Source organism: Aquabacterium sp., from assembly GCF_016195855.1.
GTDB lineage: Bacteria > Pseudomonadota > Gammaproteobacteria > Burkholderiales > Burkholderiaceae_C > Aquabacterium.
This window is the reverse complement of the sequence record NZ_JACPYU010000012.1, coordinates 55,121-170,463: the sequence shown is the minus strand read 5'-3', so window position 1 is coordinate 170,463 and position 115,343 is coordinate 55,121. Positions and strand designations below refer to the sequence as shown.

91 protein-coding genes and 1 other RNA gene (1 of these 92 cut by a window edge) are annotated in these 115,343 nt (G+C 65.3%); 46 read left to right on the top strand and 46 right to left on the bottom strand.

Going from position 1 to position 115,343, the window contains the following annotated elements; genetic code table 11:
* Nucleotides 1–279 precede the first annotated feature (279 nt).
* Complete coding sequence (locus tag HY019_RS10840) at nucleotides 280–1,326, top strand: putative solute-binding protein (RefSeq protein WP_290691891.1); 1,047 nt, start codon at nucleotides 280–282, stop codon at nucleotides 1,324–1,326.
* 93 nt (nucleotides 1,327–1,419) lie between these two features.
* Here HY019_RS10840 and HY019_RS10835 read toward each other — a convergent pair whose 3' ends face one another.
* On the bottom strand, nucleotides 1,420–2,118 hold the full coding sequence (locus tag HY019_RS10835) for a TetR/AcrR family transcriptional regulator (protein WP_290692032.1): 699 nt from the start codon (nucleotides 2,116–2,118) through the stop codon (nucleotides 1,420–1,422).
* Between the two features lie 224 nt (nucleotides 2,119–2,342).
* Between HY019_RS10835 and HY019_RS10830 the strand changes: the two genes are divergently transcribed.
* The 3 genes from HY019_RS10830 to HY019_RS10820 all read left to right on the top strand — a co-directional run bounded on the left by HY019_RS10830 (nucleotide 2,343) and on the right by HY019_RS10820 (nucleotide 5,025).
* Entirely contained in the window at nucleotides 2,343–3,185 is an 843-nt protein-coding gene (locus HY019_RS10830; protein WP_290691889.1) for an SDR family NAD(P)-dependent oxidoreductase, read from the top strand.
* A 75-nt stretch (nucleotides 3,186–3,260) separates the two neighbouring features.
* Nucleotides 3,261–4,250, top strand: coding sequence for an alpha/beta hydrolase (locus HY019_RS10825; protein WP_290691887.1), 990 nt, complete (start codon nucleotides 3,261–3,263; stop codon nucleotides 4,248–4,250).
* Nucleotides 4,251–4,347: 97 nt separating this feature from the next.
* Complete coding sequence (locus HY019_RS10820; RefSeq protein ID WP_290691885.1) at nucleotides 4,348–5,025, top strand: TetR/AcrR family transcriptional regulator; 678 nt, start codon at nucleotides 4,348–4,350, stop codon at nucleotides 5,023–5,025.
* 338 nt (nucleotides 5,026–5,363) lie between these two features.
* Here the strand turns inward: HY019_RS10820 and HY019_RS10815 are convergent, their stop codons facing one another.
* Entirely contained in the window at nucleotides 5,364–6,104 is a 741-nt protein-coding gene (locus HY019_RS10815; RefSeq protein ID WP_290691884.1) for a TetR/AcrR family transcriptional regulator, read from the bottom strand.
* A 330-nt stretch (nucleotides 6,105–6,434) separates the two neighbouring features.
* Here HY019_RS10815 and HY019_RS10810 point away from each other — a divergent pair, with 330 nt between their 5' ends.
* Nucleotides 6,435–8,240 (top strand): lipase family protein, encoded by a 1,806-nt coding sequence (locus HY019_RS10810; protein WP_290691882.1) that lies wholly within the window; start codon nucleotides 6,435–6,437, stop codon nucleotides 8,238–8,240.
* Nucleotides 8,241–8,523: 283 nt separating this feature from the next.
* Here the strand turns inward: HY019_RS10810 and HY019_RS10805 are convergent, their stop codons facing one another.
* Nucleotides 8,524–10,344: an acyl-CoA dehydrogenase C-terminal domain-containing protein gene (locus HY019_RS10805; protein WP_290691880.1), complete on the bottom strand. Its 1,821-nt coding sequence runs from the start codon at nucleotides 10,342–10,344 to the stop codon at nucleotides 8,524–8,526.
* Between the two features lie 515 nt (nucleotides 10,345–10,859).
* On the opposite strand from HY019_RS10805, the gene HY019_RS10800 reads away from it, so the two are divergent.
* The 15 genes from HY019_RS10800 (at nucleotide 10,860) to HY019_RS10730 (ending at nucleotide 26,443) form a co-directional block, all read left to right on the top strand.
* Complete coding sequence (locus HY019_RS10800) at nucleotides 10,860–12,671, top strand: lipase family protein (RefSeq protein ID WP_290691878.1); 1,812 nt, start codon at nucleotides 10,860–10,862, stop codon at nucleotides 12,669–12,671.
* A gap of 245 nt (nucleotides 12,672–12,916) precedes the next feature.
* The gene (locus tag HY019_RS10795) at nucleotides 12,917–13,567 is read left to right on the top strand and encodes a hypothetical protein (protein WP_290691876.1); all 651 of its coding nucleotides are present in this window, start codon (nucleotides 12,917–12,919) and stop codon (nucleotides 13,565–13,567) included.
* A gap of 80 nt (nucleotides 13,568–13,647) precedes the next feature.
* Nucleotides 13,648–14,340, top strand: coding sequence for a glutathione S-transferase family protein (locus tag HY019_RS10790; RefSeq protein ID WP_290691874.1), 693 nt, complete (start codon nucleotides 13,648–13,650; stop codon nucleotides 14,338–14,340).
* Between the two features lie 113 nt (nucleotides 14,341–14,453).
* Entirely contained in the window at nucleotides 14,454–14,741 is a 288-nt protein-coding gene (locus tag HY019_RS10785; protein ID WP_290691873.1) for a hypothetical protein, read from the top strand.
* Between the two features lie 17 nt (nucleotides 14,742–14,758).
* Nucleotides 14,759–15,634, top strand: a complete 876-nt coding sequence (locus HY019_RS10780; RefSeq protein WP_363302716.1) for a DUF692 domain-containing protein — start codon at nucleotides 14,759–14,761, stop codon at nucleotides 15,632–15,634.
* Entirely contained in the window at nucleotides 15,631–16,479 is an 849-nt protein-coding gene (locus HY019_RS10775) for a DNA-binding domain-containing protein (protein ID WP_290691871.1), read from the top strand. Before HY019_RS10780 ends, HY019_RS10775 begins: the two co-directional genes overlap by 4 nt.
* A gap of 132 nt (nucleotides 16,480–16,611) precedes the next feature.
* On the top strand, nucleotides 16,612–17,730 hold the full coding sequence (locus HY019_RS10770; protein ID WP_290691869.1) for a BMP family ABC transporter substrate-binding protein: 1,119 nt from the start codon (nucleotides 16,612–16,614) through the stop codon (nucleotides 17,728–17,730).
* Between the two features lie 15 nt (nucleotides 17,731–17,745).
* Nucleotides 17,746–18,891, top strand: coding sequence for an ABC transporter permease (locus tag HY019_RS10765; RefSeq protein WP_290691867.1), 1,146 nt, complete (start codon nucleotides 17,746–17,748; stop codon nucleotides 18,889–18,891).
* A complete protein-coding gene (locus tag HY019_RS10760) occupies nucleotides 18,888–19,811 on the top strand; it encodes an ABC transporter permease (protein ID WP_290691865.1) in 924 nt (307 codons plus the stop codon). Before HY019_RS10765 ends, HY019_RS10760 begins: the two co-directional genes overlap by 4 nt.
* 33 nt (nucleotides 19,812–19,844) lie before the next feature.
* A complete protein-coding gene (locus tag HY019_RS10755; protein WP_290691863.1) occupies nucleotides 19,845–20,540 on the top strand; it encodes an isochorismatase family cysteine hydrolase in 696 nt (231 codons plus the stop codon).
* 410 nt (nucleotides 20,541–20,950) lie between these two features.
* Nucleotides 20,951–22,552, top strand: a complete 1,602-nt coding sequence (locus HY019_RS10750; RefSeq protein ID WP_290691862.1) for an ABC transporter ATP-binding protein — start codon at nucleotides 20,951–20,953, stop codon at nucleotides 22,550–22,552.
* Entirely contained in the window at nucleotides 22,549–23,250 is a 702-nt protein-coding gene (locus HY019_RS10745) for a cysteine hydrolase (protein WP_290691860.1), read from the top strand. Before HY019_RS10750 ends, HY019_RS10745 begins: the two co-directional genes overlap by 4 nt.
* 117 nt (nucleotides 23,251–23,367) lie before the next feature.
* Nucleotides 23,368–25,329 (top strand): allophanate hydrolase, encoded by a 1,962-nt coding sequence (gene atzF, locus HY019_RS10740; RefSeq protein ID WP_290691858.1) that lies wholly within the window; start codon nucleotides 23,368–23,370, stop codon nucleotides 25,327–25,329.
* Nucleotides 25,326–25,736 (top strand): oxalurate catabolism protein HpxZ, encoded by a 411-nt coding sequence (gene hpxZ / locus HY019_RS10735; protein WP_290691856.1) that lies wholly within the window; start codon nucleotides 25,326–25,328, stop codon nucleotides 25,734–25,736. Before atzF ends, hpxZ begins: the two co-directional genes overlap by 4 nt.
* On the top strand, nucleotides 25,733–26,443 hold the full coding sequence (locus HY019_RS10730; protein WP_290691854.1) for a GntR family transcriptional regulator: 711 nt from the start codon (nucleotides 25,733–25,735) through the stop codon (nucleotides 26,441–26,443). The genes hpxZ and HY019_RS10730 overlap by 4 nt, the downstream gene beginning before the upstream one ends.
* Before the next feature lie 40 nt (nucleotides 26,444–26,483).
* Here the strand turns inward: HY019_RS10730 and HY019_RS10725 are convergent, their stop codons facing one another.
* From HY019_RS10725 to HY019_RS10710, 4 genes are all read right to left on the bottom strand, one after another.
* Nucleotides 26,484–28,007 carry an FAD-linked oxidase C-terminal domain-containing protein gene (locus HY019_RS10725; RefSeq protein WP_290691852.1) on the bottom strand — a complete coding sequence of 508 codons (1,524 nt, stop codon included), beginning with the start codon at nucleotides 28,005–28,007 and terminating at the stop codon, nucleotides 26,484–26,486.
* Nucleotides 28,008–28,071: 64 nt separating this feature from the next.
* Nucleotides 28,072–28,548 (bottom strand): hypothetical protein, encoded by a 477-nt coding sequence (locus HY019_RS10720; protein ID WP_290691850.1) that lies wholly within the window; start codon nucleotides 28,546–28,548, stop codon nucleotides 28,072–28,074.
* A gap of 127 nt (nucleotides 28,549–28,675) precedes the next feature.
* The gene (locus HY019_RS10715; protein WP_290691848.1) at nucleotides 28,676–29,908 is read right to left on the bottom strand and encodes an FIST N-terminal domain-containing protein; all 1,233 of its coding nucleotides are present in this window, start codon (nucleotides 29,906–29,908) and stop codon (nucleotides 28,676–28,678) included.
* 31 nt (nucleotides 29,909–29,939) lie between these two features.
* Entirely contained in the window at nucleotides 29,940–30,749 is an 810-nt protein-coding gene (locus HY019_RS10710; protein WP_290691846.1) for a PhaM family polyhydroxyalkanoate granule multifunctional regulatory protein, read from the bottom strand.
* 125 nt (nucleotides 30,750–30,874) lie between these two features.
* On the opposite strand from HY019_RS10710, the gene HY019_RS10705 reads away from it, so the two are divergent.
* The 4 genes from HY019_RS10705 to HY019_RS10690 all read left to right on the top strand — a co-directional run bounded on the left by HY019_RS10705 (nucleotide 30,875) and on the right by HY019_RS10690 (nucleotide 42,611).
* Nucleotides 30,875–32,464 (top strand): alkaline phosphatase D family protein, encoded by a 1,590-nt coding sequence (locus HY019_RS10705; protein WP_290691844.1) that lies wholly within the window; start codon nucleotides 30,875–30,877, stop codon nucleotides 32,462–32,464.
* 62 nt (nucleotides 32,465–32,526) lie between these two features.
* Nucleotides 32,527–33,132 (top strand): TetR/AcrR family transcriptional regulator, encoded by a 606-nt coding sequence (locus tag HY019_RS10700; RefSeq protein ID WP_290691839.1) that lies wholly within the window; start codon nucleotides 32,527–32,529, stop codon nucleotides 33,130–33,132.
* 199 nt (nucleotides 33,133–33,331) lie between these two features.
* On the top strand, nucleotides 33,332–37,477 hold the full coding sequence (locus tag HY019_RS10695) for a calcium-binding protein (protein WP_290691835.1): 4,146 nt from the start codon (nucleotides 33,332–33,334) through the stop codon (nucleotides 37,475–37,477).
* A 184-nt stretch (nucleotides 37,478–37,661) separates the two neighbouring features.
* Nucleotides 37,662–42,611 (top strand): calcium-binding protein, encoded by a 4,950-nt coding sequence (locus tag HY019_RS10690; protein WP_290691830.1) that lies wholly within the window; start codon nucleotides 37,662–37,664, stop codon nucleotides 42,609–42,611.
* A 48-nt stretch (nucleotides 42,612–42,659) separates the two neighbouring features.
* Here HY019_RS10690 and HY019_RS10685 read toward each other — a convergent pair whose 3' ends face one another.
* Complete coding sequence (locus HY019_RS10685) at nucleotides 42,660–43,226, bottom strand: HNH endonuclease (RefSeq protein ID WP_290691829.1); 567 nt, start codon at nucleotides 43,224–43,226, stop codon at nucleotides 42,660–42,662.
* Nucleotides 43,227–43,487: 261 nt separating this feature from the next.
* Here HY019_RS10685 and HY019_RS10680 point away from each other — a divergent pair, with 261 nt between their 5' ends.
* The 10 genes from HY019_RS10680 (at nucleotide 43,488) to HY019_RS10635 (ending at nucleotide 60,141) form a co-directional block, all read left to right on the top strand.
* A complete protein-coding gene (locus HY019_RS10680; RefSeq protein WP_290691828.1) occupies nucleotides 43,488–44,237 on the top strand; it encodes a TetR/AcrR family transcriptional regulator in 750 nt (249 codons plus the stop codon).
* A gap of 75 nt (nucleotides 44,238–44,312) precedes the next feature.
* Complete coding sequence (locus HY019_RS10675; RefSeq protein ID WP_290691826.1) at nucleotides 44,313–46,103, top strand: acyl-CoA dehydrogenase C-terminal domain-containing protein; 1,791 nt, start codon at nucleotides 44,313–44,315, stop codon at nucleotides 46,101–46,103.
* A 79-nt stretch (nucleotides 46,104–46,182) separates the two neighbouring features.
* Nucleotides 46,183–48,582 (top strand): 3-hydroxyacyl-CoA dehydrogenase/enoyl-CoA hydratase family protein, encoded by a 2,400-nt coding sequence (locus HY019_RS10670; protein WP_290691824.1) that lies wholly within the window; start codon nucleotides 46,183–46,185, stop codon nucleotides 48,580–48,582.
* 18 nt (nucleotides 48,583–48,600) lie between these two features.
* Nucleotides 48,601–49,824: an acetyl-CoA C-acyltransferase gene (locus HY019_RS10665; protein WP_290691822.1), complete on the top strand. Its 1,224-nt coding sequence runs from the start codon at nucleotides 48,601–48,603 to the stop codon at nucleotides 49,822–49,824.
* Nucleotides 49,825–50,513: 689 nt separating this feature from the next.
* Nucleotides 50,514–51,380 (top strand): alpha/beta fold hydrolase, encoded by an 867-nt coding sequence (locus HY019_RS10660; RefSeq protein WP_290691820.1) that lies wholly within the window; start codon nucleotides 50,514–50,516, stop codon nucleotides 51,378–51,380.
* Between the two features lie 148 nt (nucleotides 51,381–51,528).
* Nucleotides 51,529–52,881, top strand: a complete 1,353-nt coding sequence (locus tag HY019_RS10655) for a pectin acetylesterase-family hydrolase (RefSeq protein ID WP_290691817.1) — start codon at nucleotides 51,529–51,531, stop codon at nucleotides 52,879–52,881.
* Between the two features lie 207 nt (nucleotides 52,882–53,088).
* Nucleotides 53,089–53,862 carry an enoyl-CoA hydratase gene (locus HY019_RS10650; RefSeq protein WP_290691815.1) on the top strand — a complete coding sequence of 258 codons (774 nt, stop codon included), beginning with the start codon at nucleotides 53,089–53,091 and terminating at the stop codon, nucleotides 53,860–53,862.
* Between the two features lie 198 nt (nucleotides 53,863–54,060).
* A complete protein-coding gene (locus tag HY019_RS10645; protein ID WP_290691813.1) occupies nucleotides 54,061–56,589 on the top strand; it encodes a transporter substrate-binding domain-containing protein in 2,529 nt (842 codons plus the stop codon).
* Nucleotides 56,561–59,146 carry a cation-translocating P-type ATPase gene (locus HY019_RS10640; protein ID WP_290691811.1) on the top strand — a complete coding sequence of 862 codons (2,586 nt, stop codon included), beginning with the start codon at nucleotides 56,561–56,563 and terminating at the stop codon, nucleotides 59,144–59,146. The genes HY019_RS10645 and HY019_RS10640 overlap by 29 nt, the downstream gene beginning before the upstream one ends.
* A 59-nt stretch (nucleotides 59,147–59,205) precedes the next feature.
* Nucleotides 59,206–60,141 (top strand): diguanylate cyclase, encoded by a 936-nt coding sequence (locus HY019_RS10635; protein ID WP_290691809.1) that lies wholly within the window; start codon nucleotides 59,206–59,208, stop codon nucleotides 60,139–60,141.
* Nucleotides 60,142–60,159: 18 nt separating this feature from the next.
* On the opposite strand, the gene HY019_RS10630 is transcribed toward HY019_RS10635, so the two are convergent.
* From HY019_RS10630 to HY019_RS10615, 4 genes are all read right to left on the bottom strand, one after another.
* Nucleotides 60,160–62,214 carry a TonB-dependent receptor gene (locus HY019_RS10630; protein WP_290691807.1) on the bottom strand — a complete coding sequence of 685 codons (2,055 nt, stop codon included), beginning with the start codon at nucleotides 62,212–62,214 and terminating at the stop codon, nucleotides 60,160–60,162.
* Nucleotides 62,215–62,219: 5 nt separating this feature from the next.
* Nucleotides 62,220–62,873: a hypothetical protein gene (locus tag HY019_RS10625; RefSeq protein ID WP_290691805.1), complete on the bottom strand. Its 654-nt coding sequence runs from the start codon at nucleotides 62,871–62,873 to the stop codon at nucleotides 62,220–62,222.
* A 49-nt stretch (nucleotides 62,874–62,922) separates the two neighbouring features.
* On the bottom strand, nucleotides 62,923–63,729 hold the full coding sequence (locus tag HY019_RS10620) for a PEP-CTERM sorting domain-containing protein (RefSeq protein WP_290691803.1): 807 nt from the start codon (nucleotides 63,727–63,729) through the stop codon (nucleotides 62,923–62,925).
* 218 nt (nucleotides 63,730–63,947) lie between these two features.
* A complete protein-coding gene (locus HY019_RS10615) occupies nucleotides 63,948–64,343 on the bottom strand; it encodes a DUF2946 domain-containing protein (RefSeq protein ID WP_290691801.1) in 396 nt (131 codons plus the stop codon).
* A 155-nt stretch (nucleotides 64,344–64,498) separates the two neighbouring features.
* Between HY019_RS10615 and HY019_RS10610 the strand changes: the two genes are divergently transcribed.
* Nucleotides 64,499–65,392 carry a DUF6502 family protein gene (locus HY019_RS10610; protein ID WP_290691799.1) on the top strand — a complete coding sequence of 298 codons (894 nt, stop codon included), beginning with the start codon at nucleotides 64,499–64,501 and terminating at the stop codon, nucleotides 65,390–65,392.
* Between the two features lies 1 nt (nucleotide 65,393).
* Nucleotides 65,394–66,581 carry a DUF5666 domain-containing protein gene (locus HY019_RS10605; protein ID WP_290691797.1) on the top strand — a complete coding sequence of 396 codons (1,188 nt, stop codon included), beginning with the start codon at nucleotides 65,394–65,396 and terminating at the stop codon, nucleotides 66,579–66,581.
* A 47-nt stretch (nucleotides 66,582–66,628) separates the two neighbouring features.
* Here the strand turns inward: HY019_RS10605 and HY019_RS10600 are convergent, their stop codons facing one another.
* The 13 genes from HY019_RS10600 to HY019_RS10540 are packed head-to-tail and all read right to left on the bottom strand — an operon-like array spanning nucleotide 66,629 to nucleotide 82,459.
* Entirely contained in the window at nucleotides 66,629–67,858 is a 1,230-nt protein-coding gene (locus HY019_RS10600; RefSeq protein ID WP_290691795.1) for a tetratricopeptide repeat protein, read from the bottom strand.
* 37 nt (nucleotides 67,859–67,895) lie between these two features.
* Nucleotides 67,896–68,399 carry a cytochrome c-type biogenesis protein gene (locus tag HY019_RS10595; RefSeq protein ID WP_363302702.1) on the bottom strand — a complete coding sequence of 168 codons (504 nt, stop codon included), beginning with the start codon at nucleotides 68,397–68,399 and terminating at the stop codon, nucleotides 67,896–67,898.
* Between the two features lie 46 nt (nucleotides 68,400–68,445).
* The gene (locus HY019_RS10590) at nucleotides 68,446–68,970 is read right to left on the bottom strand and encodes a DsbE family thiol:disulfide interchange protein (protein WP_290691793.1); all 525 of its coding nucleotides are present in this window, start codon (nucleotides 68,968–68,970) and stop codon (nucleotides 68,446–68,448) included.
* On the bottom strand, nucleotides 68,967–70,943 hold the full coding sequence (locus HY019_RS10585) for a heme lyase CcmF/NrfE family subunit (RefSeq protein WP_290691791.1): 1,977 nt from the start codon (nucleotides 70,941–70,943) through the stop codon (nucleotides 68,967–68,969). Before HY019_RS10585 ends, HY019_RS10590 begins: the two co-directional genes overlap by 4 nt.
* Nucleotides 70,940–71,401, bottom strand: a complete 462-nt coding sequence (gene ccmE / locus HY019_RS10580) for a cytochrome c maturation protein CcmE (protein WP_290691789.1) — start codon at nucleotides 71,399–71,401, stop codon at nucleotides 70,940–70,942. The genes HY019_RS10585 and ccmE overlap by 4 nt, the downstream gene beginning before the upstream one ends.
* A gap of 1 nt (nucleotide 71,402) precedes the next feature.
* Nucleotides 71,403–71,591, bottom strand: coding sequence for a heme exporter protein CcmD (gene ccmD, locus HY019_RS10575; protein ID WP_290691787.1), 189 nt, complete (start codon nucleotides 71,589–71,591; stop codon nucleotides 71,403–71,405).
* A 3-nt stretch (nucleotides 71,592–71,594) separates the two neighbouring features.
* Entirely contained in the window at nucleotides 71,595–72,359 is a 765-nt protein-coding gene (ccmC, locus tag HY019_RS10570) for a heme ABC transporter permease CcmC (RefSeq protein ID WP_290691785.1), read from the bottom strand.
* A 16-nt stretch (nucleotides 72,360–72,375) separates the two neighbouring features.
* Nucleotides 72,376–73,032, bottom strand: coding sequence for a heme exporter protein CcmB (ccmB, locus tag HY019_RS10565; protein ID WP_290691783.1), 657 nt, complete (start codon nucleotides 73,030–73,032; stop codon nucleotides 72,376–72,378).
* Nucleotides 73,033–73,037: 5 nt separating this feature from the next.
* The gene (gene ccmA, locus HY019_RS10560; RefSeq protein WP_290691781.1) at nucleotides 73,038–73,634 is read right to left on the bottom strand and encodes a cytochrome c biogenesis heme-transporting ATPase CcmA; all 597 of its coding nucleotides are present in this window, start codon (nucleotides 73,632–73,634) and stop codon (nucleotides 73,038–73,040) included.
* Between the two features lie 16 nt (nucleotides 73,635–73,650).
* Complete coding sequence (locus HY019_RS10555; protein WP_290691779.1) at nucleotides 73,651–76,149, bottom strand: tetratricopeptide repeat protein; 2,499 nt, start codon at nucleotides 76,147–76,149, stop codon at nucleotides 73,651–73,653.
* A 30-nt stretch (nucleotides 76,150–76,179) separates the two neighbouring features.
* Nucleotides 76,180–79,605, bottom strand: a complete 3,426-nt coding sequence (locus tag HY019_RS10550; protein ID WP_290691777.1) for a cytochrome c3 family protein — start codon at nucleotides 79,603–79,605, stop codon at nucleotides 76,180–76,182.
* Complete coding sequence (locus HY019_RS10545) at nucleotides 79,505–81,481, bottom strand: cytochrome c3 family protein (protein WP_290691775.1); 1,977 nt, start codon at nucleotides 81,479–81,481, stop codon at nucleotides 79,505–79,507. The genes HY019_RS10550 and HY019_RS10545 overlap by 101 nt, the downstream gene beginning before the upstream one ends.
* A 21-nt stretch (nucleotides 81,482–81,502) precedes the next feature.
* Nucleotides 81,503–82,459: a hypothetical protein gene (locus HY019_RS10540; protein ID WP_290691773.1), complete on the bottom strand. Its 957-nt coding sequence runs from the start codon at nucleotides 82,457–82,459 to the stop codon at nucleotides 81,503–81,505.
* A 129-nt stretch (nucleotides 82,460–82,588) separates the two neighbouring features.
* Between HY019_RS10540 and HY019_RS10535 the strand changes: the two genes are divergently transcribed.
* Nucleotides 82,589–83,953 (top strand): NAD(P)-binding domain-containing protein, encoded by a 1,365-nt coding sequence (locus HY019_RS10535; RefSeq protein ID WP_290691771.1) that lies wholly within the window; start codon nucleotides 82,589–82,591, stop codon nucleotides 83,951–83,953.
* A 27-nt stretch (nucleotides 83,954–83,980) separates the two neighbouring features.
* Here the strand turns inward: HY019_RS10535 and HY019_RS10530 are convergent, their stop codons facing one another.
* From HY019_RS10530 to HY019_RS10520, 3 genes are all read right to left on the bottom strand, one after another.
* On the bottom strand, nucleotides 83,981–84,715 hold the full coding sequence (locus HY019_RS10530; protein ID WP_290691769.1) for a 2OG-Fe dioxygenase family protein: 735 nt from the start codon (nucleotides 84,713–84,715) through the stop codon (nucleotides 83,981–83,983).
* A gap of 71 nt (nucleotides 84,716–84,786) precedes the next feature.
* On the bottom strand, nucleotides 84,787–85,323 hold the full coding sequence (locus HY019_RS10525; RefSeq protein ID WP_290691767.1) for a glycine zipper 2TM domain-containing protein: 537 nt from the start codon (nucleotides 85,321–85,323) through the stop codon (nucleotides 84,787–84,789).
* Between the two features lie 108 nt (nucleotides 85,324–85,431).
* Nucleotides 85,432–85,854 carry an acyl-CoA thioesterase gene (locus HY019_RS10520; protein WP_290691764.1) on the bottom strand — a complete coding sequence of 141 codons (423 nt, stop codon included), beginning with the start codon at nucleotides 85,852–85,854 and terminating at the stop codon, nucleotides 85,432–85,434.
* 55 nt (nucleotides 85,855–85,909) lie between these two features.
* On the opposite strand from HY019_RS10520, the gene HY019_RS10515 reads away from it, so the two are divergent.
* A complete protein-coding gene (locus HY019_RS10515) occupies nucleotides 85,910–87,763 on the top strand; it encodes an ABC transporter ATP-binding protein/permease (RefSeq protein ID WP_290691762.1) in 1,854 nt (617 codons plus the stop codon).
* Between the two features lie 192 nt (nucleotides 87,764–87,955).
* Here HY019_RS10515 and HY019_RS10510 read toward each other — a convergent pair whose 3' ends face one another.
* Nucleotides 87,956–88,669, bottom strand: a complete 714-nt coding sequence (locus tag HY019_RS10510) for an autoinducer binding domain-containing protein (RefSeq protein WP_290691760.1) — start codon at nucleotides 88,667–88,669, stop codon at nucleotides 87,956–87,958.
* Here HY019_RS10510 and HY019_RS10505 point away from each other — a divergent pair.
* Both HY019_RS10505 and HY019_RS10500 read left to right on the top strand, forming a co-directional pair.
* Nucleotides 88,640–89,182, top strand: coding sequence for a DUF4902 domain-containing protein (locus tag HY019_RS10505; RefSeq protein ID WP_290691758.1), 543 nt, complete (start codon nucleotides 88,640–88,642; stop codon nucleotides 89,180–89,182). The two genes, HY019_RS10510 and HY019_RS10505, sit on opposite strands and share 30 nt — an antisense overlap.
* 136 nt (nucleotides 89,183–89,318) lie before the next feature.
* Nucleotides 89,319–89,849 carry an acyl-homoserine-lactone synthase gene (locus HY019_RS10500; RefSeq protein WP_290691756.1) on the top strand — a complete coding sequence of 177 codons (531 nt, stop codon included), beginning with the start codon at nucleotides 89,319–89,321 and terminating at the stop codon, nucleotides 89,847–89,849.
* A gap of 16 nt (nucleotides 89,850–89,865) precedes the next feature.
* On the opposite strand, the gene dapA is transcribed toward HY019_RS10500, so the two are convergent.
* Together dapA and HY019_RS10490 are read right to left on the bottom strand one after the other, a co-directional pair.
* The gene (gene dapA, locus HY019_RS10495) at nucleotides 89,866–90,762 is read right to left on the bottom strand and encodes a 4-hydroxy-tetrahydrodipicolinate synthase (protein ID WP_290691754.1); all 897 of its coding nucleotides are present in this window, start codon (nucleotides 90,760–90,762) and stop codon (nucleotides 89,866–89,868) included.
* A 259-nt stretch (nucleotides 90,763–91,021) separates the two neighbouring features.
* A complete protein-coding gene (locus HY019_RS10490; protein ID WP_290691752.1) occupies nucleotides 91,022–91,858 on the bottom strand; it encodes a prohibitin family protein in 837 nt (278 codons plus the stop codon).
* A 145-nt stretch (nucleotides 91,859–92,003) separates the two neighbouring features.
* Here HY019_RS10490 and HY019_RS10485 point away from each other — a divergent pair, with 145 nt between their 5' ends.
* Entirely contained in the window at nucleotides 92,004–93,062 is a 1,059-nt protein-coding gene (locus HY019_RS10485; RefSeq protein ID WP_290691747.1) for an AraC family transcriptional regulator, read from the top strand.
* A 22-nt stretch (nucleotides 93,063–93,084) separates the two neighbouring features.
* Here the strand turns inward: HY019_RS10485 and HY019_RS10480 are convergent, their stop codons facing one another.
* The 5 genes from HY019_RS10480 to HY019_RS10460 all read right to left on the bottom strand — a co-directional run bounded on the left by HY019_RS10480 (nucleotide 93,085) and on the right by HY019_RS10460 (nucleotide 99,411).
* Nucleotides 93,085–93,750 carry a lipase secretion chaperone gene (locus tag HY019_RS10480; protein ID WP_290691745.1) on the bottom strand — a complete coding sequence of 222 codons (666 nt, stop codon included), beginning with the start codon at nucleotides 93,748–93,750 and terminating at the stop codon, nucleotides 93,085–93,087.
* A 135-nt stretch (nucleotides 93,751–93,885) separates the two neighbouring features.
* Complete coding sequence (locus tag HY019_RS10475; RefSeq protein WP_290691740.1) at nucleotides 93,886–94,713, bottom strand: dienelactone hydrolase family protein; 828 nt, start codon at nucleotides 94,711–94,713, stop codon at nucleotides 93,886–93,888.
* 214 nt (nucleotides 94,714–94,927) lie between these two features.
* The gene (locus HY019_RS10470; protein WP_290691737.1) at nucleotides 94,928–95,995 is read right to left on the bottom strand and encodes a putative solute-binding protein; all 1,068 of its coding nucleotides are present in this window, start codon (nucleotides 95,993–95,995) and stop codon (nucleotides 94,928–94,930) included.
* 138 nt (nucleotides 95,996–96,133) lie between these two features.
* Nucleotides 96,134–96,685, bottom strand: coding sequence for a cohesin domain-containing protein (locus HY019_RS10465; protein WP_290691733.1), 552 nt, complete (start codon nucleotides 96,683–96,685; stop codon nucleotides 96,134–96,136).
* A gap of 50 nt (nucleotides 96,686–96,735) precedes the next feature.
* A complete protein-coding gene (locus HY019_RS10460) occupies nucleotides 96,736–99,411 on the bottom strand; it encodes a C25 family cysteine peptidase (RefSeq protein WP_290691731.1) in 2,676 nt (891 codons plus the stop codon).
* A gap of 262 nt (nucleotides 99,412–99,673) precedes the next feature.
* Between HY019_RS10460 and pyrC the strand changes: the two genes are divergently transcribed.
* Both pyrC and HY019_RS10450 read left to right on the top strand, forming a co-directional pair.
* On the top strand, nucleotides 99,674–100,717 hold the full coding sequence (gene pyrC / locus HY019_RS10455) for a dihydroorotase (RefSeq protein ID WP_290691729.1): 1,044 nt from the start codon (nucleotides 99,674–99,676) through the stop codon (nucleotides 100,715–100,717).
* A gap of 5 nt (nucleotides 100,718–100,722) precedes the next feature.
* On the top strand, nucleotides 100,723–102,111 hold the full coding sequence (locus HY019_RS10450; RefSeq protein WP_290691727.1) for a PAS domain-containing protein: 1,389 nt from the start codon (nucleotides 100,723–100,725) through the stop codon (nucleotides 102,109–102,111).
* A gap of 37 nt (nucleotides 102,112–102,148) precedes the next feature.
* Here the strand turns inward: HY019_RS10450 and HY019_RS10445 are convergent, their stop codons facing one another.
* The 6 genes from HY019_RS10445 to cysK all read right to left on the bottom strand — a co-directional run bounded on the left by HY019_RS10445 (nucleotide 102,149) and on the right by cysK (nucleotide 108,809).
* Entirely contained in the window at nucleotides 102,149–102,769 is a 621-nt protein-coding gene (locus HY019_RS10445) for a response regulator transcription factor (RefSeq protein WP_290691725.1), read from the bottom strand.
* 135 nt (nucleotides 102,770–102,904) lie between these two features.
* Entirely contained in the window at nucleotides 102,905–104,422 is a 1,518-nt protein-coding gene (locus tag HY019_RS10440) for a PAS domain S-box protein (protein ID WP_290691723.1), read from the bottom strand.
* Complete coding sequence (locus tag HY019_RS10435; protein WP_290691721.1) at nucleotides 104,419–106,062, bottom strand: PAS domain-containing methyl-accepting chemotaxis protein; 1,644 nt, start codon at nucleotides 106,060–106,062, stop codon at nucleotides 104,419–104,421. The genes HY019_RS10440 and HY019_RS10435 overlap by 4 nt, the downstream gene beginning before the upstream one ends.
* Nucleotides 106,063–106,172: 110 nt before the next feature.
* Nucleotides 106,173–106,874: a TetR/AcrR family transcriptional regulator gene (locus HY019_RS10430; protein ID WP_290691719.1), complete on the bottom strand. Its 702-nt coding sequence runs from the start codon at nucleotides 106,872–106,874 to the stop codon at nucleotides 106,173–106,175.
* Between the two features lie 139 nt (nucleotides 106,875–107,013).
* On the bottom strand, nucleotides 107,014–107,856 hold the full coding sequence (locus HY019_RS10425; RefSeq protein ID WP_290691716.1) for a potassium channel family protein: 843 nt from the start codon (nucleotides 107,854–107,856) through the stop codon (nucleotides 107,014–107,016).
* A 35-nt stretch (nucleotides 107,857–107,891) separates the two neighbouring features.
* Entirely contained in the window at nucleotides 107,892–108,809 is a 918-nt protein-coding gene (gene cysK, locus HY019_RS10420; RefSeq protein ID WP_290691714.1) for a cysteine synthase A, read from the bottom strand.
* 105 nt (nucleotides 108,810–108,914) lie between these two features.
* Here cysK and dsbD point away from each other — a divergent pair, with 105 nt between their 5' ends.
* The 3 genes from dsbD to HY019_RS10405 all read left to right on the top strand — a co-directional run bounded on the left by dsbD (nucleotide 108,915) and on the right by HY019_RS10405 (nucleotide 112,372).
* Nucleotides 108,915–110,597, top strand: coding sequence for a protein-disulfide reductase DsbD (dsbD, locus tag HY019_RS10415; protein WP_290691712.1), 1,683 nt, complete (start codon nucleotides 108,915–108,917; stop codon nucleotides 110,595–110,597).
* 28 nt (nucleotides 110,598–110,625) lie between these two features.
* An RNA gene (gene rnpB / locus HY019_RS10410) (RNase P RNA component class A) lies at nucleotides 110,626–110,983 on the top strand.
* A 105-nt stretch (nucleotides 110,984–111,088) separates the two neighbouring features.
* Nucleotides 111,089–112,372 carry a carbonic anhydrase family protein gene (locus tag HY019_RS10405; RefSeq protein ID WP_290691710.1) on the top strand — a complete coding sequence of 428 codons (1,284 nt, stop codon included), beginning with the start codon at nucleotides 111,089–111,091 and terminating at the stop codon, nucleotides 112,370–112,372.
* Nucleotides 112,373–112,376: 4 nt separating this feature from the next.
* Here the strand turns inward: HY019_RS10405 and ruvC are convergent, their stop codons facing one another.
* The 4 genes from ruvC to purH all read right to left on the bottom strand — a co-directional run.
* Nucleotides 112,377–112,931, bottom strand: coding sequence for a crossover junction endodeoxyribonuclease RuvC (ruvC, locus tag HY019_RS10400; RefSeq protein ID WP_290691708.1), 555 nt, complete (start codon nucleotides 112,929–112,931; stop codon nucleotides 112,377–112,379).
* Between the two features lie 22 nt (nucleotides 112,932–112,953).
* On the bottom strand, nucleotides 112,954–113,817 hold the full coding sequence (locus tag HY019_RS10395) for an alpha/beta fold hydrolase (RefSeq protein WP_290691706.1): 864 nt from the start codon (nucleotides 113,815–113,817) through the stop codon (nucleotides 112,954–112,956).
* Nucleotides 113,810–114,286 carry a MarR family transcriptional regulator gene (locus HY019_RS10390; protein ID WP_290691702.1) on the bottom strand — a complete coding sequence of 159 codons (477 nt, stop codon included), beginning with the start codon at nucleotides 114,284–114,286 and terminating at the stop codon, nucleotides 113,810–113,812. The genes HY019_RS10395 and HY019_RS10390 overlap by 8 nt, the downstream gene beginning before the upstream one ends.
* 119 nt (nucleotides 114,287–114,405) lie before the next feature.
* A protein-coding gene (gene purH, locus HY019_RS10385) for a bifunctional phosphoribosylaminoimidazolecarboxamide formyltransferase/IMP cyclohydrolase (protein ID WP_290691697.1) crosses the window boundary here: on the bottom strand, nucleotides 114,406–115,343 show its 3' portion. 652 nt of this gene lie beyond the right edge of the window; 938 of the gene's 1,590 nt are visible here — the last part of the coding sequence; its start codon lies beyond the right edge, outside the window; its stop codon occupies nucleotides 114,406–114,408.

Genomic DNA, 115,343 nt, shown 5'->3' with positions numbered 1-115,343 from the left:
GCATCGTGTGTTGTGGGGCGAACACCCGAGGTATCAAACACGGCGAGGCCCGTCACTTGTGTAACGGAGTGGTTCGGCCGCGATGCCTCGCCTGGCCCTGGGAGGATGCCTGGATTGCCCGATGGGCACGTGGCCTGCGGCGCAGCGTCTTTGCTGCAAGCGAATGTAAGTCGTTACATCGCTGCCGGGGTGGCCCCTAGCATCCGCCGGCGTCGACCTGAACCAGGCCTGATGCAACCACTGCGGCCGTGCGGCCGTCCCCCTACACAGGAGAGATAGATGAAATTCCAAGCAAAGGCTGTCAAGTACGTTGGCGCCGCCCTGGCGCTGAGCGCAGTCGCCCTGTCTGCCCAGGCTGCCAACACGATGTGCGTGTTCGACATCATTGGTGCCAGCGGTGATGCCTTCAACATGGCCAAGGACTATGCCGTGGCCATGCAGAAGAACGGCGTGACGGTCGAGCTCAAGGCCTACGTCAACGAGGCTGTGGCGGTGGACGAGTTCCGCGCCGGCAAATGCGATGCCCTGATGGCCACGGCTTTCCGCACCCGCCAGTTCAATGGCGTGGCCGGGTCGATCGACACACTGGGCGCCACCACCGTGGTGCGTGATGGCAAGGTGGACTTGCCCGCCAGCTACGAGGTTGTGCGCAAGGTTGTGCAGACCTTCTCTTCGCCCCAGGCTGCCAAGCTGATGGTGGAGGGCAACTATGAAATCGGTGGCATCTTCCCGCTGGGCGCCGCTTACCCGATGGTCAACAACCGGGCCATCGACTCGGTCGAGGCCCTGGCTGGCAAGAAGATCGCCGCGCTGGAGTATGACCAGGCTCAGGCCATGATGATCCAGCGCGTGGGCGGCAAGCCCGTGGCCGCTGACATCAACAACCTGTCGGCCAAGTTCAATGGTGGCGAGGTGGACATGATCGCCGCGCCCACGCTGGCCTACAAGCCGCTGGAGTTGAGCAAGGGCCTGGGCGCCAAGGGGGGCATTGCCCGCTTCCCCTTGATGATCCTGACGTATCAGGTCGTGCTCAACCAGGCCAAGTTCCCCGCTGGCTTTGGCGAGAAGTCGCGTGACCATTGGGTCTCCGAGTTCGACCGCGCCATGAAGCTGATCCAGAACGCCGACGCCAGCATCCCCGCCGGGACCTGGATCGAGGTCGCGCCGGATCACGTCAAGAAGTACAGCGCCATCCTGCGCGAGTCGCGCATCGACATCGCAGGCAAGGGCGTCTACAACAAGCAGGGCCTGAAGGTGATCAAGAAGGTGCGTTGCGCTGCCACGCCGGCTGAAGCCGAGTGCAGCTCGCCTTCCGAAGAAGGTTGAGGCCTGATTTGAGCTGATGAACGCATCAGCTTGACACCCACACGGGGCGGCTCTGGCTGCCCCGTGGCGTATCCGGGTGCCACGTCCGGGGCTTCAGTCCTTGAGCTCGGCTTCCAGCGTGCGCGCGTAGCCGATGCAGGCCTTGAACAGGGTCAGGGTATTGGCCAGCACGTCTTCGAGCGGGGCCTTGCAGCGGTCGGCCACCCATTGTGTGGCGATGCGCGTGTTGGCGCCCACCAGGCCATTGGCCAGCATCTTGAAGTTGAGCCTGCCCTGGGCGTCCAGCTTGGGGAACATCTGGTGCATGAAGCCGGCGATCAGGTGGGCGAAATCCTGCGAGGCCTTGTCGGCCAGCATGTTCATGCCTTCGCCCACATTGAGCGCGTCGATCAGGGCCACGCGGGCGCGGTGCGGGTCCTGGCGGATGAACTCCAGGAAGTTGCGCAAGGCCGCCTCGGCCAGCTTCTCGGGGTCAGGCTGGCAGCTCGCCAGCGACATGATGGTGGTCTGCATCAGCTCGCGGTTCACCGAGGTGTACACGGCCTTGAACAGCGCCTCCATGCCATCGAAGTTCTCGTAGAAGTAGCGCGAGGTCAGTTGCGCCTGCTTGCACACGTCCCGCACGGTCGAGTTGTGATAACCCTGCTCGCCAAACACCACCAGCCCCGCCTCGATCAGCTTGGCCTTGCGCTGGCGCTGGCGTTCTTCGGGGTCGATGCCGCCATAACGCCGCCCGGTAGTCCCCGGAGTGGAGGGTGTTTCAGGGATAACCCTATTTCTGGAAACGGGCATTGTCAAATACTATTTCTGAAATTGACCATTGTCAAAATAACGGGTTTGATGAGGCAATGGTTCAGCAAACTTGCGCCAAGCAAGGCGGCATCTTGCCCTACGTTCGTGACAACGCCAATGTGGTGAATGCCCGGTTTGACGCAAGGACCTTCACTTGAGTGGGGCAAACAGGCCACGCAGGCGCTTTCTTTTCCTGACGACGACAAAACGGACCGAGCAGAGACATGAAAAACTTCAAGAACAAGGTGGCGGCCATCACCGGCGCCGCTTCGGGCATGGGCCGCACGCTGGCACTGGAGCTGGCGCGGCGTGGTTGCCATCTGGCGCTGAGCGATGTCAATGAAGTCGGTCTGGCGGAAACGGCGCAGATGGCCAGCAAGCTGGGCGTCAAGGTCACCACGGCCAAGGTCAATGTGGCCGATCGCGAAGCCGTGACGGCCTGGGCCGATCAGGCTGCGGCCGATCATGGCAAGGTCAACCTGGTCTTCAACAATGCCGGCGTGGCCCTGGGTGCCTTCCTGGACACCGTGAGCCCGAAGGACTTCGAGTGGATCATGGGCATCAACTTCTGGGGCGTGGTGTGGGGCACGCAAGCCTTCCTGCCGCACCTGAAGAAGGCCGGTGAAGGCCATGTCATCAACACCTCCAGCCTGTTCGGCTTGCTGGCCCTGCCCACGCAAGGCACCTACAACGCCAGCAAGTTCGCCGTGCGCGGCTTTACGGAAGCGCTGCGCCAGGAGCTGGACATCGAGAACTGCGGCGTGAGCGCCACCTGCGTGCACCCGGGCGGCATCCGCACCAACATCGCCCGCGACGCCAAGATGGACCACAGCATCACGGCCAAGACCGGTGGCAGCGCGCAGGCCGCCAAGGACAAGTTCGACAAGCTGCTCAACACCACCAGCGCCGAGAGCGCCGCGCTGCAGATCCTGCGTGCCGTGGAGGGCAACAAGCGCCGCGTGGTGGTGGGCCCGGACGCCAAGTTCCTGGACCTGCTGGTGCGCGTGTGCGGCTCCTGGTACCAACCCATGACCACCTTCTTCGCCAAAAAGGGCATGCTGGGCTGATCGGCCCGGCGTGATCTGAGATCCATCAAGCCGGGCCTGTGCGTCCGGCTTTGTCGCTTTGACAGGAGTTCACCAATGTCGGCTGCCAACATCGATTCAGGTGCCCAACAGGCACAGGCCCACCCGGTCATCCGTCGCTACCAGCCCCCCGCTGGTTTGCAGGAGTCGCTGGTTGCCGCGGCGATGCGCATCGCCTTGCGCGTCAGCCTCAAGCCCTTCCTGGGGCCGCCCTGGCCGTTTGCGGTGCAGCGGGCTTCGCTGGCCATCGGCTCGGCGCTGATGCCGCAAGACGGTCGTGCACAGGTGAAGGCCGATCGCATCGACCACATCCCCGTGGAGCGCATCACGCCCAAGGGGCAGTCGAAAAAGCCGCGTCACGCCATCTTGTACCTGCACGGTGGTGCCTTTGTGGCGGGCAGCCCGCGCACCCACCGCAGCATCACGCGCCGCCTGTCGGCCCTGACCGACGCGCTGGTGCTGGTGCCGCATTACCGCCTGGCCCCCGAAGCGCCCTTCCCGGCGCAACTGGACGACTGCGTGGCCTGCTACCGCCAGTTGTTGAAAGAGGGCTTCGACCCCAGCCGCATCGCCATCGCCGGCGACTCGGCCGGTGGCAACCTGACCTTCATGACCGCCATTGCCGCGATGAAGGCCGGCATGCCGGGCCCCGCTTCACTGGTGATGATGTCGCCCGCGTTCAGCCTGCACCCGCTGCCCCATTCGACGCACAAAGAGCGCGAGTCGCGCGACCCGATGATCCGTCTGGCTTGGGGCGAGGACGTCGAGCGGGCCCTGAAGGTGCCAGCCGACCACCCCTTGGCGAATCCGCTTGAGCAGGACCTGTCCAGGCTGCCCCCCTCGCTGATCCAGGTCGGTGACGACGAGGTGCTCTACGACAACGCCGTCTGGGCGGTCGAGGCTGCCACCGCCGCAGGGCGCACGTCCGAGCTGGAGATCTACCTCAAGCGCTGGCACGTGTTCCAGGCGCATGCCAGCCTGATGCCCAGCTCCGTCAAGGCGCTGGACCGCCAGGCCGAGTTCATGAAGCGCCACTGGGCTAACTAACGGGCCAACTGGCGGACATTGTTCCCGCTGGGTTTAACGAGGGTCGCCCGATTGGGTGATCCTCTCTAAGATGCGGCCCATGCCTCCCGAGCCCGCCATGACCCAGCAGTCCGACGACCCTCTTGTTGTGAACACCGCACGCCGCTACGGCGGGGCCTCTGCCGTTGAGCGTGCGGCCCAGCGGCGCGAGCGGCTGATCGAGGCCGCGCTTGACGTCTTCGGGCGACAAGGTTGGCGCAACAGCACCATGCGCCTGATCTGCGCGCAGGCCCGTTTGAATGACCGGTATTTCTACGAGCATTTTGCGACGCTTGACGAGATATTCCTAGCCGTTCACAAGCAATTATCGGCTGACGTGGCGGCGCGCATCATGTTGCAAGTGGCACAACAAGCCGATGACCCGATATTGCAAACCCGGGCGGGCTTGACAGCCTTTTTTGAATATATCAAGGAAGACGCGCGCCGTGCTCAAATTCTGCTGGTGGATGCCGTGACCACCGGCCTGACCAATCCACATAATCTGAATGCACGTGTCAGTCAATATGCTGACCTGCTGCGCGGGCGCTTCAGCGCGCGCTACCCGAAACTCAGCATCCCGCTGGATGTGGAGTTGGTGGTGGGTGGTTTTGTCGGCATGGTGATTCACACCGCCACCGTCTGGTCTCAACGGCAGTTTGATACCCCGGTTGATATTCTGGTGGACCATAATATTTACGCGTGGTCCGGGCTGCACCAGTGGCTCTCTTCCCAGGGGGAAGGCGCCTCTTTGGCGTGATCCGCGGGCTGCGTGCGCCAGCGTTGGGATGTCTGCGTCCTGATCTGGTGAAGTGTTTCATCAGATCAATAAGAATATCTGCGCATTCAAAACTTCAGGCGCATGCACACGGCTGGCGCAGGTGTTTTGGTTTGTGATCTCGCCGATTATTTGTCGATGTCCGTTAATCCTGGGCTTGGCCGGCGTGCCCAGGCTTGGGGCCACAGGTGGTGGCGTGGCCTCTAAACCCACCATTTAATGCGGCGCAAACAGGGCGGTATGGAATGGGCGGCCAAAAGAAAAGCCCCCGCAGCCTCCATCAAGAAGCTCGGGGGCCTTTTCTTGGGGCCGCGTGGGGCTCAATCGTTGGTCAGGCCGGGCGGTACACCGAACTCGCCGGGTTTGGGGTCCGTGGCGCGCCGGCGCAGGTCTTTTTCCTTGGCGTCTGAAATCATCCGCCCGATCCAGGCCTCCAGGCCCTGCCAGGCATACAGGTTGTACGCCAGCACCTCTTCAATGGGCTGCTGGTAGCCGCCTTGCGCCCAGTTGATGCCCACTTGCAGCGTCATGCCCAGCAAGCCCGAGGTCATCATCTCGATGTTGAAGTCCTGCTGCCGCATGTGGGGGTAGAGCTCTTGCGCCAGTTGGTTGACCAGGGTGGCGTACTGGCTCATGGCCGCGCGTGACTTGGCCAGCGTCTGCTGGTTGGCGCTGAACGCGTCGATCAGCAGCACCTGCGCCCGGCGCGGGTCTTCCTTCATGAACTCGTAAAACGCCCGCAGCCCGGCTCTGGCCAGCTCCATCAGGCTGCGCGGCGCTTCCTGCATGGCGCCGGTCAGGCGCGCCATCAACTGGCCCTTCTGCCACTGGTACACGGCGTCGAAGGCGTCGTCCGTGTTGCGGAAGGACTCGTAGAAGTAGCGGTCCGTCAGGCGGGCCACGGCGCAGATGTCGCGCATCGTGGTGCGCGTGATGCCATGCCGGGCGAAGCTCTCGAAGGCGGCCTCCAGAAGGCGCTCGTGGCGCTGTTGGCGCCGGTCTTCAGCCGTGGCACCGCGGTAGACGCGGGAACTGCTGGTGGTGGGAGTAGGGGACTTCATATAACGGCCGTACCGGCGCAGGACGAAATGACGACGATTCGAGTACGTTGATGCAGCGCAGGAACAATTACGCTGCGTAACTATATTGATTGGATTGTGAATGGAAAAGGGCGATTTTCAGAATATCGCATACCCTTATTGGGGGAGAGGGGCAACCCAATAAGGGTTTGAATTGAAGCCGGTCCCATATTTACGGGGGTTTCGGGGTGATTGCCTGACAGCTCGGCATAAACCCTCTGCGTTTCTGATGTGCCAGTTCTTCAGACTGACGTTGACAGTTAATCGATTGTCGGTGGCCTGATAAGCCGCCTTGTTTATCTGGAGAGAGACATGATCAACAACTTGCTTCGCAAATCCGTCCTGACCGTGCCTGTGGCCGTCCTGGCGCTGGCGGTGTCGTCAGCCTGGGCCGCGCCCGTCGGCCCATCCGATGCGTCCTTCTACAACGTGCCCGCCGGCCTGTCCGGCAAGGCCGGTGACCTGATCCAGTACCGCCCCACGACGGTGAACCTGGGCACGGGGGCACCGTCGACCCAGGCCTTCAACGTTGTCTACCAATCGACCGATTCGCTCAACAAGCCCAATGCGGTGTCCGGCACGGTGATCGTGCCGACGACGGCTTACGCCGGTGGCGGCACCCGCCCGGTGCTGGTCTATGCGATCGGTACCCATGGCCTGGCCAGTGGCTGCTCGCCTTCGCGGCAGTTCGAAGTGGGCAAGGACTACGAGGCCGCCAACATCGTGGCCGCGCTGAAGGCCGGCTACGCCGTGCTGGTGTCGGACTACGCTGGCTACCTCAATGGTCAGCAGGCCACCTACCTGTCGGGCAAGTCGCAGGGGCAGGCCGTGCTGGACTTGTTCCGCGCGGCCACGAACATCCCCTCGGTGGGCTTCTCGATGACGTCCAAGCTGGGCATCTGGGGCTATTCGCAAGGTGGCCAGACGGCGGCCTGGGCGGGTGAACTGCTGTCCACCTACGCCCCTGAGTTGAAGGTGGTGGGTGTGGCGGCCGGTGGCGTGCCGGGCGACTTCATGCGCACGGCACGCAACCTGGACGGCAACATCGGCTTTGCCTTCCTGGCGTCCGGCGTGTCGGGCCTGGGCGTGCAGTACCCCAACACCATCGGCCGCAACTTCAACCTGCTGGCCAGCGCGTCTGGCAAGGCCGAGTTGAGCAAGCTGCAGACCGAGTGCGTGTTCCAGGCCTTGTTCGAGCACGAGAACCAGACCTTGTCTCAGTACACGAATGACCCGGCCAACACCACGCTGGACGACATCCTGGGTGTGCCCGCCGTGGCCGACACCCTCAATGCGCAGAACCTGGGCAATACCAAGATCAATGTGCCGCTCTACCAGTTCCATGGCCAGGCTGACGAGTTCATCCCGCTGGACCAGGAGATGGCGCTGAAGAAGAAGTACTGCGCCTTGGGCACGCCGGTGGCCTTTGACCTCTACCCCAGCGAGCACATCGCCACCATGACGCAGGCCGCGCCCAAGGTCCTGTCGTGGATGGCCGATCGCTTCGCCGGTACCGCTGCGCCCAGCACCTGCTCGACCACCAAGGGTGACCCCACCTCCACCAACGCCACCCCGAACGGCGGCGACTTCATCGTCAAGATGGACAAGTGGAAGCTGGCCTCCAATGTGCACCTGAAGACCCTGATGCAGGACTTCCCTGAGCCCGACACCTCGACCTTCACGGCCAACGTGAACCTGTCGACCAAGAAGATCGTGGGCCAGGTCAACATTCCTGACTTCGCCTACCCGGTCAAGATCATCGGCATCCCTTTCTCGACCGGCATGAGCATCAAGCCGGCTGCCGACATGACGGGCACGGTCTCGCTGGACAACGACGGCATCCTGCACGTGCACGGTTCGGTGCCGATGAACATCACCATCACCTCGTTGATGGGCATCCCCTTCGGGCAGTGCAAGATGGTCGAGCCCGTGGTCTTCCCGCTGGACTTCGACGGCCCCATCGCGTCCTTTGGCAATGGCAACCTGATCTTCAAGGGCTCGACCACCTTCCCGCAGATCAAGGGCTGCTTCATCTCGGGCATCCTGACCGCGCTGGTGTCTGGCAGTGGCCAGCAGTTCACCTTCACCATCACGCCACCGGCCCCGGTGGACAACTGATGGGCTGAGCTGATCGGCTGACATGGCCGAACCATCGGGCCGGCGACATCGAACGCCTGGTTAACTGTCACTTCTCCGTGGCGCCTGCTGTGAAGCCCCGTGTGGCGGCCGGCCCGACCCCTGTACTTTTTCTCCACGCTCCTGTTCCCCGGGGTGAGCGCAAGGCGCCCCGGGGCTTTTTCATGGGCCGAGCGATCCGGTCAGGCCCATGAAAAAGCCCGCCGGGCTGGAGGCCGTGGCGGGCTTGAGGCGACACGGCGGGAGGCCGTGTGCGTGTGTGCGATCAGACGAAGCTGAAGTGTTCCTTGTCCATCTGCATGAGCGAGCTGGTGGGTGCCAGCATGGCCTTCTTGTGGCCATCGGCGCGCGGCAGCAGGCGGTCGAAGTAGAACTCGGCCGTTTGCAGTTTGGCCTTGTAGAACTCGGCGGAGTCCTTGCCACCCTTGGCCAGCTTCTCGTTGGCCACCAGGGCCTGCTTGAGCCAGAAGTGGCCCATCATGGCGTAGCCCGAGTACATCAGGTAGTCGTTGCAGGCGGCGCTGACCACATCGCGGTCCTTGGCGGCGCGCAGCATGATGCGCAGGGTCAGCATCTTCCACTGGATGGCGCGCTTGAAGGCCAGGCGAGCCATCTTGCCGATGGGGCCGCCGTCCAGCAGGTGGGGCTTGGCCTGGGCAATCATCTCGTTGGTGAATTCCTTGATGCACTTGCCGCGGGTCTGCAGCAGCACCTTGCGGCCCAGCAGGTCGAGTGCCTGGATGCCGGTGGTGCCTTCGTACAGCGTGGAGATGCGCGCGTCACGGGCGATTTGCTCCATGCCGTGCTCCTTGATGTAGCCGTGGCCACCAAAGACCTGCATGCCGATGTTGGCGCACTCCAGGCCCATCTCGGTGATGAAGCCCTTGAGGATGGGGGTGTAGAAGCCCAGGCGGTCGTCGAACTCTTCGTACTTGGCCTTGTTGCCTTCGGCCACGCCCGCGACCATGTTGTCGGCCAGCTTGGCAGCGTGGTAGATCATCGAGCGGGCGCCTTCGGCCACGGCACGTTGCGTCAGCAGCATGCGGCGCACGTCGGCGTGCCAGATCAGGGCATCGGCCACCTGGTCGCCGTCCTTCTTGCCCGACAAGGCGCGCATGGAGCGGCGCTCCTTGGCGTAGGGCAGCGAGCCTTGGTACGACAGCTCGGCGTGAGCCAGGCCCTGCACGGCGGTGCCGATGCGGGCGGTGTTCATGAAGGTGAACATGGCTTCCAGGCCCTTGTTGGGCTCGGCAATCATGAAGCCGGTGGCGCCGTCGAAGTTCAGCACGGCCGTGGCGGACGCGCGGATGCCCATCTTGTGCTCGATGGCGCCGCAGGCCACGGTGTTGCGCTCGCCCACCGAGCCGTCCTTGTTCACCAGGAACTTGGGCACGATGAACAGCGAGATGCCGCGGGTGCCCTTGGGGGCGTCGGGCAGGCGGGCCAGCACGATGTGGATGATGTTCTCGGCCAGGTCGTGTTCGCCAGCGGAGATGAAGATCTTGGTGCCGGTGATCTTGTAGGTGCCGTCAGCCTGAGGCTCGGCCTTGGTCTTGACCTGGCCCAGGTCGGTGCCGCACTGGGGTTCGGTCAGGCACATGGTGCCCGTCCACTCGCCGGAAACCAGCGGGGGCATGTAGGTGTTCTTCTGGGCTTCGGTGCCGAATTGGAAGATGGTGTTCATGCAACCCAGGCTCAGGCCGGGGTACATGGTGAACGACCAGTTGGCCGTGCCCATCATTTCCGATTTCAGCAGGTTCAGCGACATGGGCAGCTCCTGGCCACCGTACTGCTTGGGGTGGGAGATGCCTTGCCAGCCGCCGGCCACGTACTCGGCGTAGGCTTCCTTGAAGCCCTTGGGGGTGGTGACTTCGCCGTCCTTGAAGGTGCAGCCTTCCTGGTCGCCCGACAGGTTCAGCGGGGCCAGCACTTCTTCGCAGAAGGTGGCAGCGCCTTCCAGGATGGCGTCAACCATGTCGGGGGTCGCGTCTTCGGCATTGGGCTGCTGGGCGTAGTGCGCGCTGTAGTCAAACACTTCGTTGAGCAGGAAGCGCACGTCGCGCAAAGGGGCCTTGTACTGCGGCATATGTCACCTCGGTTCGGTCGGGCGCCAGAGTCGAGTGGCGCTGTTGGGGGAATGGTTGCTTTTAGAACGATCGTTCTTTTCAAACGGTCGTTCGAATCAGGACGCGTTTATACCCCAGAGTCGGCCGCTTGTGGCAAGTCATTGCGCACGATCGTGCGGGTTTTGGCACTTCAGCCTGTGTGTCCCCCTGAATCAAAGGGGCTGTTTCGCGGCGCGGTGGGCGGTTTGTGGTGCGGTTTGGCGCTGTCCGGATGGGGCGCGCAGGCGCTTGTCGGACAGGCTTTTTGAGGGGGTTAGAAGGGGGCTTTTTCTGGGTTAACCCTCTCGGGGGAGAGGGGGAACCCAAGCCGATTGGGGCGTTTTGTATCTCCCGCGATCACGGGGTTTGGGGTGGATTTCCCGCCAGTCGCGCAAAAACCCTATTCGTTCAGCCTGCAACAGTTCGAGAGACTAACGGTGACAGTTAACCGATTGTTGGCGTTCGATAAATCGCCAAGCTTCACATGGAGAGACACATGATCCGTACCCTGCGCAAGACCGTTCTGAGCGTGCCCCTGGCCGCCATCGCCCTGGCGGTGTCGTCTGCTTATGCCGCCCCCGTCGTTGGTCCTTCCGACGCCACTTTCTACACCAACCCAGCCGTTCTGGGCGGCGCCCATGGCGACCTGATCCAGTACCGTCCTGCCACGGTCAACCTGGGCGCCGGCGCCCCGGCCACCAAGGCCTTCAACGTGCTGTACCAGTCCACTGACTCGCTCGGCAAGCCCAACGCCGTGTCCGGTACCGTGCTGGTGCCCACGACCGCCTGGTCGGGCACGGGCGCTCGTCCCGTGATCCTGTACGCCGTGGGCACGCAAGGCCTGGCTCAGGATTGCGCCCCTTCGCGTCAGTTCGCCGCTGGCAGCAACGAATATGAAAACGCCAACATCAACGCCGCCCTGAAGGCTGGCTACGCTGTGCTGGTGTCCGACTACGCTGGTTACCTGACTGGCACCGAGTCCACCTACCTGTCCGGCCAGTCGCAAGGCAATGCCGTTCTGGACATCTTCAAGGCCGCCACCGCGATTCCTTCGGTTGGCATCTCCGCGACCGCACCGGTCGGTATCTGGGGCTTCTCGCAAGGTGGTCAATCGGCTGCCTGGGCTGCCGAAGTGCTGTCCACCTACGCACCTGACCTGAAGGTGGCCGGTGTGGCCGCTGGTGGCATCCCCGCCAACTTCATCGCTGCCGCCCACTTCCTGGACGGCAACCTGGGCGCCGCCTTCCTGGCTTCCGGCGTGGCTGGCCTGGGCGTGCAATACCCCGGCACCATCGGCAAGAACTTCAACCTGCTGGCCAGCGCTGACGGCAAGGCCCAGATCGCCAAGCTGAAGACCGAATGCGTGTTCACGGCCCTGTTCGATCTGCAGAACAAGACCCTGTCGCAGTTCACGGTTGACCCCACCGGTATCACCCTGGACGACATCCTGGGCGTGCCGGCCGTCGAAGCCACGCTGAACCAGCAGAACCTGGGCAAGAGCGCACTGACCGTGCCGATGTACCAGTACCACGGCAAGGCTGACGAGTTCATCCCCCTGGCTCAGGACATCGACCTCAAGCGCTACTACTGCGCCAATGGCGGCAAGGTCCAGTTCGACCTGTACCCCAGCGAGCACATCGTGACCCAGTTCCAGGCTGCTCCGAAGGCGCTGGCCTGGATGGCCGACCGTTTTGCCGGCAAGGCTGCTCCCAGCTCCTGCGCGACCAACACCACTGGCTACCCCACGCCCACCAACACCAACACCGCGCCTGGCAGCAACTTCATCGTGAAGCTGGACGCCTGGCCGCTGACCGCAACCGTTGGTCTGAAGACCCTGGGCCAGACCGTGTACCTGCCGGCTGCCTCGACCTTCACGGCCACGACCGACATCACCGCCAAGACCCTCAACGGTACCTTGAGCGTGCCTGACTTCAAGCAATCGCTGAAGATCATCGGCATCGGTTCGCAAATCGGCATGAAGGTCACCCCGAACGGCGCCACCACCGGCACCGCTTCGCTGGACAACGCTGGCAAGCTGCACGTGCATGGCAAGGCCTACGCTGACATCTCGATCACCTCGGTGTCGGGTATCCCTGTTGGCGAGTGCAAGACGGTCACGCCCGTGGCCTTCCCTCTGGACTTCGACGGTCCTGTGTCTGCGCTGGGTAACGGCCTGAACTTCTCTGGCACCACCACCTTCCCGCAAGTCAAGGGTTGCTTCATCTCGGCCATCCTGTCGGCCATGATGTCCGGCTCGGGCCAGACCTACTCGTTCACCGTGAACCCGCCCGCACCGACTTCTTACTGATCGCTTTTCGATCCTGAGTAGTTGATGTTCAGCCCGCCCGGCTTGCCCGGGTGGGCTTTTTCTTTGGCGCGTGGCCTCGGTGTGTGTCGGCTTGCATTCCCGCTCGTTCTCGGGGGGCAAGGGCCCGATTTCGGGTTACTGCTCAGGAACCCGTGGGGCGTGTCCGATCAAACTGGGCTGGACGTCATCGTTGCAAACAGACAGGTCTGAAAATGGCACAAGTTCATCTGGAAAACAATTCGAACATGAAGTGGGTTGCGGTCGCAGGCACCGTGGCGGTGGTGGCGGCAGCGGCGATGTGGTGGTCGCGCTCGCCCAGTCCGGAAGACGCCGGCCGCGTGACCGACGCCTCGCCGGGCGCTTCTCAGGCCATGGCCGCGCAGGTGCCGGCCAGCAGCACGATGACGGCAGCCCAGATTGAGGTCGAGACCAAGGTGATGCAGGAGCGCCAGCAGGAGGCGGCCAAGGAGCTGGAGAAGCAGCCTGGTTTGAAGCCCATCGTGGGCCCCGTCAAGGAGCGGCCATCGTTCGTTTCTGCGCTGGAGTGGCAGATGCTCAAGGGCGTCTCGCAGCAGGCAGGGGACCCCGATCGCGAGCTCACGCGCCTGGTCAATTTCCTGCGCTTCAACAAGCAGCTGGAGCTGTGGGAGGGCATGTCCCAGTCGCCGGACAAGGCCCGTCGCAAGGAGCTGGCCGAGCAACTGATCGGTGAGCTGCCGGTGCGCATCACCAATGGCGAGATGGACCTCACCGAAGCCAAGCGCATCCTGACGGGGCTGCTCAATGACGCCGAGCCCGATGCGCAGGCACGCGGCAAGCGTGCGGCGGCTGAAACAGCGCGCCTGGCGAGCACCGCTGATGCGGCTGCGGCAGCTTCGCAGGGCCGGCAGCAATAAAGAACGTGCCCGCGCCAAGGTGCGGTCCGAACCAGAGCGCGCTAAGCTCTGCCCGAAGCGCAACAACTTCGGGAGCTGGTGTGTACGACCTCTTCATCGCCAACAAGAACTACTCATCGTGGTCCCTGCGCCCCTGGGTGCTGCTCAAGCAACTGGGGCTGCCCTTCCAGGAGCACCTGCAGGTTTTCGCGGCCGGGCCCAACTGGGCCACGTTCAGGTCGTTTTCTCCCACCGGCAAGGTGCCTTGCCTGCATCAGGCGGGCGAGGTGGTGTGGGATTCGCTGGCCATTGCCGAATACCTGGCCGAGCGCCACGCCGGTGTCTGGCCCGAGCGGGCCGATGCCCGTGCCTGGGCGCGCTGTGCGGCAGCCGAGATGCACTCGGGCTTTGGTGAGCTCCGCGAGGTCTGCTCGATGAACTGTGGCCTGCGCGTTCAGTTGGATGAGGCTGCCCTGGCCCGCATCCAGTCTGATCTGGCCCGGCTTGATGAGCTCTGGCGTCAGGGGCTGACGCGCTTTGGCGGGCCCTACCTGGCAGGTGCGGCCTTCACCGCGGTGGATGCCTTTTATGCGCCTGTGGCTTTCCGCATCCAGACCTATGGCTTGACCTTGTCGCCACTGGCGCAGGCCTATGTGCAGCGCCTGCTGGCCCTGCCCGCCATGCAGCAATGGTACGAAGCCGGGCTGGCCGAACCCTGGCGTGAGCCGGGTCATGACGAGGCCTGTTTGATGTACGGCACCTTGCTGGAAGACCTGCGCGTGAATCCAGGCTGAAGATTTTTCCGTAAGGGTGTAAGGACTGGGCGGTCTCGTCGACTACTCAATGTCCCCGGCGAACAAAGCTGCCGGGGAATCACTTCAACACCTGACCTTACGGAGAAATCAACATGACCCAACGTACTTCCGCTTCCCTGGCCGCCGCTGCCGCCCTGATGGCCCTGAGCACCGCCGTGTTCGCCGCTGACGCCCCTGCAGGCAGCATGGGGGGCGCCGTGGCCGCCAGCGACAAGGTGCATTGCTACGGCGTGCACAGCTGCAAGGGCAACAGCGATTGCAAGACCGCTGAACATGCGTGCAAGGGCCAGAACGCCTGCAAGGGCCATGGCTTCAAGGCGCTGGATGCCAAGGCCTGCTTCATGAAGGGCGGCACCATCGGCGATATCGACGCCAAGTAAAGCGGGCGGGCGCGATCATGAGCATGTTCCGTGCTGCTGACAACGCTTGGGCCCATGGGCGCCTGACGCAGCCTTCGCCCGGCTTCGGGCTGGGCCTGCGCACGGCGCACTACGCCGACTTTCTGGCGCAGCCACAACGCGTGGACTGGCTGGAGATCCTCAGCGACAACTACATGGTGCCAGGCGGCAAGCCTCTGCGCATGCTCGACGCCATCCGCGCGCACTACCCCATGGCCATGCATGGCGTGGCCTTGTCGATCGGCTCTGTAGAGGGCCCCGATCGGGCCTACCTTCAGCAGCTCAAGCAACTGGTGGACCACGTGCAGCCCCTGTGGGTGTCGGACCACCTGTGCTGGACGGGCGTGCACGGTCGTCAAGTGCATGACCTCATGCCCTTGCCCTATACCGATGAGGCGCTGGACGTGGTGGTGCGCAATGTGCGCCAGGTCCAGGATGTGCTGGGCCGGCGGCTGGTGCTGGAGAACGTCTCCAGCTACGTGAACTTCAAGCAGTCGCACATGAGCGAGTGGGACTTTGTCGCTGCCGTGTGCGAGCGCGCTGACTGCCTGCTGCTGCTGGATGTCAACAACATCTACGTGAGCAGCGTGAACCATGGCTTTGATGCCATGGGCTATATCGACCGCATGCCCGCGCACCGTGTGCAGCAGATGCACCTGGCAGGGCATTCGCACAACGGCGACCACATCATCGATACGCACGACCAACCCGTGTCCGACCCGGTGTGGGCCTTGTATGCGCATGCATGCCGGCGCTTTGGTCATGTGGCCACGATGATCGAGCGCGATGACCACATCCCGCCTTTGCCTGAACTGATCAATGAGCTGGACCAGGCGCGGCGGATGGCGGCTGGCGCCTGGAAGGAGGCGGCATGAACACCGAGGTCATCGAAGCGGGCGGCGATCTGGCGGCCATCCAGGCGCGCATGCAGGCGTATGTGCTGGCGGGTGATGTCGCCAGTGATGTCTCGAGCGATGCGGCCGCGCTGGCCGATGTGCAAGCAAGCGGCGCCTTGAGCAGCGCACGCCGCCTGGGCATCTACCACCATGCCTACCGTGCGCGCTTGCTGGAAACCATGCGCGACACCTTTGGCCATACCCTGAGCTACCTGGGTGACGGGTGGTTCAACCACCTGGCGCTGGCCTTCATCGAGCAGCACCCGTCTCGTCATGCCAACTTGCGGTGGTATGGCCAGATGTGGCCGGACTGGTTGGGGGGCGACCGCCTGGCTGCGGCGGGGGCGGGCGACCACCCCGAGGTGGCCGAGCTGGCCAGCCTGGACTGGTCTTTGCGGCGGGCCTTCGATGCGGCCGATCAGCCTGTGGCGACCCTGGCTGATCTGGCCGCCGTGCCCGCCGAGGCCTGGGGCGAGGTGATGCTGGAGGCGCAGCCCTGTGTGGCCGTGCTGACCATGCAGCACAACACCCTGAGCCTGTGGCATGCCCTGGACCAGGGCGAAGACGTCCCCGAGGCCCAGGCCTTGCCGGCGCCGATGGGGGTGCTTGTCTGGCGGCAAGACGAGCGCCCCCATTTTCGCAGCGTGACCCCTCAGGAGGACGTGGCCTTGACGGCCATGCTGCTGGGCCGCCCATTTGGTGACATCTGCGCCCTGCTGGCCGAGCGCTTCCCCGAAGCGGACGTGGCCATGCTGGCGTCCAGCCTGTTGCGCCGCTGGATCGACGACGGCATCTTGCAGTCCTTCAAGGCGGAGACCACGTAGCGCCTGGCGATCCAAGGATCAGGCATAGCCATTGCTTGTATACCAGTCTGTACATCACCCGGTATGTCAGCGCCGCCTCAAGGCGGTGCACGGGAGATGGGTTGCGCAACAGACTGGTGCAAGGAGAGACGCATGGCTATGGATCAATGGAATCGTCGGACGTGGATCAAGGGTGTCGGTGCAACGGGGGCCGGGTTGGCGCTCGGGGGCTGGTCCGACCTGGTGATGGCCCAGAAACCGCTGACGATCGGCATGATCTACGTCGGGCCGAAGGATGACTTCGGCTACAACCAGTCGCACTACGAAGCCGCCTCCGAGATCAAGAAGATGCCTGGCATCAAGATCGTCGGTGAAGAAAACGTGCCTGAAACCCAGGCTGTGCAAAAGACCATGCAGGGCATGATCTCGCAGGACGGCGCCACGCTGCTGTTCCCCACCTCCTTCGGCTACTTCAACCCGCACATCCTGGAGGTGGCCAAGAAGAACCCCGATGTGCGCTTTGCGCATTGCGGCGGCATGTGGGACGCGGCCAAGCACCCCAAGACGGTGGGCAGCTTCTTTGGCTACATCGACGAATGCCAGTACCTGAACGGCGTGATCGCTGGCCACATGACGAAGTCCAAGAAGATCGGCTTCGTGGCGGCCAAGCCCATCCCGCAGGTGCTGCGCAACATCAACGCGTTCACGATGGGCGCGCGCTCGGTGCACCCGGACATCACCTGCTCGGTCATCTTCACGGGTGACTGGTCCATGCCGGTGAAAGAGGCCGAGGCCACCAACAGCCTGGCTGACCAGGGTGTGGACGTGTTCACCATGCACGTGGACGGCCCCAAGGTCATCGTCGAAACCGCGGCCAAGCGCGGCAAGTTCGTGTGCGGCTACCACGCCTCGCAAGCCAGGCTCGCGCCCAATGCCTACCTGACGGGTGCCGAGTGGAACTGGGTCACGCCCTACAAGCAGATCGTGGACGCGGCGCGCACCGGCAAGCCGCACCCCAACTTCCTGCGTGGTGGGCTGAAGGAAGGCTTCGTCAAGACCTCGCCATATGGGCCGATGGTGCCCGATGGCGCGCGCAAGCAGGCCGATGCCATCAAGGCCGCCATGCTCAAGGACGAGTTCGAGATCTTCAAGGGTGAGATCAAGGACAACACCGGCAAGGTCGTGATCCCCAAGGGCACCACGATGAAGCAGATCGACCCGGCGCTGGAGGGCATGAACTACCTGGTTGAAGGTGTGATCGGCAAGGTCTGACAAGCGGGGTGCCCCATGAGTGATTCACGCGTGGCCGTGGTGTTCGACAGCGTGGTCTTGCCTGTGCTGGCGTTGGCTGGCGCGGTGCTGCTGTTTGGCGGCTTTGTGTGGCTGGGTGGCACCAGCCCGACCGAGACCTGGCTGCTGCTGTTCAAGGGGGCCTTCGGTGATGCCTTCTCATGGCAGAACACCCTGCAGCGTGCCGCACCGCTGATGCTGACGGCCTTGTGCGTGGCGATCCCGCAGCGTGCCGGCCTGATGGTGATTGGTGGCGAGGGGGCGCTGGTGCTGGGTGGGCTGGCCTGTGCGGGCCTGCCTTACCTGTTTGCCCCGCCCGCGGGTGTCATGGGCACCGTGCTGGTGCTGTTGGCCAGTGCACTGGCCGGTGGTGCCTGGATTGCGCTGGCCGGTGTGCTGCGCCAATACCGCGGCGTGAACGAAACCATCGGCTCCCTGCTGATGAGCTACCTGGCCATTGGCCTGTTCAAGCACTTTGTGGAGGGCCCTATGAAGGACCCCAGTAGCTTGAACAAACCCTCTACCTTGCCCTTGAATGAGCGCAATCTGTTGGGCCTGCTGCCGGGTTACGAGGTGCACTGGGGCCTGGTGTGGGGCGCGGTGGCCTGTGTGGTGGCGGGCCTGTGGCTGTTTGGCTCCACGCATGGTTTTGCCACGCGGGTGGTGGGGGGCAATGCCCGTGCGGCGCGGCTGGTGGGCTTGCCCAGCCACCGGCTCATCATCACGGCTTGTGGCCTGGGTGGGGCCTGTGCTGGGCTGGCGGGTGGCATCGAGGTGGCGGCGGTACATACCAACGCCAATGCTTCGCTGATCGCGGGCTTGGGCTACACGGGCATCCTGGTGTCCTTCGTAGCCCGCCACAACCCGTTTGCTGTGATCCCCGTGGCCATCCTGTTCGGTGGCTTCGGGTCGGCTGGCAGCTTGCTGCAGCGCCGGCTTGACTTGCCCGATGCGTCGGTGCTGGTGCTGCAAGGCTTTGCTTTTGTGTTGATCCTGGCCAGTGAAGCCCTGCGTGGTCGCATGGGTGAGTGGATGGTCAGGCAACAGGCTGTGCGCGCCGAGCGCGTCGCCCATGAAACCAGTCGTGCCCGCCTGGCACGAGAGCAGGCGGCGCTGGACGCCGCACGTCAGGAGGCTGCATGAGTGACGCATCTTTGTGGGGCGATGTGGCCGTGGCCGTGCTGGGCGGGGCCATCCGCGTGGGCACGCCCTTTCTGTTTGTGAGCCTGGGCGAGTGCCTGACGGAAAAATCCGGCCGCATCAACCTGGGCCTGGAAGGCGTGCTGGTCTTGTCGGCCATGGCGGGCTTTGCGGGCAGCTACCTGACGGGCTCGCCGTGGGCCGGGGTGCTGCTGGCCGGTGTGGCAGGGGCCTTGCTGGCCATGTTGCATGGACTCTTGTGCTCGCTGCCGCGTGTGAACGACATCGCCACCGGCATCGCCTTGATGCTGCTGGGGGCGGGCCTGGCCTTTTATCTGGGCAAGCCTTTGATCCAGCCGCAGGCCGCGCAGATCCCGTCCATCGAGTTGGGCATGTGGAGTGATTCGGCGCAGGTGCAGGCAGCGCTGCGCATCAATGCCTTGTTCCCGATCGGCGTGTTGCTGGCGGCCTTGATGGCCTGGGCCCTGGCCGACACGCGTTGGGGGCTGATCGTGCGCATGGCCGGTGACAGCAGTGATGCAGCGCGGGCACTGGGTTACTCGGTCAACACGGTGCGGGTGCTGGCGACCACGGCAGGCGGCTTCATTGCGGGCATCGGCGGGGCTTCCTTGTCGCTGTATTACCCGGGCAGCTGGAACGAGGGCTTGTCGAGCGGGCAGGGCTTGATCGCCGTGGCCCTGGTGATCTTTGCGCGCTGGCGCCCGATGGCCTGCCTGGGCGCGGCCTTGTTGTTTGGTGGTGCAGGGGCCTTGGGCCCGGCACTGCAATCGGTGGGCATAGGCTGGGGCTACCACTTGTTCAATGCCATGCCCTATGCCCTGACCCTGTTGATCCTGGTGTGGACCTGCAGCCCCAAGCAAGCCTTGCAAGGCGCGCCGATGGAGCTGGGTGTGTCGCGTTGAGGGCCTTTGCCTTGTCAGCTTGAAGGAGTGTTCATGAGTACCTATGTGGATGCCCAGCCCTATGCCTGGCCATACAACGGCGATCTGCGCCCGTCCAACACGGCCTTGATCATCATCGACATGCAGACGGACTTCTGTGGTGTGGGAGGCTATGTGGACAAGATGGGTTATGACCTGTCCTTGACCCGCGCACCGATCGAGCCCATCAAGGCTTTGCTGGCGGTGGCGCGGCAAGTGGGCATGTTGGTGATCCACACGCGGGAGGGCCACCGGCCGGATTTGAGTGACTTGCCGGCGAACAAGCGCTGGCGTTCCCGCCAGATCGGGACCAATGGCGTTGGCATTGGCGATGAGGGGCCGTGTGGGCGCATTCTGGTGCGGGGCGAGCCGGGCTGGGACATCATTCCTGAGCTGTATCCCATCGATGGGGAGCCCATCATCGACAAGCCGGGCAAGGGCTCGTTTTATGCGACGGATCTGGAACTGATCCTGCACACCAAGGGTATCCAGAACGTGATCCTGACGGGCATCACGACGGATGTGTGTGTGCACACGACGATGCGGGACGCCAACGACCGTGGGTTCGAGTGCGTGATGTTGACGGACTGTACGGGGGCCACCGATCCGAACAACCATGCGGCTGCGTTCTCGATGATCAAGATGCAGGGTGGGGTGTTTGGTGCAGTGTCTGATTCCAAGGCTGTGATCAAGGCGTTGCAGTCGCTTTGATGTGGGTTGGAGTGCGTGGACATGATCTGTTTTGAACGCTCCGCTCAGGGGGCTTTGGCGGTCGAGCAGGCCGTGAGGCTTGGCTGGACAGCTCCGCTCATGTCCTCCGGCCAGGCTGCGCCTGACCTCCCCCTTTACTTCGCTGCGCTATCCAGCCAAGCCTCACGGCAGCGACACGCTCTGGCAGCGCCTTCGCTCTGCAACTACCCCTCCCACCCCCACCGCGGTGTGAGGGGTAGGCCACTGGGGTGCACGGCGAAGCAAAGTAAAGGAGGAGGAATGGGCCATGCCCATTCCGGGGGACATGAGCGTAGCCGTGCGCCCCAGTGGCATGCCCCGTCTTCACCGCACCCCCATCCCCATCAAAACAGACCGGGCGTGCCCAGCCATCCCAAAGGAGCAAGCCACTCATGACCGCTCCCCTCGATCCCAGCCTGCAGCCTGTCCCCAAAACAGGCGCCCTGGCCCTGTCCACCTACCAGCTCACCAAACGCTTCGGCAGCTTCACCGCACTGGACAACGTCTCCATCGACGTGCGCCCAGGCACCGTGCACGCTTTGCTCGGTGAAAACGGCGCAGGCAAGAGCACCCTGGTCAAGGCCATCGTGGGCTACCACCTGCCCGACGACGGCGCCGTGCTGATCGATGGCCGCGAACACGCCATCACCTCGCCCGTCGTCGCGCGCCACCTCGGCATCGGCATGGTCTACCAGCACTTTACCGTCGTGCCCGGCATGACCGTGGCCGAGAACCTCCTGCTGGCCAAGGGCGAGCTGCCCGCCATCGTGCCCTGGCGCAAAGTCCGGCAAGAGCTGGAAGCCTTCATGGCCACCACCCCCTTCAAGCTCGACCTCGATGCCCGCCCCATGGACCTGTCCGCCGGCGAAAAGCAGAAGCTCGAAATCCTCAAGCAGCTCTTCCTCAAGCCGCGCCTGCTGATCCTGGATGAACCCACCTCGGTGCTGACCCCGCAAGAGGCCGACGAGGTGCTGGGCGCCTTGCGTGACCGCGCACATGCCGGTGAGGTCAGCGTCATCATGATCTCGCACAAGTTCCGCGAGGTGATGGAAGTGGCCGACGACGTCAGCGTGCTGCGCCGCGGGCAACTCATGGGCAGTCACCGCGTGGCCGAGACCACGCCTGCCTTGCTCGGTGCCGAGATGATGGGCCTGAGTGCCGGCGCCACCACGGCGGCGTCCATGGCGGCTGAAGACATGCCCCGCGAGCCTTTCCCCCAAGCGCCCTTGCGTCTGCGCGTGAACCGCTTGTGCGTGGCCGGTGACCGGGGCGAGCGCGCCGTGCACGACCTGTCCCTGCAGGTGCGTGGCGGCGAGGTCGTGGGCATCGCGGGGGTGTCGGGCAACGGCCAGCGCGAGTTGATGGAGGCTCTGGTTGGCCAGCGTGACCGCGAATCTGGCGAGGTCTGGATGGCCGATGAGCGCTACCACGCGCGGCGCGAGCAGAACCAGCGCCTGAATGTGCGCAGCCTGCCTGAAGAGCCCTTGCGCAATGCCTGTGTGGGCGATTTGAGCGTGGCACTCAACATTGGCCTGCGCCGCTTTGACCAGGCGCCTGTGGCCCGCATGGGCTGGATGCGCGGCAGCCTGCTGCGTGACAAGGCGCGCGAGCTGATTGCGGCCTACAAGGTCAAGACCCAGGGTGAAAACGCCCCCATCCGTTCCTTGTCCGGCGGCAATGTGCAGCGTGCCGTGCTGGCCCGCGAGCTCGATGGCCAGGTCGATGTGCTGCTCGTGTCCAACCCCGTGTTCGGCCTGGACTTCGCCGCCGTGGCCGAGATCCACAGCCGCATCATGGCCGTGCGCAATAAGGGTGGAGCCGTGCTGCTGGTCAGCGAAGACCTGGACGAGTTGCTCAAGCTGGCCGACCGCATCGTGGTCATGAGCGAGGGCCGCATCGTGCACGAGTGCGATGCCCGCGAGGCCGATCGCCATGTGCTCGGCGCCTTCATGGGCGGTGCGCACCACCATCATCCTGTCCCGGAGGTCGCATGATCACCACCGTTCACGCCCAGCCCTTTGATTTCACGTTCAACATCCGGCACACGGCGCTGCTCATCATCGACATGCAGCGCGACTTCGTCGAGCCCGGTGGCTTTGGTGCCTCGCTGGGTAATGACGTGAGCCTGCTGCAGGCCATCGTGCCCACCTGCCAGCGCGTGCTGCAGGCCTGGCGCGAGATGGGTGGCTGGGTGGTGCACACCCGCGAGGCCCACAAGCCCGACCTGTCGGACTGCCCGCCCGCCAAGCTCAACCGGGGCGCACCCACATTGCGCATTGGTGATGCCGGCCCCATGGGGCGCATCCTGATCCGAGGTGAGCCGGGTCACGCCATCATCCCCGAACTGGCACCCATCGAGGGCGAGCTGGTCATCGACAAACCCGGCAAAGGCGCGTTCTATGCGACCTGCCTGAACGAGGCGCTCACCGTGCGCGAGATCACCCACCTCATCGTGATGGGGGTGACCACCGAGGTGTGCGTGCAGACCACGATGCGCGAAGCCAATGACCGCGGCTACGACTGCCTGCTTGTTGAGGACGGCACCGAGAGCTACTTCCCCGCCTTCAAGCAAGCTGCGCTGGACATGATCCGCGCGCAAGGCGCCATCGTGGGCTGGACGGCGCCGAGCGAGGGCTTGTTGTCTGCCATGGCCTCGGTGCTGGAACCCGTGGCCGCGGTACGCACCGCGTGAACGCCATGTAGCCCTGTCACTTCAACCTCGCTTCAACCTCGCTCCCACAACACCTCATCCATCGCCTTGCCTTCCGTTCCCTTTGCCGTGCAGCCTTTCATCAAGACGCCACCGAGCATGTCCTTCACCACCGTTCAACCTGTCGACGCCGTCCCCGCCACCATCGCGGGCCTGCTGGCCACCTACCGCGATGGCCGCCTCACGCCTGCGCAGGTCATCGCCGGCCTGTGGGCACGCTGGCAAGCCACGCCCATGGCGCAAGACCCGGCCTGGATCACCCGCGCCAGCGAGGCCTTCCTGCAAGCCCAACTCGATGCCTTGCAAGGGCAATCGCCTGCCAGCCTGCCGCTGTACGGCGTGCCCTTTGCGGTCAAGGACAACATCGATGTGGCCGGCCTGCCCACCACGGCGGCCTGCCCGGCCTTCGCCCATGAGCCAGCCGAGTCCGCTGAGGTGGTGCGCCGCCTGATGGCCGCCGGTGCCATCGTGGTGGGCAAGACCAATCTGGACCAGTTCGCCACCGGCCTGGTGGGGCAGCGCTCGCCTTATGGCGCGCCTGCCTCCACCTTCAGCGAGGCTCATGTCAGCGGGGGCTCCAGCTCGGGCTCGGCCGTGGTGGTGGCGCGTGGCGAGGTGCCTTTCGCGCTGGGGACCGACACGGCCGGTTCCGGCCGCGTGCCGGCGGGCTTCAACAACCTGGTGGGGCTCAAGCCCACGCCTGGCCTGGTGCCCACGCATGGCGTGCTGCCCGCGTGCAAGAGCCTGGACTGCGTCTCTGTGTTCACCTTGACGGCGTCCGATGCCGCGCGCGTCTTGCACGTGGTGCAGGGCCCGATGGCGGGCCAGCCCGTGTTCAACACCTTCACGCCGCAATTGCCCAGATTGCCGCACCCGCTGCGCGTGGGGGTGCCCGTGTCGCCCGAGTTCTTTGGTGATGCCGACTACGCTGCTGCCTTCGAGCAAGCCAAGGCCCAATGGGCGATGCTCAAAGAGCCCGATGGCTCGCCCTGGCCCGTGAGCCTGGTGCCGGTGGACATGCAGCCTTTCACGGCTGTGGCCAGGCTCTTGTACGAAGGCCCCTGGGTGGCCGAGCGTTACGCCGCCATCGCCAGCTTCATCGAGCAGCAGGCAGATGCGATGAACCCGGTGGTGCGCGGCATCATCGATGGCGCCCATCGGCATGACGCGGTGTCTGCCTTCAAGGGCCTGTACCGCCTGCGCGAGCTGGCCGCATTGGCCCAGCCGGTGTGGGGCCAGATCGATGTGCTGATGGTGCCCACTGCGCCCACCATGCCAAGCACCGCGAGCGTGCAAGCCGACCCCGTCGGCCGCAACGCGCAACTGGGCACCTATACCAACTTCGTCAACCTGCTGGGGCTGTCTGCGCTGGCCTTGCCGGCGGGCTTCACCGCAGGCAGCCTGCCTTTTGGCATCACCTTGATCGGCCCGGGTGGCGCTGATGCGGCCTTGCTGGACCTCGGCGCGTGCTGGCAGGCCGCGAGCGCTTGCATCGCGGGTGCCGGGGGTGAGGGGCTGGCCAAGGGCCCAGACAATGTCTGCGCATTGGGGCACGGTTTGCCTGCGGCGACAGACAGCGAGTTGAGCCTGCCTACCGGCTGCCCGATTGCGTCCGAGCCTGTGATGGCCCTGGCCGTGGTGGGTGCCCACCTCAGTGGCATGCCCTTGCACGGGCAACTGGTCGAGCGCCAAGCCCGCTTGCTGGCGGCCACCCAGACGGCGCCCCGCTATCGCCTGCATGCCTTGCCCGGTACGGTTCCGCCCAAGCCAGGGCTGGCGCGCGTGCCGGACGATGCCCCGCCAGAAGAGGGGCATGCCATCGAGCTGGAGGTGTATGCGCTGCCCCTGTCCAGCATTGGCTCCTTCCTGGCCTTGATCCCACCACCGCTGGGCCTGGGCTCGGTCGAGTTGGCCGACGGCACCTGGGTCAAGGGCTTCATCTGCGAGCCTTGCGGCCTGTCCGGTGCGCAGGACATCAGCCACTTCGGCGGCTGGCGTGCCTACATGGCCCATGTGAAGGCGCAAAGCGCCGCAGCCGATGCAGACAGGAGAGCCGCATGACGCTGGGGCAAGCACAGGTCAATCTGCACGATGTGGTGCAGGAAGTCACCCGCATCTTCCTGGACTATGAATCAGCGTTGATGCGCAATGACGCCGAGGCACTCAATGCCTACTTCTGGCGCCACCCGGCCGTGACCCGCTATGGCATCCAGGACCGGCAATTGGGCCATGATGCCCTGGTGGCTTACCGTGCAGCCGTGCCCGCGCCCGACTTCACGCGCACACTGCATGATGTGCGCATCACCGCCTTCGGGCCCGACATGGCCGTGGCCATGTGCGAGTTCAAGCGCAGCGACACCGACCTGCATGGTTTTCAGACGCAGACCTGGGTGCGTCTGCCAGAAGGCTGGCGCATCGTGTCCGCGCACGTCAGCATGGTGCCCTTCCAACCCGGCGCGTCTTCATGAAACTGGTAGCCCTTACCCACCCGACCTCCTTGCCCAATGTGACCCTGGCCGAGCGGGTCTATGCGCAGATCAAGCAGTTGATCTTTGACTTCGCGCTCCTGCCCGGGGATCGCTTCTCGGAGAGCGACCTGGCCAACCAGGTGCAAGTCAGCCGCACGCCGCTCAGGCAGGCCTTGCAGCGTCTGCAGCGAGAGGGCTTCCTGCTGGTGTTCCCCAAGAGTGGCTGGCAGGTGGCCCCGCTGGATTTCGAGACCTTCGACCAGCTCTATGACCTGCGCGTGTTGCTGGAGACCCATGCCGTGGCCCGGCTGTGCGAGGCCGAGGATCGCCCCGTGCTCAAGGAGCTGGCCGACATCTGGCTCATCAAGCCGCACGAGCGTCAGACCGCCTTCATCACCGTGGACAAGCTCGACGAGGCCTTTCATTCGGCGCTGGTGCAATCCACGGGCAACGCCGAGATGATCCGCGTGCACGAGGACATCACCGAGCGCATCCGCATCATCCGCCGCCTGGACTTCACCAAGCCCGCGCGCGTCGAGGCCACCTACGACGAGCACGCCCGCATCCTGCGCGCGATCACGCGCCGTCGCACCGATGAGGCCTTGCGCCTGCTCAAGGCCCACGTGGCCCAAAGCAAGGCCGAGGTGCGGCACATCACGCTGGACATGCTCTACCAGGCCAGGCAAAGGATTGCAGCCGGGGCGTGATGCCGAGTGAAACGGTGCGGCCGTGGCGTGCCGGCAGGCTTCAGAACCGAGGCAGGTCAGCCAGGGCCTCACGCAAGGCCGGCGTCTGCCCCAGCCCTTGGCCAGGCCCCGGCCGCAACTCCCCGCAGCGCGCCAGCATCGGGATCATCTTGCCCGGGTTGAGCATGGCCTTGGGGTCGAACGCCGCCTTGAAGGCCAGCATCTGCTCGCGCTCGGCATCGGTGAACTGCGTGCACATGGCATCGAGCTTTTCAATGCCCACACCGTGTTCACCGGTGATGCTGCCACCCAGTTGCACGGCCTTGCGCAGGATGTCGTTGCCAAAGGCCTCGGCCCGCTTGAGCTGATCCGGGTCATTGGCATCAAACAGGATCAGCGGGTGCATGTTGCCGTCGCCCGCATGGAAGACGTTCACGCAACGCAGCCCGTAGGTGCCTTGCATCTCGTTGATCGCGGCCAGCATGGTGGCCAGGGCCTTGCGCGGGATGGAGGCATCCATGCACAGGTAGTCCGGGCTGATGCGGCCCGTGGCGGGGAAGGCGTTCTTGCGCCCGCTCCAGAAACGCAGGCGCTGGGCCTCGTCTTCGCTGATGTCCAGCTTGGTCGCCCCGGCTTGTTGCAGCACGGCGCGCAGGCGCTCGATTTCTTCATCGACCTCTTCGGGGCTGCCGTCGCTTTCCACCAGCAAGATGGCCGCGGCGTCCAGGTCATACCCGGCGTGGACAAAGTCTTCGACCGCTGCGGTCATGGGCTTGTCCATCATCTCCAGGCCGGCGGGGATCAAGCCGGCGGCGATGATGGCGGCCACGGCGTCACCGGCCTTGCCCACGTCGTCAAAACTGGCCATCAGGCAGCGCGCCACCTGCGGCTTGGGCAGCAGGCGCACGGTGATCTCGGTGGCCACACCCAGCAGGCCTTCGCTGCCGATGAAGGCGGCCAGCAGGTCCAGGCCCGCGGCGTCCAGGGCTTCGCTGCCCAACTCCAACACCTCGCCTTCGACCGTGAAGCCGCGCACGCGCAGCACGTTGTGCACGGTCAGGCCGTATTTGAGGCAATGCACGCCGCCCGCGTTCTCGGCCACGTTACCGCCAATGGTGCAGGCGATCTGGCTGCTGGGGTCGGGGGCGTAATACAGGCCATGCTGCGCGGCGGCCTCGCTGATGGCGAGGTTGCGCACGCCGCACTCGACCACGGCCGTGCGGGCCAGCGGGTCAATGTGCAGGATGCGGTTGAGGCGGGCCAGCGACAGCGTCACGCCCATGGTGTGGGGCAGGGCACCACCCGACAGGCCGGTGCCCCCGCCGCGTGCCACCACGGGCACGCCCAGTTCATGACAGGCCCGCAACACGGCGCCAACCTGCTCATGGGTTTCAGGCAGGGCCACGACCAGAGGGCGCTGGCGGTAGGCGCTCAGGCCATCGCATTCGAAGGGGGTGACAGCTTCGTCGCGCCACAGCAGGTTGCGCTCGGGCAGCACGCGTTGCAGGGCCTTGACCACTGCTTGCTGTCGTTGCGGGCGGCTTGCCGCAGTGGCGTCGGGTGTGGGGGTGACCGTGGTGTCCATCGGCATCACTTTATACCCATCGGCACCTTGCGCAGAGGGCCGCCGCAAGCAACTCAATGTGTCGTCAACTGACGATCAGATCGGGGATGCGCCTCAGCATCATCATGTCGTGCTTGTCGACCTTCTGGCAGTCGCCATGGCCCTGGAAGCGGTAGTGCCGGCCGGTGACGGACGAGCGCACGCTCAGCGCGCCATGCCCCACGAACTTGGCCAGCATCTCACCGCTGGCGGGGGCACCCGTGGTGGTGGGCACGGCCGCTTGTTTGGCTGTCGGCCTGGGGGCTGCGGGGGCAACATGGACAGCATTGTGGGCCGCATGGTGGGGCGCGTCATTGGCGGCCACACGCACCGGCGAGCGCCGGGCGGGGGCGGGCGGCGCCAGGAGGGTGGCAACGGTCCGGGGGGAGGGCGCAGCCTCCAGGCCGGCCAGCGGCGCGGGGCCGGACGAAGCCGCCCAGCTCACGGGGCGCGTGGACTTGGCACCCGGTGCCTGTTCGGCATAGGGGATGGGGCGGGGGCGGGTAACAGGGCGAGCGATCATGGCGTACTCCGGCTGGTGTCCAACTGCAGACAACGGCCGGGAGTGTGCGAGGCCGTTCACGCCTTGAAAATCCCCTCGGGAGGTGCAGCCACAAGGGGGCCCACAGAAGGGGGAAACCGTGTCGGTTTCAGCCGCCAAATACCGTGAGCACGCCCGTGTAGCCGTAGAGGTGGTGGCGGGCGATCTCGCCGCTGGCGAAGAAGCCCACCACGGGGATGTCGCCCAGCGCATGGGCGATGATGTCCATCTCGGCGTTGGGGGCGCCGAAATGGGGCCCGCCCCGGCCGGCGCAACTCACGTACACCGCGCCAACGGGGGAGCTGCCCGGGTGGTCGACCGGGTCGAATTCTTCGCGGATCTCGGCGCAGATGCGCACCAGATCCTGGCGGGCGGCAGCCACATGGCGCTGGCAGAAGGCCAGTTGCATGCCGGGCTCCACCAGGTCGCTGAGGGCCACGCCATAACGGCTGGGGTCCAGGCCCACCAGGTGCCGCACGCGGGTGTCTGCGCCAAAGTGCGGGCCGTGGCTGAGCAGGTCGCTGCCGGCGTCGCTCAGGCCCACCAGGGTGGCGCGCACCTTGGGCAGGGCATCGCGGTGCCAGTCACTCTCGCTCACTGTCACCGGCACACCCAGGTCCTTGAGCAGGCAGTTCAGGGCCGGCAGGCCGTCCAGTTCATAGACCACATTGCGGTGGGCCGCGGTGACCTCGCGCTTGGGGCCAATGGGCTCACAGCCCTGGGTCACCCTGGACACCAGCCGCACGTGGTCATTGAAGGCCACGCCCGACAGGCCGCCATGCCAGATGCCGCTGGGCGGCGGTGCGTCGGGCTCGCCGTGCACCTGCACGTGCGGGTCCATCGCCATGTGCAGGCTCTGGGATTGCCCCGCGCTGACGCCGCCAAACACATAGCCCGTGTCCGTGCGCTCGGCCAGTTCCTGAATCAGCTCGGGCAGATCGGGAGAATGGCCATCGGCATGCACCAGGGCCGTGTGGGCGCGCCACATGCCCTCGCGCGCTGCCAGCGGGTGGTTGGGCGCCAGCGGCTGGCGGCCGTGGAACACCCGGAAGTCGCTCATGGGCATGTTGCACAGCATCACGACCAGGGCCGGCTCGTCGATGTACTCCACGCCGGTGGCCAGCACCCCGGCACCCACCGCGCCCACCCAGGCCACATGCGGCAGGCGTTCACGCAGGCTGGCCAGGATGGTCTGAGCGCTGTCGGCCAGCTCCTCGGTGAGGTAGCACCAGCCCAGCGTGGCCTCCATGTGGTGCGCGCCTTGCGACGCCAGTTGCGCCCAAACCAACTCCAGCGCCAGCTCACCCCGGGGGTGCATGGCGTGGGCGTGGAGGAAGCGCATGGGTGAACTCACATGGGGCTTTCAGTGGGGATCAGGACGAGGTCGGTGTGCCGCGTGCCGATTTGCTGCTGGCTGCTTTGGCCTTGCCGGCGCCTGGCTTTTTGCCGGTCGACTTCGTGGCCGCTCGGGTGCCGGCCTTGGCTGACGCTGCACCCGCTTGTTTGGCCGGGGCAGCGGCGAACTCCGCCACTTGTTCGGCCGCCTGGGCCTGGGCCTGTTTGATCCGGTCCATGGACTCGCCGACCGAGTCGCCCACCGTCTGCGCCGCTTGCGAGGCCAGGTGGGTGAACTGCTGCGTGAGGGTGTCCCACCAGCGGATGGGGTTGATCAGCTCGGCGCCCTCCTGGCCTGCGGCGCCAGCCTGTGCGTCATCCGCCGGGGCGTCATCCGAGCCCGATGCGGCGGGTTCCGGTGCGCGTGCAGGGGGCGGGCTGGCATCGGCGGCCTGCGGGCGTGCCTTGAGCGAATCCCGCAGGGCGTCCATGGACACATTCATGCCCTTGAGCGTGGACAGCGTCATGCGCTGCACTTCCAGGCCCTGGATGGTCATGGCGATCATGCGGGCGTTCTGCTCCAGCCAGAACTGCACGGTCTTGAGGTCCTGGATCCGCTTTTCCAGCTCGGCCGGGTCCAGCGTCGGCATGGTCCAGGCAGACATGCCCGACGTCGCTGCACCCGCTGCGCCTTGCAGATTGGGCAGGGCGCTGCCGGCGGCTTTCATCCAGTCCTGGAAGAAGCCAAGGCCTGCGCCCATGCCAGCGCTCAGCGAGGCAAACGGGTTGGCACCTGGGTCGGCTGAAGTGGCGCCGGTGGGATCCGGGCTCGGTGGGCGTGTGGGCATGGCTGTCTCCCGAAGGGGTCGTCACATTGGCCAGACCATTGTGCCCCCGGCAGGCTCGGGTGTCGCGCTTTGGCGATGCTTTGGTGGCGCTTTGGACTTTGTTGCAACGCATAATCGGCGCCTTCATGCAACGCCGCCAACTTTTTACCCGCCTCAGCCAGCTTGCCGCAGCCCTGGCGTGGCAGCGGGTATTTGCCCCCGTGGCACGCGCCCAGGGGCCCGATGCCGGGAACTGGGCCGAGTCCGGCGAGGTGTTCACCCTGGGCGTGGCCAGCGGCGAGCCCAGGCCGGATGCCGTCGTGTTGTGGACGCGCCTGGCGCCCAAGCCCATGTCGCCCGACGGCGGGATGCCGGCCCGCGCCGTGCCTGTGCTGTGGGAGGTCGCTGCCGACCAGCGCTTCAACCAGATCGTGCGTTATGGCGCCGCGGTGGCCGAGCCCTTGTCGGCGCATTGCGTGCACGTGGACGTGGGCGGCCTGGCCCCGGGGCGCACCTATTACTACCGCTTTCGCGCAGGGGGCCAGATCAGCCCCATCGGGCGCACGCGCACGGCGCCGGCGGCAGACGAGCACGTCGAGCGCCTGCGCATGGCCGTGGCGTCCTGCCAGCACTTCGAGACGGGTTTTTACGCCGTCCACCGCGAGATCGCGGCGGCCGACATCGACCTCGTGCTCTTTCTGGGCGACTACATCTACGAAACCGAGGCGCCGTCGTTCGCCAAGGTGCGCCAGCACCCGCATGTGTTTCCCGATGACGAGGCGCATTACACCCTGAGCGACTACCGTCTGCACCACGCCAGCTACAAGCTCGACGCGGACCTGCGGGCCTGCCATGCGGCGCACCCCTGGTTGATGGTCTGGGATGACCACGAGGTCGTCAACGACTATGCCGGCATGACCTCGCTCGATCTGGAGGAGCAGCACGCCTTCCTGCGGGTGCGCACGGCGGCCTACCAGGCCTACTTCGAGCACCTGCCCGTGTCGCCCACGCGCGCGCCGGTCGGTGCCAGCATGCGCATGAACGAGCATTATCAATGGGGCATGCTGGCTGACATCTGGACCATCGACGGGCGCCAGTTCCGCGACCCGCACGTCTGCAATGGGGTGCATGCGCCCCAAGGCGGGCGGGCGTTGTGGCGCTGCGCCGCAGCCGAGCAGCCTGAGCGCACCCTGATGGGCGTCGAGCAGGAGTACTGGCTGGCCGAAGGCCTGGCCTCCAGCGAGCGCGCCTGGAAGTTCATCGCCCAGCCCACGCAAATCGCGCCTGGCGGCATCCGGACCCCGGTTGGCCCGGTGGTCTATGCCGATGGCTGGGACGCCTACCCGGCGGCGCGCGAACGGCTCATGGCCGCCATTGCGCAGCCGCGCGTCCCTGACGTCGTCTGCCTGGGCGGGGATGTGCACCGCCACGTGGCGGCCAATCTGCGCCTGAACCCGCAGGATTTGAACTCACCCATCGTGGCCAGCGAGTTCGTCGCCAGCTCGGTGTCCAGCCGCGGGCTCAGCGAATTCCTCTCCGGCCTGGTCCGCAACAGCAACCCGGACTTGCTGCACATGCGGGGCGACGAGCGCGGCTACCTGCTGCTGGACGTCTCAACCCAGCAGGTGCAATGCGAGTTCCGTTCGACGCCGCACCCGGTGCGACCAGACGCCAGATTGCGCACGCAGGCCCGCTACGTGGTCGAGCGCGGCGTGCCCGGGCCCCACAAGGCCTGAGCGCCTGAGCGCAGATACGCCTGGCCGGCCGAGCAGCCTCGCCAGGCCTTCTACAATGCGCCATGGCCAGACTCCCGTTCAAGCAGCAGGTTCTCAAGGCGCGTGAAGACGCCATCATCGATGCCGTCAACCGCTTGCTGGCAGAAAAAGGCTTTGACCTGATGACGGTGGACGCCGTGGCGGCCGAAGTCGGCATCGCCAAGGCCAGCCTCTACAAGCACTTCGACTCCAAGGAAGCGCTGGCTGGCGCCGCCATGAAACGCCTGCTGACGCGGGCCATGGCCCTGCTCGATCAGGTCGCCCAGGAAGACCATGTCGACGCGCTCAGCCGCCTCAAGGCCGTGACCCGCTGGACCATGGAGGTGCAACTGGCCGGTGAAATGCCCTCCTTGCCGGCGCAGAACTCCAGCCTGCGCGCCGCCCTGGTCAACGACATGGACTACATGACCCAGCTGATTGCCGTGAGCGAGCGACTGGGCGCCTGGATCGGCGAGGCCCAGTCGCAAGGCTTGCTGACCCCGTCCGTGCCCGCCGAGGTGGTGCTCTACACCTTGTTTGCCCGCGCCTGCGACCCGGTGCTGGGGGTGCTCAAGGCGGGTGGCCACGCCCACGAGCAGATCATCGAATGGGTTTTGTCGACCACCTTTGACGGGTTGTCGCGCCGCTGACACGCCTGGCCAGGGCGCGCGGCCCACCCAAGGCGGGGCTTTGCCCTCATTTCCCATATTGATATGCTGCCCGGTGTTTTGCGCGCGGTGCGGTGTTCAGGCACAGGCGCGCGTGCGAACCGAACATGAAGACAGGGCGCAAGAAGACCGGTGAACGGCGCCCCCTGTCACCCACACAATCAAACACAGGGGAGCCAGCATGGCCAATCTCATTCAAGGTACGGATGGTGCGGATTTTTTGAGCGGTACTTCGGGTGACGACCATATGCTCGGTGGCGCCGGGGACGATCAACTGATCGGGGACACCGGCCAGGACACCTTGTCAGGTGATGCCGGCCGCGATTTTCTGGATGGTGGGGAAGGCGCCGACACCTACCTGTTTGGCCGCGGCGATGGCCAGGACACCGTGGTAGGTGGCTGGGGTAACGCCCCCGGCATCGCCGATACCTTGCGTTTGGGTGCGGGCATCAGCCTGGCCGATGTGGCCCTCAGCATCCAGAACGGCAGCGACCTTCTGCTCAAGCTGCAAGGCAGCAGTGACAGCGTGACGCTGGCGAATTACTTCAACCAGCCCTTCGACCTGCGCCCGCTCATCGCCTTTGCCGATGGCAGCAGCCTCAATGGCATGAACGTGGACAACCTGGTCAACGCCTATGGCACGTACCAGTACGGTACACCGCAGTCGGAGACGGTGGTGGGCAGCCGTGGCGACGACCAACTCAACGGCATGGAGGGTGATGACACGTTGTACGGCGACGCTGGGCGCGACATCATGGAAGGCGGCCAGGGCGCCGACACCTACCTGTTTGGCCGTGGTGACGGGCAGGACACCGTGATGGCCTACAGCGGCTATGGTGGCGACCTCGGCACCAGCGATACCTTGCGCCTGGGGTACGGCATCAGCCTCACCGACGTGACCCTCAGCGCCCAGAACGGCAGCGACCTCCTGCTCAAGCTGCGTGGCAGCAGCGACAGCGTGACGCTGGCAGGCTACTTCAGCATGCCCTACGAGCAACGCCCTCTGATTGCCTTTGCCGACGGCAGCAGCCTCAACGTGACCAGCGTGGACACGCTGGTCAATGCCTACGGTACTTACCAGGTTGGCACACCACAAGCGGAGATGCTGGTGGGCAGCCGTGGCGATGACCAGCTCATCGGCATGGAAGGCGACGACACCCTGTACGGGGCAACGGGCCGCGACTTCATGGACGGCGACCAAGGCGCTGATACGTATCTGTTCGGCCGAGGCGATGGCCAGGACACCGTGATGGCCAACAGCGGCTATGGCGAGCCTCCGGGTGTGATCGATACCTTGCGCCTGGGTTCGGGCATCAGCCTGGCCAATGTGGCCCTCAGCGTCCAGAATGGCAATGACCTGCTGCTCAAGCTGCAAGGCAGCAGCGACAGCGTGACACTGGCTGGCTACTTCGGCTGGCCTTTCGATCAGCGCCTGCTGATCGCCTTTGCTGACGGCAGCAGCCTCAATGGCATGAGCGTGGACAACCTGGTCAATGGCTACAGCACGTATCAATACGGTACGCCGCAGTCAGAGATGGTGGTGGGCAGCCGCGGGGATGACCAGCTCAACGGCATGGAGGGTGATGACACGCTGTACGGCGACGCTGGCCGCGACATCATGGACGGCGGCCAAGGTGCCGACACCTACCTGTTTGGCCGTGGTGACGGGCAGGACACGGTGGTGGCCTACAGCGGCTATGGTGACACCCCCGGCACCAGCGACACCTTGCGCCTGGGTGCGGGCATCAGCATCACCGACGTGGCCCTCAGCGCCCAGAACGGCAGCGACCTCTTGCTCAAGCTGCGTGGCAGCAGTGGCAGCGTGACGCTGGCCAATTACTTCGGCGTATCGTTTGACCGCCGTCCGCTGATCACCTTTGCCGATGGCAGCAGCCTCAACGGCATGGGCGTGGACAACCTGGTCTGGGGCAATACCATTTCCCAGTTCGGCACAACGCAATCCGAGATGCTGGTGGGCAGCCGTGGCGATGACCAGCTCATCGGCATGGAAGGTGACGACACGCTATACGGCGCTGCCGGGCGCGACTTTCTGGACGGCGGCCAGGGTGCGGACACCTACCTGTTTGGCCGTGGTGACGGGCAGGACACGGTGATGGCCGGCTGGGGCGATGCGCCTGGCGTCACTGATACCTTGCGCCTGGGTTCGGGTATCGGCATCGCCGATATGGACCTCTCTGTGCAAGGCGGCGATCTGTTGCTCAAGCTGCGAGGCAGCAGTGACGCGGTCACGTTGAGCAACTACTTTGGCCAGCCCTTCGACCGCCGCCCGCTCATCGCCTTTGCCGATGGCAGCAGCCTCGACGGCATGGGCGTGGACAACCTGATCTACGCCAGTGGCATCTACCAGTTTGGCGCGCCGCAATCCGAGATGCTGGTGGGCAGCCGTGGGGATGACCAGCTCAACGGCATGGAGGGCGACGACACGCTGTACGGTGCTGCCGGGCGTGATGTCCTCGATGGAGGCCAAGGCGCCGACACTTATCTGTTCGGCCGTGGCGATGGCCAGGACACGGTCATGGCCGGCTGGGGGGATGCCCCAGGCATCACCGACACCTTGCGCTTTGGTGCCGGCATCACTTTGGGTGACCTGGATCTGAGCGTGCAAAACAGTGACCTGTTGCTTCAGGTGCAAGGCAGCAGCGACAGCGTGACCCTGGTCAGCTACGTCAGCTTGCCGTTTGAGCAACGCCCATTGATCACCTTTGCCGACGGCAGCAGCCTCAATGGCAAGGGCGTAGACAGTTTGCTCAATGCCTACGGCACTTACCAGTACGGTACGCCGCAGTCAGAGATGATGGTGGGCAGCCGCGGCGATGACCAGCTCAACGGCATGGAAGGTGATGACACGCTGTATGGCGCAGCCGGCCGCGACGTCCTGACCGGCAGCCAAGGTGCCGACACTTACCTGTTTGGCCGAGGAGATGGCCAGGACACCGTGGTGGCCGATTATGGCTACCCCACAGGGGGCGCCGACACCTTGCGCTTTGATGCTGGCATTTCCATGGCGGACGTGGCCGTGACCAGGCAAGGTGGTGACCTGTTCTTGAAGCTCAAGGACAGCACGGACGAGGTGCTGCTTCAGAACTACTTCGGCGGCTACATGGACCAGTTCGTGAACATCGCCTTTGCCGATGGCTGGCAATGGACGTACGACGAGGTCAAGCGCAAAGTCGAGCCTTGGGACGACCAGCTGACAGGCACCGACACGCCCGAAGCGTTGGAAGGTGGTTTGGGCAATGACACCTTGCTGGGCCTGGCTGGTGACGACTTCCTGGACGGCGATGCCGGCCTGGACCACCTCGACGGCGGCCTGGGCGCCGACACGATGGCGGGCGGCGCAGACGATGACACCTATATCGTCGACAACTCGGCTGATGTCGTGATCGAAAAGATCGAGGCCGACAGCGCCTTCAGCTACGACACCATCCTGTCTTCCGTGAGCTACACCGCACCCGACAACGTCGAAGCCCTGGTGCTCACCGGCAGCGCCGACATCAACGCCACCGCCAACAACACCGGCTGCGACCTCACCGGCAACACCGGCAACAACGACCTCAAGGGGGGTGACGGCCTGGACTTCATCTACGGTGATGACGGCGTCGACACGCTTGAAGGCGGCGCAGGCGACGACTACTACTACCTCACCGACAACACCGACACCGTGATCGAGCAGGCCGGTGGCGGGCTCGATCAGATCTGGGCCTATGGTGATGGCATCAAGATGGCCGACAACGTCGAGCGCCTGTACATGCAAAGCTACCTGGCGCGCACGGCTTACGGCAACGAGGGCAACAACCTGATGGCCGGCAACAACCGCGCCAACACCCTGTACGGCAACGGTGGCAATGACAAGCTGTTTGGCTACAGCGGTGACGACACGATCTACGGCGGCCTGGGCAATGACAGCCTGTACGGCTCGATCGGCAACGACACCTATCACTTCCAACGAGGTGATGGCGCCGACACCGTCTACGACCTGGACACGACCGCGGGCAACCAGGACAAGCTGCTGCTCGATGGCGCCATCAAGGCCGACCAGGTCTGGCTGGCCAAGTCCGGCAACGACCTGGTGGTCAGCGTCATCGGCACCACCGACAAGGTCACCATCAACAGCTGGTACCTGGGCGGGCTCTACCAGGTGGAGTCCATCGTGGCCGGGGGCAATGGCAAGACGCTGTCGGCCGCCAATGTGCAGAACCTGGTCAACGCCATGGCCAGCTTCACCCCGCCTGCGCAAGGTCAGACCACCCTGCCGAGCAACTACAGCACGGCCCTGAACGGCGTGATCGCCGCCAACTGGGCCTGACCGCGCCCAGTCAGGGTTGTAGAGCCCCCCTGTGTCGGGGGGGGCTGTCGCCCGTTCGTCCTGGCCTAGGGGCAAGTGCGGGGAGGGCACACGCCGCCAAACTCCTATAAACATGTCTCATTGCACGATTCGCATCGAAGCGGGTGCGTCGTGCCCACTGCACCACAGGCACTGAGAGAGACACATGGCAAGCATCACAGGCACGTCCGGCGACGACACCCTGACCGGCACCAGCAGCAATGACACCATCCACGGCGGTGCGGGCAACGACAGCATCACCGGCGCAGCGGGCGTGGACGCCCTGTATGGCGACACCGGCAACGACTTCATCGATGGCGGCAGTGGCGCTGACCTCTACTACTTCAACGTGGGCGACGGGCAGGACACCATCGTCTCCAGCGGCGGGCTGCTGGCGTCCAACGCCGACCACGTCAAATTCGGCGCCGGCATCAACATGGCCGACATCGACGTCAGCCTGGACCCGACCAACACCGCCAACCTGGTGCTCAAGTTCAAGAACGGGCGCGACAGCATCTACGTGCAAGGCTTTGCCAGCGGCTCCGACGCCGGCAAGATGGTGTTCGACTTTGCCGACGGCACCAGCTGGGACCTGGCCGCCATCAACCGCAAGCTGACGGCGTCCGAGGACTCCTACGCGGGCACCACCGGCAACGACCTGTACGACGGCGGCGCGGGCGACGACCTGCTCAACGGCGATGCCGGCAACGACACGCTCTATGGCGACACCGGCAACGATGTGCTGGTCGGCGACCTGGGCGCCAACACCTACTTCTTCGGCTGGGGAGACGACCAGGACACCCTGGTGATCTCGCCCACCTCGGCAGGCGCGGGCCAGTCCGACACCCTGCGCTTTGGCTATGGCATCACCATGGCCGACATCAGCGTCTCCAATGATTTTGGCGACCTGGTCATGTCCTTGCGCGGCAGCACCGACACCGTGCGCGTGCAGGACTACCTCTCGGGCCCCAGCCAGTACAACTTCACCGCCCAGTTCGCCGATGGCAGCAGCTGGGACATGGCCGCCTTCCTGCGCAAGACCTCGTCGCAGGCCGACAGCTACGTCGGCACCTCGGGCAACGACTCGTATGACGGCGGCCTGGGCCAGGACACCCTCAACGGCGCAGGCGGCAACGACACCTTGTACGGCGCGGCCGGCAACGACTACCTCGACGGTGGTGCCGGTGCCGATACCTTCCTGTTCGGCCGTGGCGACGGCCAGGACACCATCGTGGTGGACAACGTCAACAGCGTGGGCGACCAGCTGCTGCTGTCGGCCGCCATGGACGTCAGCGATGTGGCCGTGGTGCAAAGCGGCAACGACCTGATCCTCAACGTGCGCGGCGGTGGCGACAGCGTCAAGCTGCAGAACTACTTCGTGGCCAGTCAGGCCAATCGCCCCACCATCCGCTTTGAAAACGGCCTGAGCTGGGACGCGGCCACCATCACGCGCAAGCTCACCACCACCGGCGTGTCGCTGGCCGGTACCGCCACAGACGATTGGCTGGATGGCACTTTTGGCAATGACACCGTCACCGGTGGCGCAGGCAGCGACACGCTCTATGGCGATGCGGGCCGCGACAGCCTGGATGGCGGCACCGGTGCCGACACCTACCTCTTTGGCTGGGGCGATGGCCAGGACAGCGTGGTGGCGGGCGCCGCCACGTCCGGCAAGGTCGACAGCCTGCGCCTGGGCCATGGCATTGCCATGACCGATGTGGACCTCAGCCAGAGCGGCAACGACCTGCTGGTGGCGCTGCGCGGCGGCAAGGACAGCGTGCGCGTGGTCAACTACTTTGGCATCACGGCCGCCGAACGCCTGCGCATCGACTTTGCCGACGGCGTCAGCCTGGACTCGAGCGCCGTGGGCCGCAAGATCACCAGCAGCAACGACACCTTGACCGGCACCGCCGCGGCCGACACGCTCGATGGTGGCCTGGGTGACGACATCCTCAACGGCTCCGACGGCGACGACGTGCTGTACGGCGATGCCGGCAACGACCAGCTCAATGGCGGCATCGGCCACAACACCTACTACTTCGGCTGGGGTGACGGGCAGGACACCCTCAACGCCACCGCCAGCGCAGACACCAGCGTGTCGGACGCCATCCAGATGGGCTCGGGCATCACCATGGCCGATGTCGACGTGCTCGAAGACCAGGGCGACATGCTCATCCGCCTGCACGGCAGCAACGACACGCTGCGCATGACGGGCTACTTCAACGACACCAGCAGCTACCGCGTGACCGTGCTCTTTGACGACGGCAGCAGCTGGGGCGCTGACGACCTGCAACGCAAGCGCCAATCCTTCAACGAGGCCCTCACCGGCCTGCCGGGCTCCAATGTGCTCGATGGCGGTGGCGGCCAGGACACCCTGACCGGCGCCTCCGGTGACGACACGCTCTACGGCGATGGTGGCACCGACTGGATCGACGGCGGTGGCGGCTCCGACACCATCATCTTCGGGCGCAGCGATGGCCGCGACACCATCGTGGTTGGCGGCGTCAATGCCGGCGGCGACACCTTGAAGCTGGGTGCCGATGTCAACGTCAGCGACCTGGACCTCAGCCGCAATGGTTCGGACCTGCTCGTGGCCATCCGCGGTACGCAAGACCGCGCCACCTTGCAAGGCTACTTCGACATCACCGCGGCCAACCGCCCGGTCATCCGCTTCACCGATGGCCTCACGCTCGATGGCCTGGCCGTGGACCACAACCTGACCGGCTCGGGTAATGGCGCCGCCGTCACCACCGGCGACGACTGGCAAGAGGGCGGCCTGGGTGCCGACACCCTGACTGGCAGCGATGGCAACGACACGCTGTACGGCGATGCTGGCGCCGACGTCCTCGACGGTGGCAATGGTGCCGACACCTATCTGTTCGGCCGCGGCGATGGCGCCGACACCGTGGTGGCCGGCGCAGCCGCTTCCGCCGGCGTCGTGGACACCCTGCGCCTGGCGCACGGCATCAACATGGCCGACGTGGACGTCGCCCAGTCCGGCAGCGACCTGCTGCTCACCATCAAGGGTGGCAAGGACCGCGACAGCGTGCTGGTGCAGAACTACTTCAACGTGGCCGTGGCTGACCGCCTGCGCGTGGAGTTCCTCGAAGGCGGCAGCTGGGACGACACCCTCATCGGCCGCAAGCTGAGCGCGACCTCCGGCACCCTGGCCGGCACCGCTGCCGCCGAGGTGATCGACGGCGGCCTGGGTGACGACACCATCAACGCGGGCGCCGGCAACGATACCCTGTACGGCGACGCCGGCAACGACCAGCTCGACGGCGGGGCAGGGCAGGACACCTACTTCTTCGGCCGCGGCGACGGCACCGACCACATCGTCAACGCCACCAGCGGCGACGTGCTGGAGCTGGGCGCCGGCATCACCATGGCCGATGTCGACGTGTCCAACGCATCGGGCGCCCTGCTGATCGCCCTGCGCGGTGGCAGCGACCAGATCTACATCGACAGCTACTTCACACCTGCTGCGGCCGACCGCGTTACCGTGCGCTTTGCCGATGGCAGCTACTGGACAGGCGACGCCATCGACACCAAGCTGGCCGTGTCCGGCGACGGCCTGTGGGGCCAGCCGCCCGCCGAATCCTTTGACGGTGGCCAGGGCGACGACGTGATCGCCGGCATGGAAGGCGACGACACCCTCTATGGCGATACCGGCAACGACTGGATGGGCGGCGGCCAAGGCAACGACACCTACCTCTTTGGCCGCGGCGATGGCCAGGACACGGTCCAGGCCGATGCCTCCGATGCCGCCGGTACGCAAGACCGCCTGATCTTCGGCGCCGATGTGTTGCCCAACGAGATCCAGGTGAGCACACCCGGCACGGCCGACCTGCTGCTGCAGATCGCCGGCACCACCGACAGCGTGCTCGTGCAGGGCTACTTCAACCGCGCACTGGCAGATCGCCTGGCCATCCAGTTTGCCAATGGCTGGGCCTGGGATGCCGGCACGGTGGGCCGCAAGCTCACCGCCAGCGACGATTCGCTGACCGGCACCGGCGGCGAAGACCTGATCGACGGCGGCCTGGGTGCCGACAACCTGCAAGGCCTGGCTGGCAACGACTACCTCGTGGGTGATGCCGGCCTCGACACCATCGATGGCGGCCTGGGCGCCGACACCATGGTGGGCGGCACGGAAGACGACACCTATATCGTCGACAACACGGCTGACGTGGTGGTCGAAAAGCTCGAGGCCGACAGCGCCATCAGCTACGACGCCATCCTGTCTTCCGTGAGCTACACGGCTCCTGACAACGTCGAAGCGCTGGTGCTCACGGGTACATCCGACATCAACGCCACGTCCAACAACACCGGTTGCGACCTGACGGGCAACACCGGCAAGAACTACCTCAAGGGTGGTGACGGGCTGGACTTCATCTACGGTGATGACGGCGTCGACACGCTTGAAGGCGGCGCAGGCGACGACTACTACTACCTCACCGACAACACCGACACCGTGATCGAGCAGGCCGGTGGCGGGCTCGACCAGATCTGGGCCTATGGTGATGGCATCAAGATGGCCGACAACGTCGAGCGCCTGTACATGCAGAGCTACCTTGCGCGCACGGCCTATGGCAACGACGGCAGCAACCTGATGGCCGGCAACAACCGCGCCAACACCCTGTATGGCTATGGTGGCAACGACAAGCTCTTTGGCTACAGCGGCAACGACACGATCTACGGCGGCCTGGGCAATGACAGCCTGTATGGCTCGATCGGCAACGACACCTACCACTTCCAGCGTGGTGATGGCGCCGACACCATCTACGACTCGGACGGGACCGTGGGCAACCAGGATCAACTGCTGCTTGATGGTGCCATCAATGCCGATCAGGTCTGGCTGGCCAAATCGGGCAACGACCTGGTGGTCAGCGTCATCGGCACCACCGACAAGGTCACCATCAACAGCTGGTACCTGGGCGGGCTCTACCAGGTGGAGTCCATCGTGGCTGGCGGCAATGCCAAGACGCTGTCGGCCGCCAATGTGCAGAACCTGGTCAATGCCATGGCCAGCTTCACCCCACCTGCCGCGGGCCAGACCACCTTGCCTGCCAACTACCAGACGGCACTCAACAGTGTGATCGCTGCCAACTGGACGTGAGTCGGTGTGCGCGCCAGGCCAGTCCGGCTCGGCGCGCCCACATGGTCATCAACTGAGCGCTGTCCTCAGCCGGCTGTGCGCCGGCACGCTGGCGAGCAGAAACTCCATCTGGTCGGCCACGATGCGCCGGCCACGCAGGATCATGTCCTCGTGCAGGCTGGGCACATAAGGCAGGTAGTACATCGACCAGCCCAGCTCGTTGAGCGTGCGGTTGCCCTTGCGGCCATTGCAGCTGCGGCAGGCCGTGATGCAGTTCATCCAGGTATCGTGCCCGCCACGTGATGTGGGCACGATGTGCTCGCGCGTGAGGTCATCAAAGTGGAACCGCCCGCCGCAGTACGCGCAGAACTGGCGGTCGCGGGCAAACAGCTTGGGGTTGGACAGGGCAGGCTGCTGGCGCCAGGCGCGGCTGGGCATGGCGCCATGCACGGCCACGATGGGGTGCAGCTCGAGCCGGGACTGTTGCCCCGTGCGGCGCTGGATCCCGCCGCGCAGCACGATAAAGGGATCCCCCAGCGTCCACGCGACACCGTTGCTGGCATACAGAACCGCCGCTTCCTTGGCTGACAGCCAAGCCTGCGGACGGCCTGACACGTCAAGTTGCAGCACGTCCATACAGCCCTCACAAGGCGATGATGAGCACAGGATAGTGCAGCTTGCATGACTTTCTCAACCATTTGAGTGCAGGGTGACCGGTTTCTCGCGGCCACATGGCAACACCCAGGGTGACTACCTAGGCTGATTGGCCGGTGGCAGGCATGGCTGACGCGCGATGCAGCGAGATGGGAGAAATGCCACAAAAAAAAGTTTGGGAAAGCTCACACAGCTGTCATCTTTTTTTGCAAAATAGCACGACCGTTCGTTTTATTCCGAGGAATGCCTTTGTCCGATTTGCTGCCCCAAGACGCCAAACCCGCCCCCGAGGTGGTGCGTGAGCGTGGGCGTGGCGCGCACAAGGGCCAGCAGACCCGGGCCACCATCCTGGAGGCCGCGCTGAACCTGGCCTCCCAGATGGGCATCGAGGGTTTGTCGATTGGCGCCCTGGCCGAAGTCACCGGCATGAGCAAGTCCGGCGTGTTCGCCCACTTCGGCTCGCGCGAGGAGTTGCAGATTTCCGTCATCCGGGAATACCACGAGCGCTTTGAAGAAGAAGTCTTCATGCCGGCCATCCGCCAGCCCCGGGGTCTGGCGCGTTTGCGTGCCCTTTTTGACAACTGGGTGGCCAAGGTGGCCACCGAAATCGATTCTGGTTGCATTTACATCAGCGGTGCGGTTGAATTCGACGACCGTCCGGGCCCCGTGCGCGATGCGCTCGCCGGCATGGTCGTGACCTGGCACGGGTCACTGGTGCGTGCGATCCGCATGGCCATCGATATGGGCCACCTGCGTGCCGACACCGACCCGATGCAAATGCAGTTCGAGATCCATGGCCTGATCCTGTCGCTCCACCACGACGCGCGTTTTCTGCGCTCGCCGGATGCGATTGATCGGGCTCGCACGGCGTTCGAGCGTCTCATCCAGTACTACACGCTGGGTGCGCCGATGTCGTCTGGAGCGGTCGGGCCTTCGGGCCCGCCTACTGTCGGGGGCTCGGTCGCACAGACCGCACCCCTGACGTCTGTTTGATCCCCCCTGTCGCCTGGCCACCTGGATCAGGTTTCTCAATTGTTCAACGCGTATTTCTGACCGAGGAGCTTCACGATGCCTTCCTATAACCCCCCACTGCGCGACATGCAATTCGTGATGCACGAACTGCTGGGCGCTGTTGACGAACTGAAGCAGATTCCGGCCTACGCCGATCTGGACGAAGACACCGTCAACGCAGTGCTGGAAGAAGGCGGCAAGTTCGCCTCCAAGGTGCTGGCCCCCCTGAACCTGGTCGGCGACGCCCAAGGTTGCGTGCTGAACAAGGAAACCCACGAAGTCAAGACCCCGGATGGCTTCAAGGACGCGTACAAGCAGTACACCGAAAACGGTTGGTCCGGCCTGAGCGCCGATCCGGAGTGGGGCGGCCAAGGCATGCCTCAGCTGATCAACCAGGCCATCTATGAAATGAACAACTCGGCCAACCAGGCCTGGACCATGTACCCTGGCCTGAGCCACGGTGCCCACGCCGCCCTGGAAGCCCACGGTACCGACGCTCAAAAGAAGCTGTACCTGCCCAAGCTGACCTCCGGCGAGTGGACCGGCACCATGTGCCTGACCGAGCCCCATTGCGGTACCGACCTGGGCCTGCTGCGCACCAAGGCCGAGCCTCAAGCTGACGGCACCTACAAGATCACCGGCGCCAAGATCTTCATCTCGGCTGGTGAACACGACATGGCCGAGAACATCGTCCACCTGGTGCTGGCTCGCCTGCCTGACGCACCTGCTGGCTCCAAGGGCATCTCCCTGTTCGTGGTGCCCAAGTTCAACGTGAACGCCGACGGTTCGCTGGGTTCGCGCAATGGCATCTTCTGCGCCGGCCTGGAGCACAAGATGGGCATCCACGGCAACGCCACAGCCCAGATCGTTCTGGAAGACGCCATCGGCACCCTGGTGGGCCAGCCTCACCGCGGTCTGCCCGCCATGTTCGTGATGATGAACGGCGCGCGCCTGGGCGTGGGCAACCAGTCCCTGGGCCTGACCCAAGTCGCGTACGAAAACGCTGTGAACTACGCCAAGGACCGCGTGCAGATGCGTGCCCTGTCGGGTCCCAAGCGTCCTGACCTGGCTGCCGACCCCATCATCGTGCACCCTGATGTGCGCAAGATGCTGCTGACCGCCCGTGCCTGGGCTGAAGGCGCCCGCGCCCTGGTGTACTTCACGGCCATCGAGCTGGACAAGGCGCACAACCACCCTGACGAAGCCGTCCGCAAGGAATCCGACGACACCGTCGCCCTGCTGACGCCTATCGTGAAGGCCTTCATCACCGACAACGCCTGGGATGCCACGACGCATTGCCAGCAGGTCTACGGCGGCCACGGCTTCATCCACGAGTGGGGCATGGAGCAATTCGTGCGTGACGCGCGCATCAACATGATCTACGAAGGCACGAACACCGTGCAATCGCTGGACCTGCTGGGCCGCAAGGTGCTGGGCGACGCTGGCGCCAAGCTGACCAAGTTCGGCAAGCTGGTTGGCCGTTTCGTCAAGGAAAACGCCGACAACGAAGCGATGCAAGAGTTCACCAAGCCCCTGGCTGACCTGGGCCAGAAGGTGCAAGCCTTCACCATGGAAATCGGCATGAAGGGCATGCAGAACCCCGACGAAGTCGGCGCTGCTGCTGTGGATTACCTGCGCGTGGTCGGCCACCTGGTCTACTCGTACTTCTTCGCCCGCATGGCCAAGATCGCCCTGGAGAAGCAAGCTTCCGGCGACAAGTTCTACATCGCCAAGCTGGCCACGGCCCGCTTCTACTTCGCCAAGCTGCTGCCTGAAGTCGAGACCCTGATGGTCACGGCCAAGGCCGGTCTGAAGCCCCTGATGGAAATGGACGAGGCCCTGTTCTAATCAACAGGCCGTTCAAAGGGAGGTTGTTTTGCAGCCTCCCTTTTCCATCTCCATTTCCCAAGTTCTGCTAGGAGAGAACATGAGTCAATTCAATGTGCGCAAGGTTGCCGTGCTCGGCGCCGGCGTCATGGGCGCCCAGATCGCGGCCCACCTGGTCAACTGCAAGGTGCCGGTCGTTTTGTTCGACCTGCCCGCCAAGGAAGGCCCCAAGAACGGCATCGTGACCAAGGCTGTCGAAGGCCTGAAGAAGCTCAAGCCTTCGCCCCTGGGCGTGACCGAAGACGCTGCGCTGATCCAGCAAGCCAACTACGAAGAGCACCTCGAAGAGCTGCGCGGTTGCGACCTGATCATCGAAGCCATCGCCGAGCGTCTGGACTGGAAGGAAGATCTGTACAAGAAGATCGCGCCTTTCGTGAATGACAAGGCCATCCTGGCCACCAACACCTCCGGCCTGTCCATCACCGCGATGGCCAATGTGTTGCCCGAGCAGCTGCGTTCGCGCTTCCTGGGCATCCACTTCTTCAACCCTCCCCGCTACATGTTCCTGCTGGAACTGATCCCCACCGAGTTCACCGCGCCTGACGTGGTCGACAAGCTGGAGACCTTCTCGGCATCCGTGGTGGGCAAGGGCGTGGTCCGTGCTTACGACACCCCCAACTTCATCGCCAACCGCGTGGGCGTGGCCGGCATGATGCTGACCTTCCGCGAAGTCGAGCGTTCGGGCCTGGGCTACGACATCGTCGACGACCTGACCGGCAAGAAGATGGGCCGCGCTTCGTCGGCCACCTTCCGCACCGCCGACGTGGTGGGTCTGGACACGATGGCGCACGTCATCAAGACCCTGCAAAACGGCGCCAAGGACGACCCGTTCAACAGCTGCTTCGCCAACCCTGTGGCGCTGGACAAGCTGCTGGCCCTGGGCAACTTTGGTCAGAAGACCAAGGCTGGTTTCTTCAAGAAGGAAGGCAAGGCCATCCTTCAGTTCAACGCTGAAACCGGCGAGTACGTGCCCGCTGGCGGCAAGGCTGACAAGGAAGTCACCGACATCCTGCGCAAGCCTGCTGCAGAGCGTCTGAAGGCCCTGCGTGAGTCCGCTCACCCGCAAGCCCAGTTCATCTGGGCCCTGCTGCGCAACGCCTTCCACTACGCCGCTGTCACGCTGGAATCGATCGCCGAATCCGCTCGTGAAGTGGACTTCGCCATGCGTTGGGGCTTCGGCATGAAGCAAGGCCCGTTCGAGATCTGGCAAGAAGCCGGCTGGAAGCAAGTGGCTGAATGGGTCAAGGCCGACATCGACGCGGGCAAGGCCCTGTCGAAGGCCCCGCTGCCCGCCTGGGTGTTCGACGGCCGCGACGGTGTGCACACCGCCGAAGGTTCGTGGTCGCCCAAGACCAGCAAGTACGTGCCGATCCGTGATCTGCCCGTCTACAAGCGTCAAGCCTTCCGTGAAAACGTGCTGGGCTCGCAAGCCCCGAACGCCGCCACCGCTGGCAAGACCCTGTTCGAAGACGCCGCCATCCGCCTGTGGACCCTGGACGACGAAGTGGTCATCGCTTCGATCAAGTCCAAGATGCACACCATCAGTGCCGAAGTGACCGCTGGCCTGGCCAAGGGTCTGGAAATCGCTGAAGCCGGCTACAAGGGCATGGTCATCTGGACGCAAGACGGCCCCTTCTCTGCTGGTGCCGACCTGCAATCCATGATGCCCGCCTTCATGAGCGGTGGTGGCAAGGCCATCGCCCCGTTCGAGAAGCAACTGCAGGACTTCATGCTGTCGCTGCGCTACTCCAATGTGCCGACCGTTGCAGCGATGCACGGCCTGGCCCTGGGTGGTGGTTGCGAGCTGGCTGTGCACGCTGCCAAGCGCGTGGCCGCCATGGAAACCTATGTGGGTCTGGTTGAAGTCGGCGTGGGCCTGATCCCCGGCGGCGGTGGCCTGGCTTACCTGGCTCGCCGTGCGGCTGAACAAGTCGAAGCCTCCAAGGGCGTGTCCGGCATGGTCGGCGCCGAACTGATGGGCTTCGTCAAGGAAGGCTTCCAGGCAGCCGCCATGGCCAAGGTGGCCACCTCTGCCATCGAAGCGCGCAAGTTCGGCTACCTGCTGGACAGCGACATCGTTGTGCCCAACAAGGACGAAGTCCTGTATGTGGCCATCGCCCAAGCCAAGGCCATGTTCGAGTCCGGCTACCGCGCCCCTGCCAAGAAGCAGTTCGCTGTGGCAGGCCGCAACGTGAAGGCCACGCTGCAGTCGTCGCTGATCAACATGCGTGACGGTGGTTTCATCTCCGCCCACGACTACTACATCAGCTCTTGCATCGCCGATGTGCTGACCGGCGGTGACGTCGATGGCGGCACCCTGGTGAGCGAGGAATACCTGCACGCCCTGGAGCGCAAGCACTTCTGCACGCTGCTGGACAACCCCAAGACGCAAGAACGCATCATGGGCATGCTGTCAACCGGCAAGCCTGTCCGCAACTGATCGATCGGAGACAAATCTATGTCTAAGCAACTCCGCGACGTTTACGTCGTTGCCGCCACCCGTACCCCGATCGGCAAGTCTGGCCGTGGTGTGTTCAAGAACACCCGTCCTGACGATCTGCTGGTCGCCACCATCAAGAACGCCCTCAGCCAGGTTCCCACGCTGGACCCTGCTGCCATCGAAGACGCCATCGTTGGCTGCGCGATGCCTGAAGGCGAACAAGGCATGAACGTGGCCAAGATCGCCACGCTGCTGTCTGGCCTGCCCAAGACCGTGGCCGGTGCCACCGTGAACCGCTTCTGCGCGGCCGGTATCACTGCCGTGTCGATCGCTGCCGACCGCATCCGTGTGGGCGAAGCCGAAGTCATGATCGCCGGTGGCGTGGAATCGATGTCCATGGTGCCCATGGGCGGCTCCAAGCCTTCGTTCAACCCCAAGGTCGTTGACCTGGACGAGAACGTCGGTATCGCCTACGGCATGGGCATGACCGCCGAGAAGGTGGCCGAGCAGTGGAAGGTGACCCGCGAAGAGCAGGACGCTTTCGCCACAGAATCGCACCGCCGTGCCATTGCCGCTCAACAAGCTGGCTGGTTCGACGCTGAAACCACGCCGATCGAAATCGAAGTGCGCACACCCAACCTGGAAACAGGCGAAGTGACGATCACCAAGAAGACGATCACCCGCGACGAAGGCGCCCGTCCTGACACGTCCGTGGAAGGCCTGGCCAAGCTGCGTCCCGTGTTCGCTGCCAAGGGTTCGGTCACGGCCGGTAACTCGTCGCAGACGTCTGACGGCGCTGGCTGCCTGATCCTGGCTTCCAAGGAAGCTTGCGAGAAGTACGGTCTGAAGCCGCTGGCCAAGTTCGTGGCTTTCGCTGTGAAGGGCGTGCCGCCTGAAATCATGGGTATTGGCCCGATCGAAGCCATCCCCAAGGCCCTGGAATACGCTGGCCTGAAGGCTTCGGACATGGACTGGGTTGAGCTGAACGAAGCGTTCGCTGCGCAATCTCTGGCTGTGCTGAAGGACCTGGACAGCAAGGGCCACGTGCTGGACCGCGCCAAGGTGAACCCGATGGGCGGTGCGATCGCCCTGGGTCACCCCCTGGGTGCGACCGGCGCCATCCGTGCTGCAACCGTGGTGCACGGTCTGCGTCGCACGGGCGGCAAGTACGGCATGGTCACGATGTGCATCGGTACCGGCCAAGGTGCTGCTGGCATCTTCGAGCGCGTCGACAGCCTGTGATGGTCGGCTCAAGCATGCTGTTGATCAGGCGCTTGTAGAGGTCTGATTGATGGCTGTTTGAACAAGAAGCCCGCATGGAGTGATCCTTGCGGGCTTTTTTGTTGGTGCGCTTTGTTGAGTTGAGGGGTTTTGGCGAGGTTTTGGTTGGGTGGTGGGTGACGGTGTGAGCACTGGGCTGGTGGCGATGTGTGCCTGCTCCGGGCTCGACGCGGGGTACGACCGAGCCCCGCAGCTACCACCTCTTGAACACGAGCCAGGTAGCTTGAGAGCCAGGACACCGCGAATGATCCCTTCGCATGCACACATCGCCACCAGCCCGCGACACACCGAGGTTGGGCGAGAGAGGGTATGGGGGCGGCAAGCCGCCCCCATACCCTCCAACTCACGCCACCGCCTGGCTTTGCTGGGTGTCTTTTTGGCGCGCCCCCATGCTGCTGGACCGGGGGGATGGGGTGGGTGGGCGAAGGGATCATTCGCGGTGTCCTGACTGGTGAACAGCTTGGCTGGCCTTCAAGGGGTGATGCTGACCAAGCTCGGTCGTGCCCCGCGTCGAGCCCGGAGAACGCCCACCCCGTCACCCTGGTCTCGCTCCACCGCCAACCCCGCCAAAAAATACCCAGCAAAGCCACAGCCCACCTATCACGCCACCTAGAACCTCACCACCAGCACCCAACCAAGCCGAGCAAAGAATGGAAGCACTGCGTCTCCTCACCAGCGATGGCCATCATCTGGCCGCACGCGTCTATGCGCCCGACACGCCAGACAGGCCGGTGCAGCGCGCCGTGCTGATCACCTCGGCCATGGGTGTGCCCCAGCGCTTTTACGAGGCTTTCGCCCAATGGCTGAGCACACAAGGCGTGGCCGTCATGAGCTTTGACTGGCGTGGCACGGGCGAGTCTGCGCCGCCGCGCTTGCGAGGCTACAAGGCCAGCATCACCGACTGGGCCACCCAGGACCTGCCCGCCGTGGTGGACGCCTTCTGCGCGCGCTGGCCCGATGTGCCACGTACCTACCTGGGCCACAGCCTGGGCGGGCAGCTCTTCGGCTGGCTGGACCAGCCTGAGCGCTTCGAGCGTGTGTTGACCGTGGCCAGCGGCAATGGCTATTGGCGCCTCAATGCGCCGGCGGTGCGCCTGCAGGCGCCGCTGCTGTGGTGGGTGCTGGCGCCTGTGGCCATCGGGGTGGCGGGCTACTTCCCCGGCAAACGCCTGGGCGCGGTGGGGGACTTGCCCGCCGCCGCCATGTGGCAGTGGCGCAAATGGTGTCTGCACCCCGATTACCTGGGTGCCGAGGGCCCAGCCTTGCGCGCCCGTTACGCGCGGGTAGAGGTGCCCATCACGGCCGTGGTGCTCGATGACGATGAGTTGCTGCAGCCGGCCGGCATCCGCAAGCTCTACCGCCTGTATGAAAAGGCGCCGGTGCGCTTCGAGCACCTGCACCCGCATCAACTGGGCATGAAGCAGATCGGGCACTTCGGGCTGTTCAAGGCCACCTCGGCCGAGCGCCTGTGGCCCATGGCCCTGGGCTGGTTGACGGGGAAAGCCCCTGCGGGATAACGCGGCCCCCTGTTCAGGCTATGACGTTTGCACCGATGTTGCGCGTTAAGCGAATCGCCACAATGCACCACCAATTCATTCGGTGACGCTCTGATCCCTTTTCCATGGATTGCCATGGTGGCGAGCGTGACCACCACGGAGCAACGTCATGCAACGCCAAGTTGGGCATTTCGGCCTGAGCGCCATCGCCGCCGTTTTTGCCGCCGCCTTCGCTGCCGCTTCAGCCTCCTCGGCCTGGGCCGCCGCCACCCCCTGGACGCCCAATACCAGCGGCAATGTGGGCCCTGCGCCCGCCAGCTTCAACAAGTGGGAAGCCATCGAGGCCCCGGCCGAATCTGGCGCGAGCTGCGGCAACGGCACACCCTATCGCTTCTTCGTCAACCGCACGACCAACGCGGCCAACATGGCCAAGACCGTGATCGTGTTCGAAGGTGGCGGGGCCTGCTGGGAGCAGAACGCCTGCCAGATGAAGGACGGCGTGCTGGGGGCCACGAACTACAAGGGCATCCCCACGAACTACATGAGCACCGGCCTGGCGCTGGGCGGCCTGATCACACCCTTCACCTCGCGCACGCACCCGCTGCAAAAGGTGCAGACGCAGAGCTGGAACATCATCTATGCGCCCTACTGCACAGGTGACGTGCACACCGGCAACAAGACGGCCGTGTATGGCGATGCCGACCCGAGCGCGCCCATCACCTACTACCACCGCGGTTTCAAGAACGGCGAGGCCATTGCCAACTGGGTAGGCCGCTACCTGCCCAAGCAGGACAAGCTGCTGGTGACCGGCTTCTCGGCGGGCGGCGTGGGGGCCACGGCCATGTATGGGCTGATCCGCCTGGCTGACCAGCCCAAACAATCGGCCTTGCTGGGTGACTCCGGCCCCTTGTTCCAGGTGGACCGCAACGCCACGCCCGAAGAGGCCCCCTCGGTGCTGCTGCACAACAAGATCCGCACGGCCTGGGGTCTGGATGGTGACAACGGCCTGGCCTCCAAGATGATCGCCACCTTCCCGACTGCGGGCACGGTGGACAACCTGGGCAGCCTGACCACCGGCCTGGCCAAGGTCTTCCCGCAAGACCGCCTGGGTTACGCCGTGTTCCAGCGCGATGCGATCTTCTCGTCCTTCTCGTACACCAAGTTCTACCCCGAGATCGCGGCGGTGCCGGCCGGCGCCAAGCGCGACGAACTGCTCAACGCCAAGTGGGTCAAGGAAGTGGGCACCTGGGTCAACGCCATGAAGCCTTACAGCAACACGGGCTACTACGTGCCCTATGGCCGCGACTTCCTCAAGTCGCACACGCTGACCACGGCCACCTTCAGCGGCACGGGCATCAAGGAGGCCAACCTGCCCGATGTGGGCGCCTTCGTCGACAACCTGCTGGACACGAGCAAGCCGGTGATGCGTGCCTACGAAACCCAACGCACGGTGCAGAACGCCGAAGGCATCGCCTTGTTCAGCTGGATCAGCAACGCGCTGTATTCGCTCTTGGGTCTGTGATCGGTCTGTGATCGGGCTTTGATTTTCACATCGCGCACAGCGCATTGCGCAGCGCGAATGACCAAGCGTGTTAAGCGGGCCCGGTGATTGCCGGGCCTTTGTCATTTGTCGCCGATCCTGTCCTGCCACTGTCGCCCAAACCCCCCGAATCTGGCGTCTAATTCAGGCTTCTTTGAGAACCCGAAAAGAACCTGGAGACTGTGGCCCATGAGCGAGATCCTGCAACACCGTGAAGCCGGTGTGTTGACGCTGACCTTCAACCGCCTGGACAAGAAAAACGCGATCACGACGGCGATGTACAGCCGCCTGGCCGACGAGCTGGAAGCCGCCACGGGCGACGACAGCATCCGCGTGGCCGTGATCCAGGGCGCCGTCGAGATCTTCACGGCAGGCAATGACCTGGCCGACTTCCTCAACAACCCGCCCGTCAGCAAGCCCGGTGGCGAGGTGGCGCCCGTGGTGCGTTTCCTCAACGCGATCCGCGACTTCCCCAAGCCCATCGTGGCGGCCGTGGCCGGCCCGGCTGTGGGCATCGGCACCACGCTGCTGCTGCATTGCGACCTGGTCTACGCCGGTGACAACGCCGCCTTCAGCCTGCCTTTCGTGAACCTGGGCCTGTGCCCCGAGGCCGGTGCCAGCCTGCTGCTGCCGCAGATCATCGGCTACCCCAAGGCCGCTGAAAAGCTGATGCTGGGCGAGGCCTTCTACGCTGAAGAGGCGCTGGAGATGGGCCTGATCAACCGCATCCTGCCGCCGCATGAGGTGAACGGTTATGCCCAGGCACAAGCCGCCAAGCTGGCTGCCAAGCCGGCTGCGTCGCTGCGTGTGACCAAGTCGCTGATGAAGATGTCCCAGACGCAACTGGCGCCGGTGATGACCGAGGAGCTCAAGCACTTCGGCCAGCTGCTGCAAGGCCCGGCTGCCAAGGAGGCGATCAGTGCCGTGATGGAAAAGCGCAAGCCCGATTTCTCGAAGTGTTGAGGACATAATGGCTCCATAAGGCTTTCAGGACACGCCGCTGTGCTGAGAGCAAATGGGGAAGCGTCCGAGATGGCTGTTCGTGAGTCTGGTTCGTGGCACCGGCATGCTGCCGGTTGGTCGCGCCTGATCGTTGTCGTTCGGGCGTGGCGCAGCGTGCGGTGGCCGCTCTGGCTCTGTTGCGGGGCCTTGGCGGGCGTGGTGCACGCGCAGCCCCAGCCGCCATCCGCGGCACCGGTGTCGGCCTTGGCCGCCGCCTCGTCGCCGTCGCAGCCCACGGCACCGCGCAGCATCATCGTCGTCATCGACGACAGCTACCCCCCCTATGTGTTCCGGGACCACGCCGGCCGCCTGCAAGGCATCCGCAAGGATGTGTGGGATCTGTGGTCGGCGCGCACGGGCATCAAGGTCAACCTGGTGGGCATGGACTGGGCCAAGGCCCAGGCGCAGATCCAGGTGGGGCGCGCCGATGTCATCGACACCATCTTCGAGACGGCGCCTCGCAAGGACATCTACGATTTCGGGCCGTCCTACAGCGACATCGAGGTCCCAATCTACTTTCACGAAAGCATCGGCGGCCTCAACACCACGGAGTCGCTCAAGGGCTTCACCATCGGCGTCAAGGACGGCGATGCCTGCATTGACTACCTCGTCAACCAGGGGCTGGAGTCGTTCCGGCGCTACCCCAGCTACGAGGCCGTGATCGACGCGGCTGCCGTGGGCGAGGTGCGCGTGTTCTGTGAAGACAAACCGCCCGCCACCTACTTCCTGATCCGCAAGCAGCTGGACCGGCAGTTCCGCAGCACCGGGCCGCTGTACATCGGGCAGTTCCACTGGGCGGTGCGCAAGGGCGATGCCGCCACCTTCAAGCTGGTGCAGGATGGCTTTGCGCGCATCACGCCGGCCGAGATGCGTGGGCTGCAGGAACGTTGGCTGGGAGCGGCTGTCCAGACGCCGGACACACCGGCCTATCTGCGCTACGGGGCGTACGCCTTGCTGTCCGTGGGGGGGCTGGCCCTCGTGCTGGGCGCATGGAACATCAGCCTGCGCCGGCGCGTGCAGGCGCGCACCGCAGAGTTGTCGGAATCGCTCACGCAGCTGACCCAGTCCAAGCAGGATGCCGAGCGCACGCTGGCCCAGCTCAATGCCACGCTGGAGGCCGTGCCCGATCTGTTGTTCGAGCTGGACCTGGATGGCCGCTATGTGGACTTCCGCGCCCGCCGCACGGACCTGCTGGCGGCGCCACCTCAGGATCTGAAGGGCCGCAGGGTGCAGGATGTGATGCCACCGGAGGCCGCAGACCTGGTCATGCAGGCCTTGCATGAGGCCGCGGCACATGGCTCGTCTGCGGGCACGCACATCAAGCTGCCGCTGCCGCAAGGTGAGCGCTGGTTCGAGCTGTCGGTGGCACGCAAGCGCATGCTGGGCAATGCGCGCGATCACTTCATCATGCTCTCGCGTGACATCTCCGACCGCAAGCAGGCCGAACAGGCCCTGGCCCGCCATGGTGACGAGCTGGAGCAGATCGTGCATGAGCGCTCGCGCCAGCTGGTCCAGGCGCGCGATGCTTCGGAGCAGGCCAGCCGGGCCAAGAGCGAGTTCCTCTCGCGCATGAGCCATGAGCTGCGCACACCGATGAACGCCATCCTCGGCTTTTCCCAGCTCATCGAGCTGGAGGCGGGCAGTTCGCCTCGCACCCAGGGGCATGTGCGGGAGATCCTGCGTGCAGGCAAGCACCTGCTGCACCTGATCAACGATGTGCTGGACCTGGAGCAGGTCGAGTCCGGGCGCGTGGCGCTCAACACGGAAGTGGTCGACGTGGCCGAACTGGCGCGTGAGCTGCTGTCCTTGATGCAGCCGCTGGCCGACAGGCAAGAGGTGCGCCTGCACATTGGTGACATGCAGGGCCTGGCCGTGATGGCCGATGCCATCCGCATCAGGCAGATCGTGTTGAACCTGCTGTCCAACGCTGTCAAGTACAACCGGGCGGGTGGCGAGGTGTGGCTGGATGCCCAGGTGCAGGCCGAGCAGGTTGTGCGCATCAGTGTGCGAGACACGGGCGCGGGCATTGCCGAGCGCCACCTGGGCATGCTGTTCCAGCCCTTCAACCGCCTGGGCGCCGAGGCGGGCCCGATCGAAGGCACCGGCATCGGGCTGAGCCTGTGCCGGCGCCTGGCCGAGTTGATGCGCGGCAGCATGGGCGTGAGCAGCCAGGAGGGCGAGGGCAGCCTGTTCTGGGTGGACATGCCACGCGCCATGCCTGGTGTGCTGGCGCACGATGGCGATGGCGCGCATGCCTCGGCACAGTCGCCCATGGGGCCCACCAAGGCCGGCGTGCCCCCGTCTCCCCGCATGGCCACCTTGCTGTACGTGGAAGACAACCCAGCCAACCTGCAACTGATGACGCAGATCGTGTCCCGCCACCAGGGGGTGACGCTGATCTCGGCCCCGCTGGGGCAGCTCGGGCTGGAGCTGGCCAAGGCGCACCGCCCCGATCTGATCCTGCTGGACATCCATTTGCCCGACATGGATGGTTATGCCGTGCTGGGGCGCTTGCGCAGTGACCCGGACACCCGCAGCACACCGGTGATCGCGGTCACGGCCAATGCCATGCCCATGGATGTGCAGCGTATCCGCGATGCGGGCTTTGACGACTATGTGCCCAAGCCCATCCGGGTCACGCACATCGATCTGCTCATCCATGAGCGGCTGGGGAGCACCCTTGCCTGAGTTGACGGGCCTGAGCGAGGCGCAAGCCGCAGAGCGCTTGCACCAGCACGGCCCCAATGAGCTGCCACAGGCGGCCCGGCGCACCGGGTGGCGCATCGCCGCAGAGCTGCTGCGTGAGCCCATGCTGCAGCTGCTGGCCGCAGCCGGGGGCATCTACCTGGTCCTGGGTGATGTGGGCGAGGCCTGCATGCTGCTGGCCTTCGTGGTCCTGTCGATGCTGATCTCGCTGGTGCAGGAGTCCCGCACCGAGCGCGTGCTGGAGGCCTTACGGGACCTCAGCAGCCCGCGTGCGCTGGTGTTGCGGGGTGGTGAGCGCAAGCGCATTGCCGGCCGGGAGGTGGTGCCGGGTGACCTGATCGTGCTGGAAGAGGGTGACCGCGTGCCGGCTGACGCGCGCCTCTTGTCGGCCAATGACCTGTTGACCGACGAGTCGCTGCTCACGGGCGAGTCCGTGCCGGTGAGCAAGGTGGTGTGGGCCCAGGGGCAGGCTGCGGCCCGCCCGGGTGGCGACGGGCAAGCCTGGGTGTATGCGGGCTCGATGGTGGTCCGCGGGCAGGGGCTGGCCGAGGTCACGGCCACCGGGGCGCGCAGCGAGATGGGCCACATTGGCGTGGCCTTGCGGCAGATTGAATCGTCACAACCGGCCTTGCAGCAGCAGACCCGTGCACTGGTCAAGACCTTTGCCGTGGCCGGCGTGACGCTGAGCCTGCTGATGACCTTGATCTATGTCTGGACGCGCGGCGATGTGCTGGCCGCCGTGCTGGCGGGCATCTCGCTGGCCATGTCCTTGCTGCCGCAAGAGTTCCTGCTGATCCTGACGGTGTTCATGGCCATGGGGGCCTGGCGCATTTCTCAACAGCGCGTGCTGGTGCGGCGGGCCAGTGCCATCGAGGCCTTGGGCACGGCCACCGTCTTGTGCACGGACAAGACCGGCACGCTCACGCTCAACCGCATGAGCATCGTGGCCATGCAGGTGCCGGGGCAGACCTGGTTGGCCCAGGACGAGGACGGCGGGCCTTTGTCGCCCGCCCTGCGCACGCTGCTGCAGCACGGCATCCTGGCCAGCGAGCGCGACCCTTTTGATCCGATGGAAAAGGCCTTCTGGGCCTTGGGGGCGCAATGCCTGTCTGCCGAAGAGGTGGCCCACCTTGAATGGAAGATGGTGCATGAATACGGCTTGAGCCCCGAGATGCTGGCCATGTCGCACGTGTGGCGGGCACCAGGGCAGGATGGGCATGTGATCGCGACCAAGGGCGCGCCCGAAGCCATTGTCGATCTGTGCCACCTGGATGCCGTTCGGCTGGCCGAGGTGCGGCAGGCCGCCGACGTGTTCGCGCGGCAAGGCATGCGTGTGCTGGGTGTGGCGCGCTCGACGCACCGTGGCCCCAATGCGCACAGCAGCTGGCCGGCCTTGCAGCACGATTTCGACTTCGAGTACCTGGGCCTGGTGGCACTGGCCGACCCGCTGCGGCCCACGGTGCGCGACGCCGTGCAGGTCTGCCGCGAGGCGGGCATCCACGTGGCCATGATCACCGGCGATCACCCGGTCACGGCACTGGCCATTGCGGCGCAGGCGGGGCTGGATGTGCAAGGCGGGGTGGTGCAGGGCGAAGACCTGGCTGCCCTGTCTGACGAGGCCTTGCGTGAGCGGGTGGCCCAGGCGGCCGTGTTTGCCCGCGTGATGCCCGAGCAGAAGCTGCGCATCGTCAAGGCCTTGCAGGCCAGCGGCCAGGTGGTTGCCATGACGGGGGATGGTGTCAACGATGCGCCCTCCTTGAAGGCCGCCGACATCGGCATCGCCATGGGTGCACGCGGGACCGATGTGGCGCGTGAAGCCGCGGCCATGGTGCTGCTGGACGACGACTTCGGCACGATCACGCAGGCGGTGCGATCGGGGCGGCGCATCGACGACAACCTGCGCAAGGCCATGGCCTTTGTGCTGGCCGTGCACGTGCCCATTGCGGGGCTCACCTTGCTGCCGCTGCTCATGGGCTGGCCCTTGCTGCTGACGCCCGTGCACATCGCCTTCCTGGAGCTGATCATCGACCCGGTGTGCTCCATCGTGTTCGAGGCCGAGCCCGAAGAGCGCGACATCATGCGCCGGCCTCCGCGTGAGCCCGGGCGGCCCCTCTTGACGCGCGCCATGATGGGCTGGAGCCTGCTGCAGGGCCTGTTGGTGCTGATGATCGTCGCGGCCGCGTATGCCTGGCTGCTGCACCAGGGCCTTGACGAGGCCAGCGCGCGGGTGGGTGGCTTCTTGTCCCTGGTGGCGGCCAATGTGGTGCTGATCATGGGCAACCGCGCGTTCGGCGGGCAGATCCTGCTCGCCTTCTTCAGGCCCAACCCCGTCCTCTGGCGCACGCTGGCGGCGACCGTCGCGCTGCTGGCACTGGTGCTGGCCGTGCCCGTCTTGAGGGGCTTGTTCAAGTTCAAGCTGCCCGATGTCGACACCGCCCAGATCGTGGGCCTGGTGGCGCTGGGCACCATGTTGGTGCTGCAGGCGTTGAAGGCGATCAGAAGCCCATCTGACACCTCAAAGCGTGAATCCTGCGCGTGACTTTCAAACCCTTACATTGATAATGTCAGATACGTTTTGACCTCAGCCGGGGCGGTGAATTGTTGTTCTCTCACTTGTTGCCTGACCAGGTTCAGGACGTGCTGGATGCCCTGCCCACACCGGTCTTTTTCAAGGACCGCCATGGTGTCTACAAAGGGTGCAACCGCGCTTTCGCCCGTCTCATCGGGCGTCGCCGCCGGGAAATCGTCGGGCTGACGGTGTTCGACATCTCGCCCGAGGAGTACGCCAAATCCCACTTCGACGCCGACGCGGCGCTGATGCGCGCTGGTGGCGAGCAACGCTACGAGGCGCAGATCAAGCGCTGCGACGGCGAGCGCCGCCACGTGGTGTTCCATAAGGCCGCGCTGTATGACGCGCAAGGCGAGTTGAGCGGCATCGTGGGTACCATCCTGGACATCACCGAGCGCAAGGCGCTGGAAGTGCAGCTGGCCGACATGGCCGAGCGCGATGCGCTGACCGGCTTGTTCAACCGCCGCGCCATCCTCGCCCATCTGGAGGCCTTGCATCGGGACCGGCGCCAGGCCAGCCAGAGCTTGTGCTTGATGATGTGCGATGTGGACCACTTCAAGCGCATCAACGACCGCCATGGCCATGCCAAGGGCGACGAGGTTTTGCGCCAGGTGGCGCACCTGTTGAGCGGCAAGCTGCGTGATGGCGACCGCGTGGGGCGCATCGGTGGCGAGGAGTTCCTCATCGTGCTGGCCTCGGCGGATCTGGAGGATGCGCGGCAGGTGGCCGAGCGCCTGCGCCAACAGGTGGCAGACCTGTCGATCACTTGTGCCGAGGGCGCGCGCCTGGACGTGACCATCAGCATCGGCGTGGCCCGCAGCCTGCATCAGGACGAAGACTGGGCCGATGTGATCGCCCGTGCGGACGCAGGCCTGTATGCGGCCAAGCGGGCCGGGCGCGACAAGGTCATCGTGGCCGACGCGCACATGCTGCCGGCCAATCACAAGGACTGGCATCAGGCTTGAGGCCCGCATCCATCGGCATCAGGGCAGGCTCACACCCAGCTTGAGCCACCAGCGCCGCCCCGCCTCGGGAATCTGATCAGGCAGGCTGGCCCCCAGGTTGACCCATGAGGGCGAGCTGCTGTGGTTGAGGTGCTCGACGTAGTAGCGGTCGAACAGGTTGTCGATGCCCACGCTGATCTGCAGCTGCTTGCTGGCCTTGTACTCGCCCTGAATGTCCCACACGCTGAAGCCCGGTGTGGCGGCCACGTCCAGGCCATTGGTGCTGCCATGGTTGAGGTCGATGCGCTGCTGCCCATCGGCCATGCGCGTACCCAGCTTGAGGCCCCAGCCGCCCTGTTGCCACTTGGTGTGCAGCTGCAACTGGGTGGGCGGTGTTTGGGCCAGGGCGACGTGGTCGCTGCGGTTGCTGCCCCACACGGTGCTGAGCGAGCCGCCCACCGCCAGGTTCGAGCTCATGGCCCAGTTGGCCTCGGCTTCCAGCCCGCGGCGCAGGGCCGTGATGTTCTTGGCGCTGGTGCCGCTGGTCACCAGCACAAAGTTGTCAATGAGGTTGATGAAGCCATTGACGCTGGCGCTCAGGCGCTGCGCGGCGTACTGCAGGCCGGTGTTGAGTTCATGGTGCCGTTCGATGGCCAGGTTCCAGCCCTGCAGGCTGCCGATCTCGACGAAGTCCGGGCCCCGTTCGGCCTGGCCCAGCGCCACGTGGGCCTGCCAGTTGTGGTCCGGGTCATCATCGAGCGTGTGCTCGGCCCTGACAAAGCCGCTGTGCAGTGTCATGTGGCGGCGCGTGTCCTGGCCGTTGACGGGGCGGGCATTGACGCTGAACTCGCGCACATCACCCGCACGCGCGCTGCGGCTGTCTACGCGCAATCCTGCGGTCCACAGCGTGGCGGCCTGGCTGCTGCGCCATTCGGCATACGCACCGCTTTGCTGGATGCGCAGGTCGTAATAGGGCAGGACACCCGGGTCGTTGCTGAAGCAGGTCGGCCCTGAGCCGAAGTCGAAACACTGCGTGCTGGAGAGGTGGTTGCGCGCGTTGTAGCCATCCAGCCGCGAATCCACGCCCAGGCTGAGCACATGGTCTGGCGCCACATCCAGCTCCACACGGGCGCTGGCCGCGCGCGAGCGGTTTTGCTGTTGCATGATCTCGCGCAGCCGGTTGTCCGCATCGGGCTGGTAGGTGCCTTCTTCACCGCGCAGGCTGAAGTTGTCCATGGCGTGGTCCACGCTGTGCCAGCGGGTCTGCACCTCGGCCTGCCTGATCAAGGGCGACAGGCGCTTGGCCTGCCAGCGCAGCCCCAGGCTGTTGGCAAGGAAGCGCGTGCCATCCATGTGGTACGAGGGGTAGACGGCCCAGCCATCACTGCGGGTGAGGTCGGCCGTCAGGGTTTGTTGCGCATTCAGGCGCCAGCCCAGGTCCAGATCCAGGTTGTCGCGTTGGTAGCGCGAGGGGATGCGCTGCCCATGGCCATCGCGCTCGTCGCCGCTTTGCAGATGCCGGCCCTTGATCCGGGCCCAGGTGGCCTCGGTGTTGAGCAGGCCTTCGGCATGGGTCTGCTGCTTGTCAAAGGCCGCCAGCGTGTGGCTGAGCTGCAGGCCCGATGGTGCCGAGGCATTCGGGTTGCGGCGCTCGAACACCAGCGCGCCAGCCAGCACGCCCGCATGGCGAACCGTGCTGGGGCCTTTGACCACGGTGACCTGGTCGATGTCATCGGGTGCGATGTAGGAGGTGGCCGGGTCCATGCCATGGTTGCAGGCGCCTTCCATGGCGATGCCATCGCTGATCACGGGCAGCCGGGCCCCGCCCAGCCCCCGCAGCAACACGGTGCCGGCCGTGCCGGACTGTCGGTTGACCTGGATGCCGCTGAACTGCCTGAGCAGTTGGGCCACGTCATCTTGCTCATCGGTCTGGCCTTTGAGCCTGGTGCCCGCTTGCGTGGCCTGAGGCGGCGCTGTCGCGGTGATGACGATCTCGGGCAAGGCTTGCCCATCGTCGCTCTTGGCGGTCTGGGCCAAGGCTTCATGTCCCATCCACAGGCACAGGCAGGCCCATCCAACAGTCCGGTACATCATGCTGCTTACGCCTTGTGCTGTTGACGGCGATGACGACGCTGTGCAAGGCCGCCGAGCACCAGCAAGCCCGCCGTCATCTGTGCCCAGGTGGCGGCCTCCGGGACGGCGCTGACGTTCAGGTGCAGGGCGATGGTGTCGCGCACCGGGTCACCCATGCCTGGCATGGCATGGTGGTGGTACATGGACGCGTTGAGGTTGACGTAGACCTGGTTGGCGTCGAAGCTCAAGGCCGTGGCCGGGTCGAAGCCCTCCAGCAAGTTGCCCTGCACATTGGGCACGTAAGCCGTGTTGCTGGCCTGTACCCCCAGGATGTCGGGCACGCTGTTGCCGGCGTCGACCAGGCGGAAGCCCAGCTTCTCGGGTGAGCCGAAGTTCATGAAGTCGCCACTGCCGACATAGGTGAACACCACATCGGTGCCGCTGACGTCGATGTTCCACTGGATGGTGTTCTTGCTGTCGATGGACCAGTTGCTGACCTCCAGGCCGCCGCCGACGGTGAAGGTCTGCGACTTGATGGCCTGCCAGCCTGTGCCGGCGTCCAGGCCGTATTCGATGGTGAGGCTGCGGCCATCGAGCGTGCTCTGGGCCTGGGCCGATGGGGCCAGGGCCAACAGGGATGCCGTCACCACGACGGCTTGCATGCATGTAGACAGTTTCATGATGTGCTTGCTTTCAGTTTGTTGAAGGTGAAGGGGGTTGCCTGGGTGATCAACGCGGGGCGCGGCGGCGCACGGCCAGGCTCAGGGCGCCCAGCCCCAAGGCGCTCAGGCCCAGGGTGCCTGGCTCGGGGATGCTGCTGACCTGGATGCCCACGCTCATGCCGTAAGCGGCTGCGAGATGGGGATTGGTGCTCAGTTGCGCGTCGTAGTCGGCGCCACCCACCAGCAGGGAGTAGGTGCCGGCGCCCAGTTGCAAGGTCTTGCTGGTGCGGCCGTCACGCAGGCCATCAGCCATGCCGCCTTGCACCGTGCCTTCGCCATCCACCGCGTAGCCCACGAAGCTCAGGGTGTTGAGGGCGCCGAAGTCATTGCCGATGGCGAAGTCGCCCACGGCGTTCCACACCCCTTCAACGGCAAAGGGCAGGCTGGCCTTGTAAGCCGTGGAGGCGGTCGAGGTGTCGTAGGACAGGTAGCTGATGCCTGGGTTGAGCGGGTCCACGCTGGTGGGCGCGATGCCCTTGTAGACCGAGAAGCCCGGCAGCAGGCCGCCTATGGACGTGCTGGTGGCCGAGGCGTTGGCGCTGACGGTCAGGGTCACCAGCGCGTCGTTGTTCAGCGTGAAGGTGAACCACTTGGCCTTGTGGCTGTCGCCCCAGTCTGCATCGGCAGCATCGGCCCAGCCGTAGTTGCCGGAGACAGCCTGGTTGCTGATGGTGGTGCCGGCGGCGGTGAGGCCGTCGTAGGTGCCGAGGTCGCGGCCGGTGTAGCTCACGTGCGCGAGGGCCGGCAGGGTGAAGGTGGCCAGTGACAGCGCAGCCAGCCAGGTGCGTGCAAAGGCGTGTATGGGTTTGGGCATGACAAGAATCCAAAAATGGCGAGCGCGCGTGCCGGCCGCTTTGGCGCGGCACGCGGGCACAGTCGATGAGGTGTTCGAGCCTTCTGGCTCAGCGCCCGGGTTGGGCCGTGAGGCGCAGGCGCAGGCCGCGCTGGCCAGAGGCCACAGGCAGGCGCGCAAGGCACGGCCTGGCGCCATGCCAGGCCACACTCGAACTCAAAAGGTGGGGGAGGGCCTGATCAGGCCAGCACGGCAGGTGGTGCGCGTGCCTGTGCCGCAGCCCAGATGGACAGGGTGCGGGGGGCGTGCAGGAAGAGGGCCGGGGCTTGGTCACGCAGGCCGCTGACGGGCAGCACGGCCAGGTGGGTGGGCGGCAGGCCGAGGTGGTCGGCTTGCAGCACACACAAGGGGCAATGGTCCAGCAGCACATGGTCGCCAGCCGGTGCGGCCTTGGACTTGAGCATGATCACCGATGGGCCCACGCCGCGGCTGACGCAGACCTCCTGCAAGGCCAGCGGCCCGGTGGGGGCCAAGGCCAGCCAGCGCGACACCGTGGGCGCGAGCGCCGCCATCAGGACGACCAGGGCGGTCACCCAGATGATCCAGTGTTGATGGGGGATGCGGCGCGCGTGCATGTGTGTGGTGCAGTGTAAAGCAGCGCAGCGTGGCGACCTGCACCTGGGCAAGACCTGCTTTGCGTGGGGTCAATCTTTTGCGCGCCGAGGGGGCTGGTGAACTAAAATGGGTGCGGCGCCCATTTCCTTGGCGCAGCCTTTTGACTGTTAGATTGATGGCCTCCAAATCGGGCTCCACGCCTCCTACTGACCACGATGCCTTGCTGGATGCCATTCAGGCCGTGCTGGCACCGCTGGCCGATCTGTCTGTGGCCAAGGGGCTGACGTTCGCCACGGTGGAAGAAGCGCTCAAGCAGGCGTTTGTGCGGTCCGCACAAGAGGCCCAGCTGGCGCAAGGGCTGCCCGCCAGCCGCCTGGTCAGCCGCATCAGCGCAGCCACAGGCATCAACCGCCGCGAGGTCACGCGCCTGACCCAATCCGATGCCGGTGCGCCCACTCCTGCGGGGGCATCGCTGGTGTCGCAGCTGTTCACGCGTTGGGTGTCCGACCGCCAGTTGCGCGTCAAGGGCAAGCCCCGCGTGCTGCCGCGCCAGGGTGATGCGCCCAGCTTTGAAACCCTGGCACGTTCGATCACACAGGACGTGCACCCTCGCACCTTGCTGGATGAACTCTGCCGCCTGAATCTGGCGCGCTGGGATGCCGGCACCGACACCGTGCACCTGACCCAGGACGGCTTCACCCCGCGTGGCGACTGGCAGCGCATGATCGCCTTCCTGGGGGACAACGTGGGTGACCACCTGCGTGCGGCCGTGGACAATGTGCTGAGCGACGAGCCTGCACACCACTTCGAGCAGGCCGTGTTCGCGCAAGGCCTGTCTTCTGAATCGGTCGAGCAGGTGCGGACGCTGGCCCGCAAGCACTGGAAGGCCTTGATGACCGAGGCCGTGCCCCTGCTGGAGCGCCGCATCGAGCTGGACGCCAAGGCGCCTGACGACGCCACCCGCCGCGTGCGGCTCGGGCTTTTCACCTTCCAAGAGGACCTGGCGCAGACCGGGTCAGAAACCGGCGATGCAGGGGTGCCCCCTCGGCGTTTGCCCAGTGGGAAATGACATGTTGAGATCCATCCGACTGAGCGGTGTGTGGTTGCTGAGTCTTGTGCTTGGTTTGGTATTGGGCCTGGCCAGTTGCGGCGGCGGCACGGGCGACACGCAGGCCAATGGCAGTGGTGTGGGCTCGGGTGGAACGGGTTCTTATTCGAATGGCCCGGTGTCCGGCCTGGGCTCGATCATCGTCAACGGCTTGCGTTATGACGTGACGGGCGCGGCGGTCCATCGTGACGACGATGCCAATGACAGCGTGGTGCACGACCCGTCCGAGGTGAAGGTCGGCATGATGGTGGCCGTCAGCGGTTCGGGCAGCGTGCCGGCCGGCAATGGCGGGCTTCCCCTGGCGGCGGCCTATACCGTGCGTTATGGCAGCAGCCTGATCGGCCCGGTGTCGGCGGTGGACCTTGCTGGCGCCACCATCACGGTGCTGGGGCAGACCGTCAGGATCACGGCCAAGACGGTGCAGCCAGCGCTGCCCTTGAACGTCAACGATGTGGTCGAAGTGCATGGCCTGGCCGATGCCATGGGCGGCTACATCGCCACCCGCATCGATACGCTGGACGGCTCCACCAGCACCTACAAGATCGTGGCCCTGGTCAACAGCGTGGATGACCTGGACATGCACCTGGGGCTCAACGGCAACCTGATCGTGTCGTATGGCGCGGCGGCGCTGCCCGCTGGCGTGACCCCTGGGGCGCGGGTGCGTGTGTGGTTTGGCGCCACCCAGGTCAACGGGCAATGGTCTGCCACGCGCATTCGGGTGGACCAGCCCTTGGTGACCGACACGGAAGAAGCCAGCCTGGAAGGCCTGGTCACCAGCTTGCCGCACAACGGTGTGATGCAGGTTGATGGTTCACCGGTCGATGTGAGCCGCCTGTCGTCGTCGTCCGTCTCGGGCCTGACCCTGGGCGAGCGTGTGCGCGTGGAAGGGCGTTTGCAGGCCGGTGTGCTCGTGGCCACCGAGCTGGAAGACCCCAGTGTGCTGGAGAGCGAGGAGACCGAGCTGTACGGTGCGGTCAGCCAGTTGTCCGGGCAGACCTTCGTGGTGCGAGGCGTGACCGTGGCCTACACCCCCTCGGTGGTGGAGGGCACGCTGGCCAATGGCGCCTGCGTTGAGGTGCATGGGCACGGCTACAACAGCAGCGGCGCATTGAACGCCACCGAGGTCAACGTCCACAGCGGCTGCAATTGAGCGGGTTATCGTTGAACAGGCCGATGTGGCTGATCAGCGCAGGGCGGTCAGCGCACCGCGTCGCTGATGTCGATCTGGACGCCTGAGGTGCCAACCTTGACCGGCCTGGATTGCCCGGACCAGTCGCCCGGCTGAGGCATGGCGTCGCCGCTGCGCGAAACGCGGGCCCCCACCACCACCTCGGCAAAGCCGGACAGATTGAACTGTGGCGCCATGGCCATGGCATCGGTCAGCTCGAAGCGGTAGGGCAGGTCCTTGACCTGTTTGCGCACGATGGCCAGCGGCATCTTGGGGCCCTGCGCTGCCTTGGCAAAGATGAACACGGTGTCGTCGGGCGAAACCTTGCCGGCCAGCGCCTGGGACAGGCTCACCGTGCCGGACACCGCCCCACCGTTGGCTGCGGCTGAGGCGTCTTTTTGCGGCGCCTGTTGAGCAGGCAGGCCCGCGCGTTGCCGCGCGTCGTCCAGTGCGCTTTGCATCTGTCGGGCGATGTCGGGGTTGTCCGCCGGGGCGTGCTGCACGGCGCGCTCCCACAAGGATGCGGCGGTCTTGAAGTCTTGCTTGTCATAGGCGATGGTGCCTGACAGCGACAGCGCCTTGAAGTTGTTGGGGTCCAGGCTGAGCGCCTTGTCAATCAGCTTTGCGGGCTCACCCTGCAGCGTGCGGCCCTGGGTGACGGCCAAGGCATCGGCGTAGTCGGCGTACAGCTGGGCGTCTTCGGGGCGTTGCGCGATGGCCTGGCGGTAAGCGGGCAGGGCCTCTTCAAAACGCTTGAGCGCCGAGTAGGTGCGCGCCAGCATGGCCCAGCCCTCGGCGTTCTGGGGATCGGCCTTGAGCTTGGCCACCAGGCCATCAACCATGGCGTTGATCTGGTCCTGGTTCATGGTGTGGGGGGCGCTGCTGCCTGCGCCGCCGCCCTGACCCTGGTCGGCCGAAGCCGATGCGGTCTCGCTGTTGTTGCCGGCCGGGCCCACATGCCAGGCCGAGGGGGTGCCGACCAGGTAGTAGCCGCCGGCCCCGATGGCCGCCACGAAAGCCAACATGGACCACAACACTTTGTTCGAGACCCTGGCTGCGGCGGGTACGGGTACGGGCACGGCGGCCAATGGCGTGGGGGGGCTCGAAGGCTGATCTTGCGATGCCATCACGGCGTCCAGCAACTGGCGCTCCAGTTTGGCCTTGGCCGCCTGGGCCTGGTCCTCAGGCAGGGCGCCGCTCTGGGCCAGTTCATTCAGTTGGCGCAGTTGCGTCTTGAGTTGGTCGATGGCGCTGCTCATGTGGGGCTTCGGTGGAGGGCGGGCAGATCAGGGCTGATCAAGCTTGGTCCGGGGCGTCTGGCGTATCGGGGTCGAAAGCCTCGGCCGACATGCGGGCACGGCGGCGCAGGTTCCACCACAGGAAGCCCAGCCCGCCAACGGCCAGCAGGCCGGGCCCAAACCACAGCAGCACCGTGTTGCCTTCCACCGGCGGGCGGTAGAGGATGAAGTTGCCGTAACGCGTGGTCATGTACTCGCGGATCTGCTGCTCGTTCTTGCCTTGCTGCAACTGCTCGCGGATCTGCTGGCGCAGGTCGATGGCCAGGCCGGCATGCGAATCCGCAATGGTCTGGTTCTGGCAGACCAGGCAGCGCAGTTCGCTGGCGATGGCCATCATGCGGGCCTCCTGCTCGGGGTTGTCGGCCAATGGTTGGGCCTCGCCCGCGTGGGCCGGGCTGGCCAGCAGGCAGCTCAGGACCAAGCTCAGCGCCAGGCACAGGACCGACACCGGGCGCAGGCAGAGGCTCAGCCATCCGCCGAGCCAGCCGAACCAACCGAGCAAGCGGGGCGAGCCAGGTCCCCTGTCAGCGTGCACTTGAAGCGTTCGATCAGCCATTCAGTTGCCTCAACAAAGGTTCGATCTTGTCGCGCAGCACCTCGGGCGTGATGGGGCCGATCTGCTTGTAGCGGATCACGCCGTGCTGGTCGATGATGAAGGTCTCGGGCACGCCGTACACGCCGAAGTCGATGCCGATGCGGCCATCGTGGTCGAACAGGGACTCGACATAAGGGTTGCCGCCCGCGCGCAGCCAGGCCAGGCCATCGGGGCGCTCGTCCTTGTAGTTCAGGCCATAGATGGGCACCACATTGCGGCGGGCGAACTCGACCAGCACGGGGTGTTCTTCACGGCAGGCGCCACACCACGAGGCCCAGACATTGAGCATCCACACCTTGCCCAGCATGTCTTCCTTGCGCAGCGCGCGCTGACCATCGCTCAGCGTGGGCAGGTTGAAGGCGGGGGCGGGCTTGCCGATCAGGGGCGAGGGCACTTCACGCGGGTCGTGCTTGAGGCCCAGGCCCAGGAACACGGCCAGCGCCAGGAAGATGCCCAGCGGGAGCAGGAAACGTTTCATGCGGCAGCCCCTTTCACGGCTTGCGTGGTGGTGGCCTCAGCCGCCTTGCGTGCGCGGTAGCGGCGGTCGCTGGCGGCCAGCATGCCGCCCATGGCCATGATCAGGCAACCGCCCCAGATCCAGTCCACAAAGGGCTTGTAGTAGATGCGCACGATCCAGGCGCCCGAATCCAGCTGCTCGCCCATGGAGACGTACAGGTCACGCGTGACGCCGGCATCGATGGCCGCTTCGGTCATCGGGTTGCTCTGCACGCGGTAGACGCGCTTTTCCGGGTAGAGCGTGGTGACGGGCTTGTCGCCGCCCTGGGTGATGGCCATCTCGGCGCGTGCGGCCACGAAATTGGGCCCTTGCACCTCGCGCACATCACGCAGCGTGAACACGTAGCCACCTACCTCGGTGCTGTCGTTGATGTTCATCTTGACGTCGCGCTCGGTCTCGTAGGTCCGGACCATGCTGACGCCAAACGCGAAGGCGGCCACGCCCAGGTGGGCCACCATCATGCCGATCATGGCCGTGGGCAGCTTGCGCAAGCCGTTGACGATGTTGGAGGCTGGCTTGATCTTGTCCCACAGGTCGACGCAGACGGATGCCACGATCCAGAAGGCCATCCACAAGCCGACGGACGTGCCCAGCGTGATCTTGCCGGCCAGCCACTGGGTGGCCAGCGTGGCGACCACGGACACCACCAGCGCCCAGCGCAGGCGCACAGCCAGTTCAGGCAGTTCGGCCTGCTTCCAGCGTGCCAGCGGGCCCACGCCCATCAGGAAGACCAGCGGGGTCATCAAGGGCACGAAGACGGTGTCGAAATAGGGCGGCCCAACCGAGATCTTGCCCAGGCCCATGGCGTCCAGGAACAGCGGGTAGAGCGTGCCCAGCAGCACCGAGCCGGTGGCCACGATCAGCAGCACATTGTTGGCCAGCAGCAAGGACTCCTTGGACAGCAGGCCAAAGCGCTGGCCCAGGCCCACGGTGGGCGCACGCCAGGCATACAGCGTCAGCGATGCACCGATGACCAGCACCAAGAAGGCCAGGATGAACAGGCCGCGCTTGGGGTCCGAGGCAAAGGCGTGCACGGAAGACAGCACGCCCGAGCGCACGAGGAAGGTGCCCAGCAGGGACAGCGAGAAGGCCGTGATGGCCAGCAGCACCGTCCAGTTCTTGAAGCTGCCGCGCTTTTCGGTCACGGCCAGCGAGTGGATCAGGGCCGTGCCGGCCAGCCAGGGCATGAAGGAGGCGTTTTCAACCGGGTCCCAGAACCACCAGCCGCCCCAGCCCAGCTCGTAATAGGCCCACACGCTGCCCAGCATGATGCCGATGGTCAGGCAGACCCAGGCGGCAATCGTCCAGGGCCGGGTCCAGCGGGCCCAGTTGGCATCAAGCTGGCCGCCCAGCAGGGCCGCGATCGAGAAGGCAAAGGCCACCGAGAAGCCCACATAACCCATGTAGAGCATGGGCGGGTGCGCCACCATGCCGGGGTCTTGCAGCAGTGGGTTGAGGTCGCGGCCATCAAGCGCCATGGGCAGCAGGCGCTCGAAGGGGTTGGAGGTGACCAGCATGAAGAGCAAAAAGCCCATGCTGATCATGCCCATGACGGCCAGGATGCGCGCCAGCACGGCTTGCGGCAGGTGCTGGCTGAACTGCGCCACACACAGCATCCAGAAGGCCAGCATCATCACCCACAGCAGCAGCGAGCCTTCGTGGCCACCCCACACACCGGCAATGCGGTATGGCAGCGGCAAGGCGCTGTTGGAGTTCGAGGCCACATACAGCACCGAAAAATCATTGCGGATGAAGGACGCCATCAGCGCGATGAAGGCCGCGCCGATCAGCACGAACAGCACACGCGCCAGCGGGCGGGCCAGGCTCATCAAGGCTGCATCGGCTTTGTAGGCGCCCCACATGGGGACGGCGGAGAGCAGCAGGGATACGGCCAGTGCCAGTACCAGGGCGATCTGGCCCAGTTCGGGGATCATTTCATCTCCTTGGCTTGCCCTGCTTCGATGCGGGCGTTGGCTTGCGCGGCGCGCTTGAGCGCCTCGGCGGCTTCAGGGGGCATGTAGTTCTCGTCGTGCTTGGCCAGCACCTCTTGCGCCACGAAGACACCATCGGCGCCCAGCTTGCCTTGGGCCACCACGCCTTTGCCTTCCTTGAACAGGTCGGGCAGGATGCCCTGGTAGCGCACGGGCACCTTGCGGAAGGTGTCGGTCACCACGAAATTGACCATCACGCCGTCACGCGATACGGAGCCCTTTTCAACCAGGCCACCGAGGCGGAAGGTGCGGTCCAGCGGGGCCTCCTTGGCGACGATCTGCGAGGGCGTGAAGAAGAACACGAGGTTCTTCTGGAAGGCGTTGAGCACCAGGGCGGTGGCCACGCCCAGGATGGCCAGGCCACCCAGGATCAGCGTCAGGCGCTTTTTGCGCGGGGTCATGTCAGGCTTCCTCTTGTTCGGTCGCGGCCATCTCTTGGGCGGACTGCCAGGCCTGGCGGCGGCGATGCAGGGCCATGAGCGGCTCGATCACCATGCACAGCAAGGTCACGCCATACGCGCCCCAGATGTACAGGCCATAGCCATCCATGGCGATGAATTGAGACAGGCTGTGCCATTGCGGTGTCGACATGGCTTACTCCTTGAGCCCATTGCGCCCGTTGCGGCCATTCACCAGCGCCTGCACCCACTGCGTTTCACGCTCGCGCTCCAGCACGATGGCGCGGGTGCGGGTGAAGACCACGGCGAAGGCATAGGCCCAGAAGGCCACGGTCATCAACAACATGGCGGTGAGCATGGTCGAGGCCATCTTGGGCGCGGCGGTCATGCTGATGGAGGCGCCCTGGTGCAAGGTGTTCCACCAGCGCACCGAGAAATAGATGATGGGCACGTTGATGGCGCCCACCAGGGCGATGAGCGCGCCGGCCGCGTCGCTGCGGCGTGGGTCGTCGATGGCTTCGGTCAGCGCCATGTAGCCCAGGTACAGGAACAGCAGAATCAGCTCGGACGTGAGGCGGGCATCCCACACCCACCAGGCGCCCCAGGTGGGCTTGCCCCAGAAGGCGCCCGTCCACAGGGCGATGAAGGTGAACATCGCGCCGGTGGGGGCGATGGCGCGCGCCAGCATGGACGCCAGCCGCACCTTGAAGGCCCAGCCCACGGCGGCCCACACGGCCATGGCCATGTACAGCACCATGGACATCCACGCAGCCGGCACGTGGATGAAGATGATGCGGTAGGACTGGCCTTGCTGGAAGTCGGTCGGGGCCACGATGAAGCCTTGGTACAAGCCGGCCGCCGACATGATCAGGCACAGGGCCCACAGCCAGGGCATCAAGGCCGAAGCCAGCCACTCGAACTTCGAGGGGGCGGCAAAGGTGGTCCAGCTCAGGTTTGACATGGTTCGGTCCGGGGCATCAATCCAGGGCAATCTTCAAGGCAGCGGCGGTGGCCCAGGGCGCGCCCAGCAGGGTCAGCAGCAACAAGGCGCCCAGCAGGGACAGGTGGCCTTCGGGCGACAGCCCCGAGGATACGGCCACCACCGAGCCGGCGCCAAAGATCAGCACCGGTACGGCCAGGGGCAAGACCAGCAGCACGATCAGCATGCCGCCGCTGCGCAGGCCCAGCGTCAAGGCCGCGCCCACGCCCCCAAGCAGGCTGAGTACCGGCGTGCCCAGCAGCAAGCTGGCCACCAAGGTGAGCAACGGCTCGCCGGGCAGGTCAAACAGCAAGCCCAGCACGGGTGAGGCCAGCACCAGGGGCAGGCCGTTGACCGTCCAGTGGGCAAAGGCCTTGGCCAGGGCCAGGCCGGGCAGTGATCGGCCACTCAACAGCATCTGCTCCAGGCTGCCATCGGTAAAGTCAGGGCCATACAGGCTGCCCAGGGACAGCAGCGAGGCCAGCAGGGCGCAGACCCACACCACGCCGGGCGCGATGGTGCGCAGGGTTTGCGGCTCAGGCCCCACACCCAGCGGGAACAGGCTGGCGGCCACGATGAAGAAGACCAGCGGCAGCAGGGCCTCGACGCGGCGCCGTGCAGCCAGCCGCCAGTCACGCAGGATCAGGGTCCACATGGTGATCAGCTCCGCGCCAGGCTGGCCACAGCGGCCAGGTCCAGCTCGATGCGGTCGGGCAGGGTGAGCGCCTGGTGGCTGGTCAGCACGACCGAGCCGCCCGCTTGCCGATGCGCCTGCAGCAGGGCGTTGAGCGTGGCCACGCCGGTGTCATCCAGCGCGTCAAAGGGCTCGTCCAGCACCCAGCAGGTGTCGGGCGGTGTCAGCAGCAGCCGCGCCAGGGCCACGCGCCGGCGCTGGCCTTGCGACAGGGTGCGAACCGGGCTGTGGCGTTTGCCTTTGACGCCCATGTGGGCCAGGGCGTCCACCAGCTTGGGCTCGTCGGCCTGGTCGCCGTGCAGGTCCACCAGGAAGGCCAGGGCTTCCTGGGCGCTGAGGTCGTCTTTCAAGGCGTGCTGATGGCCCAGGTAGACCACGCGGGCGGCGCGCTCGATCTGGCCCTCAGCCGACTCGGACAGGCCCGCCAGCAGGCGCAGCAAGCTGGTCTTGCCCTGGCCGTTGGGGCCGCGCACCCACACCAGCTTGCCGGCTTGCACGCTCAGGTCCAGCTGGTCGAACAGCAGGCGGGCACCCCGGCGGCAGGCCAGTGCCTGGGCGCGCACGTGCCAGTGTCCGGGGTCAGTAGTCGTAGCGGTAGCCAAGGAAGTAGGTATAGCGGGTGCTGCGGTCGATGCTGGTGCCTTCTGTGCGGGTGTAGTCCACGTTCAGATTGCTCTCCAGCGTGACGGTGGGGCGAGGCTTGAATGATGCCTTCAAACCAGGCCCCCAGGCGACCGTCGTGATATTGAGGCCAGACGTCAGGTCCTGGCTCACATTGCGCTGCCAGCGCAGGCCGGGCTCGATCTGCCAGGCATCGCTCAGTGGCGTCATGTTGTTGTAGTTGAGCATGTAGGTCTTGACCTGGCGGCCGCGCATCACCGAGGCCGTGAACACATTGGTGTCGCGCTCGGAGTACAGGTTGGAGCCAATGGCCAGCAGGCTCAGCGTGCGGGACTGGCCGCTGTCGGGCTGGCCGGTGGGCAGCACCGGGTTGGGGGCGATGGGGCCGGTGCGGTTGAGGTCCACCGTGGCGCCGGCCTGCCATTGGGTGGTGACCGGTCTGGTCACCGACACCATGGAATGCGTCCAGTACGAGACGTTGCTGCGCACCAGCTCGCGCAACTGGTCGACGCTGTAGCCGTGGTTCTTCAGGTCAGTGATGGTCTGAGGGATGATGCCCGCGTCCACAAAATCCTGGAACTGGAAGAACAGGGTCTGGCTCAGGGCAGCCGGGGTCAGGGCGCGGCGCTCGTACAGGGCGTTGACCGTGGTGTTGTCCTCGGCCATGTACATGCCCTGCAGGCTGGCCACGTTGAGCTTCTTGAAGATCACGTCGTAGTCGGTCGAGCCCATCAGCGAGGCGTTCTGCGTGAAGTAGCGCAGGTCGGCGCCCACGGCGCGGCGGTCCACCTCGCCATCGACCATGCGCTGCAGCGCGAAGATCGAGCCGCCCAGATTGGGCGTGAGCGCATCGGCATCCAGGGCCGTGCCCATGAAGTAGCGCTTGGCGTTGCCCAGCTGATCCGTGGGCGAACCCACGGCGGCCGACACCTTCAGCTTGGGTTTGAGCGCATAGCTGCCGGAGGCGCCGTCATAGCGGCCTTCGCCACCCCACATGGCCGACTGCCGGCCCAGGCGCGTGCGCAGGCCATTCTTCAAGCCCTGGTAGTCGAAGTAGGCCGCGGTCAGGCGGTTGCGGCTGCGGCTTTTGCCTTTGAGCTGGGCGTCGCTCAGCAGGTTGTAGTCGTACTGGTCACGGAACACCATCTTCATGTCGCGCTCGGTGTCGCGCGAGCGCCAGGTGGTGTCCACATTGGTGGACAACAGGCGCTGGTCGTTGGTGCTGATGGGGGCCTTGCTGCGCTTGTCGATTTCGTCGGGGCTCAGCGGCGAGCCGTCGGTGTCGCGCACGGCCTGGGTTTCCGTGGTCGATTTGCCGCCGTAGTAGTACTGCGAAACCGAGCCGGTGACGGTGTTGGTGCGTTCGGGCTTGGCCAGGGTTTCAATGGTGGTGGCCGGCTTCAGCTCGGTCGGCTGGATGCCGGCCAGCGCCGACTTGACGCGTTCGGCGCCCGGGCCTTGTGGGTATTGCTTGAGGTAGGTCTCGAACTCGGCCTGGGCCTTGGCGGGCTCGCCTTGTGCCAGCCGCACCATGCCCAGCAGCTCCTGGGCGTCGGGGGTGAGGGCACTAGGGGGCAAGTCCAGCAACTGGTTGAGCAGCTTGACGGCGTCGTCCAGCCTTTGTTGCTCATAGGCTTGACGGGACTGGTCCAGCAGATCGCGCGCTTGTTGCGCGGTGGCTTGGGGTGCGGCCGGCGCGGGGGCGGGCATGGCGGCAGGGGCTGGCGCGCCGGCATCGGCCTTGGCTTGCGCGGGCTCGGCCAGCTTGACGATCGCGGCTTGTGGGAAGCGGCTCAGTTGTTTGAGCGCAGCTTCGGCTTCAGCCAGCGTGGCGAAGTAGCCCAGGTCCATCTCGTGGACCTGTTTGCCGTCCACGATGCGCCGCGCCGTGAACACCTGGCAGTTCTGCAGGGACTGGGGAATGGGCACGTCCACGCTGATATTCGGGTCGCTGGAGCGGACCAGGGCAATGACATAGCGCTGCTCGGGTGCGGGCGCTGGCTCGGGTCTGGCGGTAGCCTGTTTGACGGCTGCGCCCAGGCCTTCCAGCACCACCTCGATGGTGCGGTCGCCCTTGCCGGTGCGTACCTTGAATGCGGTGGCCTGGCTGAACGAGATCACCAGCCGACGGTTGATGTCATCGAGCTTGTCGGTGCGAACGGGTTCGTCTTCGATGGTGAGCGTGGGCAGGCCGTCGGTCTTGACCACGCGCCGTTCACCGGCCACGTACACCGGCGGCACATCGGTGAGCCGGACCTGGTAGTAGGCCTGGGTCAGGTCCTTGGAGCGCGATGGGGTCGAGCGCAGCAGGCTGACCGGGTTGCTCAGGCGGATCTGCACCACCGCGTTGGCGCCTTCGCGGCGCACGTCGATGTCATCGAGGATTTCTGCATGAGCAGACCAGGTGCTCAGGGCCATCAGTGCGGCCAGCAGCCGGGGGCGTGTCACAGGGTTCATGTTGTGGTGATGAGGGCTGGCTGGCGCGCGTCAGTTCCAGTTGCGGTAGGTGCTGCCCACCCCGCCCAGCGGTCGGTGGCAGCCGGATTGGGAGCAGTCGGTGACGCCGGTTTTCTTCTGGTGGGTCAGCGACTTGCGTTCCATGCTGCCCAGGTAGGCCGTGCCGGCGTTGTGGCAGGCGTAACACCAGCCCGATCCGCCGCCCTGGCTGTTGTTGTGGTTCATCACGGCCGTGCTGAAGCCGCCTGCATTGGTGTTGGTATGGCAGGCTTTGCAGTCCATCATCGAGCCGTTGAGCAACTGCACCTCAGGGATGTGGTTGTTGGGTTTGGCCGTGGCGCCTGAACCAGCGTAAGTCGGGGTGTGGCAGGTCTTGCAAGCCTGCGCGCTCACGGCGGTGTGGTTCATCGTGAAGCTGGTCGTCCAGGCTTGCTGGGACTTGTGGCAGCTGTCGCACTTCACGCCACCCACCTGGATGGGGATGTGGCTGCTGGGCTTGCCGGTGGCGGTGCTGCCGTTGTGGCAGTTGTCGCAGGTGCCGGTGCCCACGGCGTTAGCGGCCGAGTGGGCGTAGGTCACGCTGGTCCAGGAGGCCGTGGACTTGTGGCAGGACTCGCAGTTGCTGGCAATGCCCGCGTGCAGCGCGGTATTGGGCTTGCTGGTCAGACCGTAAGCGGCCGTGAGGTGGCAGGTCGAACACTGGCCGATGACGCTGACATTGCCGTGAAAGCGCCCGGGGTTCCAGGCCGCATAGCCGCTCTTGTGGCAGCTGTCGCAGTTGCCGATGGCCGCACCGGTGATGGACTGATAAGGGATGTGGTTGCTGGGGCGGCCATCGGCCGGTGGGTAGGCGCCTGAGTGGCAGGTCGAGCACACGCCCGTCACGGTGACCTGGGTGTGGTTCCACTTGGTCGGTGTCCAGCCCGTGGTGTTGTGGCAGCTGTAGCAGTTGGCCGTCACGGGGATGTGGCTGCCGGGCTTGCCGGTGGCGGCGCTGCCGTTGTGGCAGGAGGCGCACTGCGTGGCCGCGGTGAACTTGCTGTGGTCGACCTTGGCCCCGGTCCAACCGCTGGTGTTATGGCAGGACTCGCAGCCGCCCGTCACCGTGGCGTGCAGGCTGTCAGCCGGCTTGCTGGTCAAGCCATAGACTGCGGTGAGGTGGCAGGTGGCGCATTGCCCGATGATGCTGACATTGCTGTGGAAGCGCCCCGGGTTCCAGGCGCTGTAGCCGCTCTTGTGGCAGCTGTCGCAGTTGGTGATGGCCGCACCGGTCAACGATTGATAAGGGATGTGGTTGCTGGGGCGGCCATCGGCCGGCGGGAAGGCGCCGGAGTGGCAGCTCGAGCAGGTGCCGGCCACGGTGACCTGGGTGTGGTTCCACTTCGTTGGTGTCCAGCCCGTCACGTTGTGGCAGCTGTAGCAGTTGGCTGTCACGGGGATGTGGCTACCCGGCTTGCCCGTGGCCGTGCTGCCGTTGTGGCAAGAAGCGCACTGCGTGGCTGCCGTGAACTTGCTGTGGTCCACCTTGGCGCCGGCCCAGCCGCTGGTGTTGTGGCAGGACTCGCAGCCGCCGCTCACGGTGCTGTGGGTGGTGTCGGCGGGCTTGGTGGTCAGGCCATAGGCCGATGTGAGGTGGCAGGTGGCGCACTGGCCCACGATGCTGACATTGCTGTGGAAGCGCCCTGGGTTCCAGGCGGTATAGCCCCCCTTGTGGCAGCTGTCGCAGTTGCTGATGGCGGCACCGGTCAGCGATTGATAAGGGATGTGGTTGCTGGGGCGGCCATCAGCCGGCGGGAAGGCGCCGGAGTGGCAGGTCGAGCAGGTGCCCGCCACGGTGACCTGGGTGTGGTTCCACTTGGTCGGTGTCCAGCCCGTGGTGGCGTGGCAGCTGTAGCAGTTGACGGTCACGGGGATGTGGCTGCCGGGCTTGCCCGTGGCGGTGCCGCCGTTGTGGCAGGTGGCGCACTGGGTGCTGGCATTGAAGCCGCTGTGATCGACCTTGGCACCCGCCCAGCCGCTGGTGTTGTGGCAGGACTCGCAATTGCCCGTGACCGCGCTGTGGGTGGCATTGGCCGGCTTGCTGGTCAAGCCATAGGCGCTGCTCAGGTGGCAGGTGGCGCACTGGCCAATGACGCTGACGTTGCTGTGGAAGCGCCCGGGGTTCCAGCTGCTGTAGCCGCCTTTGTGGCAGCTGTCGCAGTTGGCGATGGCCACGCCGCTGAGCGACTGATAAGGGATGTGGTTGCCCGGCCGCCCATCCGCGGGCGGGAAGCTGCCGGAGTGGCAGGTGGAACACTGACCGGCGACCAGCACCTGCGTGTGGTTCCAGTTGGTGGGCTTCCAGCCGGTGGTGCTGTGGCAGGTGCTGCAGTTGGCGGACACCGGAATGTGGTTGCCCGGCTTGCCGGTCGCGGTCGAGCCATTGTGGCACGTGGCGCATTGCGCGCCCGGTGGCAGCTTGCTGTGATCGACCTTGACGCTGTTCCATCCCGTGCTGTTGTGGCAGGACTCGCAGTTGCCCGTCACCGTGCTGTGTGTGGCCGTGGCCGGCTTGGCCGTCAGGCTGAATGCGGTGGTGAGGTGGCAACTGGCGCACTGGCCGGAGACGGCCACGTTGGCGTGGAACAGCCCGGGGTTCCAGGAGTTGAACCCACCCTTGTGGCAGCTGTCGCAGTTGCTGATGGCCACGCCAGAGAGCGACTGATAGGGGATGTGGTTGGCTGGCCGGCCATCGGCAGGCGGGAAGGCGCCAGAGTGGCAGGTCGAGCAGGCGCCGGCAACGTTGACCTGGGTGTGGCTCCAGCTGGTGGGCTTCCAGCCATTCACGTTGTGGCAACTGATGCAGTTGGCCGTGACGGGGATGTGGTTCGAGCTCTTGCCGCTGGCTGTGGCGCCGTTGTGGCAGGAGGCGCAGTTGGTCGAGGTGTTGAAGCCGCTGTGGTCAGGCCGGGCGCTGTTCCAGTTGCGGGTGGTGTGGCAAGTGTCGCAGGCCGCACGCGTGGGGATGTGAGCCGCTGGCTTGCCTTGGGTGCGCACACCATCGTGGCAGGTCTGGCAGCTGGTGCCAGGCGGCACGTCCGTGGTGTGGCTGAAGCGCGGGTTGGTGAAGGTCTGCGTGCCGTGGCAGCTGTCGCAGGTCTGGGTGGCCGTGTTGGTCGGGATGTGCGTGGGCGGCATCACCACGTTGGACTTGGACAGACGCGAGCCGGTGGTGTGGCAGGTCTGGCAGTCCTTGGGGGTGCCCTTGAAGATCCCGTTGGTGTGGCAGGACTCGCAGCGCAAGGTGCCGTGCGCACCGCTGAGCGGGAAGCCGGTCTTGAAGTGATCGAACTTGCTGGTAGCGGCCGTCTGGGCCTCAACCCGCCCGGGCACCACACCCAGCATCAAACCCAAGACCAGCAGCAGCGCGAACGCGGCGGCTTGGATCCAGGGCCTGATGAGGTGGGTGGGCGTCATGAACGAAGGGCGGGGTACTGCAAACTGCGACTACAACTGCTAAATGTGAAAACTGCACATTCATTGTAGGGATATTGTCCGGGCGCAGGCTGAAGTGTTTTTCAAGTTGTTTCCAGCCTTTGGTCGAATGGCACTGCTCGCAGCGCACGCCGAACTGGCCGTCGTGGGTGTCGTCCTTGCTGTGGCAGTCGAGGCAGCGCTGGCCGGTCTCGGCCACGGTTTTGCCGCTTGGGGCAGCTTGGGTGTGACACGCTTCACAGGTCACGCGGATGTGTTCACCTGTGAGGGGGTAGGACGTCTGTCTGGCGTGGTTGAAATCCCAGGATTTCCAGCTGCGTGTGTTGTGGCAGGTCTCGCAACGGGCGCCCAATTTGGCCTTGTGGCGGTCGTCTTTGCGATGGCAGGCCACGCAGTCGCGCTGCACGTCATTGAAACGTTTTGTTGCATGACAGCCCTTGCATTCGACCCGGTTGTGGCTGCCGGTTAACGCAAAGCGTGTCTTGCCGTGGTCGAACAAGGTGGCCTTCCAGTCCTTGTCGCCGTGGCATTGCGCGCATTGCTGGCCCTGTGTGCCCTCGTGCTTGTCGTCCTTCTTGTGGCAGGCATAACAGGCCATCTCCGTGTTGCGGAACGCCTTGAGGCCGCCCTTGTGGCAGTCGCTGCACTTGATCTGGCCGCGCGCATGGGCGTTGCGCAGCGCAAAGCGGGTCTTGTCATGGTCGAAGCGGCCAGCGGTGGCGCGCCAGTCGCGCTCGGAGTGGCAGTCCACACAGGCTTTGCCCAGCGTGCCCTCGTGCTTGTCATCCTTCTTGTGGCATGCATGGCAGTCCATGGGCGCCTCTTTGTACATGGCGCTCTGGTGGCAGTCCTTGCACTCGACCTTGCCGTGTTTGCCCAGCAGGGGGAAGCGGGTCTTGCCGTGGTCAAAGCGGGGCGGGTCTTTCCAGCCGCTTTCGCTGTGGCACGAGGCGCAGTCCTTGCCCAGGCTCTCCTTGTGCTTGTCGTCTTTCTTGTGGCAATCCCAGCATTGTTCGGGCAGCTTCTGTTTGTACAGCGGGCCGGTGTGGCAATCGGTGCAGGCGGTCTTGCGGTGCTTGCCCTTCAGGTCATAAGACGTGTCGGTGTCGTGGTTGAAGTTGACCGTCTTCCAGGCCTTGGCGCCGTGGCAGGTCTCGCACTTGGCGCCGAACTGGCCCTTGTGCTCGTCGTCCTTCTTGTGGCAACCAATGCAGGTCTTGGGCGTGTCCTTGTAGCGGCCATTGCTGTGGCAGTCGTCGCACTTGGCCTTGGTGGCGTGCTTGTCTTCCAGCGCGAAGTGGGTCTTCTTGCCGTGGTCGAAGTCGGTGTGCTTCCAGCCCGTTTCGGTGTGGCAGTCCGCGCACTTGCCGCTGATGCCGCCCTTGTGCACGTCATCTTTCTTGTGGCAGCTCAGGCATTCGCTGGTGGCTTGCCAGTACTTCTTGCCGCTGGCGTGGCACTTGTCGCAGGCCACGTCCAGGTGCCTGGCCTTGAGCAGGTAGTCGGTCTGCTTGTGGTCAAAGCGTTTGGTGTCCAGCTGCACGATTTTGGCCTGGCGCCCCTTGTGGTCGGTGTGGCAACTGCGGCAGGTGGCCGCAGGCTGGCGGCCGTGAAAACCGGTGCGGGCCTTCATGTCTTGGCCGACCTCCTTGTGGCAGGCCATGCACAGGGCATCCTGCCCCTTGGGGTTGAAGCGCACGTGGCAGTTGGCGCACTCGTGCTCGACCTTGGCGTGGCCCGCGATGACCTCACCCGGCGCCAGCACCGACTCGATGGACTGCGCGTGCGCAGGTGCCAGCAGGGCGGCCAGCAGCAGCCCGATCAGCAAGCCAAAGCGGCGCAACCAGCGCAAGCTCATGTCGATGGCTCGATGCGGTCGTCAATAGGCATGCACGGCCACAACATGGAAGACGGCGCACAGCACCATGATCCACACGAAGGGCACATGGGCCACATGCCACATGGAGAACAGGCGCTCGAAGGTCTGGAACTGCGCCGCGCGCTGCACGGCCATGGCGTAGCTGTCCACCTGTTCACAGCAGGCACGGTAGCGTGACAGGGCCTGTGTCTTGGACCACTTCTGCCCGCTCGCCCCTTGCTTGATGAGCTTCTTCACCTCGGCCTTGCATTGCTGCGCCACGCGCTGGCGCCGGATGGGCAGCACGAACAGGCGCCACAGGTGGCGGGCGCCTTGTTTCGGCCTGGCGTCCAGCGTGTCGCGCTCGAACGCGTGCAGCGCGTCTAGCACGCCAGGCATGCCTTGCAGGCGCGTGTCGGCGGCCTGGTGCTGGTTGCCCATGGCGCCGCGCAAGCCGGCCAGCGTGGCCTTCTCGCCGCGCAGGTCGGCATGAAGCCGCACATACAGAAAGCGCCCGACCACGCCGCTGAGGGCCACGATGACCATGGAAAACAGCGCCACGGCTGCATTGGTCGAGCCGATGTGGAAGGTCGAGTGCAGCAGGATCAGCCAGGGCCCCATGATGCCCAGCACCATGTGCGCCACGAACCAGTATTTGGAGGCGCCCCAGTTGTAGGTGACGCGCCAGCGCTTGCGCAAAGGGTAGGTGAAGAGCAGCAGCATGGCCACACCGCCCGCCACCCCCAGCCAGTAGCCGGTGCGCGACCAGGGCGTGAACCAGCCTTGCAGCGAGACCCACCACGCGCTCAGCGTGAGGGCGGCCACGCCAACGTAGATGAGCAGGTCGGTGCGCAGGCGGGCACGTGCGACGGCCACAGCGCCCACGGCGTTTTTCGCCTCGGCCGAGCCTGCCGGGCGGGCGGATGACGACGCACCGGCCGTGTCGGCCGCATTGAAAGTCGAGCTGGTGGCACTCATGGGGGCCTGTACTGCGAAAGATGAAGAAAGGCCTTGTGAGCCCGTCGTCCGGATTCTAGCCAGAGGGACCCTATGAAAATGTGCGATTTGCACACGTTTAACATCGCTTACAGAATTCAGGCGGGGCTGATGATCTCGATCAGCCCCGCCGCTTGTGGTCGCTGGCACAGTCCTGTCTTCATGTTGATACCTGCTTATTTCGCTGTTTATGGTGGTGCAGCCGCCCTGGCCGTGGGCCTGCACCTGCTGTTGCGCCACCGCAAGCTCCAGGCTGCCGAACTCGCCTTGACGGCGTCGCGTCAGGCGGGCCTGAACGAGCCGGCCTCCTTGCACCCGGTGGTGGACCCTAATCGCTGTTTTGGCTCGGGTGCCTGCGTGAAAGCCTGCCCCGAACAAGCGCTGGGCATCGTCGATGGCAAGGCCACGCTGGTCAACGCCTCGGCCTGCATCGGCCATGGCGCCTGCGTCACAGCTTGCCCCAGCCAGGCCTTGTCGCTGGTGTTCGGCACGGCCGAGCGCGGGGTGGACATCCCGGTGCTGAGCAAGGAGTTTGAAACCAATGTGCCGGGCATCTTCATTGCCGGCGAGCTGGGCGGCATGGGCCTGATTCGCAAGACCACCGAGCAGGGGCGCCAGGCCATGCAGGCGATGCGCCAGCGCGTGCAACAGAGCCGCGTCGACACGCCCTTGGATGTGGTCATCGTGGGCGCTGGCCCCGCGGGCATGTCGGCGGGCCTGAGCGCGTTGCATCACCAGTTGCGCTATGCCATCCTGGAGCAGGAAGACGCACTGGGCGGTACCGTCTACCACTACCCGCGCAACAAGGTGGTGATGACGGCCCCCGCCAGGCTGGACCTCATTGGCGAGATGAACCTGGGCACCGAGGTGGCCAAGGAAAGCCTGCTGAGTTTCTGGCAGGACGTGGTCAAGCAAACCGGCCTGCGCCTGCAGTTGGGTGAAAAGCTCGAAGGCATCGACCGCAACGCAGACGGCAGCTTCACCGTGCGCAGCAGCCAGGCCAGCTACCACGCCAAGGCGGTTTTGCTGGCCCTGGGGCGCCGAGGTTCACCACGCAAGCTGGACGTGCCCGGCGAGGAGCAGGCCAAGGTGGTCTACCGCCTGATCGATGCCGAGCAGTACCGTGGGCAGCGTGTGCTCGTGGTGGGCGGTGGGGACAGTGCCTTGGAGGCCGCCATCGCGCTGGCCGAAGAGCCCGGTACCACGGTGACCTTGTCCTATCGCAGCCAGGGCTTCTCGCGCGTGAAGGACAAAAACCGGCAAAAGCTCAAGCAGCTGCAGGATGCCGGGCGCATCCAGGTCTGCCTGCAATCGACGGTGCTGTGCATCGAGGCCACGCAGGTGCAACTGAAGACGCCAGAGGGCGAGCGCACGCTGCCCAATGACACCGTGGTCGTGTGTGCAGGCGGGGTGCTGCCGACGCCGCTGTTGCAGGCCATCGGCATCCGGCTGGAGACCAAGTACGGCACGGCCTGATCAGGCCAGCATGCCGCACCAGCGCCCTCAGTTCGGGCCCTGGAAGGCGCTTTGGCGGAAGGTCAGCACCAGCGTGTCGCGCCAGCCATGTTCGCCCACCGGCTGGATGGGCGTGGACTCATGGATCACACGTTCGTCGTCCAGCAGCAGGGTGCTCCAGGGCTGGGTCAGCGTGAAGCGCACACCGTGCGGGCCGTCGGCTTCGAACACGCGTGTCTCGCCGCCTTTGACTTCATGGCGCTCCAGCATGAGCACGGCCACAAAGTCCACGCCATCGCGGTGCGCGCCTTCGGGGGTGGGGCGGCCGATGCCGCCCGTGGTGTCCACGCGGAACTGGTGGGCTTCGATGTACCAGGTGGGCACTGGCTTGGCTTGTGCCAGCAGGCCGCCAATCGATGCCAGCAAGGCCTGCCACATGGGGTGCGTGCAGACGGCCGGCTCGATGGGCTGGAACATCCGCTCAAAGCCGCCATGCAGGGCGTTGTAGGTCACCGGTTGCCAGTGGGCGCGGTGAGGTGTCTGGCTCAAAGTGCCGGTGGCGAGGTCCAGCTTGAAGCAGCTGTGACGCCGAAAACGGTAATGGCCACCGTCGCGCAAGTGCTGGTCGGGCGGGAGGTCGTTCCAGCTGGCGTGCACGGCGTCGGCCGTGGCCTGATCGGTGCGCAGCCAGTTCAGCAGGGTATCGGCGCTGATCACGGCCCAGCCTTGCTTGTGCAGCGCGGCAGGAACCTGTTCCAGCGGGGAAGGGTTCAAAGCGTCCATCCCGCGATCCTCGCACGAACCGCGAGCCCCGCTTGCCAGCAGGGCTTGAGGCGCATCAAATCTGCGCGGCCTCAGTGGGCCAGTGTCAGTTTCTTGCCCGACACATTGACCTTGGCACCCACGGCAAATTGCTGGCCGACGGTGTACTCGTGCACTGTGCCGTCATCCAGCTTGACCGTGGTCTTGTACAGGGTCTGCTTCTTGACGTTCTTCTCGACCTCGTTGCCGGCATACCCACCGGCCACGGCGCCACCGACCGTCATCACCGTGTTGCCCGTGCCCTTGCCCATCTGGTTGCCCACCAGGCCGCCGAGCACGGCGCCCGCCACGACGCCCACGCCGCTGCCCTTGCCTTTGACCTGAACGGCCTGCACCGCTTGAACGGTGCCATGGGTGGCCGCGGCAGCCGAAGCCGCCGATGCCGTTGATTTGGCGGTGGCCGTGGTGCCAGCGTGCGCGTTGAGGGCTGTCAGCAAGCCACCGGCGACCAGCGTCAGCCCGACGAGGGCGCTGACCACGCGTGCGACCATTTGCTGGCGACGCGCCTGCAGGCTGATGGCCCGTGCCGAACGAGTGGGGGCCTGGCGAAGGTGATGGCGGTATGTCATGGCGTTAAAACCTTGCTGTGACGGGCGTGATCAGTTTGACACGGGTGACGCGGGCCTGATTCTGGGCAGGCGTCAAAGCCCATGGCGGGGTATTCGGCCTTGGCAGGCTCAGACCGGCCGAGCCGGGCGCGGTTTACCGTCGCGGTCAATGGCCACGTAGGTGACGTGCGCCTCGGTGACCTTGACCAGGATGGGGTCGGCCGGGCGGCGCTCGGCCCAGACCTCGACGTGCACGGTGATCGAGGTGTTGCCGATCTTCTCGACGCGGGCGTAGAAGGACAACAAGTCGCCCACGGACACCGCATTGCGAAAAACAAACTCGTTGACCGCCACCGTGGTCACGCGCCCGCGCGACACCCGCGCCGGCAGCACGCACGCGGCCAGGTCCACCTGCGACATGATCCAGCCACCAAAGATGTCACCGTTGCCGTTGGCATCCTTGGGCATGGGCATCACCCGCATGACCAGCTCCATTTCGGGGTGCAGGTCGGAGGGGGTCAGCAGGGTATTGGGCGGTGGCGCAACGGTCATGGGGAATCGGGCCGACAATCGGCCTCTACAACATCAGGAAAAGCATTGTTCCAGAATGCGCCGCTTCGCACACATCCCCGCGCCTGAAAACCAGGCTTCCGCCACGGAATCCCCCCGTTCCGACCGCGACACCCTCGCTCGCCTGTGGCCCTATCTGTGGGCCTACAAAGGCCGTGTGGTGCTGGCCCTGGCCTTCATGATCGGCGCCAAGGTGGCCAATGTGGGGGTGCCGCTGCTGCTCAAGTCCCTGGTCGACAAGCTGGCGCCCAACGCCAACAGCGCCCAGGCCATGCTGGTCGTGCCGGTGGGGCTGCTGGTGGCGTATGGCTTGCTGCGCCTGTCCACCTCCTTGTTCACCGAGTTGCGCGAGCTGGTATTTGCCAAGGCCACCGAAGGCGCGGCGCGCAGCATCTCGCTGCAGGTGTTCTCGCACCTGCACGCGTTGAGCCTGCGCTTTCACCTGGAGCGCCAGACTGGTGGCATGACCCGCGACATCGAGCGCGGCACCCGTGCCGTGCACTCGCTGATTTCGTACTCGCTCTACAGCATCGTGCCCACGCTGATCGAGGTCACGATGGTGCTGTCCCTGCTGGCCATCAAGTTCGACATGGTGTTTGCCTGGATCACGCTGGCCGCGCTGGTGATCTACATCGCCTTCACCGTGTCGGTCACGCAATGGCGCACGCGCTTTCGCCGCGAGATGAACGAGCTGGACTCCAAGGCCCACACCCGCGCCATCGACTCCCTGCTCAACTACGAGACCGTCAAGTACTTCAACAACGAAGCCTTCGAGACCCGTCGTTACGACGAGGCCCTGGAGCGCCTGCGCCGCGCCGGTGTCAAGACGCAGCAAACCTTGTCCCTGCTCAACACCGGCCAGCAGACCATCATCGCCATGGGCCTGATCCTGATGCTGTGGCGGGCCACAGGCGGCGTGGTGGCCGGGCGCATGACGGTGGGTGACCTGGTCATGGTCAACGCCTTCATGATCCAGCTCTACATCCCGCTGAACTTCCTGGGCGTGATCTACCGCGAGATCAAGCAGTCGCTGACCGACCTGGACAAGATGTTCACGCTGATGCTGCGTGACCGCGAGGTGGCCGATTCGCCTGACGCCAAGCCGCTGTTGCTCAAGGGGCCACCCTCGGTGCGCTTCGACCACGTCGAGTTCGCCTATGACCCTGCGCGCCCCATCCTGCATGAAGTGAGCTTCGAGATCCCGGCGGGCCAGACCGTGGCCGTGGTCGGGCCCTCGGGCTCGGGCAAGTCCACGCTGGCGCGCCTGCTCTACCGCTTTTATGACGTGCAGGGCGGCCGTGTCACCGTCAACGGGCATGACATCAAGGGCCTCACGCAAGACAGCCTGCGCCGCAGCATCGGCATCGTGCCGCAGGACACCGTGCTCTTCAACGACACGGTGGCCTACAACATCGCCTACGGCCGGCCCGAAGCGTCGCAGGACGAGGTGATGGCCGCGGCCAGGGCGGCGCGCATCCACGACTTCATCAGCAGCACGCCCAAGGGCTATGACACCATGGTGGGCGAGCGGGGGCTGAAGCTCTCAGGTGGCGAGAAGCAACGTGTGGCCATTGCCCGCACCTTGCTCAAGGACCCGCCCATCCTCGTGTTCGACGAGGCCACCTCGGCCCTGGACTCGGCCAACGAGCGCGCCATCCAGGCCGAGCTGGCCGCGGTGGCGCAAGGCAAGACGGTGCTGGTCATTGCGCACCGCCTGTCCACCATCGTGCATGCGCACGAGATCCTGGTGATGGACCACGGCCGCATCATCGAGCGCGGCACGCACCCGCAGCTGCTGGCCGCCAATGGCCGCTACGCGCAGATGTGGCGCCTGCAGCAGGCAGGTGGCCATGAGGCGCAGGTGGCCAACGCCGACGCCGACATGGCCTGACCCGTCAACCCTGCGCGCCTACCCCTGCACGAAGGCCACCTGGCGGGAACTGTCAACCATGACAGTTGCCCGCGCGCAAGGGTGTCAACACACTCCCGGGCAATATACAAAATCCAGGGAGCCTTCTTCCATGTCCAACGAGCGCGCAGACGTTCAATGAAGGCACAGATCCGCTGAGGCAAGCCGAGGAGATCAGCCCAGCAGCCCCGACATCGCCGCCTTGACCGCCGCGTGCAGCTTGTTGGAGGCATCCAGCTTCACGATGCAGTTGCTGATGTGGAAGTTCACCGTGCGTTCGGTGATGTTCATGATCATGGCCACCTCGCCGGAGGTCTTGCCTTCGGCCGTCCACTTGAGCACTTCCAACTCCCGCTCGCTGAGTGCGGGCGCGGGCGCCGGCTGGCTGCTGCGCTGAACGAGCTTTTCAACCAGGGCGGCGTGTGTGAGTTGCCCCAGCAGCGTCAGGCTGCCTTCGATGTGGGCGAACTCATCGGGTGTGCAGAGGGTCTGGTCTCGGGCCAGGGTCACCATGCCGAGGCGGCCCTGGGCGTCCCGCACGCTGATCGAGACCCCGGTTCGGATGCCGTGGGACATGGCCTGCTCGGCGAAGTGGCGCTCGTCAAAGGCGGATGCGTCCCACAGCACGGGCGTGGTGACGCGGGTGCAGTGCCGAACCGTGGGGTCGATCTGGGCGTAATGACGGGCCTGGTACTGCTGTTGCCAGGCATCGGGGTAGTTGCTGGCCATCTCGATTCGCGGTTGCGAGATCGGAAGGGGACATCGCACGCCATAGGCAAAGAAGGGGAAGCCCAGATTCTGGGAGACTTGGGTCAGGTGTCCGATGGCCGCGGTCAGGCCGCCACTGCCGATGGCTTCTTGAAGAATCGTCTGGCTGGACAGGATCAAGCGCAACCTCTTCGACCTGATATTTCTGACATCCCGCGATGCGATCGAATCACCTACCATCATTTGATGATGAAACGATTACCGCAAACCCGGCACCACCCCGACGGCTACCTGCGCCTCACGCTGGCGGAATTGAAAGCCATGCACCTCGTGCATTTGTGCAGTGCGCAAGACCCTAGTGTAAAAGGCATGCTTGACAGCCTTTGTATTCCCTGTCGTCAGGCGGGCTATACGGAATGGTGGGTGCCGGCGATCCATCTGTCAATCGGGTGGGATTGGTATGTCGATGCCCCGACCATGCAGGTGCGCATGGCGCCCTGGGACGTGCGCAGCAATGTGATGCTGGTGACGGTGGAGGCCATGGCCGACCTGGGGGCGAAAGCGTCCGAGTACCTGTTGCGTCAATACCTGGCCAGTTTGTCCTGGCCGCAACAGCTGACCGTGGAGCTGGCGCATGTCGCCACGCCCTTGACCCCGGTTGCTTCTGCAGGCTTTCCGCCCGTTCTGCATTAAGGGGGCGGCCCCGGCATGCACAAGCGCACACGCGCGGCAACTGTCATTGGTTTCAGTTGAGCGCGCCGAACGCGTGCACTTGAATATCCCCATTTGGGGAGTATTCATGAAGACGATCTTCGGTAGAAAAGCGGATATGTCAGATATCGCGTACAGGGATTTGTCTGCATACCGGTATGAGGTATTCGTCAACCGATTGGGGTGGCCCCTGGATTGCCCTGTGGGGCAGGAGCTGGACCAGTTCGATCGAGCGGACACCGAGTACGTCCTGGCCCGGCAGGACGATGGCGCCATCTGCGGCTGTGCCCGCCTGCTGCCGACCGACCACCCCTATCTGCTGGGCGAGGTGTTCCCCGTCCTGATGCATGGGCAGCCGCTGCCCTCGGACGCCTCGGTCTGGGAGGTGTCTCGCTTTGCCACCTGGGCCAGCTCGGCCAGCGGCCCGGATGGGGCCGATACCGATGGTGACCTGATGCGCACGCGCCTGCTGGCCAGGGCCGTGCTGGACAGGGCGGCCGACCTGGGCGCCAAGCGTCTGATCACCGTCTCCCCTTATGGCATGGAGCGCCTGCTGCGCCGTGTGGGCGTGGAGGCCCGACGCAGCGGCCCGCCCGTGCTCTGGGGTGGGCAACTGCTGATCGCCTGCTGGATCGACGTGCAGGCCTGACTGAGGCCTCGGCGCTTCAGCCCCCGGCGGCCAGCGCATGCATGCAGGCCTCCAGGGCCTGCGCAGCACCGGCGCTTGCCTCCAGCAAGGGGGGCCTCAGATGCGGCAGCACAAGGCCTTGTCGGGCCAGTTCTGCCTTGACGAGCGCCGGGTTGGGCTCGCTGAACAGGCTGCGGATCAGCGGCGCCAGTTGGTGCTGCAACGCGCGCGCCGGCGCCAGTTGCCCTTCGCGCAGCGCCTGGTACATGGCCATGAAGGCTTGTGGTGCCACCTGCGCGGCCGCCGTGATGGCACCCGCACCACCCAGGCACAGGTTGTGGAAGATCAGCGCGTCTTCACCACTGAGCACCTGTAGCCGGCCATCGGCGATCAGCTGCTGGGTCTTGTCCAGCGAACCGCCGCAGTCCTTGAGGCCGATGATGTGTTCGTGTGCGGCCAGCGTGAGCAGGGTGTCCAGGTCCATCTGCACGCCGGTCCGGTAGGGGATGTCATACAGCATGAGGGGCGCGCGCGAGGCGTCGGCCAGCGCCTTGAAATGCGCGACCAGCCCCGCTTGGGAGGGGCGCACGTAATAGGGCGCGGGGCTCAGCACGGCATGCAGGGGCAAGGTGTTGAGGTGGGCCAGTCTGGCATGCAGGTGGCCCACATGGTTGCCCGCCAGCCCGGCGATCACCGGCAAGCCTTGCGCCGCGTCCAGCACCGTGTCGAGCACGGCATTTTGCTCGTCATCGTCCAGCGCAGCGGGCTCGCCCGTGCTGCCCAGGGCCACCAGGCCGGTGACTTCCGCCTGCTTGAGGTGCTGGACCAACTGCCGCAAGGCCGCATGGTCCACACCCAGGCCTTGGGCCGGGCTGAAGGTGGGGCCGAGAAAGGGGGTGACGATGGCCACCCAGATCCCTGAGAGATCAGTCATGTAACGCTCCAATGCAAACACCAACAGACCGGTATCAAGAACCGTCCGGATGGGCTTGGGCGTTGTCTGGGCTGGGGTGGGGCTGCAAGGCCCTGACCGTTGGCAGGCTGTTACCGTCGCTCATCTGACGGCAGCAGCAGCCCCGGTCAGACGAGCAGCTGTTTTTTGGCTTTGGACACGACGACCGCAGCTTCGCGGGTGCGAAGGCTGATGAAGGTGGTCGGGCGGGTGTCCATGCTGGGCATTCTAGTGGGGCGCGTCAGTGCTTGCCATCCACCTGAATGAAGGGCACGGTGCCACCGGTCACATTGGGCAGCTTGCCGTCCCATTTGCGGATGGCCTCGCGCTCGTTCTCGATGCGGCGCAGGGCCAGCAGGTCGGCCGTGATCTGCTGGCGTTGCAGGGCCAGGGCATCGGCTTCGGCCTTGGCGCTGGCCACCTTCTGCTTGGCCTCCACCTCGATGCGTTGCAGGTCGCGCTCGGCCTTGAGCTTTTCCTGCTCGGCCTTGACCTTGGCTTCGATGGCCTCCGAGAACGAGCGCGAGAAGGCGAAGTTCACGATGGCGAACTCATCGAGCATCAGGCCGTGGCGCTGCATCTTCTCGCGCAGCAAAGCCCCGATGGCATCACGCACCTCGGTGCGGCGCGACACCAGCTCTTCTGCGGTGAAGCGTGCCGTCACGGCCTTCACGGCTTCCTGTGCAGCGGGGATGATGATGCGATCGGCCGCGATGTCGGCACTGGGCCCGATGTTGCGAAAGACGTTGACGACGTCCTTGGGGTCCAGGTGGTAGTTGATGGCGATGCGCGTGTGGACGGACTGCAGGTCCTTCGATGCCGCGTCACCTTCGCCTTCGCCTTTTTGCAGGCGCACGTCCATCATGTGCATGGACTGGGCCAGGGGGATGCGGAAGTGGATGCCGGGCTGGTAGACCTGGTCATCGGCGCGGCCGAAGGTGGTCATCACGCCCCGGTCGCCTGCCGTGATCACGACCACGGGGCTGAGCAGGTACAGCCCGAACAGTACGAAGCCCGTGGCGGCCACCTTGCGCACGAGGCTTTGATTGCGATTGGGGAAGTTGTCGATCACGGGCATGCCATCCTCCTTGTGTCATGGGCTGTTGGGTGATTCTGTCATGCGCATGCCATGGGTGAGCCGTGGGTGAGATTACCGATGTGCGTGCCATGCGATCCGATTGACAATGGGGCTGCCCGGCACCTTTGTGTTTCTGCGCTTGCCCATGCCCGCCACCCGATCGAACCCTGCTCTCGCACCCCGCACGCTCAACGTGACCTTTGCGCGCACGCTGGTCAGCCAGTTGCAGCAAAGCCGGCCTGACCTGATGCCGCGGCTCGATCCCGCCTACCTGCGCCATCTGGAGGAGCGTGACCCCTTGGCACGTTGCACGCTCACCGAGTGGCATGCCTTGATGGACACGGTGGAAGCCTTGCTGGGCTCACCGGACCTGGTGCCGCAACTGGCCGAGCAGTTCAAGCCTTGGCATGCCGGGCTGCTGGGCTTCACCTTGATGACCAGTGGCACCGTGGTAGAGCTGGCCAAGCTGCTGCGGCGCTTTCATCACCTGCTCAATGACGTCTTCGAGGTGCAGCGTGGCCTGGATGGGCCGCGCTTCCTGTTGCGCCTGGTGCCGGCTTCGGCCGAGACCTCTCACAGGCTGGCACGCCTGTCGCTGACGGTGTGGGCGCAACGCCTGCGTTGGCTCACCGGTTGCCCCGATCTGAAGCTGGATGCCTCCTTCGAGGGTCCTGCCCCGCTGGATGTGGCGCCCTATCGGCGGATCTTTGGCGGCACGGTGCGTTTCGATCAGGACACGAACACCATGTGGGGTGACGCTTCTTTTGTGGACCTGCCCATCGTCTCGCGTGACACGGCCAGCCACAGCCTGCTGCAGGGCCAGGCGCTCAAGCAACTGGAGCAGCTATCGCGCGGTGAAGACGGCATCGTGGACCGCGTGCGTGGCCTGATCCGCCGCCGGCTGGACAGTGGCGCGTTGAGCCTGGAGGACGTCGCCACCGAACTCAAGCTGCCCGCACGGACCATGCAGCGGCGCCTGGACGAGGCCGGCGCCAACTTCAGGCTGATGGTGGACGAGGTGCGCAAGGCGCAGGCCCAGCGCTACCTGCGTGACACCGCCATGCCTTTGTCGGAGCTGGCCGTGGCGCTGGGCTTTGCCGACCACGCCAGCTTCAACCGCGCCTTCAAGCGCTGGATGGGTTGCTCACCGGGGGCGTTTCGCCGCGAGCAGGCCGGGCAGGCGGGCGGGGGCGGGCTCAACTGACGCTTGTTGGCGCCGGGCGGCTTCAGGGCTGGGCGGGGGGCTGGCGCTTCTTCCATTCCGCTTGCGCCTGCTCGGCCTTGTCCTCCAGCGACAGCTTGGGGTCAGCCTGCTTGCGCATCAGCTCCAGCAACTCCTGCGAGGTTTTTTCTTCTTCGCCGAACAAGGTCTCGGCGCCCTCGGCCCCGAAGTACTGTTGACGCAGCTCATGCAGGCCCTTGAGCTGTTGCGTGGCTTCTTCCAGCGTGCCGTTGCTCAGGCCCGGCGGGAAGGTTTGGGCCACAGCCTGGGCGTACTGGCTGTACTGCTGATATAGCGCCTTGAGGTCGCGCTGCGCCTGGCTGGGCAGGCCGACGGACTGGCTGTCGAGCTTGGCCAGGGCTTCGTCCCGCGGGAAGAGCGCGTGGATGCGTTCGACATCCAGGCGCGTTTGCTGATCCATGACCAGCGTGCCTTTGTCGGTGGCGCGGAAGGTGGGCAGGATCATGGTGTCCAGCGGCGAGGCAGGTTTGACGGGGCTCGGTGTGGATGCGCCATATGCTGCCGATGCCACGTTGCCTGATGCTCGGCTGTCATGGCTGAACCACGAGGCCACCCCATCGCGATGCGGCCCTGCGCCGGTCGAGCTCACTTGCGGGCTCAGCGCCCACATGCCCAGGCCCACCAGGGCCACGGTTGCGCTCGATATCACCAACCACTTCTTCAGCGTCACTTTGTTTGAATCTCCAGGTGTTCATGAAAAAGAGACCGGGCAGCGATGCGCCGGTCTCTTTGGGTGCTTGCGAGCCGTGCCTGAATGATCAACAGGGCACGGCCATCACCGCCATCAGAACGGGCCGTTGGACGAGAAGCTCGCCAGGGCCGCGTCGTTGCCATTGAGGAAGGTGCTGTAGCGTGTGTCGCCATCTGCAAAGCGCTTCATCCACGAGATGTTGGTGTAGCTGGTGGGCTCGCTGGCCTTGGTGGGGAAGAAGTGGTCGGCGCCTTCGATCACGGCCAGCAGCTTGGGCGTGGTGGCGGGGATGGCGTCATAGAACTTCTGCGAGTGGCTGGCCACCGGGGCGATGGTGTCAGACGTGCCACCGATGATGGCGGCGGGCACCTTGTTGACCTTCATCTTGGTGGTGGACGTATCCCAGGGGGCAAAGGCCACGGCAGCGACCAGGCCCGGCGTAGAACCAGCCGCTTCCAGCGTGCCGCCACCACCCATGGACCAGCCGGACACGGCCTGGCGGGTGGTGTCGATCTTGCCGGCCACGGCGCCGGTGTTCAGCGCGCTCACGGTCTTGAGCGCGGCCAGCAGCTGCGTGGCGCGGCTGGAGGGGAAGTCAAACAGCGTGTTGGTGGAGATGGCCACCACCACGAAACCATGCGTGGCCAGGCGCTTGGCCAGGCCGGCCATGGTGCTCTGTGCGGACACGAAGCCCGGGCAGATGGCGACCAGGGCGTACTTGCCTGCGGCCGTGGGCGTGTAGATGGTGCCGGCACCAAAGCCGTTGCCGGCCACGGCTTGCGAGGTGATGGCGTAGGGGCCGTCGGCCTTGATGGCGTCCAGGGTGGGGGCGGGGCCGTTCTGCACGGCGTGGGTCGCGGTGGAGGCCAGGGCCAGGAGGCTCAGACTCAATGCGCCGAGTGTGTGTTTGATCTTGAACATGCTGTCGTCCTTTCAGTGTGCTTATGAGAGGGGTTCATCGCCGCCCTTTGAATCAGAGGTGCGACGAGTTGACGCATTGTTCTGGCACGTCACGAATCATTCTTTACTTTGGACGCGGGGCACTTGGCCTGCGGTGCCAAACACGGGTATCTCCTGCTGGGAATAGCGATATAGACCGAACGGGTGAGGACGATTGCGCGACGGCTTGATCGGCTCAGTTTTCAGTGGGCATCGTGCATTCCTGATCGGCTGCATTGAGCTTGCAGCGGATGCGCTTGAGCAGCTTGAGCCCTTGCTTGTTGTAGATGCCTTGTTCGGCCAGCTCCACGCGTGTCTGCCGCAGGAACTCGGCGTACTTGGGCGTGTTCTCGGCCGAGAGGTCCATCCAGACGCTGGCGGGCAGCTCCACCTCGGCCTTGTTGATGCGGGCCAGCACCTCGTCGAAGTGGGTGAACCAGTAGCGGCGCGAGGTGTCGGCGAAGGCGGGCGCAAAGCGCGTGCGGTCGATGATGAGCTGGTAGCTCATGATCAGGTAAGGGAAGCGGCAGACCGCGCCTTGTGGGCCCATGCCCTTGAGCAGCTCCAGCGGCTTGAAGGCGATCGCCGGTGCGGCGGCCATGTCGGCCATGCCGTTGTTGAACTTGTTGGCGAAGTTGGTGACGTCGGCCGTGACGGGCTGCGCACCTGCCTTGAGGATGAGGTGGGCCTGGGCCTTGTCGTGATCGAAGGCCAGGATCTTCTTGCCGGCCATGGCCTCGGGGGTGTTCATGCGCTTGTCGCGCACCACGGCGTACACCGCGCCCACGTCGATCAGCCCCGCCATCTCGTACTTGCCTTGCACCACATAGCTGGATGCCGACGGCGCGTTGAAGATCTGGCTGGCCATGCGGATGACCTCGTGGCCAGCGGCATGGTCCACCTTGCCCTGGCGCAGGATCAAGGCCGCACCGAAGGAGTCGGTGGCCGCGGTGACAGGGTTGAAGGCGCGTGTGCGAAAGGCCGTGGCCAGCACCGCATCACATTGGCCGGTGCGAAAGTCATCCACGGCCACGCGCTCGTCCACATAGGACTTGAGCGTGAGGCTGAAGCCGGCACCCTGCATGGCCAGGGCATAGTCCTTGGCCGCGTTGAACATCTCGCCGCTGGCGCCTTGCAGGTCGAACACGCACAACCTGGGGTCGGCGGCGTGCGCGGCGGCGGGCAGGAGCAGGGGCAGTGCGGCGAGCAGGGTGGTGAAAGGGCGCGAGATCAGCGGCATGGCGGGCAGAGGCTTGGCAGGCACACAAGTGGTCTGGGACCCGAACCCTAAGCGATGTACCGTGCGGCGTCGATGCCCATGCGACAAAAAAGGGCCCTCGCGTCGCGAAGGCCCTTCAATCTGGTGCCAGTGGTCGCCCTGGCAGGCCAGATGCCGCTGTGATCAGGTCCTTCTGCGCGAGCTCACCAGGCCCATGCAGGCCACGCCCGCGAGCAGCAAGGCCAGGCTGGAGGGCTCGGGCACGGCCGCCACGTTCACGCTGCCGTTGACATAGGTGACGGCCACCGGGTTGCCGAACTCGTTACCGAATGGGAAGGCGCCCGACTCGCTCAGGCTGATGGCCGAGGTGCCGCTGCCCACCGCCGTGAACTTCAGCGTGGCGGTCAGGAAGTCGCCCTTGATCGGGGCCACAAAGGTGTTGAAGAACACGTCGCTGACCGTGCCGGCTACCGGGTCCAGCAGGCCGGTGGAGGTGGCGAACTCCCACGACGCGGGGATGGTGACGGCATCAAGTTGCAATATGGCCGGATCAAAGGCGAGGTTGTAGCCGCCACCAAAGATCTTGTCGGGGAAGCCCGTGGCGGCCACGTCCACCGAGAAGGTGTCGCCCAGGTTCACATTGCTCAATGAGGGGGTGATGGACACGGTCTGGGCTTGCGCAGCCAGGCAGGCCAGCAGGGTGGCCGAGGCCAGCAGGGTTTGATGCAGTTTCATGGTGATCTCCGTTGAAGGGTTGCGGTTGATGAAAGGTGTTGGACAGGGGTTCACTTGCGGGTGATGGTGTCGAGGTGGAAGGCCGAGGGGCCGGGGGCCTTGCCGAACAGCTTGGCGAACAGGCTGATGTCCAGCGAGTTCACGATGCCGTCGCCGTTGAGGTCGCCGGGCACGCGGCGCTTGGCGAACTGGTTGCGCATGGCGGCCAGGTCCAGCGAGTTGACGAAGCCATCGTTGTTCAGGTCGGCATCGCAGGCGTTGCCATAACCATCACCGTCGGTGTCGAGCTGGTCCTTGTTGGGCACGAGGATGCAGTTGTCGCGGCTGTCGGGCACGCCGTCGCCATCGGTGTCGGTCTCGGTGGAGGCCGCCTGGGTGGTGGCACCATCAGGCGAGCCCACGCGCACCCACACGTTGTTGCCCTTGAAGTCGCCCAGGTCGATCGAGCCGTTGCCGTTGTCATCGATCAGGCCTCGGCCCACGGTGCCACCGGTGAGCGGGTCGATGGCGATGGCAGTGATCCACTCAGGCTTGGCCAGATTGGGCGGGCAGGTCAGGCAACCAGGCTGGAAGGGCACCTTGATCTTCGCGATGTTCGATTCCAGCGTGATGATGGGGATGCTGAACTTCCAGGGTGGGGCCACGCGCAGCTTGACGGTCGGGTCGCCCAGCAGGTTGTAGATGTTGAGCTCCTGCTGCAGGTTGACGATGCCGGGGCGGCTTTGTGTGCTGTCCAGCGGGTGCTGGTTGCTTTGCGAGCCGTTGGCCACATCGCTCACATAAGCCTTGGCGTAGTTGAGCAGGTCACCCAGGCGTTGCACCGGACTGCTGGTGCCGTAGGTGGTGATCAAACCAGGGAAGACGCCATCGAACAGGCCCAGCGTGAGCTGGTTGTTGTCGGTGGTGCTGCTCTGACGGCTGTCGCCGATCACGGCCAGGGCGCCGTCGGCCTTGCGCAGGAAGGCTTCGGCCCAGTAGGTCGTGCTGGTGGACATGCCGTAGCCCGAGCCCCAGATGTTGCCGGGCAGGTCCACGGTTTCGTTGTCAAACACACCGCTGGCGCAGTTGATGCTGAAGACGACCGGGTACTGGTTGTTGGTCACCGACACAAGCGACAGGTCGCTGGTGCTGAACGAAGGGTCCCCCCAGCCGTCCCACCAGCCGTGGTCGCGGTGGTAGACCAGCGCCGAGCCCTGGTTGATGGCGTTGGCGATGTCCGTGCGGGTGGCGTTCCAGGCAAAGCCAGGCTTGTTCAGCGCCGAGGGCATGGCCGCGCCGCTGTTGTAGAACAAGGGGTTGGACGAGGCCGAGGCCGTGTACAGGCGCGGCACGCTGTAGCCCTTGCCAACGGCGTGGTCACGCACGCGCTCGGTGGTTTCGACGAACCAGCGCTGGTCGGTGCTGCCGCCGCCCTGGAAGTAGGAGGCAAAGGTCAGGCGGCTGTAGAAGTCCTGCCCGAAGATGGGATTGGGCGGCGGCGCGTTCTCGAACGCGATCACCTTGGAGACCACGGTGTTGGCCTGGGCCAGCGTGTCCACCGGGAAGCGACCGATGCCGAAAGGCGGGATGGTGGTGGCGGTGGCACCAGGCAGGAACTGGCCGAACCAGATGTCGCCGGCATTCTTCGCGCTGTCCCAGATGTTCTTGGCATCGTAGTGGGTGGGCACGTACTCGGCGTCACCCATGAACAGCACCCACTTGGGCCGCACAAGGTGGCTGTTGTAGTAGCTGCTGATCCAGTTGCGGATCTGGGTGTTGGTGGCGCTGGCGCCCGCACCGGTGATCTCGCTGGTGGTGACCACGCGGGTGGAGATGCCCAAAGCCTCTTTGTGGGCTTTGAGCGCATCGGCGGCGGCCTTGAAGTTGGGGTGCGTGATGATCAGGTAGCGGGCCCCCAGGAAGGCCGGGTCCAGCGTGATGGGCGGGGCACAGGTCAGCTCGGCCACCAGGGACTTGTTGAGCGTGAACTGCACGGCGGGCAGCAGCAGCTTTTCGATGCGCTGGTCGATGCCGTCAAAGCCGGCCTTCTGCGTGGTGCCCAGCACGCCCTTGAGTTGCAGGCGGTCGTACTGGAAGCAGTTGCCGGGGTGCTTGATGGTCACCAGGTAGCTGGGGTAGTAGGTGATCAGCTGCTGGCTGGGGTCGTAGCCATAGGGGCTGAGCTGGTAGCCCTGCACATTGGCATCACCCTTGAAGATGGTGCGCTCACCTTGCTTCTGGCCCGGGGTCTTCACGCCCTTGGCCCAGATGTCGGCGTTGAACGCAAACTTGGGCAGTTCATGGTCACCCAGCCTGGCGGAGATGGGCGGCTGGATGGGGTACAGGCGCGCGGGCAGGCGCTGGATGCCGCCTTCGGGTGTGATGTCCACCACGCCGCCCTTGCCGTCCACGGGCAGGGCCAGCGAGAAGCCGGCCACCGGCACTTCGGGCAGGCCGACTTCGTCGCTGTCATTGCTGACGGCGCCGGTGCCACCGCCCTGCGCAAAGCGCTGGAACAGGCCGCTGGTGGTTTCCACATTGGCCAGCATGGGCTTGGGCACGGTCACGCGCAGCACGGTGGCATCCGGGCTGATCGACACAGTGTCGATGCGCACGCCGGGTGCGGTCTGGGCCATCGAGGTCTGGCTCAGGGCCAGTTGCGCCAGCAGCGCAAGGCTGCCTTGTGCGCAGGCCCGCAGCGGCTGCCGAAGCAGACGGGGGGCATGGGGGTTCAACAACAGGTTCATGGTTGCCTCCAAAAGCGGTCTCACAACAACACCGAGCCGGACTTGGATCGGTATGGAAGCGAAGGCTAGGGAGCGGTGTGCCGCGCCACAAGGCTGCTTTGCGGGCTTGCCCCTAAGGGTGGGGGCGGCGGGCGGCACGGGAGCCTAGAACAGGGGCCCTAATTCACGAAGTGGCGCCCCCACACTTAGGGAGCTGGACGAAGGTCATGTCGGAAATGAGAAAATCCTTGTTTTCGCCCCTTTTGCTGCCCGCCTGCCTGCCATGACCACCTCTGCGCCTTCCTCACTGGTTCTGACCCGCCCCGATGACTGGCACCTGCACGTGCGTGATGGCGCGGCCATGGCGGCGGTGGTGCCGGCCACGGCGCGGCAATTTGCCCGCGCCATCGTCATGCCCAATCTGCGCCCGCCCGTGATCACGGCCGAACAGGCGCAGGGCTACCGCGAGCGCATCCTGGCGGCCGTGCCAGCCGGCATGAGCTTCGAGCCCTTGATGGTGCTCTACCTGACGGACAACACACCGGCTGAAGAAGCGGCCAAGGCCAAGGCCATGGGCGCCGTGGCCTTCAAGCTCTACCCCGCCGGGGCCACCACCAACAGCGATGCGGGCGTGACCGACCTGCGTAAGACCTACAAGGTGCTGGAGGCCATGCAGCGCGAGGGCCTGGTGCTGTGCGTGCACGGTGAAGTGACCGACGGCGATGTGGACGTGTTCGACCGCGAGAAGGCCTTCATCGACGACAAGCTGATCCCGCTGCGCCGTGACTTCCCCGAGCTGAAGGTGGTTTTCGAGCACATCACCACCAAGGAGGCCGCGCAGTATGTGAACGAGGCCGACCGCTTCGTGGGCGCCACCATCACGCCCCAGCACTTGCTGTACAACCGCAATGCCATCTTCATGGGGGGCGTGCGCCCGCACTACTACTGCCTGCCCATCCTCAAGCGCGAAGAGCACCGTGTGGCCCTGGTCCAGGCCGCCACCAGTGGCAGCCCGAAGTTCTTCCTGGGCACCGACAGCGCGCCGCATGCATCGCACCTGAAGGAGCATGCATCGGGTTGCGCCGGTTGCTACACCGCGCCCTGCGCCATCGAGCTGTACGCCGAAGCCTTCGAGGCCGCCGGTGCGCTTGACAAGCTCGAAGCCTTTGCCAGCTTCTATGGCGCCGATTACTACGGCCTGCCGCGCAACGCCGACAAGATCACGCTGGTGCGTGAGGACTGGGTCGTGCCCGAGGCCCTGCCATTTGGCGAGGCTCAGATCAAGCCGCTGCGTGGTGGCGAAACCCTGCACTGGCGCATGGTCTGACGTCTGTGAAGATCGACCCGCGCCTCCACGTTCTGCTCGACGAGTTGCCCGCCCTGGTGGGCTACTGGGACAGGGACGCGCGCAACCGCTATGGCAACCGCGCCTACCTGGAATGGTTCGGCATGAGCCCGGCGCAGATGCATGGGCGGCACCTCTCCGAGGTGATCGGCCCGCAGCTGTATGCCTTGAACAAGCCCTATGTGGATGCCGCCCTGGCCGGGCAGGCGCAGACATTTGACCGCACGATCGTGGACCCGCGCGGCGACCGGCACCACACGCAGGCCCACTACATCCCCGATTGCGTGGACGGGGTCGTGGAGGGTTTCTTCGCGCTGGTGTCCGACATCACGGACATCAGGCAGACCAGCGAGGAGCTCAAGGAGGCGCAACGCATCGGGCGCCTGGGCAGCTGGTGCTGGGACATCCAGGCCGATGCCGTGGACTGGTCGCCCGAGTTGTACAGCCTCTTTGGGCGCGATCCAGCCTTGCCGCCCCCGCGTTTCAACGAGCTGGCGCACCACCATCCCCCCGAGCACTGGCAGAGGCTGCACGCCTGCGTGACGCGCGCCATTGAAGCGGGCGAGCCCTATGCGCTGGAGCTGCCGTTTGTGCGCGACGACGGGACCGATGGGTGGCTTTTGGCGCACGGGCACCCGGTACGTGATGCAGGTGGCGCCGTTTTCAAGCTGCGTGGTACCGCACAGGATGTGAGCGAGCGCAAGGCCATGGAGCTGGCCCTGCTGGCCTCGCGCAACGAGTTGCGGGACATGGTGGCCCACCATGAAGTGACCTGTGAAGAAGACCGCAAGCACATCTCGCGTGAACTGCACGACGAGCTGGGCCAGTTGCTGTCGGCCATGCGCATGGACATTGCCCAGGTGCGCCGCGAGATCGCCAGCGGCGGTGACAAGGTGAGCGCCACCCTCGATGACATGCAAAGCCTGGTCGACAAGATGTTCATGGTGGCGCGCAGCGTCAGCACCAGCTTGCGGCCGGCGGCGCTGGACTTCGGGCTCTTGCCGGCCCTGGAGTGGCTGGCGCAGGACGTGGCCCAACGCAGCCGCATCGTCTGCGACGTGGACTTCGATACCTCGGACCTGTCTTTGCCAGACGCGCAGGCCGCCACCATCTTCCGCGTGGTGCAGGAGTCCCTGACCAATGTGGTTCGGCATGCGCAGGCCAGTCGGGTCGACATCACCTTGCGCCACACCGCGCATGAACTGGCCTTGTGCATCCGCGACAACGGCCGCGGGTTCGATGCCTCGGCGGTTCGCCAGCAAGCAGGTTTTGGCCTGCTGAGCATGCGCGAACGTGTCTTGTCCCTGGGGGGGCAGGTGCACATCGACACCGCGCCTGGCAGGGGCACCACCATCCGGATCGACATCCCCGTGTGAGCGCTGGCGCGCCGTGGGCGCCGCGCCCGGTGTTGCCTCAGCTCAGGCCGTGCTTGAGCGCGTACTTCACCAGATCGGCGTTGTTGCCGATGTCCAGCTTCTGCATGATGCGCGTCTTGTGCGTGCTGATGGTCTTGGGGCTGAGGTTCAGGCGCTCGGCGATGTGGCCGATGGGCTCGCCCGACACGATCAACCGCAGGACCTGCTCCTCCCGTGCGGACAGGAACTCGTGGCGCTCTTGCGCGAAGGACGATGCCACGGACTCCATCAAGGCCGGGTCGATGTACTTGCCGCCTCTGGCCACCCTGCGGATGGCCGTGAGCACGAACATCGGGTCGCTGCCCTTTGTGACGTAGGCCGATGCGCCCAGCTTCATGGCGCGCTTGATGATCTGGCCTTCGTTGTGCATGGACAGGATCACGACCGGCGGCGCTTCCTCCTGCTCCATGAGCTCCTGCAACAGCGACAGGCCTTGTGCACCCGGAATCGAGAGATCGAGCACCAGGACATCCAAAGGCGTGTCGCTCAGCAGGCGCAGCACCTCCAGGCGGGTGGCTGCACGCCCCACCACTTGCATGTCGGTGGTGGTGGCGATCAATTGCTGGAGCCCTCCGAACACAATCGGATGATCATCGGCGATGGCGATACGAATCGTCACGGTACTGCTGACTGCTTGAATGCGACTGAGATGCAATGAGAGAAGGGCCCGGCCTATGCTCATGCAGGGGACAGGGACTATATGGTTGCGGCCGACTGGAAGGCAATGCGGGCGCCGTTGACCTGGGTCAAGCTTTCATGAAGCCCGCGCGCTTGTGGGGGTGGCGGTTTCACATGGCGAGGCGGCGGGCAGGTCGATCCAGAAGGTGCTGCCCTGGTGTTCCACACTGTGCACGCCGATGTGGCCGTCCATGTTGTCCAGCAGCTTCTTGCAGATGGCCAGGCCGATGCCCGTGCCTTCGATGCCACGTGCACGGGCACCCAGGCGGTTGAAGGGCTTGAACAACTCACCCATCTGATCGGGGCGGATGCCGTAGCCGCGGTCGGTGATGGCCAGGCGGATGCGCCCCTCGGGCGCGGCCACCCGCTCCAGCTTGACGTAGCCACTGGTGTGGCTGTACTTGATCGCGTTGGACAGCAGGTTGAGCAGCACCTGCCGGACACGCAGGCGATCGGCCCTGACCCAGGTGGGCTCCAGCAGGGTGTTGATGACGCTGATCTGTTTGTCGCAGGCCATGGGGTGGAGCAAGGACAGACAGGCCTGCAGCTGTTCGACCAGGTCCACCGCTTCCAGCGTCATCACATCGTGGCCACTTTCGATCTGGGCCAGATCCAGGATGCCGTTGATCAAGCCCATCAGGTGCTGGCCTGCAAACAGGATCTCGCGGGCAAAGCCGGCCTGCCTGGGCTGCGTCAGGTCTTTGCACAGCAACTGGCCAAACCCAAGGATGGCATTGAGCGGCGTCCTCAACTCGTGGCTGATGTTGGAGAGCACCGCCGTCTTGGCCGCGCTGGCCTGCTCGGCACTTTGTTTGGCCGCGCGCAAGGCCGCCTGCCTGGCGATGTCATCGGAGCAGTCCGAGAAGATGTTGAAGAAGAAGGCGGGCATGCCCTCGTGGTTGGCCACGACACCGACGTGGCTGGACGAGGTCATGTGCGAACCATCGGCCCGCAGCAAGGGGACTTTGCCCTGCCAGTGGAAGTCGCACGTCGTGATGCTGTTGAGCCGTTTGAGGTAGCGGACCTTCAGGCGTGCAGGCACAAAATCCAGCACCGAGCGGCCCTGCAGGCCCGACGCGGCATGGCCCAGCAAAGAGGCGGCCGCGTGGTTGGTGTAGATCACCTGCCCGCCGCGATCTGCGATCACCACACCCTGGTCGGTCAAGTCCAGCACCTGTGTGAGCAAGGACGAGTGCGCCTGGGCCAGCAAGCGGTCCGTGATGTCCGTGCGGATGGACACGTACTCCTGCACGGTGCCATGGGCATCACACAAGGGCACGATGGTGGACTTCACCCAGTAGTAGCCGCCGTTCTTGCGGCGGTTGCAGATCACGCCATGCCAGACCTGGCCACTGGCGATGGTGCGCCACAGGTCCTGGTACAAGGCTTCGCCGTGGCGGCCCGACTTGAGGATGCCGTGTGTGCGGCCGATCAGCTCATCGCGGTTGTAGCCACTGATGGCGCAGAAGCGGTCATTGGCCTGGGTGATCACGCCGTGCCGGTCCGTGACGCTCACGATCGCGTGGTGATCAAGCGCGAGCCGCATTTTGGCCAGCGTGCTGTCGGCGGGTTCCATGGCGGGGCTGAAGTTCATGCAGTCGCGTCCATCTCCGTGAGGGGCACTGGCCTTGGGGTTGGTGTGTCTGCCTGGGCGTCTGCCAGGGCTTCGGTTTCTGCTGGCTGAGACAGATGGCAGAGCTGGTAGATCGAGGCCGCTTCGCTCAGGCGCATGGCCTGCTCGTGCAGGGCCATCGTGGCGGCGGCGCCGGTCTCCACCAGATCGCCGTTTTGCTGGGTCAAGGTCTCCAGCTCGGCAATCGCTTCGTTGACGCAGGCCACGCCATCAGCCTGCTGCTCGGCGGCCACGCGGATCTCCTGGGTCAGCTCGTTGAGCGTGCCCACCACACGCTGGATGTTGTCCATGGACGTGCCCGCCTGCTCGACCACATTCAGGCCGGCATCCACCTGGGCCTTGGATGCCTCGATCACGGCCTTGATCTCGTTGGCCGCGTCGGCGCTCTTCTTGGACAAGGCCCGCACCTCGGCCGCCACCACCGCAAAGCCCCGGCCGTGTTCGCCGGCGCGTGCGGCTTCGACCGCCGCGTTCAGTGCCAGGATATTGGTCTGAAACGCGATGGCATCGATCATGGCGGTGATCTCTGACACGCGCTGCCCGGACTGGGCGATGCCGTGCATGGTCTCCAGGGTGCGGGCCATCATGGCCTTGCCATTGCTGGTGGCGCCGTCGGCCTCGCTGGCCAGGCCCGACAGCGATTGCGCGGTGTCCTGGTTGGCCGTGATGGTGGCGGCCAGCTGCTCCATCGCCGAGGCGGTCTCGGCCAGCTTCTCGGTGGCGCGGCCGGTGCGGCCATACAGATCCAGGTTGCCGTCCTGCATCGCCGCCACAGACACCTTGACCTTCTCGACCTGCCCGCGGATGTCGCAGCCCAGGGCCACCAGGTTGAGCCCGGCCTGCTCGATGCCGCGCATCAGGGCGCCGATCTCATCGGCCCGATCGGGAAACAGGGCCTGGGGCTTTTGCCCGCTGGCCACCAGCCGAGCCTGGGCCACCAATTCGGTCAGAGGCCGCAACACCGTGGCGCGCCACCAGGCCAGGACCATGGCGCAGGTGCAGGCCATGATCGCGACGGCGAGGGCGCGTGATTCGGTGCTTTGCGGCAGCAGATCAAGCAAGCTGGTGGCCGCGATGGCCGTGATGCCCAGCGTCAGCCGGTTGCCCACCGACATGTTGCGCACACGATCGAGCCAGACCAGGGCCCCTGATCGCACCAGGCGGCCCTGCCGGAGGCACCAGCCCCGCAGGCGCCCGTCTCGCAGGGCTTCATACAGCGGGGCCATGGCGCGCACCGCATCGGGGTCGGCACGGGTCCGCACGGACATATAGCCCACGACCTCCTTGCCATTGCGGATGGGGGTGACGTTGGCGCGCACCCAATAGTGGTCACCGTCACTGCGGCGGTTCTTGACCAGGGCAGACCAGGTGGCGCCGGCCTTCACCGTCTGCCACAGGTCAGCGAAGGCCTCAGGAGGCATGTCGGGGTGACGCACCAGGTTGTGGGGCTGGCCGTACAACTCGTCCTTGCTGTAGCCCGCTACGCGCAAGAAAGCATCGTTGGCGTAGCGGATGCGACCCTTGGTGTCCGTGGTGGACAGCAGGGTTTCAAATTCGTCGACCGGGTATTCTTTTTGTGTGATCGGCAGGTTTTCACGCATGCACGCTCCGTTATCCCTGTTATTCGCATGGGAAATGATAGGGAGCGGGGTGGGCGCTGTCTGTCAGCGGAACACGTAATCGGATTCAGGAAATCCTGAACGACCATGGTTCAATACGCGGCGACTGAAGTCTGCTCGGCCTGCTGTTTTTTGTACAGCAGATCCAGGCTGCGGTAGATCATCATGTTGTGCATCAGGATCTCATCGAGCGAGGGCTTGAAGCCGGACTGCGTCCAGTTCTTGGCGATGTAGATGGTGGCGCCCACCAGCCCGGAAACGATCACGTCCATGTTGATGCCGTGGCGCTCGACATCGGGGTACATCATGCTGATGAATGCACGCAGCATGCCCTTGAACTCGTTGATGGCCGCTTCTGCACCGCGCATGCCGCTGTCGCTGACGCTCACCGCATCGATCAGCATGACGCGGGCGCGCCGCGGGTCTTCATGCAGGAAGGCATACCAGGCGCGCAACGAGCCTTCGCCCATGGCCATTGGGTCGAGGTGACGTGCACCCTGCACGATGACGGACTGCATCACCCTTTGCTGCAGCTGGCTGCGCAACTCGGCGTAGACGGCATCGAACAGCTCGCCCAGGGCTTTGAAGGACTCGTAGAAATAGCGCTCGGTCAGGCCGGCCTGCGCGCAGATGTCCCGCACGGTGGACAGGTGGTAGCCGCGTGTGCCAAAGACCGCCAGCCCCGCCGCCATGAGCCGACGCTGCCGCTCGCGTCGGCGCTCGGCCGCGTCCACCCCACCGTAGCGACGGGTGACGGTGGCGGCACGTTTTTTCTTGGCGGGCAGGTCGGGCATGGGGCGGCGTCCGGTGCGATCGGTGCAGGTACGCTGCGTGCCGATCTGTGTGCACCGATTCTGCCGGACGACGCATCACACCCCAAGCGTCTGACGGGTCAAACCCCGACGGCGGGCTGACGACAGGGCGCATGCCCCGTCAGGGCTGCTCGGTGTGCGTGGCGCGCTGGGCCTTGGGCGGGGTTTCTTCAGGCGGCATGCCTTGCTGCTCGGCCTTCATGTCTTCCACGGCCTGGCGCAAGGCCACGATCTCCTGGCGCACGGACTGCAGTTGCTGGTGCATGTCGCGCAGGATGTCGTGTTCGACCTTGCGCTCCTGGGTGCCCACGAACATGGCGGCGATGCTGGCCGTGACCAGTGACAGCAGGCCATAACCGAGCAGCACCACGAACACCGAGAAAATGCGCGAGGCTGTGCTGCTGGGCACCACATCGCCATAACCCACCGTGGCCGCGGTCGAGAACGCCAGCCAGAGGCCATCGTGCAGGGAGTTGACCTCAGGGTCCAGCCAGTAAAAGCCGATGCCGCACAAGGCCAGCACGGTGCCGCCCATGGCCAGCAGGCGCGCCAGCCCGGTTTCGGTGAACAAGGGCAGGCTGATCTTGAGCAGGCGGTAGAGCATCAGCACGGCCACGACCAGGCGCCAGATCAGCGCCGGCTCGGACTCGTTGCTCTGCGGCAGCACCGCGTTGAGCAACAGCGCCACCCCCAGAAACCAGTCCAGCTTGATCTCCAGCGGGTGATGCCCCCAGGCCCGGGTCTTGGCGCCATGCTCCGGGCCATGGCGGCTTTGCCCCAGCTTCTGGACGCGCCATGCCGAAACCAGGATCACCACCCCGCTGACCACATACATCCAGGTTGCCCACGTCGCTGGTGTCGGCATCATCGAGTCGTAAAAGGCAGGCACGCTCGCGATCAAGGCGATGAGCATGGGCCAGGGGGATGAAGCGTCGTCGAGAAAGTGGTGGCGTCTGCTTGGCATGGACAGTGTGCGGCGGGGAGGGGGGCTTCAGGGCATCAGGTCGGCAGGAAGCCTTCCACCGACAGGTAGCGCTCGCCTGTGTCATAGCAGAAGCCCAGCACGCGTGCGCCATACGGCAAGTCTGGCAGCTTCTGGGCGATGGCACTGAGCGTGGCACCTGAGGAAATCCCCACCAGCATGCCTTCTTCACGCGCGGCACGGCGGGCGAATTCGCGCGACTCTTCGGCATCGACCTGGATGACGCCGTCCAGCAGGTCGGTGTGCAGGTTGGCGGGGATGAAGCCCGCGCCGATGCCCTGGATGGGGTGGGGCGAGGGCTGGCCCCCGGAGATGACCGGCGAGGCCTTGGGCTCCACGGCATACACCTTCAGCTTGGGCCAGGCGGCCTTGAGCACCTTGGCGCAACCCGTGATGTGGCCACCTGTGCCCACGCCAGTGATCAGTGCGTCCAGGCCTTCTGGGAAATCGGCCAGGATCTCTTGCGCGGTGGTCTGCTCGTGCACGGCGATGTTGGCGGGGTTCTCGAACTGCTGCGGGATCCAGGCCAGCGGGGTTTCGGCGGCCAGCTCCTGGGCACGGGCGATGGCGCCCTTCATGCCCTTTTCGCGCTGGGTCAGGTCGAAGGTGGCGCCGTAGGCCAGCATCAGGCGGCGGCGTTCGATGGACATGCTGTCGGGCATGACCAGGATCAGGCGGTAGCCCTTGACCGCGGCCACCATGGCCAGGCCGATGCCGGTGTTGCCCGAGGTGGGCTCGATGATGGTGCCGCCGGGCTTGAGGGCGCCGCTGCGTTCGGCGTCTTCCACCATGGCCAGCGCGATGCGGTCCTTGATGGAGCCGCCGGGGTTGGCGCGCTCGGCCTTGATCCAGACTTCCGGACCGGTGCCGAACAGGCGGTTCATGCGGATGTGCGGCGTCTTGCCAATGGTGTCGAGGATGTTGAGGGCTTTCATCTTGAACTCCAGGATTTCAGTGCGTTGTGGTGCGCTTGGTTGCGTCAGGGGCGCAAAAGGACGCTGGCCAGACAGGATAAGCCCAGCCCGGGCAGAATGTCGGCCATGAATGACATCAAGTGGATTGTCGCGCCTTGGCGCGTGGTGTGGGTGATCCTGAGCGCGTTCCTGGTGCTCTGCGTGGGTGGGGCTCAGGCTCAAACCTTCTTGCCGCCCGAGAAGGCGTTTCAGGCCAGCGTCAGCCAGGTCGGCCCGCATGCCCTGCAGGTGGACTTCACCCTGGCGCGTGCCGTGTACCTGTACCGCGAACGGCTGGAGGCCCGTGTTGATGCGGGTTCTGGCGCGCCACCTCTTTTGCTGAAGTGGGACCTGCCTCCCGGCCAAGCCAAGCACGACCCCACCTTCGACAAGGTGCTGGAGGTCTACCACGGTGATGTCTCCGGCACGGTCACGGTGCCCGACACCTTGCGTGGCGAGCACGCGCTGACCATCGTCTACCAGGGCTGTGCCGATGCCGGTTTGTGCTACCCGCCGCAGAAAAAGCAGCTGCTGCTCAAGCTCGATGAGCGCGGTCAGATCCTGTCCGTGAACTCGGCTTCTGGTGCCGTGGCAACGGCCTCCGTCAACGCGGCAGACAAGACCCTGCAGGGTGCTGCTGCGGACGGTGGCGCGGATGACGGGGGGATCGGCCGGGCCCTGGCTTCGGGCCAATGGTGGACGGTGGTGCCGGTGTTCCTGCTGGCCGGCATCCTGCTGTCGCTGACGCCCTGCGTGCTGCCCATGGTGCCCATCCTGTCGTCCATCATCGTGGGGCAGAAGGGGCATGTCAGCCGCGGGCGGGGCTTTGCCCTGGCGCTGAGCTACTCGCAGGGCATGGCCCTGGTCTACACGGCGTTGGGTGTGGCCGCCGGTTTGCTCGGGCAAGGCCTGGCTGCCTACCTGCAGCACCCCTGGGTGGTGCTGGTGTTCGCCGCGCTGATGGTGTTGCTGGCCCTGTCCATGTTCGGCTTGTATGAGCTGCAACTGCCGCCCGCCGTGCAAAGCTGGCTGGGTGCCGGCTCCAGCCAGCTGCCCGGTGGCAAGTTCATCAGCGTGTTCGCCATGGGGGTGGTGTCGGCCCTGGTGGTCAGCCCCTGCGTGTCGGCGCCGCTGGCCGGTGCGCTGCTCTACATCAGCCAGACGCACAACGTGGTGCTGGGCGGCACCGCGCTTTACGCCATGGCCTGGGGCATGAGCCTGCCCTTGTTGCTGGTGGGCCTGTCGGCCGGCAGCCTGCTGCCACGCACGGGGCCCTGGATGAAGGCCGTCAAGGCCTTGTTCGGCGTGCTGATGCTGGGCATGGCCGTGTGGGTGGCCCGCCCGGCCTGGCCGTATCTGCAGTCCCTGGTGGGGCAGGCGCCGGCCGTGTCGGCGCACCACAGCGTGCTGCCTTTCGAGCGCGTGCGCAACGTGGCCGAGCTGGATGCCGCACTGGCGCAGGCCAAGGCGCAGGGCAAGCCCGTGATGCTGGACTTCTACGCCGACTGGTGCACCTCCTGCCTGGAGATGGAGCACGCCACCTTCTCTGACCCGCAGGTGCAGGCACGCCTGAAGGGCGCGGTGCTGCTGCAGGCTGACGTCACCGTCAACACGGCCGACGACCGCGCCTTGTTGCAGCGCTTCAAGTTGTTCGGCCCGCCCGGCCTGATCTTCTTTGATGCGCAGGGGCAGGAGCGCACGGCCGCCCAGGTGGTGGGCTTCCAGAAGCCAGAAGACTTTCTGCGCAGCCTCGAAAAAGCTGGGCTTTGACCGCGGGTGGGGCGATAATCGGGCCCGTGAAGTCAGCCAGACCGTCGCTGGTGCAAGGATCGAAAGGTCGCACTGGAGGAAGGTCCGGACTGCACAGGGCAGCGTAGGAGGTAACACCTCTCCACCGCAAGGTGAGGATCAGAGCAACAGAGACGAGCCGGTTAAGTCCGGGTGAAACGGGCAATCTCTACGCGCAGCAACACCAAATAGGCACACACTGAACGGCATGGTCATGCCGTGTCGTTCTACCCCTGGCCCGGGGGCTGTGTGCGGGTAGGTGGCATCGAGCCGTTCTGGTGACAGGCGGCCCAGAGGAATGGCGGTCACAGCTCAGCGTCGCGAGACACGGGGCTGCACAGAATCCGGCCTATCGGCTGACTTCACACTTTTTTCACATTGGTGGCCTGATCCAGGTCACTTATTCGCGCTGACGCATTCAAGTTCTGCGTTTTACTGGCCGAAATCTCCGGCGTATTGCGGAGAGTTTGACCATGAATGTAGCGTTGCGTGAGCGTCTTGCCCCTGTTTTTGCCCTGGCGGCCAGCATGGCCCTGGTGATGGGGGCCTATGCGGCCGAGGCGCACGGCCATGCCGATGAGTCGCTGGACCCCGGCGAGACCAAGGAAACGAGCATCAAACCCTCGCTCAAGCCCAACTTGAAGGCCGAGGCGCAGAACGTCGAGGGTCGTGGCGAGTCGCGTGGCGAAAGCCGCAGCGCCAAGAGCAGCAAGGGTGACAAGCGCGAAGCGACACGTGAGGCCAGCCGCGAGTCCACGGGCAAGGCCGATGCCAAGGCCGAAAGCGCCTCGGACGCCAAATCGAATGTGTCCATGTCCGAGTTGCGTGACCTGATCGACCAGAAGATCGCCGAGGTGCGCACCAAGCGCGAAGCCCCGCCCGTGGTGCAAGTGCGCGCCAAGCCCGCGGCCCGCACGGCCAGGGCTGCCTCGGGGGTGCGTGGCGGCGGCAGAGCGCTGGCCATGAACGACCCGCAAGGCGCGCTCCTGCCTCAGGAACCGCATGAGGCTGCGCTGGCGGGCAGCAAGCCCGGCAAGCCCGCATCCTCGTCCACAACTCGGCTGCTGGATGCCCATGGCCACGATGTGCATTGGGCTTATGCAGGCGACACCGGCCCCGAGAGCTGGGGCCGTCTCAAGCCCGAGTTCCAGCAATGCATGGTGGGCAAGCGCCAGAGCCCCATCGACATCCGCGACGGCATCCCCGTGCAACTGGACCCGATCCAGTTCGACTACCGCCCCTCCAACTTCCGCGTGATCGACAACGGCCACACCGTGCAGGTCAACGTCGAGCCGGGTAATGGCATCACCGTGATGGGCCACCGCTACGAGCTGGTGCAGTTCCACTTCCACCGCCCGAGCGAAGAGCGCATCAATGGCCGCCAGTACGAGATGGTGGCCCACCTGGTTCACAAGGACATCGACGGCAAGCTGGCCGTGGTGGCCGTGCTGATGGACCAGGGCAAGGCCCACCCGCTGGTGCAGCAGGTCTGGAACAACCTGCCGCTGGAAAAGAACATGGAGCAGGGCGCCATGAGCCAGATCGACCTGGGCCAGTTGCTGCCTGAGCAGCGCCAGTACTACACCTACATGGGCTCGCTGACCACGCCGCCGTGTTCGGAAGGCGTCTTGTGGATGGTGATGAAGCAACCGGCCGGCGTCTCGCGTGAGCAGATCGGCGTGTTCGCCAAGCTCTACCCGATGAACGCACGGCCTGTGCAGTCGCAATCCGGCCGGCTGATCAAGGACGGTCAGTAAGCGATCAGTAAACGCGCCCGCCCTTGATCTGGGCGTGCGTACGGCGGGACAGGTCCGTCGCCTTGGCCATCTGCGCCATGGCATGGCCGGCATGCGCATGGCAGATCGCCAGGCCCAAGGCATCGGCTGCATCGTTGTGCGGCTCGCGGGGCAGGCTCAGCAGGCGCATCACCATGTGGCGGATCTGGGCCTTGGCTGCGTGACCATGCCCCACCACCGCCTTCTTCATCTGCAAGGCCGTGTACTCCGACACCAAGGGTGACACCGGCGTGCTCAACAGCCCGGCAATGGCCGCGCCGCGCGCCTGGCCCAGCAGCAGCGTGGACTGCGGGTTCACGTTGACGAACACGATTTCGACCGAGGCCTGCTGCGGTTCGTAACGCCCCACCACCTCGCGCACGCCTTCGAAGATCAGCTTCAGGCGCGTGGGCAGGTCGCCCTGCGCGGCTTCTTTGGTCTTGATGGTGCCGCTGGCCACATAGTGCAGACGTGGGCCATCGGCTTCGATGACGCCAAAGCCGGTGGTCTGCAGACCGGGGTCGATGCCGAGAATGATCATGAGGCCGACAGGATAAGCCCTGTCAGCCCTGCCCACGCAGCGACGAAGCAATCATGGGCCACAGCGCCTGGTGTGAGGCACGAAACCAGTCGATGTGGCCGATGGCCTTGAGCCCGTGGCTGGCGGGCTTGATGCGCATGGCTTGCTTTTGCGTCGAGGGGAAGGTGCGCAGCAAGTCGGCCACGGTGGTGGGGGTGGCGATGTCGTCATCCTCCGCATAGAGCACCGTGATGGGCGTGCGCACCTCGGCGTGGAAGTCCTGCTCGGGCTTGCCGCGGATGGCGTTGGTGGCGTAGCCGCCTGCGGCACACCATTGGCCCCACTGGCGCGCCACGCCGGCGGGCAGGTCTTCGCCCAGGCCCACGGCCGATGTCGGCCCATAACCTTTGACCAGGGTGCCCAGTGGCACAAGGCAACGCAGGCCCAGGTGGGCCTTGAGCCGAAAGCCCAGGCGCATGCCGCGGAACCAACCCGTGGACGCCGACACCCCCACCAGGCGCGCGACACGCTGATGGTTGGGCAAGAGGCCGATCATCTGGCCGCCGGCGCTGTGGCCCAGCATCAGCACCTGGTCGCGGCCCGTGCGTTGCAGCAGCCAGTCGAGCGCGGCCACCTGGTCCAGCTGGCCCCACTCGGCCAGCGTGGCCTTGTTGTGCTTGAGATGGCCATGGCGCGACAGGCCGATGCCGCGGTAATCGAACACCAGCACGTCATGGCCTTGTGCGGCCAGCCAGCTCACAAAGCGCAGGTAGAAGTGCTGCTTGACGCCGGTGGCCGGGCTCAGCAGCACGGGCAGGCCGGGGGCGCCACCGCTGGCTGGCGCGAAGTGGCCTTGCAGGTGCACACCGTCTGCGCAGGTGATGGTGATGGATTCGAGGTCACTCATGGTGGGGCTCCGGTGGGGTGGTGGCGTCAAGCTGCTGGACATGCGTCAGCCAGCGCGCCACGGTTTGCAGCTCGGCTTCGGTGAAGCCGGCCGTGAGGCGTTCATTGATGAGGGCCAGGGCCTCGCGCAAGGGGGGCAACTGGGCGCGGCCAGCGGCCAGCAGCCACACGCGCTGGGTGCGGGCGTCTTCAGGGCAGGGCCGGCGTTGCACCCAGCCCAGGGCCTCCAGGCGCTGGACCAGGCCGGACACGGCCGAGGGCGCGAGGTCCAGCTCGGTGGCCAGCTGGCCCATGGTGGCGCCGTCTTGCCGGGCGAGCACGAACAGCACGCCGGCCTGCACGGCCGTGGGCGGCGCATGGCCTTCATGCCTGCTTGAGGCGGTTTGCGCATGCAGCGCACCGATCCAGGCCTGCAGCCGCCGCTGGGCGCTGTTGAGCAGAAAGACAAGGCGAGGGCGTTTGGGTGTCATGGGTGGATTTATTTCGCATGCGAAATATATGCATAAACAAAAACCGACGTTGAAGGTCGGTTTTTGCGGCCGGCTTTGGGGTGACCTCAGGCCGGCTGTCGCGATTCAGCGGGTGCTGATCAATGACGGAAGTGGCGCGTGCCGGTGAACACCATGGCAATGCCACGCTCGTCGGCGGCGGCGATCACTTCGTCGTCGCGCATCGAGCCACCCGGGTGGATCACGCAGGTGGCGCCTGCGTCAACCACCACGTCCAGGCCGTCGCGGAACGGGAAGAAGGCGTCCGACGCCACGGCCGTGCCTTGCAGGGTCAAACCAGCATGGCCAGCCTTGATCGAGGCGATGCGGGCCGAGTCCAGGCGGCTCATCTGGCCGGCGCCCACGCCCATGGTCATGCCGTCCTTGCAGAACACGATGGCGTTGCTCTTGACGAAGCGGGCCACGGTCCAGGCAAACAGCATGTCCTTGAGTTGTTGCTCGGTGGGTTGCAGCTTGGACACGACCTTGATGTCACCCACCAGGTCGATGTTGTCCGCCGATTGCAGCAGCATGCCACCGCCCACGCGTTTGAAGTCCAGTGCATTGGACAGGCCACGGGTGGCATCGGTCAGAGGCACTTCCAGCAGGCGCACGTTCTGCTTGGAGGCATAGGCGGCGCGGGCAGCGTCGGTGAACTTCGGTGCGATCACCACTTCCACGAACTGCTTGTTGGCGTTGATGGCCTCGATCACGTCAAAGTCCACCGTGCGGTTGAAGGCCATGATGCCGCCGAAGGCCGAGGTCGGGTCGGTCTTGAGGGCCTTGGTGTAGGCCTCCAGCGGGCCGGCGCCGATGGCCACGCCGCAGGGGTTGGCGTGCTTGATGATCACGCAGGCGGGCACCTCAAAGGCCTTGACGCATTCCCAGGCCGCATCGGCATCGGCGATGTTGTTGAAGGACAGTTCCTTGCCTTGAATCTGCGTCCAGTTGGACAGCACGCTGACCGCAGGCGAAGCCTCGCGGTAGAAGGCGGCCGACTGGTGCGGGTTCTCGCCGTAACGCATGCCTTGCACCTTGT

Coding starts and splice junctions, on each gene's coding strand:
- HY019_RS10840 (WP_290691891.1), top strand. CDS start 280: ATGAAATTCCAAGCAAAGGCTGTCAAGTACGTTGGCGCCGCCCTGGCG.
- HY019_RS10835 (WP_290692032.1), bottom strand. CDS start 2,118: ATGCCCGTTTCCAGAAATAGGGTTATCCCTGAAACACCCTCCACTCCG.
- HY019_RS10830 (WP_290691889.1), top strand. CDS start 2,343: ATGAAAAACTTCAAGAACAAGGTGGCGGCCATCACCGGCGCCGCTTCG.
- HY019_RS10825 (WP_290691887.1), top strand. CDS start 3,261: ATGTCGGCTGCCAACATCGATTCAGGTGCCCAACAGGCACAGGCCCAC.
- HY019_RS10820 (WP_290691885.1), top strand. CDS start 4,348: ATGACCCAGCAGTCCGACGACCCTCTTGTTGTGAACACCGCACGCCGC.
- HY019_RS10815 (WP_290691884.1), bottom strand. CDS start 6,104: ATGAAGTCCCCTACTCCCACCACCAGCAGTTCCCGCGTCTACCGCGGT.
- HY019_RS10810 (WP_290691882.1), top strand. CDS start 6,435: ATGATCAACAACTTGCTTCGCAAATCCGTCCTGACCGTGCCTGTGGCC.
- HY019_RS10805 (WP_290691880.1), bottom strand. CDS start 10,344: ATGCCGCAGTACAAGGCCCCTTTGCGCGACGTGCGCTTCCTGCTCAAC.
- HY019_RS10800 (WP_290691878.1), top strand. CDS start 10,860: ATGATCCGTACCCTGCGCAAGACCGTTCTGAGCGTGCCCCTGGCCGCC.
- HY019_RS10795 (WP_290691876.1), top strand. CDS start 12,917: ATGAAGTGGGTTGCGGTCGCAGGCACCGTGGCGGTGGTGGCGGCAGCG.
- HY019_RS10785 (WP_290691873.1), top strand. CDS start 14,454: ATGACCCAACGTACTTCCGCTTCCCTGGCCGCCGCTGCCGCCCTGATG.
- HY019_RS10780 (WP_363302716.1), top strand. CDS start 14,759: ATGAGCATGTTCCGTGCTGCTGACAACGCTTGGGCCCATGGGCGCCTG.
- HY019_RS10775 (WP_290691871.1), top strand. CDS start 15,631: ATGAACACCGAGGTCATCGAAGCGGGCGGCGATCTGGCGGCCATCCAG.
- HY019_RS10770 (WP_290691869.1), top strand. CDS start 16,612: ATGGCTATGGATCAATGGAATCGTCGGACGTGGATCAAGGGTGTCGGT.
- HY019_RS10765 (WP_290691867.1), top strand. CDS start 17,746: ATGAGTGATTCACGCGTGGCCGTGGTGTTCGACAGCGTGGTCTTGCCT.
- HY019_RS10760 (WP_290691865.1), top strand. CDS start 18,888: ATGAGTGACGCATCTTTGTGGGGCGATGTGGCCGTGGCCGTGCTGGGC.
- HY019_RS10755 (WP_290691863.1), top strand. CDS start 19,845: ATGAGTACCTATGTGGATGCCCAGCCCTATGCCTGGCCATACAACGGC.
- HY019_RS10750 (WP_290691862.1), top strand. CDS start 20,951: ATGACCGCTCCCCTCGATCCCAGCCTGCAGCCTGTCCCCAAAACAGGC.
- HY019_RS10745 (WP_290691860.1), top strand. CDS start 22,549: ATGATCACCACCGTTCACGCCCAGCCCTTTGATTTCACGTTCAACATC.
- atzF (WP_290691858.1), top strand. CDS start 23,368: ATGTCCTTCACCACCGTTCAACCTGTCGACGCCGTCCCCGCCACCATC.
- hpxZ (WP_290691856.1), top strand. CDS start 25,326: ATGACGCTGGGGCAAGCACAGGTCAATCTGCACGATGTGGTGCAGGAA.
- HY019_RS10730 (WP_290691854.1), top strand. CDS start 25,733: ATGAAACTGGTAGCCCTTACCCACCCGACCTCCTTGCCCAATGTGACC.
- HY019_RS10725 (WP_290691852.1), bottom strand. CDS start 28,007: ATGGACACCACGGTCACCCCCACACCCGACGCCACTGCGGCAAGCCGC.
- HY019_RS10720 (WP_290691850.1), bottom strand. CDS start 28,548: ATGATCGCTCGCCCTGTTACCCGCCCCCGCCCCATCCCCTATGCCGAA.
- HY019_RS10715 (WP_290691848.1), bottom strand. CDS start 29,908: ATGCGCTTCCTCCACGCCCACGCCATGCACCCCCGGGGTGAGCTGGCG.
- HY019_RS10710 (WP_290691846.1), bottom strand. CDS start 30,749: ATGCCCACACGCCCACCGAGCCCGGATCCCACCGGCGCCACTTCAGCC.
- HY019_RS10705 (WP_290691844.1), top strand. CDS start 30,875: ATGCAACGCCGCCAACTTTTTACCCGCCTCAGCCAGCTTGCCGCAGCC.
- HY019_RS10700 (WP_290691839.1), top strand. CDS start 32,527: ATGGCCAGACTCCCGTTCAAGCAGCAGGTTCTCAAGGCGCGTGAAGAC.
- HY019_RS10695 (WP_290691835.1), top strand. CDS start 33,332: ATGGCCAATCTCATTCAAGGTACGGATGGTGCGGATTTTTTGAGCGGT.
- HY019_RS10690 (WP_290691830.1), top strand. CDS start 37,662: ATGGCAAGCATCACAGGCACGTCCGGCGACGACACCCTGACCGGCACC.
- HY019_RS10685 (WP_290691829.1), bottom strand. CDS start 43,226: ATGGACGTGCTGCAACTTGACGTGTCAGGCCGTCCGCAGGCTTGGCTG.
- HY019_RS10680 (WP_290691828.1), top strand. CDS start 43,488: ATGCCTTTGTCCGATTTGCTGCCCCAAGACGCCAAACCCGCCCCCGAG.
- HY019_RS10675 (WP_290691826.1), top strand. CDS start 44,313: ATGCCTTCCTATAACCCCCCACTGCGCGACATGCAATTCGTGATGCAC.
- HY019_RS10670 (WP_290691824.1), top strand. CDS start 46,183: ATGAGTCAATTCAATGTGCGCAAGGTTGCCGTGCTCGGCGCCGGCGTC.
- HY019_RS10665 (WP_290691822.1), top strand. CDS start 48,601: ATGTCTAAGCAACTCCGCGACGTTTACGTCGTTGCCGCCACCCGTACC.
- HY019_RS10660 (WP_290691820.1), top strand. CDS start 50,514: ATGGAAGCACTGCGTCTCCTCACCAGCGATGGCCATCATCTGGCCGCA.
- HY019_RS10655 (WP_290691817.1), top strand. CDS start 51,529: ATGCAACGCCAAGTTGGGCATTTCGGCCTGAGCGCCATCGCCGCCGTT.
- HY019_RS10650 (WP_290691815.1), top strand. CDS start 53,089: ATGAGCGAGATCCTGCAACACCGTGAAGCCGGTGTGTTGACGCTGACC.
- HY019_RS10640 (WP_290691811.1), top strand. CDS start 56,561: ATGAGCGGCTGGGGAGCACCCTTGCCTGAGTTGACGGGCCTGAGCGAG.
- HY019_RS10630 (WP_290691807.1), bottom strand. CDS start 62,214: ATGATGTACCGGACTGTTGGATGGGCCTGCCTGTGCCTGTGGATGGGA.
- HY019_RS10625 (WP_290691805.1), bottom strand. CDS start 62,873: ATGAAACTGTCTACATGCATGCAAGCCGTCGTGGTGACGGCATCCCTG.
- HY019_RS10620 (WP_290691803.1), bottom strand. CDS start 63,729: ATGCCCAAACCCATACACGCCTTTGCACGCACCTGGCTGGCTGCGCTG.
- HY019_RS10615 (WP_290691801.1), bottom strand. CDS start 64,343: ATGCACGCGCGCCGCATCCCCCATCAACACTGGATCATCTGGGTGACC.
- HY019_RS10610 (WP_290691799.1), top strand. CDS start 64,499: ATGGCCTCCAAATCGGGCTCCACGCCTCCTACTGACCACGATGCCTTG.
- HY019_RS10605 (WP_290691797.1), top strand. CDS start 65,394: ATGTTGAGATCCATCCGACTGAGCGGTGTGTGGTTGCTGAGTCTTGTG.
- HY019_RS10600 (WP_290691795.1), bottom strand. CDS start 67,858: ATGAGCAGCGCCATCGACCAACTCAAGACGCAACTGCGCCAACTGAAT.
- HY019_RS10590 (WP_290691793.1), bottom strand. CDS start 68,970: ATGAAACGTTTCCTGCTCCCGCTGGGCATCTTCCTGGCGCTGGCCGTG.
- HY019_RS10585 (WP_290691791.1), bottom strand. CDS start 70,943: ATGATCCCCGAACTGGGCCAGATCGCCCTGGTACTGGCACTGGCCGTA.
- ccmE (WP_290691789.1), bottom strand. CDS start 71,401: ATGACCCCGCGCAAAAAGCGCCTGACGCTGATCCTGGGTGGCCTGGCC.
- ccmD (WP_290691787.1), bottom strand. CDS start 71,591: ATGTCGACACCGCAATGGCACAGCCTGTCTCAATTCATCGCCATGGAT.
- ccmC (WP_290691785.1), bottom strand. CDS start 72,359: ATGTCAAACCTGAGCTGGACCACCTTTGCCGCCCCCTCGAAGTTCGAG.
- ccmB (WP_290691783.1), bottom strand. CDS start 73,032: ATGTGGACCCTGATCCTGCGTGACTGGCGGCTGGCTGCACGGCGCCGC.
- HY019_RS10555 (WP_290691779.1), bottom strand. CDS start 76,149: ATGAACCCTGTGACACGCCCCCGGCTGCTGGCCGCACTGATGGCCCTG.
- HY019_RS10550 (WP_290691777.1), bottom strand. CDS start 79,605: ATGACGCCCACCCACCTCATCAGGCCCTGGATCCAAGCCGCCGCGTTC.
- HY019_RS10545 (WP_290691775.1), bottom strand. CDS start 81,481: ATGAGCTTGCGCTGGTTGCGCCGCTTTGGCTTGCTGATCGGGCTGCTG.
- HY019_RS10540 (WP_290691773.1), bottom strand. CDS start 82,459: ATGAGTGCCACCAGCTCGACTTTCAATGCGGCCGACACGGCCGGTGCG.
- HY019_RS10535 (WP_290691771.1), top strand. CDS start 82,589: ATGATCTCGATCAGCCCCGCCGCTTGTGGTCGCTGGCACAGTCCTGTC.
- HY019_RS10530 (WP_290691769.1), bottom strand. CDS start 84,715: ATGGACGCTTTGAACCCTTCCCCGCTGGAACAGGTTCCTGCCGCGCTG.
- HY019_RS10525 (WP_290691767.1), bottom strand. CDS start 85,323: ATGACATACCGCCATCACCTTCGCCAGGCCCCCACTCGTTCGGCACGG.
- HY019_RS10520 (WP_290691764.1), bottom strand. CDS start 85,854: ATGACCGTTGCGCCACCGCCCAATACCCTGCTGACCCCCTCCGACCTG.
- HY019_RS10515 (WP_290691762.1), top strand. CDS start 85,910: ATGCGCCGCTTCGCACACATCCCCGCGCCTGAAAACCAGGCTTCCGCC.
- HY019_RS10500 (WP_290691756.1), top strand. CDS start 89,319: ATGTCAGATATCGCGTACAGGGATTTGTCTGCATACCGGTATGAGGTA.
- dapA (WP_290691754.1), bottom strand. CDS start 90,762: ATGACTGATCTCTCAGGGATCTGGGTGGCCATCGTCACCCCCTTTCTC.
- HY019_RS10490 (WP_290691752.1), bottom strand. CDS start 91,858: ATGCCCGTGATCGACAACTTCCCCAATCGCAATCAAAGCCTCGTGCGC.
- HY019_RS10485 (WP_290691747.1), top strand. CDS start 92,004: ATGCCCGCCACCCGATCGAACCCTGCTCTCGCACCCCGCACGCTCAAC.
- HY019_RS10475 (WP_290691740.1), bottom strand. CDS start 94,713: ATGTTCAAGATCAAACACACACTCGGCGCATTGAGTCTGAGCCTCCTG.
- HY019_RS10465 (WP_290691733.1), bottom strand. CDS start 96,685: ATGAAACTGCATCAAACCCTGCTGGCCTCGGCCACCCTGCTGGCCTGC.
- HY019_RS10460 (WP_290691731.1), bottom strand. CDS start 99,411: ATGAACCTGTTGTTGAACCCCCATGCCCCCCGTCTGCTTCGGCAGCCG.
- pyrC (WP_290691729.1), top strand. CDS start 99,674: ATGACCACCTCTGCGCCTTCCTCACTGGTTCTGACCCGCCCCGATGAC.
- HY019_RS10440 (WP_290691723.1), bottom strand. CDS start 104,422: ATGAACTTCAGCCCCGCCATGGAACCCGCCGACAGCACGCTGGCCAAA.
- HY019_RS10435 (WP_290691721.1), bottom strand. CDS start 106,062: ATGCGTGAAAACCTGCCGATCACACAAAAAGAATACCCGGTCGACGAA.
- HY019_RS10430 (WP_290691719.1), bottom strand. CDS start 106,874: ATGCCCGACCTGCCCGCCAAGAAAAAACGTGCCGCCACCGTCACCCGT.
- HY019_RS10425 (WP_290691716.1), bottom strand. CDS start 107,856: ATGCCAAGCAGACGCCACCACTTTCTCGACGACGCTTCATCCCCCTGG.
- cysK (WP_290691714.1), bottom strand. CDS start 108,809: ATGAAAGCCCTCAACATCCTCGACACCATTGGCAAGACGCCGCACATC.
- dsbD (WP_290691712.1), top strand. CDS start 108,915: ATGAATGACATCAAGTGGATTGTCGCGCCTTGGCGCGTGGTGTGGGTG.
- HY019_RS10405 (WP_290691710.1), top strand. CDS start 111,089: ATGAATGTAGCGTTGCGTGAGCGTCTTGCCCCTGTTTTTGCCCTGGCG.
- ruvC (WP_290691708.1), bottom strand. CDS start 112,931: ATGATCATTCTCGGCATCGACCCCGGTCTGCAGACCACCGGCTTTGGC.
- HY019_RS10395 (WP_290691706.1), bottom strand. CDS start 113,817: ATGAGTGACCTCGAATCCATCACCATCACCTGCGCAGACGGTGTGCAC.
- HY019_RS10390 (WP_290691702.1), bottom strand. CDS start 114,286: ATGACACCCAAACGCCCTCGCCTTGTCTTTCTGCTCAACAGCGCCCAG.